102 protein-coding genes (2 of these 102 running past the window's edge) are annotated in these 115,343 nt (G+C 53.2%); 39 read left to right on the top strand and 63 right to left on the bottom strand.

The annotated features are described in order from the left end of the window. Positions 1-654 carry part of the coding region annotated (locus FDX24_RS14880; RefSeq protein WP_137364533.1) for a hemagglutinin repeat-containing protein on the bottom strand (this coding region is incomplete at its 3' end). Its footprint begins 10,156 nt before the window's first position, so 654 of the 10,810 annotated nt are shown. A gap of 12 nt (positions 655-666) precedes the next feature. Further along, the gene (locus tag FDX24_RS14875; RefSeq protein WP_101741549.1) at positions 667-2,304 is read right to left on the bottom strand and encodes a ShlB/FhaC/HecB family hemolysin secretion/activation protein; all 1,638 of its coding nucleotides are present in this window, start codon (positions 2,302-2,304) and stop codon (positions 667-669) included. 593 nt (positions 2,305-2,897) lie between these two features. Between FDX24_RS14875 and narP the strand changes: the two genes are divergently transcribed. Beyond that, complete coding sequence (narP, locus tag FDX24_RS14870; RefSeq protein ID WP_061068186.1) at positions 2,898-3,545, top strand: nitrate/nitrite response regulator protein NarP; 648 nt, start codon at positions 2,898-2,900, stop codon at positions 3,543-3,545. A 101-nt stretch (positions 3,546-3,646) separates the two neighbouring features. Here narP and FDX24_RS14865 read toward each other — a convergent pair whose 3' ends face one another. The 15 genes from FDX24_RS14865 to napF all read right to left on the bottom strand — a co-directional run bounded on the left by FDX24_RS14865 (position 3,647) and on the right by napF (position 15,956). Then, on the bottom strand, positions 3,647-4,696 hold the full coding sequence (locus tag FDX24_RS14865) for a cytochrome c-type biogenesis protein CcmH (protein WP_061068187.1): 1,050 nt from the start codon (positions 4,694-4,696) through the stop codon (positions 3,647-3,649). After that, the gene (gene dsbE / locus FDX24_RS14860) at positions 4,693-5,250 is read right to left on the bottom strand and encodes a thiol:disulfide interchange protein DsbE (protein ID WP_121584831.1); all 558 of its coding nucleotides are present in this window, start codon (positions 5,248-5,250) and stop codon (positions 4,693-4,695) included. The genes FDX24_RS14865 and dsbE overlap by 4 nt, the downstream gene beginning before the upstream one ends. After that, complete coding sequence (locus tag FDX24_RS14855) at positions 5,247-7,202, bottom strand: heme lyase CcmF/NrfE family subunit (RefSeq protein ID WP_121584832.1); 1,956 nt, start codon at positions 7,200-7,202, stop codon at positions 5,247-5,249. Before FDX24_RS14855 ends, dsbE begins: the two co-directional genes overlap by 4 nt. Next, positions 7,199-7,678: a cytochrome c maturation protein CcmE gene (gene ccmE / locus FDX24_RS14850; RefSeq protein WP_137364532.1), complete on the bottom strand. Its 480-nt coding sequence runs from the start codon at positions 7,676-7,678 to the stop codon at positions 7,199-7,201. Before ccmE ends, FDX24_RS14855 begins: the two co-directional genes overlap by 4 nt. After that, complete coding sequence (ccmD, locus tag FDX24_RS14845) at positions 7,675-7,887, bottom strand: heme exporter protein CcmD (RefSeq protein WP_005129320.1); 213 nt, start codon at positions 7,885-7,887, stop codon at positions 7,675-7,677. Before ccmD ends, ccmE begins: the two co-directional genes overlap by 4 nt. After that, positions 7,884-8,621 (bottom strand): heme ABC transporter permease, encoded by a 738-nt coding sequence (locus tag FDX24_RS14840; RefSeq protein WP_061068190.1) that lies wholly within the window; start codon positions 8,619-8,621, stop codon positions 7,884-7,886. Before FDX24_RS14840 ends, ccmD begins: the two co-directional genes overlap by 4 nt. Positions 8,622-8,707: 86 nt before the next feature. Then, positions 8,708-9,367, bottom strand: coding sequence for a heme exporter protein CcmB (gene ccmB / locus FDX24_RS14835; RefSeq protein WP_005129323.1), 660 nt, complete (start codon positions 9,365-9,367; stop codon positions 8,708-8,710). Continuing rightward, positions 9,364-9,981 (bottom strand): cytochrome c biogenesis heme-transporting ATPase CcmA, encoded by a 618-nt coding sequence (gene ccmA / locus FDX24_RS14830; RefSeq protein WP_213083786.1) that lies wholly within the window; start codon positions 9,979-9,981, stop codon positions 9,364-9,366. Before ccmA ends, ccmB begins: the two co-directional genes overlap by 4 nt. A 13-nt stretch (positions 9,982-9,994) precedes the next feature. Further along, positions 9,995-10,597 (bottom strand): cytochrome c-type protein NapC, encoded by a 603-nt coding sequence (gene napC, locus FDX24_RS14825; protein ID WP_005129332.1) that lies wholly within the window; start codon positions 10,595-10,597, stop codon positions 9,995-9,997. 9 nt (positions 10,598-10,606) lie between these two features. Next, positions 10,607-11,056 (bottom strand): nitrate reductase cytochrome c-type subunit, encoded by a 450-nt coding sequence (napB, locus tag FDX24_RS14820; RefSeq protein ID WP_048212558.1) that lies wholly within the window; start codon positions 11,054-11,056, stop codon positions 10,607-10,609. A 132-nt stretch (positions 11,057-11,188) separates the two neighbouring features. After that, positions 11,189-12,040: a quinol dehydrogenase ferredoxin subunit NapH gene (napH, locus tag FDX24_RS14815; protein ID WP_048211126.1), complete on the bottom strand. Its 852-nt coding sequence runs from the start codon at positions 12,038-12,040 to the stop codon at positions 11,189-11,191. Next, complete coding sequence (napG, locus tag FDX24_RS14810) at positions 12,027-12,722, bottom strand: ferredoxin-type protein NapG (RefSeq protein WP_048211125.1); 696 nt, start codon at positions 12,720-12,722, stop codon at positions 12,027-12,029. Before napG ends, napH begins: the two co-directional genes overlap by 14 nt. 6 nt (positions 12,723-12,728) lie before the next feature. Beyond that, complete coding sequence (napA, locus tag FDX24_RS14805) at positions 12,729-15,215, bottom strand: nitrate reductase catalytic subunit NapA (protein ID WP_048211124.1); 2,487 nt, start codon at positions 15,213-15,215, stop codon at positions 12,729-12,731. Then, a complete protein-coding gene (napD, locus tag FDX24_RS14800; RefSeq protein WP_121584834.1) occupies positions 15,212-15,475 on the bottom strand; it encodes a chaperone NapD in 264 nt (87 codons plus the stop codon). Before napD ends, napA begins: the two co-directional genes overlap by 4 nt. Beyond that, positions 15,465-15,956 (bottom strand): ferredoxin-type protein NapF, encoded by a 492-nt coding sequence (gene napF, locus FDX24_RS14795; RefSeq protein ID WP_061068192.1) that lies wholly within the window; start codon positions 15,954-15,956, stop codon positions 15,465-15,467. The genes napD and napF overlap by 11 nt, the downstream gene beginning before the upstream one ends. Before the next feature lie 413 nt (positions 15,957-16,369). Here napF and eco point away from each other — a divergent pair, with 413 nt between their 5' ends. Continuing rightward, on the top strand, positions 16,370-16,867 hold the full coding sequence (gene eco / locus FDX24_RS14790; protein ID WP_048212557.1) for a serine protease inhibitor ecotin: 498 nt from the start codon (positions 16,370-16,372) through the stop codon (positions 16,865-16,867). 97 nt (positions 16,868-16,964) lie between these two features. Here eco and mqo read toward each other — a convergent pair whose 3' ends face one another. Next, on the bottom strand, positions 16,965-18,626 hold the full coding sequence (gene mqo, locus FDX24_RS14785) for a malate dehydrogenase (quinone) (RefSeq protein WP_137364530.1): 1,662 nt from the start codon (positions 18,624-18,626) through the stop codon (positions 16,965-16,967). Between the two features lie 278 nt (positions 18,627-18,904). Here mqo and FDX24_RS14780 point away from each other — a divergent pair, with 278 nt between their 5' ends. Further along, positions 18,905-20,152 carry a SulP family inorganic anion transporter gene (locus tag FDX24_RS14780; RefSeq protein WP_137364529.1) on the top strand — a complete coding sequence of 416 codons (1,248 nt, stop codon included), beginning with the start codon at positions 18,905-18,907 and terminating at the stop codon, positions 20,150-20,152. On the opposite strand, the gene mgtE is transcribed toward FDX24_RS14780, so the two are convergent. The 6 genes from mgtE to FDX24_RS14745 all read right to left on the bottom strand — a co-directional run bounded on the left by mgtE (position 20,115) and on the right by FDX24_RS14745 (position 27,441). Then, on the bottom strand, positions 20,115-21,551 hold the full coding sequence (mgtE, locus tag FDX24_RS14775; protein ID WP_048211119.1) for a magnesium transporter: 1,437 nt from the start codon (positions 21,549-21,551) through the stop codon (positions 20,115-20,117). The two genes, FDX24_RS14780 and mgtE, sit on opposite strands and share 38 nt — an antisense overlap. A 105-nt stretch (positions 21,552-21,656) precedes the next feature. Next, the gene (locus FDX24_RS14770; protein WP_137364528.1) at positions 21,657-23,300 is read right to left on the bottom strand and encodes a multidrug ABC transporter permease/ATP-binding protein; all 1,644 of its coding nucleotides are present in this window, start codon (positions 23,298-23,300) and stop codon (positions 21,657-21,659) included. A 75-nt stretch (positions 23,301-23,375) separates the two neighbouring features. After that, positions 23,376-24,026, bottom strand: a complete 651-nt coding sequence (alkB, locus tag FDX24_RS14765; RefSeq protein ID WP_124021790.1) for a DNA oxidative demethylase AlkB — start codon at positions 24,024-24,026, stop codon at positions 23,376-23,378. Next, on the bottom strand, positions 24,026-25,090 hold the full coding sequence (gene ada, locus FDX24_RS14760) for a bifunctional DNA-binding transcriptional regulator/O6-methylguanine-DNA methyltransferase Ada (protein WP_048211116.1): 1,065 nt from the start codon (positions 25,088-25,090) through the stop codon (positions 24,026-24,028). The genes alkB and ada overlap by 1 nt, the downstream gene beginning before the upstream one ends. Before the next feature lie 79 nt (positions 25,091-25,169). Beyond that, positions 25,170-26,225, bottom strand: a complete 1,056-nt coding sequence (apbE, locus tag FDX24_RS14755) for an FAD:protein FMN transferase ApbE (RefSeq protein WP_101741540.1) — start codon at positions 26,223-26,225, stop codon at positions 25,170-25,172. Positions 26,226-26,340: 115 nt separating this feature from the next. Continuing rightward, positions 26,341-27,441 carry a porin OmpC gene (locus tag FDX24_RS14745; RefSeq protein WP_005129375.1) on the bottom strand — a complete coding sequence of 367 codons (1,101 nt, stop codon included), beginning with the start codon at positions 27,439-27,441 and terminating at the stop codon, positions 26,341-26,343. Between the two features lie 741 nt (positions 27,442-28,182). Here FDX24_RS14745 and rcsD point away from each other — a divergent pair. Together rcsD and rcsB are read left to right on the top strand one after the other, a co-directional pair. Continuing rightward, on the top strand, positions 28,183-30,852 hold the full coding sequence (gene rcsD / locus FDX24_RS14740; RefSeq protein WP_137364527.1) for a phosphotransferase RcsD: 2,670 nt from the start codon (positions 28,183-28,185) through the stop codon (positions 30,850-30,852). A gap of 16 nt (positions 30,853-30,868) precedes the next feature. Next, the gene (gene rcsB, locus FDX24_RS14735) at positions 30,869-31,519 is read left to right on the top strand and encodes a response regulator transcription factor RcsB (RefSeq protein WP_003027592.1); all 651 of its coding nucleotides are present in this window, start codon (positions 30,869-30,871) and stop codon (positions 31,517-31,519) included. A gap of 112 nt (positions 31,520-31,631) precedes the next feature. Here the strand turns inward: rcsB and rcsC are convergent, their stop codons facing one another. Next, positions 31,632-34,478, bottom strand: a complete 2,847-nt coding sequence (rcsC, locus tag FDX24_RS14730) for a two-component system sensor histidine kinase RcsC (RefSeq protein ID WP_061068198.1) — start codon at positions 34,476-34,478, stop codon at positions 31,632-31,634. 168 nt (positions 34,479-34,646) lie between these two features. On the opposite strand from rcsC, the gene atoS reads away from it, so the two are divergent. The 6 genes from atoS to FDX24_RS14700 all read left to right on the top strand — a co-directional run bounded on the left by atoS (position 34,647) and on the right by FDX24_RS14700 (position 41,910). Then, entirely contained in the window at positions 34,647-36,485 is a 1,839-nt protein-coding gene (gene atoS, locus FDX24_RS14725) for a two-component system sensor histidine kinase AtoS (RefSeq protein ID WP_048211111.1), read from the top strand. Further along, on the top strand, positions 36,482-37,867 hold the full coding sequence (gene atoC / locus FDX24_RS14720) for an acetoacetate metabolism transcriptional regulator AtoC (RefSeq protein ID WP_048211110.1): 1,386 nt from the start codon (positions 36,482-36,484) through the stop codon (positions 37,865-37,867). Before atoS ends, atoC begins: the two co-directional genes overlap by 4 nt. Positions 37,868-38,063: 196 nt before the next feature. Next, complete coding sequence (gene atoD / locus FDX24_RS14715; RefSeq protein WP_115601747.1) at positions 38,064-38,723, top strand: acetate CoA-transferase subunit alpha; 660 nt, start codon at positions 38,064-38,066, stop codon at positions 38,721-38,723. Positions 38,724-38,725: 2 nt separating this feature from the next. Then, positions 38,726-39,376, top strand: a complete 651-nt coding sequence (locus FDX24_RS14710) for a 3-oxoacid CoA-transferase subunit B (protein WP_137364526.1) — start codon at positions 38,726-38,728, stop codon at positions 39,374-39,376. Beyond that, positions 39,373-40,695 (top strand): TIGR00366 family protein, encoded by a 1,323-nt coding sequence (locus FDX24_RS14705; protein ID WP_137364525.1) that lies wholly within the window; start codon positions 39,373-39,375, stop codon positions 40,693-40,695. Before FDX24_RS14710 ends, FDX24_RS14705 begins: the two co-directional genes overlap by 4 nt. A gap of 30 nt (positions 40,696-40,725) precedes the next feature. Continuing rightward, positions 40,726-41,910 carry an acetyl-CoA C-acetyltransferase gene (locus FDX24_RS14700; protein WP_137364524.1) on the top strand — a complete coding sequence of 395 codons (1,185 nt, stop codon included), beginning with the start codon at positions 40,726-40,728 and terminating at the stop codon, positions 41,908-41,910. Positions 41,911-41,953: 43 nt separating this feature from the next. On the opposite strand, the gene gyrA is transcribed toward FDX24_RS14700, so the two are convergent. Beyond that, positions 41,954-44,590 (bottom strand): DNA topoisomerase (ATP-hydrolyzing) subunit A, encoded by a 2,637-nt coding sequence (gene gyrA / locus FDX24_RS14695; RefSeq protein WP_115643145.1) that lies wholly within the window; start codon positions 44,588-44,590, stop codon positions 41,954-41,956. A 158-nt stretch (positions 44,591-44,748) separates the two neighbouring features. On the opposite strand from gyrA, the gene ubiG reads away from it, so the two are divergent. From ubiG to yfaE, 4 genes are all read left to right on the top strand, one after another. Continuing rightward, positions 44,749-45,477 (top strand): bifunctional 2-polyprenyl-6-hydroxyphenol methylase/3-demethylubiquinol 3-O-methyltransferase UbiG, encoded by a 729-nt coding sequence (ubiG, locus tag FDX24_RS14690; protein ID WP_137364523.1) that lies wholly within the window; start codon positions 44,749-44,751, stop codon positions 45,475-45,477. A 487-nt stretch (positions 45,478-45,964) separates the two neighbouring features. Beyond that, on the top strand, positions 45,965-48,250 hold the full coding sequence (nrdA, locus tag FDX24_RS14685; RefSeq protein ID WP_137364522.1) for a class 1a ribonucleoside-diphosphate reductase subunit alpha: 2,286 nt from the start codon (positions 45,965-45,967) through the stop codon (positions 48,248-48,250). A gap of 109 nt (positions 48,251-48,359) precedes the next feature. Then, the gene (gene nrdB / locus FDX24_RS14680; RefSeq protein ID WP_003834668.1) at positions 48,360-49,490 is read left to right on the top strand and encodes a class Ia ribonucleoside-diphosphate reductase subunit beta; all 1,131 of its coding nucleotides are present in this window, start codon (positions 48,360-48,362) and stop codon (positions 49,488-49,490) included. Next, positions 49,490-49,744, top strand: a complete 255-nt coding sequence (gene yfaE, locus FDX24_RS14675; RefSeq protein ID WP_061068202.1) for a ferredoxin-like diferric-tyrosyl radical cofactor maintenance protein YfaE — start codon at positions 49,490-49,492, stop codon at positions 49,742-49,744. Before nrdB ends, yfaE begins: the two co-directional genes overlap by 1 nt. Before the next feature lie 3 nt (positions 49,745-49,747). Here the strand turns inward: yfaE and FDX24_RS14670 are convergent, their stop codons facing one another. Then, the gene (locus FDX24_RS14670; protein ID WP_116360452.1) at positions 49,748-50,938 is read right to left on the bottom strand and encodes an MFS transporter; all 1,191 of its coding nucleotides are present in this window, start codon (positions 50,936-50,938) and stop codon (positions 49,748-49,750) included. A 162-nt stretch (positions 50,939-51,100) separates the two neighbouring features. Between FDX24_RS14670 and FDX24_RS14665 the strand changes: the two genes are divergently transcribed. Then, positions 51,101-51,979, top strand: coding sequence for a LysR family transcriptional regulator (locus tag FDX24_RS14665; RefSeq protein ID WP_101741533.1), 879 nt, complete (start codon positions 51,101-51,103; stop codon positions 51,977-51,979). Between the two features lie 62 nt (positions 51,980-52,041). On the opposite strand, the gene glpQ is transcribed toward FDX24_RS14665, so the two are convergent. Both glpQ and glpT read right to left on the bottom strand, forming a co-directional pair. Next, the gene (glpQ, locus tag FDX24_RS14660) at positions 52,042-53,109 is read right to left on the bottom strand and encodes a glycerophosphodiester phosphodiesterase (protein ID WP_048211099.1); all 1,068 of its coding nucleotides are present in this window, start codon (positions 53,107-53,109) and stop codon (positions 52,042-52,044) included. Positions 53,110-53,112: 3 nt separating this feature from the next. After that, positions 53,113-54,471 carry a glycerol-3-phosphate transporter gene (gene glpT, locus FDX24_RS14655; RefSeq protein ID WP_115643141.1) on the bottom strand — a complete coding sequence of 453 codons (1,359 nt, stop codon included), beginning with the start codon at positions 54,469-54,471 and terminating at the stop codon, positions 53,113-53,115. A gap of 272 nt (positions 54,472-54,743) precedes the next feature. Between glpT and glpA the strand changes: the two genes are divergently transcribed. The 4 genes from glpA to FDX24_RS14635 all read left to right on the top strand — a co-directional run bounded on the left by glpA (position 54,744) and on the right by FDX24_RS14635 (position 59,921). Further along, positions 54,744-56,372, top strand: a complete 1,629-nt coding sequence (glpA, locus tag FDX24_RS14650; RefSeq protein WP_048211097.1) for an anaerobic glycerol-3-phosphate dehydrogenase subunit A — start codon at positions 54,744-54,746, stop codon at positions 56,370-56,372. After that, positions 56,362-57,621 (top strand): glycerol-3-phosphate dehydrogenase subunit GlpB, encoded by a 1,260-nt coding sequence (gene glpB, locus FDX24_RS14645; RefSeq protein WP_061068205.1) that lies wholly within the window; start codon positions 56,362-56,364, stop codon positions 57,619-57,621. Before glpA ends, glpB begins: the two co-directional genes overlap by 11 nt. Further along, positions 57,618-58,808: an anaerobic glycerol-3-phosphate dehydrogenase subunit GlpC gene (gene glpC / locus FDX24_RS14640; RefSeq protein ID WP_048211095.1), complete on the top strand. Its 1,191-nt coding sequence runs from the start codon at positions 57,618-57,620 to the stop codon at positions 58,806-58,808. The genes glpB and glpC overlap by 4 nt, the downstream gene beginning before the upstream one ends. A 183-nt stretch (positions 58,809-58,991) precedes the next feature. Then, positions 58,992-59,921 carry an Rpn family recombination-promoting nuclease/putative transposase gene (locus FDX24_RS14635; protein ID WP_137364521.1) on the top strand — a complete coding sequence of 310 codons (930 nt, stop codon included), beginning with the start codon at positions 58,992-58,994 and terminating at the stop codon, positions 59,919-59,921. A 38-nt stretch (positions 59,922-59,959) separates the two neighbouring features. Here FDX24_RS14635 and FDX24_RS14630 read toward each other — a convergent pair whose 3' ends face one another. Continuing rightward, positions 59,960-61,156, bottom strand: a complete 1,197-nt coding sequence (locus FDX24_RS14630) for a nicotinamide mononucleotide deamidase-related protein YfaY (RefSeq protein ID WP_048211093.1) — start codon at positions 61,154-61,156, stop codon at positions 59,960-59,962. A gap of 79 nt (positions 61,157-61,235) precedes the next feature. After that, positions 61,236-61,778, bottom strand: a complete 543-nt coding sequence (locus FDX24_RS14625; RefSeq protein WP_048211092.1) for a YfaZ family protein — start codon at positions 61,776-61,778, stop codon at positions 61,236-61,238. Between the two features lie 318 nt (positions 61,779-62,096). Between FDX24_RS14625 and nudI the strand changes: the two genes are divergently transcribed. The 8 genes from nudI to arnF all read left to right on the top strand — a co-directional run bounded on the left by nudI (position 62,097) and on the right by arnF (position 70,180). Beyond that, on the top strand, positions 62,097-62,522 hold the full coding sequence (nudI, locus tag FDX24_RS14620; protein ID WP_048211091.1) for a nucleoside triphosphatase NudI: 426 nt from the start codon (positions 62,097-62,099) through the stop codon (positions 62,520-62,522). Positions 62,523-62,806: 284 nt separating this feature from the next. Continuing rightward, positions 62,807-63,946 (top strand): UDP-4-amino-4-deoxy-L-arabinose aminotransferase, encoded by a 1,140-nt coding sequence (gene arnB, locus FDX24_RS14615; protein ID WP_137364520.1) that lies wholly within the window; start codon positions 62,807-62,809, stop codon positions 63,944-63,946. Between the two features lie 2 nt (positions 63,947-63,948). Then, entirely contained in the window at positions 63,949-64,932 is a 984-nt protein-coding gene (arnC, locus tag FDX24_RS14610) for an undecaprenyl-phosphate 4-deoxy-4-formamido-L-arabinose transferase (protein ID WP_101741528.1), read from the top strand. Beyond that, positions 64,929-66,911: a bifunctional UDP-4-amino-4-deoxy-L-arabinose formyltransferase/UDP-glucuronic acid oxidase ArnA gene (arnA, locus tag FDX24_RS14605; protein WP_116360445.1), complete on the top strand. Its 1,983-nt coding sequence runs from the start codon at positions 64,929-64,931 to the stop codon at positions 66,909-66,911. The genes arnC and arnA overlap by 4 nt, the downstream gene beginning before the upstream one ends. Beyond that, positions 66,908-67,810, top strand: coding sequence for a 4-deoxy-4-formamido-L-arabinose-phosphoundecaprenol deformylase (gene arnD, locus FDX24_RS14600; protein ID WP_048211087.1), 903 nt, complete (start codon positions 66,908-66,910; stop codon positions 67,808-67,810). Before arnA ends, arnD begins: the two co-directional genes overlap by 4 nt. Then, positions 67,807-69,462: a lipid IV(A) 4-amino-4-deoxy-L-arabinosyltransferase gene (gene arnT, locus FDX24_RS14595; protein ID WP_170973075.1), complete on the top strand. Its 1,656-nt coding sequence runs from the start codon at positions 67,807-67,809 to the stop codon at positions 69,460-69,462. Before arnD ends, arnT begins: the two co-directional genes overlap by 4 nt. Next, complete coding sequence (gene arnE, locus FDX24_RS14590; RefSeq protein WP_137364519.1) at positions 69,459-69,794, top strand: 4-amino-4-deoxy-L-arabinose-phosphoundecaprenol flippase subunit ArnE; 336 nt, start codon at positions 69,459-69,461, stop codon at positions 69,792-69,794. Before arnT ends, arnE begins: the two co-directional genes overlap by 4 nt. After that, positions 69,794-70,180: a 4-amino-4-deoxy-L-arabinose-phosphoundecaprenol flippase subunit ArnF gene (gene arnF, locus FDX24_RS14585; RefSeq protein ID WP_048211084.1), complete on the top strand. Its 387-nt coding sequence runs from the start codon at positions 69,794-69,796 to the stop codon at positions 70,178-70,180. Before arnE ends, arnF begins: the two co-directional genes overlap by 1 nt. A 2-nt stretch (positions 70,181-70,182) precedes the next feature. Here arnF and pmrD read toward each other — a convergent pair whose 3' ends face one another. The 9 genes from pmrD to FDX24_RS14540 form a co-directional block, all read right to left on the bottom strand. Then, positions 70,183-70,446 (bottom strand): signal transduction protein PmrD, encoded by a 264-nt coding sequence (gene pmrD, locus FDX24_RS14580; protein WP_137364518.1) that lies wholly within the window; start codon positions 70,444-70,446, stop codon positions 70,183-70,185. A gap of 106 nt (positions 70,447-70,552) precedes the next feature. Next, on the bottom strand, positions 70,553-71,968 hold the full coding sequence (gene menE, locus FDX24_RS14575) for an o-succinylbenzoate--CoA ligase (protein ID WP_137364534.1): 1,416 nt from the start codon (positions 71,966-71,968) through the stop codon (positions 70,553-70,555). An 11-nt stretch (positions 71,969-71,979) separates the two neighbouring features. Beyond that, entirely contained in the window at positions 71,980-72,942 is a 963-nt protein-coding gene (gene menC / locus FDX24_RS14570) for an o-succinylbenzoate synthase (RefSeq protein ID WP_137364517.1), read from the bottom strand. Then, positions 72,942-73,799: a 1,4-dihydroxy-2-naphthoyl-CoA synthase gene (menB, locus tag FDX24_RS14565; RefSeq protein WP_048211080.1), complete on the bottom strand. Its 858-nt coding sequence runs from the start codon at positions 73,797-73,799 to the stop codon at positions 72,942-72,944. The genes menC and menB overlap by 1 nt, the downstream gene beginning before the upstream one ends. A 14-nt stretch (positions 73,800-73,813) precedes the next feature. Continuing rightward, positions 73,814-74,572 carry a 2-succinyl-6-hydroxy-2,4-cyclohexadiene-1-carboxylate synthase gene (menH, locus tag FDX24_RS14560; protein ID WP_137364516.1) on the bottom strand — a complete coding sequence of 253 codons (759 nt, stop codon included), beginning with the start codon at positions 74,570-74,572 and terminating at the stop codon, positions 73,814-73,816. Beyond that, positions 74,569-76,239, bottom strand: a complete 1,671-nt coding sequence (gene menD / locus FDX24_RS14555; RefSeq protein WP_137364515.1) for a 2-succinyl-5-enolpyruvyl-6-hydroxy-3-cyclohexene-1-carboxylic-acid synthase — start codon at positions 76,237-76,239, stop codon at positions 74,569-74,571. The genes menH and menD overlap by 4 nt, the downstream gene beginning before the upstream one ends. 87 nt (positions 76,240-76,326) lie before the next feature. Further along, on the bottom strand, positions 76,327-77,625 hold the full coding sequence (menF, locus tag FDX24_RS14550) for an isochorismate synthase MenF (RefSeq protein ID WP_137364514.1): 1,299 nt from the start codon (positions 77,623-77,625) through the stop codon (positions 76,327-76,329). A 94-nt stretch (positions 77,626-77,719) separates the two neighbouring features. Next, positions 77,720-78,025, bottom strand: a complete 306-nt coding sequence (gene elaB / locus FDX24_RS14545; protein WP_005129450.1) for a stress response protein ElaB — start codon at positions 78,023-78,025, stop codon at positions 77,720-77,722. Between the two features lie 53 nt (positions 78,026-78,078). Further along, positions 78,079-78,540 (bottom strand): GNAT family N-acetyltransferase, encoded by a 462-nt coding sequence (locus FDX24_RS14540; protein ID WP_137364513.1) that lies wholly within the window; start codon positions 78,538-78,540, stop codon positions 78,079-78,081. A 67-nt stretch (positions 78,541-78,607) separates the two neighbouring features. Here FDX24_RS14540 and rbn point away from each other — a divergent pair, with 67 nt between their 5' ends. Both rbn and FDX24_RS14530 read left to right on the top strand, forming a co-directional pair. Beyond that, entirely contained in the window at positions 78,608-79,525 is a 918-nt protein-coding gene (rbn, locus tag FDX24_RS14535) for a ribonuclease BN (RefSeq protein ID WP_137364512.1), read from the top strand. A 64-nt stretch (positions 79,526-79,589) separates the two neighbouring features. Beyond that, positions 79,590-80,594: a chemotaxis protein gene (locus FDX24_RS14530; protein ID WP_137364511.1), complete on the top strand. Its 1,005-nt coding sequence runs from the start codon at positions 79,590-79,592 to the stop codon at positions 80,592-80,594. A gap of 58 nt (positions 80,595-80,652) precedes the next feature. On the opposite strand, the gene nuoN is transcribed toward FDX24_RS14530, so the two are convergent. From nuoN to lrhA, 14 genes are all read right to left on the bottom strand, one after another. Beyond that, positions 80,653-82,110 carry an NADH-quinone oxidoreductase subunit NuoN gene (nuoN, locus tag FDX24_RS14525; RefSeq protein ID WP_137364510.1) on the bottom strand — a complete coding sequence of 486 codons (1,458 nt, stop codon included), beginning with the start codon at positions 82,108-82,110 and terminating at the stop codon, positions 80,653-80,655. Between the two features lie 6 nt (positions 82,111-82,116). After that, positions 82,117-83,646 (bottom strand): NADH-quinone oxidoreductase subunit M, encoded by a 1,530-nt coding sequence (nuoM, locus tag FDX24_RS14520; protein WP_003027692.1) that lies wholly within the window; start codon positions 83,644-83,646, stop codon positions 82,117-82,119. A gap of 76 nt (positions 83,647-83,722) precedes the next feature. After that, positions 83,723-85,564: an NADH-quinone oxidoreductase subunit L gene (gene nuoL / locus FDX24_RS14515; protein WP_048211071.1), complete on the bottom strand. Its 1,842-nt coding sequence runs from the start codon at positions 85,562-85,564 to the stop codon at positions 83,723-83,725. Continuing rightward, positions 85,561-85,863 carry an NADH-quinone oxidoreductase subunit NuoK gene (gene nuoK, locus FDX24_RS14510; protein WP_000612644.1) on the bottom strand — a complete coding sequence of 101 codons (303 nt, stop codon included), beginning with the start codon at positions 85,861-85,863 and terminating at the stop codon, positions 85,561-85,563. The genes nuoL and nuoK overlap by 4 nt, the downstream gene beginning before the upstream one ends. After that, positions 85,860-86,414 (bottom strand): NADH-quinone oxidoreductase subunit J, encoded by a 555-nt coding sequence (gene nuoJ, locus FDX24_RS14505; protein ID WP_003028059.1) that lies wholly within the window; start codon positions 86,412-86,414, stop codon positions 85,860-85,862. The genes nuoK and nuoJ overlap by 4 nt, the downstream gene beginning before the upstream one ends. 11 nt (positions 86,415-86,425) lie before the next feature. After that, a complete protein-coding gene (nuoI, locus tag FDX24_RS14500) occupies positions 86,426-86,968 on the bottom strand; it encodes an NADH-quinone oxidoreductase subunit NuoI (protein ID WP_003028062.1) in 543 nt (180 codons plus the stop codon). Between the two features lie 14 nt (positions 86,969-86,982). Then, on the bottom strand, positions 86,983-87,960 hold the full coding sequence (gene nuoH, locus FDX24_RS14495) for an NADH-quinone oxidoreductase subunit NuoH (protein WP_003028063.1): 978 nt from the start codon (positions 87,958-87,960) through the stop codon (positions 86,983-86,985). Next, the gene (nuoG, locus tag FDX24_RS14490) at positions 87,957-90,683 is read right to left on the bottom strand and encodes an NADH-quinone oxidoreductase subunit NuoG (RefSeq protein ID WP_137364509.1); all 2,727 of its coding nucleotides are present in this window, start codon (positions 90,681-90,683) and stop codon (positions 87,957-87,959) included. The genes nuoH and nuoG overlap by 4 nt, the downstream gene beginning before the upstream one ends. Before the next feature lie 183 nt (positions 90,684-90,866). Then, positions 90,867-92,204 carry an NADH-quinone oxidoreductase subunit NuoF gene (nuoF, locus tag FDX24_RS14485; RefSeq protein ID WP_005129472.1) on the bottom strand — a complete coding sequence of 446 codons (1,338 nt, stop codon included), beginning with the start codon at positions 92,202-92,204 and terminating at the stop codon, positions 90,867-90,869. After that, complete coding sequence (gene nuoE / locus FDX24_RS14480; RefSeq protein ID WP_003028069.1) at positions 92,201-92,701, bottom strand: NADH-quinone oxidoreductase subunit NuoE; 501 nt, start codon at positions 92,699-92,701, stop codon at positions 92,201-92,203. Before nuoE ends, nuoF begins: the two co-directional genes overlap by 4 nt. Positions 92,702-92,703: 2 nt before the next feature. Continuing rightward, positions 92,704-94,506, bottom strand: a complete 1,803-nt coding sequence (nuoC, locus tag FDX24_RS14475) for an NADH-quinone oxidoreductase subunit C/D (RefSeq protein ID WP_075551358.1) — start codon at positions 94,504-94,506, stop codon at positions 92,704-92,706. 85 nt (positions 94,507-94,591) lie between these two features. Continuing rightward, complete coding sequence (nuoB, locus tag FDX24_RS14470; protein ID WP_003028075.1) at positions 94,592-95,254, bottom strand: NADH-quinone oxidoreductase subunit NuoB; 663 nt, start codon at positions 95,252-95,254, stop codon at positions 94,592-94,594. Positions 95,255-95,269: 15 nt separating this feature from the next. After that, on the bottom strand, positions 95,270-95,713 hold the full coding sequence (gene nuoA / locus FDX24_RS14465; RefSeq protein ID WP_040230134.1) for an NADH-quinone oxidoreductase subunit NuoA: 444 nt from the start codon (positions 95,711-95,713) through the stop codon (positions 95,270-95,272). A 626-nt stretch (positions 95,714-96,339) separates the two neighbouring features. Further along, entirely contained in the window at positions 96,340-97,278 is a 939-nt protein-coding gene (gene lrhA / locus FDX24_RS14460) for a transcriptional regulator LrhA (protein ID WP_005129482.1), read from the bottom strand. A 926-nt stretch (positions 97,279-98,204) separates the two neighbouring features. Between lrhA and alaA the strand changes: the two genes are divergently transcribed. Together alaA and yfbR are read left to right on the top strand one after the other, a co-directional pair. Next, positions 98,205-99,422, top strand: coding sequence for an alanine transaminase AlaA (alaA, locus tag FDX24_RS14455; RefSeq protein WP_003028082.1), 1,218 nt, complete (start codon positions 98,205-98,207; stop codon positions 99,420-99,422). Positions 99,423-99,505: 83 nt separating this feature from the next. After that, on the top strand, positions 99,506-100,105 hold the full coding sequence (yfbR, locus tag FDX24_RS14450; protein ID WP_003028083.1) for a 5'-deoxynucleotidase: 600 nt from the start codon (positions 99,506-99,508) through the stop codon (positions 100,103-100,105). A gap of 101 nt (positions 100,106-100,206) precedes the next feature. Here the strand turns inward: yfbR and FDX24_RS14445 are convergent, their stop codons facing one another. The 4 genes from FDX24_RS14445 to yfbV all read right to left on the bottom strand — a co-directional run bounded on the left by FDX24_RS14445 (position 100,207) and on the right by yfbV (position 103,820). Beyond that, positions 100,207-102,039: an SLC13 family permease gene (locus tag FDX24_RS14445; protein ID WP_048211069.1), complete on the bottom strand. Its 1,833-nt coding sequence runs from the start codon at positions 102,037-102,039 to the stop codon at positions 100,207-100,209. Positions 102,040-102,116: 77 nt separating this feature from the next. Next, complete coding sequence (locus FDX24_RS14440) at positions 102,117-102,794, bottom strand: sugar phosphatase (RefSeq protein WP_086523398.1); 678 nt, start codon at positions 102,792-102,794, stop codon at positions 102,117-102,119. Beyond that, complete coding sequence (locus FDX24_RS14435; protein ID WP_003028086.1) at positions 102,787-103,281, bottom strand: YfbU family protein; 495 nt, start codon at positions 103,279-103,281, stop codon at positions 102,787-102,789. Before FDX24_RS14435 ends, FDX24_RS14440 begins: the two co-directional genes overlap by 8 nt. 83 nt (positions 103,282-103,364) lie before the next feature. Then, a complete protein-coding gene (yfbV, locus tag FDX24_RS14430; protein WP_003028087.1) occupies positions 103,365-103,820 on the bottom strand; it encodes a terminus macrodomain insulation protein YfbV in 456 nt (151 codons plus the stop codon). A gap of 339 nt (positions 103,821-104,159) precedes the next feature. On the opposite strand from yfbV, the gene ackA reads away from it, so the two are divergent. The 3 genes from ackA (at position 104,160) to yfcC (ending at position 109,304) form a co-directional block, all read left to right on the top strand. Continuing rightward, on the top strand, positions 104,160-105,362 hold the full coding sequence (ackA, locus tag FDX24_RS14425; RefSeq protein ID WP_061068223.1) for an acetate kinase: 1,203 nt from the start codon (positions 104,160-104,162) through the stop codon (positions 105,360-105,362). Between the two features lie 75 nt (positions 105,363-105,437). After that, positions 105,438-107,582, top strand: a complete 2,145-nt coding sequence (gene pta / locus FDX24_RS14420) for a phosphate acetyltransferase (protein WP_137364508.1) — start codon at positions 105,438-105,440, stop codon at positions 107,580-107,582. A gap of 201 nt (positions 107,583-107,783) precedes the next feature. Further along, the gene (gene yfcC / locus FDX24_RS14415; RefSeq protein WP_116360438.1) at positions 107,784-109,304 is read left to right on the top strand and encodes a putative basic amino acid antiporter YfcC; all 1,521 of its coding nucleotides are present in this window, start codon (positions 107,784-107,786) and stop codon (positions 109,302-109,304) included. 86 nt (positions 109,305-109,390) lie between these two features. Here yfcC and yfcD read toward each other — a convergent pair whose 3' ends face one another. From yfcD to yfcF, 3 genes are read right to left on the bottom strand one after another with little or no spacing between them, the layout of a single operon-like run. Next, entirely contained in the window at positions 109,391-109,945 is a 555-nt protein-coding gene (yfcD, locus tag FDX24_RS14410; RefSeq protein WP_048211064.1) for an NUDIX hydrolase YfcD, read from the bottom strand. Positions 109,946-110,001: 56 nt separating this feature from the next. Continuing rightward, positions 110,002-110,553 carry a phosphodiesterase gene (gene yfcE, locus FDX24_RS14405; protein ID WP_048211063.1) on the bottom strand — a complete coding sequence of 184 codons (552 nt, stop codon included), beginning with the start codon at positions 110,551-110,553 and terminating at the stop codon, positions 110,002-110,004. Positions 110,554-110,608: 55 nt separating this feature from the next. Next, a complete protein-coding gene (gene yfcF / locus FDX24_RS14400; protein ID WP_048211062.1) occupies positions 110,609-111,253 on the bottom strand; it encodes a glutathione transferase in 645 nt (214 codons plus the stop codon). Positions 111,254-111,387: 134 nt separating this feature from the next. On the opposite strand from yfcF, the gene yfcG reads away from it, so the two are divergent. The 4 genes from yfcG to FDX24_RS14380 all read left to right on the top strand — a co-directional run bounded on the left by yfcG (position 111,388) and on the right by FDX24_RS14380 (position 113,952). Then, positions 111,388-112,023 (top strand): GSH-dependent disulfide bond oxidoreductase, encoded by a 636-nt coding sequence (gene yfcG / locus FDX24_RS14395; protein ID WP_048211061.1) that lies wholly within the window; start codon positions 111,388-111,390, stop codon positions 112,021-112,023. 54 nt (positions 112,024-112,077) lie between these two features. Then, positions 112,078-112,440, top strand: coding sequence for a dihydroneopterin triphosphate 2'-epimerase (gene folX, locus FDX24_RS14390; protein WP_005129505.1), 363 nt, complete (start codon positions 112,078-112,080; stop codon positions 112,438-112,440). A 31-nt stretch (positions 112,441-112,471) separates the two neighbouring features. Beyond that, on the top strand, positions 112,472-113,365 hold the full coding sequence (locus FDX24_RS14385; protein ID WP_101742315.1) for a TIGR01777 family oxidoreductase: 894 nt from the start codon (positions 112,472-112,474) through the stop codon (positions 113,363-113,365). Between the two features lie 71 nt (positions 113,366-113,436). Continuing rightward, complete coding sequence (locus FDX24_RS14380; protein ID WP_071887365.1) at positions 113,437-113,952, top strand: GNAT family N-acetyltransferase; 516 nt, start codon at positions 113,437-113,439, stop codon at positions 113,950-113,952. 33 nt (positions 113,953-113,985) lie between these two features. Here the strand turns inward: FDX24_RS14380 and hisP are convergent, their stop codons facing one another. Both hisP and hisM read right to left on the bottom strand, forming a co-directional pair. After that, positions 113,986-114,759 carry a histidine ABC transporter ATP-binding protein HisP gene (hisP, locus tag FDX24_RS14375; RefSeq protein ID WP_061068225.1) on the bottom strand — a complete coding sequence of 258 codons (774 nt, stop codon included), beginning with the start codon at positions 114,757-114,759 and terminating at the stop codon, positions 113,986-113,988. Between the two features lie 13 nt (positions 114,760-114,772). Continuing rightward, a protein-coding gene (gene hisM / locus FDX24_RS14370; RefSeq protein ID WP_003028116.1) for a histidine ABC transporter permease HisM crosses the window boundary here: on the bottom strand, positions 114,773-115,343 show its 3' portion. Its footprint extends 137 nt past the window's final position; 571 of the gene's 708 nt are visible here — the last part of the coding sequence; the start codon falls outside the window, past its right edge; it ends in the stop codon at positions 114,773-114,775.

The following is a 115,343-nucleotide window of genomic DNA, read 5'->3' as shown; positions in this document are numbered from 1 at the left end:
GACGATAACATTCAGATCTTTGGCGTGTAGCGCTGCGTTAATTTCCGTGGCGCGGGCAATAATTGACACCGCATCGCTCTGGCTTCCATCCAGCCCTTTGCCTTCAATGGTAATGCTGCCTTTGCTCACATCCAGCGACTGCAGGTTACCGTTAGCATCCAGCACCGGTTTACCGGTAGTCAGTGTGGCGTTAGGCGTGTTGATAAACCCGCACCCGTTACAGGTAATGCCGTAGGGGTTGGCGACCATGACGTTGGCGGCTTTCCCCGCGACTTCGGTATAGCCCTGTAGCTGCGAACGGTTAGCGCCGGTAACTTCGTTGATGATCCCTGATGCTTCCTTTCCGGGACGCAGGTTCGGGTTATTCTGGACGATGCCGCCGAGCTGGGTTTGGGTAAATTGCCCGGTCGCGTTGTTGAGGATCAGTCCCTCTTTTCCCACGTTGTAGTCGTTATATTTGTTGTGTGAAATCCCGGACTGGTTCGGCGTGGCAATATTCACCACCGGAACACCATTGGCGGCTTTATCCATCTGCGTATTGCCTTCAGGCGTGATGGCGGCAGCCATCGCCGGGAGCAGTGGTTGGGTAGCCAGCAGGAAACTCAACATGCCACTTAGCAAACGCTGGGAGAAACGAACCTGATCCTTTTTCATCATCCTTGTTCCTTAAAAAGCCACCGCAACGCGGTAATACACATTGAGATGATCCGGTGCCAGCCAGTCCGGATAATTCACCGGTGTTCCTACGGTAAACTGACTGGAGAACCAGCGCCCTGAGCTGGTTAATCCCAGCGCGGCCCCCCACAACGTGCCAGAGGCATACCTGTCAACGCTATCTTGTTTCAGCCAGCCGCCGTCGAATGCCGCTATCGCGCCAATCTGTCCCAACACCGGCAGCGTAAAAAGCGAGTAATTCACTTCGTTGCGCCAGTAGCCGCCGTTATCTCCTGAAATGTATTGTTCTTTATAGCCGCGTACCGATGTTTCACCGCCCAGCGTCAGGCGTTCGCTGCCGTAAAGGCGGTCCGGTGACCATTGAAAATAGAGGCTGCTCAGCCACCACAGTTTTTCTGTCAGCGGGCGCTGAAAACTGCCGCTGACGCTCCATTTGCGAAATTCTGCCTTTGGCACATCACCCTGTTTATCATTATCATCCTCTGCGCCAAACCACGGCACGCCCTGGGTGAATGTGGGGTTAAACGTCGCAACGCCGGACGCAATTTTTTGCGTATGGTTGATACCCAGCGAAACGCTGGAAAGCTTGCGGCTACTGGTTTCCAGCAGCACATCGTTCAATCTGTTACGGTTGATTCGATGCGTGAGACCCAGCGATGCTGCGGTTTTGATATCACCGTTGCGAAACAAAACCCAGGAGCCGGTCAGACGATGGGTTTCACTGTCACCAGTGGAGCGCCAGGCATAGCCATTGTTATTAATGGTGCTGAGATAGTTACTCCAGCTGTAGCTGTAATCCAGCAATCCGTAGCCGTAAGGAACACTCACACCAGCAGCAACGTTCTGCGCATCTTTACTGCTCGAAAAATCGCTGCTACGCCCGCCGCTGATAAACCATTTATCCGCCAGCCCAAGCATATTATTGAAAAATAATGCCCCGCTTAGTTGTCCGGTTCCGGTACTCTTTTGTCCGCTGTTATCAAAACTGACGGAGCCGTTAACGGGGAATTCAGGCGTGGCGCTCAGATTAACTATTGATAACCCCTGCTGGCTGCCCGGCAAAATTTCAATTTCCACCGGCGTCTGGCGAACCCGGTTCAACTGCTCCATACCCTGTTCAATGTCACGCAGATTGAGAATCTTTCCTTCCAGCCCAGGAAAGATCATTTTCAGCGTGCGCGATGGGACACCTTCCAGACGTATTTGCTGCAATTTTCCCTCAAGCACCGCAATGTGCAGCACCCCAGAGGAGAGATCCTGTTCGGTTAAAAAGGCACGACTGGTGATGTAACCTCGGCTGATATACCAGTCGGAAATTGCATTTGTCAGTTCCGTCAGGCGAGGAATATCCAGGCATTGATTCACCCACGGAGCGGTAAGCTTTGCCGAGGCAGCGACGGACAACTTCGTTGCGCCGTCAATATCAATGCGCGAAATCATAAAACATGGTCCTTCAGTCCGGGCTGGCGTTTCCGGCGTGACGGCTTCGGGCAGCGTAACGCTACGCTCCAGCTCTTCACGCTGGCGCTGGTTTTCATTAAGTAGCTGCTGTTGTTGCTGCTGAATGGTATTACGATCCGCAGGAGAGAGTAGTGCGGCAGAAACCGTTGTGAACGGCAAAACTAACATCCCAATCAGTAATGCCAACTTTCTTTCATCCCTGAACTTCACCCTACCCCCCAAAAAGTACGAAACCGAACCTGGCTGTACGACCCTTGCCAAAAAAGCACAAAATGCAAACAAAAGTAAAGGCAATAAATGCGCTTTCACTTTATTCCTATTGCATTTCAGGATTTTTTATATTCTTAAGTTAAATTACTCTATTGGCCCAATCCCATAGCTAGTCGCCTATTTGCAGGAAGATCGCGGGGATGAGTATGTCGCGCACGTCGTGCCGCATGGGTGACGTCTGCGAAGTTTTCTTCCAACTGCCCGCACCCTTAATATCAACATTGCTTATTATTGCCACTTATTAATGTTGATATTTAATTAATGTTGTCAAACAGCAAATCGAGAATACTTTCGTCTCGCAAACCGCCAGCACCTTGATTCAAATCATAAAGAGTATTCTTTGTAAAAATTCCAATGAGAGCTTTTTGAGTCAGGATATACTATTTGCACCTGTAAAAAGTAAGGTCACGTTGCCTTATCATCTACGTGATAAATCAGGATTATCCCATGCCCCGGAATATAAAGAAATTAAGAGTGCTCAGGAGAAGAAGATGCCTGAATTAACACCTTTTAAGGTGATGATTGTTGACGACCACCCACTCATGCGGCGAGGAATCAGTCAATTACTGCAGCTGGATAGCGCATTTGACGTAGTTGCCGAAGCCGGCGATGGCGCAAGCGCTATCGATCTGGCAAACCGTCTGGATCTTGATGTGATCCTGCTGGATCTCAATATGAAAGGCATGAGCGGACTGGACACCCTGAATGCGCTGCGCCGGGATGGCGTCACAGCGCAAATTATTATTCTTACCGTTTCGGATGCCGCCAGCGATGTGTATGCCTTAATTGATGCCGGCGCGGATGGCTATTTACTTAAAGACAGCGATCCTGAAGTCCTGCTGGAAGCCATTCGCGCTGGCGCAAAAGGAGGTAAAGCCTTTAGCCAACGCGTCAGCGATTATCTGCGGGAACGGGAACTGTTTGGCGCCGAGGAAGATCCGTTCAGCGTACTCACCGAACGCGAGCTGGATGTGTTACATGAACTGGCTCAGGGATTATCGAATAAACAGATTGCATCCGTACTGAATATTTCCGAGCAAACGGTGAAAGTGCATATCCGCAACCTGCTGCGAAAACTTAACGTCCGCTCTCGCGTTGCCGCCACCATCCTGTTCTTACAAACACGCGGCATGCAGTAATCAGATATTGCCCGATGGCGCTACGCTTATCGGGCCTACAAGTCACGTGCATCAGTAGGCCGGATAAGACGCTTTGCGTCGCCATCCGGCATCTTCCACTCTTACTTCTCCTGCGGCGTTAGCTGCTCCATCGCCTGTTTGATGCTGCGCTCAATTACCGCCCGACGGGTATCATTGGCGGGCAATAATTTCAGCATCATCTCCCACGCCGCAACTGCCTCGCCGAAGCGCTGCTGTTCAAAAGCGTTAAACGCGTACATGCTGAGAACCCGCACGTTGGCATGTTCGCCGCGCACCAACTGGCGTAGCAGCTCCCCTCCCCGACGGTTATCGTCTGGATCGGAAGAACGGGTCAACGCTTCCGCATAGCCCAGCGCAGCATCGCTATTTTTAGGATCCAGTCGGTACGCATTGGCATACGCTTCAGTCGCCGTACTGGCATTACCGAGAACCATGCCTATGCGACCAAGCATAATCCAGCCTTCAACGTTTCCGGCATCGGTTTGCAGCCGGGTGCGTAATCCCAGCGCCAGGCGCGCCATATCCTCTTCATTGAGCGGTTCAGCCTTTGGATCTAACGCCCGCTCCAGCAGCGCCGGGGCCTGTGCAGTCGCCTGCTGCCAGACCTGAACCTGCTTATAGTTGCCGGTTTCATAATAGCTCACTGCGCCAACCCCCAGCGCCACCACGATGCCGGGCACAAACAACCCGAACCCACCGCGCTTGCCATCCGGGATAACGTCGTCAGGAAACGCTTCCTGTTTCACCCGGACACGTCGGCGAGTACGGGCGAAAATAATCCAGCCACCCAGACCAATCGCGACCACCGGCATCACCCACAGCAGCACGGTCAGCGGCGTCAACGGCGGATCGTAAGTCACGAAGTTGCCGTAGCGCGCCACCATGTAATCGACAATTTCTTTCTGGCTTTTTCCTTCCTGCATCAGTTCGTACACTTTCTGGCGCAGGTCGGTGGCAATCATCGAGTTAGAATCAGCAATGCTGTTGTTCTGACATTTAGGACAGCGCAGTTGTTCGGTAAGCTGGCGGAACTGCTGTTCCTGCGCCTCATCTTTGAACTGCATCACGTCAATAGTGGCCAGCGCCGATCCCGAGATAACCAGCATCAGCAGGCCCAGAAAGAACCTCATTGCGTAGCCTCCTTACTGTATTTATCCCACAATGGTTTGATCTCGCTCTCCCACACCCTGGCGTTTAAGTCGCCGGCATGGCGATAGCGAATAATGCCTTTACCGTCGATCAGGAATGTTTCCGGCGCGCCGTACACGCCAAGATCCAGACCAAGCATCCCGTCGCCGTCAAACAGGCTCAGCGCATATGGATTGCCCAGCTCTTTCAGCCAGACAATGGCTTTCTGACGATCGTCTTTATAGTTCAATCCAACGACCCTCACGCCTTGTGCCGACAGCTGATTCAGATACTGGTGCTCAGCGCGACAGGTCGGACACCAGGTCGCCCAGACGTTCAGCAGCACCGGTTTCCCCTGCGTCAACACATCAGCCTGGTAATGCTGGCCCGGATTTTCCAGTGACTCCAGACGGAACGTCGGCACCGGCTTACCGATTAACGCCGATTCCAGATTCGTCGGGTCGTCTCCCTGTGCGTTACGTGCCAGTTGCCACAGCAGCGCCGCCGCAATGATGAGAAAAATAATAAACGGAATTAACAGTGCGTTGCGCTTCATACAGCCTCCTGCGCGTTTTTTTGCGCAGCAGCACGAGGACGCGTGCGCTGGCGATAGCGTGGATCAAACAGGCAGAACAACCCGCCCAGCGCCATCAGCAACCCTCCGGCCCAAATCCAGCGAATAAACGGTTTATAGTACAGACGTACAGCCCATGCGCCGTTATCCAGCTCTTCGCCCAGCGCAGCGTACAGGTCACGCGTGAATCCGCCGTCAATTGCCGCTTCAGTCATCATTGAACTGGTGCTGTTGTAAAAGCGTTTTTCCGCATGCAGCGTCGCTTCCGGCTTGCCGTCACGGGTAACACCAATCACGGCCACGCCCCCCCGGTAGTTAGGTCCGGTAATATCTTTTACTTCGCGGAAAGTGAACTGATAATCATGGATACTGACGCTATCGCCCGCCTTCATGCGCACATCACGTTCAACGCTGTAGTTCTGGCTAAAGGCAATACCGACGATGGTAACAGCCAGTCCTATGTGACCTGAAACCATGCCCCAGTAGCTCGGCGTCAGCTTCGTGCCGCGCGAAATACGCAGGAACGCCTCGGACATCGCCAGCACGAATATCCAGCATGCCATTGCCATACCCACGACCGTCATGGCAGCGATGCGGTCTTCAAACAGCCACGGCAGCAGCAGCGACAGTACCAGCGTGGTGACAAACGCGACAATCAGTAGCGTTTTCAGCTTGCGCGGTCGGTCACGGCCCCAACGCACTAATGGCCCTATTCCCAGCAACAGCGCGAACGGCGCCATCAGCCAGGTAAACATGGTGTTGAAGAACGGCTCGCCAATCGAAATGCTACCCAGCCCCAGCTGTTTGTGCACCAGCGGCAGCAGCGTACCCAATAGCACCACCAGCATGGCGGCAATCAGCAGAACGTTGTTGCCCAACAGCAGAGATTCACGCGACCACAGCGCGTTATTAACCCGCGAGCGGACCTTGTGACCGCGTACAGCAAACAGCAGCAGGGAACCGCCGATAACCAGCACCATGAAGGCCAGAATAAACATCCCGCGTGACGGATCGGAGGCGAAGGCATGCACCGACACCAGCACGCCAGAGCGCACCAGGAACGTCCCTAACAGGCAAAGCGAGAAGGCGCAGATTGACAGCAGCAACGTCCAGGCTTTAAAGCTGGCGCGCTGTTCGGTCACTGACAGCGAGTGCATCAGCGCAGTCCCCACCAGCCACGGCATAAACGACGCGTTCTCTACCGGGTCCCAGAACCACCAACCGCCCCAGCCCAGTTCGTAATAGGCCCACGCAGACCCGAGCACAATACCCAGCGTCAGAAACACCCATGCAGCCAGCGTCCACGGACGCGAAAAACGGGCGAATGTGCTGTCCAGACGCCCGCTCATCAGTGCGGCAATGGCAAAGGCAAACGCCACGGAGAAACCGACATAACCCATATACAGCAATGGCGGATGGAAAATAAGCCCAGGATCCTGCAACAGCGGATTCAGGTCGCGGCCTTCAATAGGAAAATCTGGCAACGTGCGGGCAAACGGATTGGAAGTAAACAGGATAAACAGCAGGAAGCCAACGCTGACCATGCCCATCACCGCCAGTACGCGGGCGACGATATCCAGCGGCATCCGCTGGCTGAACAGCGCCACAGCGAACGTCCAGCCGCTCATCAGCAACACCCATAGCAACAATGAGCCTTCATGCGCGCCCCATGTCGCGGCGACGCGATACCAGACCGGAAGTTGCGTATTGGAGTTGCTGGCGACATAGGTCACGGTAAAGTCATTAACCACGAAGGCGTTTACCAGCACCAGAAACGCCCCCATCACACAGATAAACAACACCCAGGCAAAGGGTCGCGCAGAGGCCATCATCCGGACATCGCCACGCGCAACCCCCCACAGCGGATAAACCGACAGCAACAGTGCAACGCCAAGCGCAAGGCACAACAGCGCGTTGCCAATTTCAGGCATCATGACGTTTTATCCTTATAAACACTTTCCGGACGACGATGGTTTTCCTGCATCGCTTTTTCGACTTCCGGCGGGGTGTAATTTTCATCATGCTTGGCAAGGACCTCTTTGGCCTGCACATGATTTTCCTGATCCAGTTCTCCCTGAACAACGACGCCCTGCCCTTCACGGAACAGATCCGGCAGGATACCTTCATAGGTCACATCCACCACGCCTTCGGCGTCATAGATGCTGAAGTTGACTTTCAGCGACTGCGGGTCGCGCTTCACACTGCCCGGCATAACCATACCGCCAACGCGCAGGCGTTGACCGACTTCCGGCATCTGCTGAGTTTCGCGCTTGCCGTAGAGTATTTCTCCCGGCGTATAGAACAGATCGATATTGGAACGCAGCGCATAGAGCACCAGCGTGATGGTCAAAGCCAGGCCCGCCAGCACCGCACAGGCTATCCATAGCCGATTTTTACGTCGAATATTCACGCCGCCTCCCGTTGCACTTGCGCTGCACGCATACGCGCTTCTCTCGCCCGCTGCTGCGCCACACCGCGTAAGATTGCGCGATGCTGTAGTGCAGAATGCAGCACCAGCACCAGCAACGGAATTACACTCATGGCCACGGCCAGCCAGACATATAAGGCGTAACCGCCCATCGCGAAAAAATCACTCCATGATGCAAATGCAGGGGTCATTGGCGGCCTCTTTTTAAGATCAGTTCACTCACCCACGGGCGGCGTTTTTCCATCAATAAAATCAGATTACGCATGCGCATCAGCGCCAGCGTGACAAACAGGAGCAGATAGCCGACGATCGCCAGGCGCAGTGGCGTACGCATCGCCGGATCAATACTTTGCTGCATGCGGGTCGACCCCTGATGCAGCGTGTTCCACCACTCAACCGAGTAGTGAATAATCGGTAAGTTCACGACACCAATCAGCACCAGAATACCGGCAGCGCGCCCCGCCAGGCGGCGGTCATCAAAGGCATGCCACAGCGCAATGGCGCCAACATAGAGAAACAACAGCACCAGCTCAGAAGTGAGTCGGGCATCCCAGACCCACCAGGTTCCCCACATCGGTTTGCCCCATGCGGAACCTGTCACCAGTGCAATAAAGGTAAACACTGCGCCAACTGGCGCCATCGCCGCCAGCGCCAGATTAGCCATTTTCATCTGCCAGACCAGGCCGATAAATGCGGCAACCGCCATTGATGCGTAAATGCCCATCGACCAGATTGCCGCCGGGACGTGCAGATAGATAATGCGATAGCTCTGCCCCTGCTGATAATCCGCTGGCGCGAAGCCAAATCCCCAAACCCATCCTGTTACCAGTACCACTGCGCTGGCAATCGCCAGCCATGGAATAAACCAGCCACAGACCTGATAGAGACGTGGGGGCATCGCCAGTTGATGAAGTGTTTTCCACATAGTTCAGTCACCAGACTCAATAAATTAGTAAATTTCCGTTTTACCGGAGGGCGGCTTCGCCTTGTCCGGCACAAGTCATATCTGCGCTATTGCACGCTGATACGTAACGCCGCCGCCGTCGCAAAGGGACTTAACGTGGCGCTTCCTACCAGCAACGCGCCAAGAATCGCCATGTACCCTTCAACGGGTAAGTGCATCGAGGCGGCGTCCATCGCAGCGGTCGCAAAAATCAACAATGGAATGGTTAGCGGGAGTACCAGCACGCTCAACAGCACGCCACCGCGTTTTAACCCCACCGTCAATCCCACGCCCGGCGCGCCGAGAAAACCCAGCGTCGGCGTTCCAAGCAGCAACGTCAGCGCCATAATTTGCCAACCGTACATATCCATTCCCAGCAGCAATGCCACCAGCGGCGAGAGGATCAGCAGCGGCAAACCGGTTACAACCCAGTGCGCCATCACCTTCGCCAGCACCACGGCTGGTAGCGGCAATGGCAGCAGCATCAATTGTTCGAGGCTGCCATCCTGTAAGTCATCCCGGAATAAACGTTCCAGCGCCAGTAATGAGGCCAGCAATGCGGCAACCCAGATAATGCCCGGTGCGATGCGCGCCAGCAGCTGTGGCTCCGGCCCAATGCTCAGAGGGAACAACGTGATAACGATCAGGAAAAACCATAACGGATTGGCGATCTCTGCGCTATGACGGAACGCAACCCGCAGTTCTAAACGGAAGATTTGCCACATCATTGCGCGGCCCTCTCGCTGGTCAGCGCAATACGTCGAACTTTACCGGTCTCAACACCCAGAGGCTGGTGCGTTGTAAGGATCACAATACCACCCTGCTCTGTATGCTGTGCCATGCGCTGAGTCAGTCGCTCAACGCCGTGCACATCAATTGCCGTAAAGGGTTCATCGAGGATCCACAGTCGCGCGCGGGTCAGCCAGAGGCGAGCCAGTGCCACGCGCCGCTGTTGTCCGGCGGAGAGTTGATTAACAGGAATATCTTCATATCCGGCAAGCCCTGCCTGCGCCAGTGCCGCCAGACAGTCGCCATCGTGATGGAAAAATCGCAGATTCTCCAACGCCGAAAGCCGGGTTTTTATCCCCGGCTGATGTCCGATCCACAGTAGTTCCTGATGGTAGCTGTCCCGCACCTGGTGCAGCGATTTCCCTTGCCAGCAAACCTCTCCGGCGTCAGGACGAGCCAGCCCGGTAAGCAACCGCAGCAGGGTGGTTTTCCCTGCGCCATTGCTCCCGGTAATTTGTACCCATTCCCCTGCATTGACGCGAAATGACAGATCGCTAAACAGTATTCTGTCATCTCGCTCGCAGAGCAGTTCTCTGGCCTCAAGCATCCTGATTATTTACATCCTGTTAAAAGCCCGGTTTGACTTCGCGCATATCAGGCAGTTTGTGCGCTATCCCTTTATGGCAGTCAATACAGGTTTGCCCTTCTTTCACGGCCTGATCATGCATTTTAGCCGCTACGCCTTTCTGGGCGGTTAAATCCATAAACTCGAAGTTGTGACAGTTCCGACACTCTTGCGAATTATTGTCTTTCATACGCCGCCATTCATTTTGCGCCATCGATAAACGGTGGTCTTCAAATTTTTGCGGTGTATCTATTAACCCCAGTGCTTTCGCGTACAGCTCCTTGCTGGCCTTGATTTTGCGGATCATTTTCGGCCCCCACTCATGAGGGACGTGGCAATCAGGGCAAGTCGCGCGCACACCGCTGCGGTTGTTGTAGTGTACGGTTTCCATGTATTCCTGGTATACCGTGTTGCGCATTTCGTGACAGCTAATGCAGAACTCTTCAGTATTGGCCTTTTCCATACCGGTATTAAAGCCGCCCCAGAAAATAATGCCGCCCACAAAGCCGATTAACAACAGCGTGCCGAGCGCCAGACGGCTGGGGCGACGCCACCATTGCCAGACGCGCTTAATCCAGCCTGGTTTACGGTTAGAATTTTCCATAATGACCTCTTATTTCCCGTAACCTTTCGAGGGGGTGAAGGTATTTTCAACAATCGGCGCGGCGTCAGCCTGCGGGACATGACACTGCAGACAGAAGTAACGACGCGGGGCGACTTCAGCCAGTACCTTGCCGTTGCTGTCCATAAAGTGCGTCGGGCTGATGCGCGGTGCACCGGTGGTGCGGTAGCTTTCAACACCGTGACACTGCAGGCAACGGTTGGTATTGGTCGTCACCTGGTAACCGTCAACACTGTGCGGAACCATCGGTGGCTGATTCACATAATTCAGCGGCATACGCTCCTGCTCTTTCGGCATGCGAATCGCCCCTTCCTGTGTCCCTGAGACCTCCGGTGACTGGCTCAGATCCACTCCGTTTGCAGCCCAAACGGCCCCACTGACTACCAGGGCCAGCGCGGCTGTCCATTGACTCAGCGCTTTAATCAGGTCATGGCTTTTCATTGTTTCGCTCCCGAACTCCATCGCATTTACACTTCATCCTTTAAGCTGCCTCTTTGTTGGCTGCGCTCCGAAACCCCAGTCACATAGTTACTATGCTCCTGGGGAATTTCTCGCTTGCCGCCGCGATGCATCTCAAATGATTTTGTGTATCGTTATTGTAAAAACATCCTCAGAACAGACATCCACACAGCGACCGCAGGCCATGCAATCGCGACTGGTCACCTGCACCGGGCTTTGCTCATCCAGCACCGGCGCACGTAGCACATGCGGTTCCGGGCAAACATGAAAACAATCCATACAGCGGTTACATCTCTTACGTTCTTTTGCTGATACGGTTATTGCACCTTTACTGCCCAATGCGCCATACAGCGCACCCAGGGGGCAGAGATGTCCGCACCAGCCATGCTCAACGACCAGTAAATCAAATAAAAACAGCGCGAGAATAAGCAGCGCACCGCTGCCAAAGCCCATGACCAGGCTACGTCCCAGCAAAGAAACCGGGTTTATCCACTCCCACAGCAGCGTTCCTGTCAGGGCAGAACCGACCAGGATAACCACCAGCAGGACGTACCGTATATGGCGCGGCAGGGTCGCAGACTGATTCAGGTCAAACCTTCTGCGCAGCCAGCTCGCCAAATCAGTCACCGGATTCATCGGGCAGACCCAACTGCAAAACAGTCGCTTACCTGCAAGGGCATACAGAACCGTAATAATGGCGGCCCCTGTTAACGCGACTGTTGCTGGCAGGTGCCCGCTGGCCAGGCTTTGCAGGGTAATGAGTGGGTCGGTTAACGGAATGGTATCCAGCAACAGGCTGCTACTGTAATTACCATGCAGGATCCACACGCCAAGCCACGGACCGCTGAGGAACATCGCCAGAACCAGGAACTGGCTCAGGCGACGCAACACCAGCCAGCGATGGCTCTTCCACCACCCTTTTTTCGCTTGTGCTTCACGCCCCGCATCACGTTTACGATTTGCCATTGTTCCCCTCCAGCCAACCGAAGCGGTAATGGTGTCCTAACTCCCCTTTCGCCAGCGACAGCGGCAGCACTTTTATTGCCGGCTGCTCCAGTACGCAGACTTTTTCGCATTTCCCACAGCCAGTACAGGCATCGCTGTGCACGGTCGGAATAAACCGCGCATGCTTACCAGTACGCATGTTGCGGTCCAGCTCCAGGGTGATAGCCTCATCGATTTTCGGGCACTCGCGATAGCAAACGTCGCAGCGTAGTCCCTGATAGTTGAGGCAGTTTTCGTGATCCAGCAGAACCGCCAGTCCCATACGCGAATCGTCAATGGATGCAATTTCCCTGTCCAACGCGCCGCTGGGGCAGACTTTGGCGCACGGGATGTCCTCACACATTTCGCAGGGGATGTCGCGAGCGACAAAATAGGGTGTTCCGGCCGCCAGCCCGGAGGCCAGCGTTGCCAGTTTCAGCGTGTCATACGGGCAGGCCTGGACGCACTGGCCACAGCGCACACAGGCGCTGGCAAATGCGTCTTCACTCAGAGCCCCAGGCGGGCGCAGCCGCACGCCGGTTGCGCGTGCGGTTTGCTGTTGCAACCCCAGCGCCACGCCAACGACAGCCAGCCCGCCTGCTGCGCGAACCATATCGCGCAGGAAGCGGCGGCGGCCATTTTGGGGTTTTGCTGACCGGGACATAACGCGTTACACCTTCGCCAGTTTCACAGCGCACTTCTTGAAATCCGTCTCTTTAGAGAGCGGATCCGTCGCATCCAGCGTCAGGTTGTTCACCAGCTGTGCGGCGTCGAAGAACGGCATGTACACCAGCCCCTGAGGCGGACGGTTGCGGCCGCGTGTTTCAACAATCGAAATCACTTCACCACGACGGGATACCACTTTGACCTTGTCGCCACGGCGAAGATCGCGCGCTTTTGCATCCAGCGGATGGATAAACAGTACCGCCTCCGGGAACGCACGGTGCAGTTCCGGCACGCGGCGCGTCATGCTGCCAGTATGCCAGTGCTCCAGCACGCGACCGGTGGAGAGCCACAGATCGTATTCTTTATCCGGTGCTTCAGCCGCCGGTTCAAATGGCAGCGCGAAGATAACGGCTTTCCCATCCGGTTTGCCGTAGAACTTGTAGCTTTCTCCAGCCTTCACGTACGGATCGTTGCCTTCGCTGTAGCGCCACTGAGTCTCCTTACCATCGACCACTGGCCAGCGTAACCCGCGCGCCTTGTGGTAATCATCGAACGGTGCAAGATCGTGTCCGTGTCCGCGACCAAACCAGGCGTACTCTTCGAACAGACCTTTTTGCAGGTAGAAACCGAGTTCGCGAGATTCATCGTTCAGTTGATCTTCAGCCAGTTCGCTGACCGGGAATTTCGTTACTGCTGGCGTGGCGAACAGCACGTCATACAACGTCTTACCGCGTAGCTCGGGTTTCTTCGCCAGCAGTTCCTCCGGCCAGACGTCTTCCGTTTTGAATCGGCGGGCAAACTGCACCATCTGCCACAGGTCAGATTTCGCTTCGCCCGGTGCTTTAATCTGCTGGCGCCAGAACTGAGTACGGCGCTCGGCGTTACCGTAAGCCCCTTCTTTCTCTACCCACATCGCTGTTGGCAGGATCAGGTCGGCCGCAAGAGCACTGACCGTCGGGTACGGATCGGAAACGATGATAAAGTTGCGCGGATCGCGCCAGCCAGGCATACGCTCTTCGTTGATGTTCGGCCCAGCCTGCATGTTGTTGTTACACATCACCCAGTAGACATTGAGCTTGCCATCTTTCAGTGCGCGGTCCTGCGCCACAGCATGCAGACCGATTTTCGCCGGAATGGTCCCCGCCGGAATATTCCAGTGTTTTTCACAGATATCGCGGTGTTTTTCGTTCGTCACCACCATATCCGCAGGCAGACGGTGAGAGAAGGTCCCGACTTCACGCGCGGTACCACAAGCGGAAGGCTGACCCGTCAGCGAGAATGGGCCGCAGCCTGGCTGAGAAATTTTACCGGTCAGCAGGTGCAGGTTATAGACCAGGTTATTAGCCCATACGCCACGGGTATGCTGGTTAAAGCCCATCGTCCAGTAGGAGATGACTTTCTTCTTAGGATCGGCATACAACTGCGCCAACTGTTCCAGCTGATCTTTTGGCACGCCGGTCATTTCTGCAGTTTTATCCAGCGTATACTCCGCAACAAACGCTTTGTACTCTTCAAAACTGATCGGTTCCGAGGCATCAGAACCCGGGTTTTTCGCCGCTTTTTCCAGCGGATGGGTTGGACGCAGACCGTAGCCGATATCCGTCGCCCCTTTACGCAGGTTAACGTGCTTGCTAAAGAAGTCCTGGTTTATCGCATTGTTTTGAATGATATAGTTTGCGATGTAGTTGAGGATCACCAGGTCGCTTTGCGGCGTAAAGACGATGCCGTTATCCGCCAGCTCAAAGCTACGATGCTGGAAGGTAGAGAGAACGGCGACGTTGACGTTAGGATCGGACAGACGACGGTTGGTGATGCGCGACCACAGGATCGGGTGCATTTCCGCCATATTAGCGCCCCACAGGACGAAAGCATCCGCATGCTCGATATCGTCATAACAGCCCATCGGCTCATCCATACCAAAGGTACGCATAAAGCCCACAACGGCTGACGCCATGCAGTGACGCGCGTTCGGATCGATGTTGTTCGAACGGAAACCGGCTTTGAACAGTTTTGCGGCAGCGTAGCCTTCCCAGATGGTCCACTGACCGGAGCCAAACATACCAATAGCGTCTGGCCCTTTCTCTTTCAGAGAGGTTTTAAATTTCTCTTCCATCACATCAAAGGCCTGGTCCCAGCTAATCGGGGTGAATTCGCCTTCTTTGTGATATTTGCCGTCTTTCATGCGCAGCATCGGCTGCGTTAAACGGTCTTTTCCGTACATGATTTTCGGCAGGAAGTAACCTTTGATGCAGTTGAGCCCACGGTTAACCGGCGCATCCGGGTCACCCTGACATGCCACAACACGCCCTTGTTGAGTGCCTACCAATACGCCACAACCGGTACCGCAAAAACGGCACGGGGCTTTATCCCATTTGATCGCTTCTTGCTGACCGACTACCGCACGGGCTACGCCCGGCACGCTTAACCCGGCAGCCGCCGCAGCGGCCGCAACGGCGTTAGCTTTCATAAAGCTACGACGACTGAGTTTCATGGTGTTTCCTCACCTTGCTCATCCTGCTGGTGATAAACCAGCGACACCGCCAGTACGCCCGCAACGTTGCGCACTGACTCAATTGTTTTCATTAGCGTTTCACTGTGCTCTGCTTCCACCACCACAATCAGTTGACCGCTTTCCACATCGCTGAGAGCAACTTCGCAACCCGGAAACGAACGTAACTGCGTAGCGATATCACTGATGTGCTGACTTTTGGCCTGAACGATCAGGCTGCAGACCTGCCAGTTAGTGTCCATGGTTGTACTCCGCATTAATGGCTGATACCGGACAGATAGCGACACACGCGCCGCATCCGTTACATGCCTGATTGTCGAGCTGTGGCTGATAAATACCGGACAGCGTGGGACGAAAGGTTATGGCCATGGGTTCACAGCTATCCTGACAGCGATGGCATTCAACGGACTGATGCGCGAGACAGTTGTCACCGATCGAAAAATTCAGATCCCATGCCCTGGTGTGGCGCGGAAGAAAAAGTGATTCGGGGCAGGCCTCTGCGCAGGCGTAACAAAAGCTGCATTCGCCGTGTTTGAAATTTACGCCTGGATAACCGCCCTGGCCTCGCTGCAGGATGTCGGTTTCACACGCCTGGATGCAGGCGTCACAACGGAGGCAATGAGCCAGAAAATGTGAGTCTTCCATGCTCCACGGCGGACGAATCCCATTGCTGGCTTTACGCCAACTGCCTGTCAACATGCCTCGACGGGATAAATCAACCATGACATTGTCCTTCCATAATGACGCTCTCCCTCGGCGGGTTGAACGACAATAAAAAACGCACTATTTATGAGTAGTTATTTTTAGCCGTAAGATATTTCAGGATGTGTTTGAGGTGCATACCCCAATTGGGGTAAATGCTGTTGCCGGATCAAAAGAGTGTTGAGTTGGCGGGAAAAAGTGCGCTTTTGCTCACATTTCAATGAGTTATATAATCAATTATATAGCGAAAACATAAAACAGAGAATAATCTCACAATTAAGATAATTCCTGGTATTTATCGCTACACAAATTATAAACCTTTAATTAATGCACTTAAAATATAAGTAAATTTAGATTAATAGACGATATGAATATGCTAACCTGCCCTTGATACGTTCATAAGACAGAAGAAAGGAAACACTGTGAACAATAAGATGAAGACAATTGTCCCTGCCGTACTCCTTGCCGCCTTCGCCAGCACCTCTGTGTGGGCGACAACCACCGATGCCAGCGCTCAGCCGCTGGAAAAAGTCGCCCCTTATCCTAAAGCGGACAAGGGAATGAAGCGTCAGGTTATTCAGCTTACTCCTGAGAAAGATGAATCTACTCTGAAAGTAGAACTGCTGATCGGACAAACGCTGGAAGTTGATTGCAACAAACATCGCCTTGGCGGAGAACTGGACAGCAAAACGCTGGAAGGTTGGGGTTATGACTACTATGTATTCGACAAAGTTACGTCTCCGGTTTCAACCATGATGGCCTGCCCGGACGGCAAGAAAGAGAAGAAATTCATCACCGCGTATCTGGGTGAAGACGGTATGCTGCGTTACAACAGCAAATTACCGATTGTGGTTTACACCCCGGAAAACGTGGAGGTGAAATACCGCATCTGGAAAGCAGAAGATAAAATTCAGGACGCCGTCGTGCGATAAGTGAGAATGTGCCGGATGGCGGCGTACCGCCTTATCCGGCATACAGACGCATGAAGTAGAAGTAGGCCGGATAAGCGCAGCGCCATCCGGCCTTTTTTTACAGCGCGATATCCGCCACAGCTTTCTGCTCAGGCTGCGGTTGCGCCTGAGGTTGTAGCTGTGGTTTCGGCGCTTCATCAGCAACCTGCGGTTTATCGTACTTCAGACCCAGTACTTCGCTGGTGTATTGCAGCTCTTGCTCCGTAGCCTCAACGTTGCCGTTCAGCTTCGTGCCATAAGACGGAATAATCGTTTTCAGCTTCGCCTGCCATTCCGGGCTGGCAACTTTATCTTTAAACACTTTTTCCATCAGATGCAGCATGATCGGTGCCGCGGTTGATGCCCCCGGTGATGCACCCAGCAGCGCAGCAATGGTGCCTTCTTTATCGCTGACCACTTCGGTTCCCAGACGCAGAACGCCGCCCTTCTCCGCATCACTTTTGATAATCTGCACACGCTGGCCTGCCTGCCATAAACGCCAGTCTTCTTTTTTCGCCTGTGGATAGTACTCTTGCAGCGCGGCAAAACGATCGTCGTCGCTGAGCATCACCTGGCTTACCAGATATTTGACCAGATCGAAGTTATCCAGACCTACGTTAACCATCGGCATAAAGTTCGACGTGGTGGTAGAACTGAGCAGATCCCACAATGAACCGTTTTTCAGGAACTTAGTGGAGAAGGTTGCGAACGGCCCAAACAGCACTACGCGTTTACCATCCAGAATACGGGTATCAATGTGCGGTACGGACATCGGCGGCGCACCAACGGAGGCCTGACCATACACTTTCGCCAGATGACGATTGACCACATCAGGGTTTTCCGCCACCAGGAACTGCCCGCCAACCGGGAATCCGGCATAGCCTTTCGCTTCCGGAATGTCGGTTTCCTGCAACAGCTTCAGGGCAGCGCCACCGGCACCGATAAAGACAAACTTCGCCTTAATAGCGTGTTCCGCTTCATTGTTTTTCAGATCAGCAACCGTGACCGTCCAGCTATTATCCGCGTTACGCTTAAAGCCGCGAACTTCGGTGCTCAGTTGCAGCGCAAAGTTGGTTTTTTTCTGCAACGATGCAATCAACTGGCGCGTAATTTCACCGTAGTTCACGTCAGTACCGATCTCGGTACGCGTTGCCGCAACTTTCTGTTTCGGATCGCGACCTTCCATAACCAAAGGCGCCCATTCTTTAATCTGCGCGTGATCTTCAGAGTAGCGCATACCGCGGAACAGGGTGCTTTGCTGGAGTGCCGTGTAACGGGCACGCAGGAAATTCACGTTCTCGTCGCCCCAGACAAAGCTCATATGGGGAACAGTGGTGATAAACGAGCGGGGTTCATGCATCACGCCGTTGTTGACCTGATACGCCCAGAACTGGCGGGAAATCTGGAAGGCTTCGTTAATTTCGACTGCCTTTTCAATACTGATGCTACCGTCAGCCTTTTTAGGCGTGTAGTTCAGTTCCATCAGTGCGGAGTGGCCTGTTCCGGCATTGTTCCAGCCGTTTGAACTTTCCTGAGCAACGCCATCCAGTCGCTCTACCATGGTCATTGACCATTGCGGCTCCAGCTCCTGTAAATAGGTTCCCAGTGTGGCGCTCATGATGCCGCCGCCAATCAACAGTACATCCGTTTCCTGCTCTTCCGCCGCTTTCGCTTTTGCTGCCATCGAGACAACATTCAGCCCTACAGCCATGGTGAAGAGCATGGCAGTCACTTTTTTCATAATGTTAATGCCTTACTTTTAGTATCGCTTTTTGCTTTTTATGCAGGTGAAAATCGAGCGGTAACAACGGTAACACTTAAGTAAAAATAATTAAATATTGTTTATAAATTATATTTAAATTTTAAAAATGTTATTAATACGTTGATTCTTTATATGGTTATTGACAATCATTTCTGGAAACCTCCCCGTCAGACGGGTACTATGCTGCGCTTTGCTATTCACCGCACGGATGCCTGTCGGTCTGCTGTCATCAGGCCTTTTCTGACCTGAGAGTAACTATGTCTGCAACACACTCTTCCCCTGCCGCGGTGGCAGAACACACCACCCACACCGTGTTACGCCACCCCCGCCTGCTGGTTCGTGAAACGCTGGCCGGTGTGGTAACCGCCCTGGCGCTGATCCCGGAAGTGATCTCTTTTTCCGTTATTGCTGGCGTCGATCCGAAAGTCAGCTTGATAGCCTCGGTCGTACTGTGCCTGGCGATGTCCTTTTTAGGTGGGCGTCCGGCAATGGTTACCGCCGCTGCAGGATCGGTTGCATTAGTCATTGGCCCGATGGTGCATCAACACGGCGTGCAGTACATCCTGCCTGCGGTAGTGCTGGCCGGGATTATTCAGATCCTGTTTGGTGTGTCAGGAATGGCGCGTTTGATGCGGTTCATCCCCACGGCCGTGATGACAGGATTTGTCAATGCGCTGGGTATTTTGATTTTCTTTGCCCAGGTCCCGCATTTCTGGGGAAACAGCCCGTTAATCTGGGGGCTGTTCGTCCTGACGCTGCTGATTGTGCTGTGGGTTCCGCGGTTTATCAAAGCCATCCCCGCGCCGCTGATCGCTATCGTGCTGCTGACGGTGTTCACTGTCACCAGCGGGCAACTGTTACCGACCGTCGGTGACGAAGGTTCAATGAGCGGCGGTCTGCCGGGCTTGACGCAGTTACTTGTACCACTCAACCTGCAAACGTTAACCATTATCTGGCCCTGCGCGCTGAGCATCGCTTTTGTTGGATTGATGGAATCGCTATTAACTGCCCGACTGGTTGACGACCTGACGGTCACCCCGTCGAATAAAAACCGTGAAAGCACCGGACTGGGCGTAGCCAATATCCTGGCCGGTTTTTATGGCGGCATCGCCGGATGCGCGATGATCGGTCAAACGATTGTCAACGTTGAGATGGGGAAAGCTCGCAGCCGTGTTTCCACGTTTGCCGCCAGCCTGGTCTTGCTGCTGCTCGTCACCGCACTCAGCGAGGTGATGGCAAAGATACCAATGTCAGTACTGGCGGGAATTATGGTGATTGTGGCGGTAAAAACGTTTAGCTGGCACAGCATCCGACCCGCGACGCTGACCAACATGCCGGTCACCGAAACGCTGGCAATGTTGGTTACCGTCGCCGCGACAGTCTCTACCGGCAACCTGGCGATTGGCGTGGTTGCCGGCGTGATCACGATGTTGATACTGCCGCGCATCGTCAGTAGGAAACGGGCGTCTACATCAAAAACAGCGTCGCCAGACCCAGAAAAATAAAGAATCCGCCGGTGTCGGTGATAGCGGTAATCATGACGCTGGAGCCGACCGCCGGATCGCGCCCGAGCTTCACCATCGTCATCGGAATGATAACGCCCATCAGCGCCGCCATCAGCAGATTGAGCATCATCGCCAGGGTCATCACGCCGCCCAGCGCCATATCATCGTACAGCCACCAGGTGATGCCGCCCATGATGCCGCCCCAGACAAGGCCGTTGATCAGCGCTACCCCCATCTCACGCAGGATCAGAAACGTCAGGTTGCCGGGCTGAATATTCTGCAACGCCAGCGCCCGGACAATCATGGTGATGGTCTGATTACCCGTATTACCGCCAATCCCTGCCACAATGGGCATCAGCGAGGCCAGCGCCACCAGTTGTGAAATGGTGTGCTCGAAACCGTCGATTACCCGCGAGGCGATAAAAGCGGTACAGAGATTAATTGCCAGCCACGCCCAACGGGTTTTTACCGCTTTAGTGACCGGAGCGAATACATCCTCTTCGGCACTTAAGCCCCCCATTCGACGCAGATCGGTATCGGTTTCTTCATAAACCACGTCGACGATCTCATCGATGGTTAAGCGTCCCATCAGTTTGCCTGAGGGATCAACCACCGCAGCACTAACCAGGTTGTCACGTTCAAACGTACGCGCAGCATTCTCGGCGATATCTTCCGGAGAAAATGTGAGCGGATCATCCTCCATCACTTCGCTGACTTTACGCTGCACGTCATTGAGCAGAATACAGGTTAGCGTCAGTTCACCCACCAGCACTTTATTGCGATCGGTTACGAAGAGTTTATCGGTGTTCTCCGGCATTTTTCCCAGCCGCCGCAAGTACCGCTGCACCACTTCCAGCGTCACGTCCGGACGTACGGTGATGACTTCGAACTCCATGATCGCACCGACGCGATTCTTCTCGTAGTGCAGCACCTGACGTACGCGCGCCCGCTCTTCAGCAGGCAATGATGCCAGCAGTCGACCGGTAAGGTTACGGGGTAAATGCTGTACCAGATAAATCTGTTCGTCGATATCGAGATATTGCAGCGCATCCAGTAGCTCGCGGTCGCTCATCTCGTCGATCAGGTCATCCCACACATTTTCTGATGCTTCAAGCAGGACGTTGCCGCGTTTTTCACTTTCGACCAGTCGCCACAGGGCGTGACGCTCTTCGGAGGGCAGTGCTTCGAGGGTATCGGCCAGATCGGGTGGCGGCAAATGCGCCACCAGAGCCCCTACCTCAGCAATATCGTCGGCTAACGTGCCGACGTCATATTGCTCAGCCAGGGTAAGCTTACCCAATAATGTTGAAATGATGGCTTTATCAGTGGTCAGCAGCCAGATTAGACGCGCACGCTCTTCATCACGTAGCCTGGCGCTGTTTTTGTTTATTGCGGACATTAATCATAAATCCATGATATGAAATATCATCAATCATGATGCCGAATTATGTAAATAACAATAAACGAGGCCGCCGGGTGGATAAAAAACCGGCGGCATGTGGGATTATGCTGTGCGAGCCACCGCATCGCGCGAAGCCGCATCGCGTTCATCGCCCAGCAGTTCACTCAATTGCCCATTACGCATTTCCAGCAAACGGTCTGCATGAATAAAGTAATGATCGTCATGACTAATGGCGAAAATGGTTTTGCCCATCTCCTGCATCAGCGGCAGCAACACCTGGTAGAATTCACGCCGGAAATGCGGATCCTGATCGGCGGCCCATTCATCCAGCAGAATGATGTCGCGCTCCTCTGCTAAGGCCAGCAACAGCGCCACACGCTTTTTCTGCCCTTTCGACAGCTTCAGGTTGAGAATGCGCCCGTCGTTCAGTTCCAGCTTGTGCGCCATTTGCAGATGATCCAGCCACTTCGCTACCAGCGCCGGAGAAGCGTCTCTGCCTTCAGGTCCCAGCAATTTGTCAAACAGCCAGACGTCGGTAAACACCGCGGAGAACAGCTTGCGGTAGTCCTCCGGTTTTTCGACAGCAACCGCCTTGCCATCCAATAAAATCTCACCAGACTGCGGCTGGTATAGCCCGGTCAGCAACATCGCCAGCGTAGATTTCCCACTACCGTTACCGCCAATCAGGAAGATCAGTTCACCACGATGAATGGTCAGATTCACTGGCCCAACGGCGAACGCATTATCCTGATAGCGGAAAACCACGTCGCGCAACTCCAGCGTTTGCCAGTCCGGAAATGCAGTTGGCCGTGGAAATTCAGCCTTGAAGGGGGCCAGGGAGAACTTATTCAGCTTGTTGAACGCCACCTGTGCAGTCAGCAGCGTTGGCAGCGCGCCGACGGCAGAGAGCAGCGGCGTGCGCAGGAATAGCAGCGTCAGCGAATAGGTCGCCGCCACGGCGGTATCCGCCCAGCCCAGACTGTTGGCCATCCAGAATACCAGGCCAATGGCGCCCAGCATCATAATGTTCGACCAGTTGACCGCGCTCAGGTGGAAGGTATCGGCACGGATAATATGATGACGGTACTCTTTGGCATCCGGGACGTACAGCTGATTAAAGAGATGCTCCGCACGTTCCCGGTTGAGCGTCAGCTCTTTGCGCCCTTCCAGCACCGTCTGGTAGTCGTTGTACAGCTTGTCTTCGGTTTCACGCAGGGTAGCCATGTGTTTATACACCCGCGCCACCAGCACAAATCCGCCCCAGATGGTGATTGCCATCCAGATTGCCGTCACCAGCAGCATTTTCGTCGACAACATGGCCAGATACGCCGCCGACCCCACGGTCAAAATAATCCCCTGTACCAGCTCAGGTAGGCGGACAAAGGCAATGGTAATGTTACGGATATCGCTGGTTAAACCGGCCAGTAACGAGGCGCTACCGATTTGCTCGATACGCTCGACGTGGGTGTCCAGAATTCGTTTGATAAATTCGCTACGCAGACGGTAGACAAAGTGGTGCCCCAGCGTGGTGAGCGCCAGCTGTGAACCGAGGGTGACGACCATCAGTAACAGCAGCAGGCCAAGAAACTCCGGTAGCACCATCAGCGTGGTGTCGACCGTTTCAATCAGGCGCTGATTAATAAACGCAATCAGCCCAATCCCCAGCGCGGCACTGACAAGGCTGAGCGCCATGACGCTGATAAATGGCCAGCGATACTGCCGCCAGACAAGAAGTAAAAGTTCCATGCAAACAACCCGGACAAGTAATAACAGCCCGCAGTTTAAACATCTCTTCGCTGACAGCAATAATAATTCTTATTTTTATTCTTTTTTACCTGCCTGGCGAAACGTCAGGTTATAACGACAATCTCCCGTCAATGGATGATACCCCGTCTTAAGCGGCTGGACGCCATGATAAAACAGCCGCGAGTTTCCCCCCCATACCACCACATCACCATGCTCCAGCAATACTCGCTTTAAGGGATCGTTGCGCCGTAAGCCGCCAAACTGAAAAATCGCCGGCAGGCCCAGCGATACAGAGACGATAGGCGCTCGCAGGTCAGGCTCATCTTTATCCTGATGTAAAGACAGTTTTGCCCCCGGCGTATAGCGATTAATAAGGCAAGCATCCGGTTGAAAATCAGGATAGCCTGCGGCCGTTGCCGCCTGTTGGCACAGCTCAGCAAAGACCTCGGGTAATGGCGGCCAGTGAACGCCGGTTAATGGATCGACCGGTGAATAGAGGTAGCCATGTTGATCCGTTGTCCAGCCCAGATGGCCGCAATTCGTCATGGCTACCGACATCGTATAACCGCCAGGGGTGACCATCTGGCGAAACGGCGACTGTCTGGCTGTCGCCGCGATTGCCCGCAGTAAAGCGGGGGCGGATTCAAATGCAAAGCGCCGCAAAATCACCGCACCTGACGCCAGCGGCTCGTGCCAGGGTTTCTCATCTGCAAAGAGATCGAGCATTACGTTTCCTCGCGGGTGGCTTCACGTTGCAACAGTTGCGCCTTGCGCGTTATTCCCCAACGATAGCCAGAAAGCGCGCCATCACCGCGGATTACGCGGTGACACGGGATCACAATCGCCAGTTTGTTCGCCGCGCAGGCGCTGGCTACGGCACGCACCGCCTTCGGCTTGCCGATAGTGCTGGCAAGTTGCTGATAACTCACCGTCTCACCACAAGGGATTGCCCGCAGCGCTTGCCATACCTGCTGCTGAAAGGCGGTTCCCTGAATATCCAGCGGCAGTGACAGTGCGGTATTGCGCGTGTTAATCACGGCGATCACCTCACGCACATGTTGTTGAAACTCCGTATCGGCGGGCTCGTCACGTGCCGTCGGAAACAGTTCATGCAATTCTGCTATCAGCGTAGCATCGTCGTCGCCCAGCAAGATCGCGCAGATACCCCGTTCACTTTCAGCCACCAGGCAACGGCCGAGGGCGCAATCTGTGAGGGTATAGCGCACAGAAACATTACCGCCGCCTTGACGAAATTGCCTGGCGGTCATGCCTAACGCCTGATCCGCTTTGCGGTAATAGCTGCTGCTGTCGGGGAATCCGGCGTCAAGAATCGCCTGCGTGACCGGTGCGCCTTTTGCCAGCGCGTCACGCAGGCGACGGGCACGCCACGACTGTTGCCAGGCTTTGGGGGTCATCCCGGTGGTTGCTTTGAACAGGCGATGCAGGTGAAACGGGCTCATCGCAACATGCTGCGCAAGAGCCTCCAGTGTGAGGGGGGACTCCTGCTCCAGCAACTGACAGGCGTGGGCTATTTTGTCCAGCCGCTGCTGTTGCGCGCTATCTTTGTCCGGCCGGCAGCGTTTGCAGGGACGAAACCCTGCCGCCTGTGCCTGCTCGGCATCCGCGAAGAAACTGACATTTTTGCGCAGCGCATGTTTTGCCCGACAGGACGGTCGACAAAAAATGCCTGTAGTCTGAACAGCAAAAACAAACTGACCGTCAGCCCTGGCGTCACGATCCAGCACAGACTGCCAGCGTTCATCATCAGTGATGTGTAAGAGATTTGTCATGATGGACTCCTTTGTTAAGCATAGCGCTTAGCCTCAGTGTGTCCGCATTGCGGGTTATAAAAACCCGCAATCTTGCTTTTTAATTTTTTTCGCTGACCAGGAAGCTTTTAAACTGCGGCGACATCCAGGTGCTAAACCCTTCGCCTTCTTTAACAATCATATACACCGCTAACCCTTCGCGACGCACAACCTCTTTGGCTTTTTGCGGGCCAAGCACCATTAGCCCGGTATCCCAACCATCAGCCTCCAACGCCGTGGGTGCAATCACCGTCACAGAGACCAGATTGTGTTCAATCGGACGGCCGGTTTGCGGATCGATGACATGGGAAAGACGCTTGCCATCCAGTTCGTAATAGTTGCGATAGCTACCGGAGGTGCTGATACCATGCCCATTGATATCGACAATCGCCTGGACCGCGTTTTCACGATCGGTCGGTTTCTGTATTGCCACACGCCACGGTTGCCCCTCGGCATTCATTCCACGGCTATTCAGCGCGCCGCCAACAGAAACCAGATAGCGGGCGATCCCTTCCTGTTCCATCAATCGCGCCAGATGGTCAGCCGCATACCCTTCCCCCACGGTGGAGAGATCAACGTACAGCGCCGGCAGATCTTTCTGCAGATAATTCTGGTGCGCCTCATTAACAACCTTCAGATGTGAAAGCCCGGTTTGCGCTTTTGCCGCATCAATTCTTGCCTGCACAGGAGTATGCAGCGGTTGCTGCTGTGGACCAAAGCCCCACAGGTTGACCAACGGACCGACGGTGATGTCCATCGCGCCGTCGGTTTTTGCGCCAATACGTAACGCCGATGTCACAATATCCGCCAGCGCATCATTCACCGGCCACGGTGACAGGCTGTTTGACAGGTTAAAACGCATCAGCGCAGAATCATTCTTATAGGTAGAAAGCAGTTGATCATCAGCATCGAGCTGAGTCTGGATCTTCACCTGCAACTCCCCGGCACGTTTGGCATCCACGCCAACCACACTGACCCGCCAGAAAGTGCCCATGGTTTTGCCTTCCAGGACTGTCGCGGTTGAGGACGGGGTCTGGGTTGATTTCGGGGCCTCATCGCACCCGACAAAAAAGAGTGTTACAGCCAGGAGCGCTGCACGACAAAAAATCATATCCATACGTGATTACCCTTATGAAAACGGGCGCAAGAGTACACCAAAAAAGAGTGTTTGTACGTCAGAAAAACGGCATTAAAAAAGGCCCCGTAGGGCCTTTGATAGAAATAGATACAGATTAGAACTGGTAAACCAGACCCAGTGCTACGATATCATCGGTAGAGATACCTGCATTACGGGTGAACTGGTTGTCATCCAGCAGGTTGATTTTGTAATCAACATAGGTAGACATGTTTTTGTTGAAGTAGTAGGTCGCGCCAACATCAACATATTTCAGGATATCCTGGTCGCCGTAGCCGTTGTCCAGATCTTTACCTTTTGACTGCAGGTAAGCCACGGACGGACGCAGACCGAAGTCGAACTGGTACTGTGCAACAGCTTCAACGTTCTGTGCTTTGTTAGCCCAACCCAGTTTACCTGCACGCGTTGCGTTGTAGGTCTGGGTGTACTGTGCTGCCAGGTACACATTGTTCGCGTCGTATTTCAGACCGCCAGTGTAGGTTTCAGCACGATCGCCGGTACCGAAGTTCAGCTTGTTCTGCTCATCAGTACGTTTGGAGCTGGTGACCGCGGTACCCAGGGAGAAGCCTTCACCGATATCATAAGTGATAGATCCGCCGACGCCGTCACCGTTCTGATTCAGTGCGTCACGACCGTTGCCAGTCACGCCGGTCATGCCTTCACCTTCCGGACTACCGTTTTTACCCTGGTACTGCAGGGCAAAGTTCAGACCATCAACCAGACCGAAGAAATCGGTGTTACGGTAGGTTGCAAAGCCGTTACCACGCTGCTGCATGAAGTTGTCAGAACCGTAGGTATCGCCGCCGAATTCCGGCAGAACGTCGGTCCAGGACGTGACGTCATAAACCACGCCGTAGTTACGACCGTAGTCGAAAGAACCTGCATCAGCGAATTTCAGACCGGCAAACGCGACACGCGTCCAGGCGTTGTTTTCGTTTTCAGAGGAGTTACCCATGATCTGGTATTCCCACTGGCCGTAACCGGTCAGTTGGTCGTTAACCTGGGTTTCACCTTTGAAGCCGATACGCATATAGGTCTGATCACCATCTTTAGTAGAGTCATCAGAGAAATAGTGCAGACCGTCGACTTTACCGTACAGATCTAATTTGTTGCCGTCTTTGTTGTAAATTTCAGCCGCATTTGCTGCGCCTGCTACCAGCAGAGCCGGTACCAGGAGGGACAGTACTTTAACTTTCATGTTATTAACCCTCTGTTATATGCCTTTATTGCTTTTTTATGCCACTGCTCACTGGCTAACCCTCATTAACCAGTCGGCAACTTCATTCTCCGCAAAAACACAGAATAATCCAACACGAATATGATACTAATACTTTAAAGATGTTTCATTTATCTATGTAGATGTTTCAAAACATTAACAAAAGGGAACTTTTTTTAATTAAGAAAATGGAGAGAATAAGCACGAATAGTCAAGAACCATTACAAAATACATATAAATCAATAAATTACACAAAGCACAGCCATAGCACTGAATGATAAAAAAAAATCTTCACTCGCAACTAAAATAAACTCGCTATCATCATTAACTTTATTTATTACCGTCATTCATTCATGAATGTCTGTTTACCCCTATTTCAACCGAATGCTCTGCGTTCGGTTTTTTTTTACCCTTCTTTACACAAACATCGCGGTTCTGTGCTACCGATGAAAAACTATAACGACTATTAACTATCTCACCTGTTCACCATCGCATATAAATCAGGCAAATAATTTCTTGTTATTTAATGCTAAATCTGTAGGTTTCATACCTTTATTTGTACTGATAGTGACCGGCTGTACACGTTTGCATTGCCTGCCTGGCAACGATACACAGCAATAAAAAACGCAGCTCCGCAGATGTTGCGTAAGTATGGCAATTCATACATTACCCTTTATACTGCCCCTTCATCTTTAGCGTCGTTTTAACAGGTCATAAACACGAATGAGTCAGTCTGACACAACGGCTTCTACCCGATTCTCCCTGCTTCCGGGAAGTATTACCCGTTTCTTCTTATTATTGATCGTGGTGCTGTTGGTGATGATGGGCGTGATGGTCCAGAGCGCGGTCAACACCTGGCTTAAAGATAAGAGCTATCAGATTGTCGATATCACCCACGCTATTCATAAAAGGGTAGATACCTGGCGATACGTGACCTGGCAAATCTATGACAATATTGCAGCGACAACCAACTCATCGACTGCCGACGGGTTACAGGAAACCCGACTCAAGCAAGATGTCTACTATCTTGAAAAACCCCGTAGAAAGACTGAAGCGCTGATTTTCGGCTCGCATGACAGTTCTACGCTGGAAATGACCCAGCGGATCTCAACCTATCTGGATACACTGTGGGGCGCGGAGAATGTCCCATGGTCCATGTATTATCTGAATGGTCAGGACAATAGCCTGATTCTTATCTCAACATTGCCGCTGAAAGATCTCACCTCCGGCTTTAAAGAATCGACAATTGGCAACATTGTCGACTCGCGCCGCGCTGAGATGTTACAACAGGCCAATGCGCTCGATGAGCGTGAAAGCTTCTCGTCCCTTCGCCGGCTGGTCTGGCAAAACGGTCATTACTTCACGTTACGCACAACCTTTAATCAGCCAGGGCATCTGGCAACCGTGGTCGCGTTTGACCTGCCGATTAATGATTTGATCCCCCCGGGCATGCAGTTGGACAGCTTTCACCTGGAGCCCGATGCCACGTCTACGGCTGAGCATCTCAGTGAAAAAGAGTCGCCTGACAGCGTCAGCATCAACTTTAACAATAGCAAGATTGAGATCTCTTCAGCGCTAAATTCAACGGATATGCGACTGGTCTGGCAGGTTCCCTTTGGTTCATTACTGCTTGATACGCTGCAAAGCATTCTGCTGCCGCTGTTACTGAATATCGCTCTGCTGGCGCTGGCGCTGTTTGGCTATACCACTTTCCGCCACCTCCCTGCCCGCTCAAACGAAGTGGCGCCAAACCTTGCCGCAAATAATGAACTCCGGGTGCTTCGTGCAATCAATGAAGAAATTGTTTCGCTGCTGCCGCTGGGGTTATTGGTACACGACCAGGAATCCAACCGCACGGTTATCAGCAATAAAATTGCCGACCACCTGCTGCCACATTTAAATCTGCAAAATATCACCAGCATGGCGGAGCAGCATCAGGGGGTAATCCAGGCCACAATCAATAATGAATTGTATGAGATCAGGCTGTTCCGCAGCCAGATCTCAGCCCGCACGCAGATCTTTATCATTCGCGACCAGGACCGCGAAGTGCTGGTAAATAAAAAGCTGAAACAAGCGCAGCGACTGTATGAGAAAAACCAACAGGCTCGCGCCGCCTTTATGCAAAACATTGGTCGCGCACTGAAAGATCCCGCCAAAACGCTGGCCATCAATGCTGCCGCACTCAATACGCCCGACAGCCACAAACTGGCAAACCAGGCAGACGTTCTGGTACGTATGGTCGATGAGATTCAGTTGGCCAATCTTCTGGAAAGCGATGACTGGAAAAGTGAATCAACGCTGTTTTCCGTGCAGGCGTTAATTGACGACGTAGTGCCTGAAGTACTACCCGCCATCAAGCGTAAAGGGTTACAGCTGCTGATTAAAAATCACCTGAGCGCCAATGATGAGCGCCGCGGCGACCGCGATGCCCTACGTCGTATTTTGCTGCTACTCATCCAATATGCCGTGACCACAACGCAGATTGGCAAAATTACGCTGGACGTCGACCAGGATGAGTCGGAGGCAGAGCGTCTGACCTTCCGTATTCTGGATACCGGGGAAGGCGTCGCGCTGAATGAAATTGATAATCTGCACTTTCCGTTCAGCAATGACACGCAGAGCGATCGATATGGCAAAGCGAATCCACTCACGTTCTGGTTGTGCGATCAGCTAGCGCGCAAACTGGGTGGACATCTGAATATTAAAGCGCGGGAAGAACTTGGAACGCGTTATATCGTCCATGTTAAGATGCCGCTGCATGACCAACATGCTAATAATGAAGAACGGCTGTTAGATGACGTCTGCGTGATGGTTGACGTCACCTCGAATGACGTACGCAGCATTGTATTGCGTCAGCTGGAAAACTGGGGAGCAACCTGCATCACGCCCGATGAGCGACTGAATAGTCAAGAATATGATCTCTTTATCACTGATAATCCGTCTAATCTTACTGCCTCGGGCTTGCTTTTAAGCGATGATGAGTCTGGCGTGCGAAAAATTGGCCCCGGTCAGCTGCGCGTCAACTTTAATATGAGCAATGCTATGCAGGAAGCTGTCCTGGAGCTAATAGAAGAACAACTGGCGCAAGAAGAGATCCAGGAACTCCCCCTCGGCGGTGATGAAAACGCCGAACTTCATGCCAGTGGTTACTATGCACTCTTTGTAGACACAGTACCGGATGATGTTAAGAGGTTGTATACTGAGGCAGCAACCAGCGATTTCGCTGCGTTAGCCCAAACGGCCCATCGCCTGAAAGGCGTGTTTGCCATGCTTAATCTGGTACCCGGCAAGCAGTTATGTGAAGCGCTGGAACATCTTATTCAAGAGAAAGATGCTCCAGGTATAGAAAAGTACATCAGCGACATTGACGTTTACGTCAAGAGCTTGCTGTAGCAAGGTAGCCCAATACATGAACACTATGAACGTAATTATTGCCGATGACCATCCGATTGTACTGTTCGGTATTCGTAAATCACTTGAACAAATCGAATGGGTGAACGTTGTCGGCGAATTTGAAGACTCCACTGCACTGATCAACAATTTGCCTAAATTAGATGCTCATGTGTTGATTACCGATCTCTCAATGCCGGGAGATAAATATGGTGATGGGATCACGTTAATTAAATATATCAAACGCCATTTCCCGAGCCTGTCGATCATCGTTTTGACCATGAACAACAACCCGGCCATCCTGAGCGCGGTACTGGATCTCGACATTGAAGGGATCGTGCTGAAACAAGGTGCGCCAACTGACCTGCCGAAGGCGCTGGCGGCGCTGCAAAAAGGTAAGAAATTCACCCCGGAAAGCGTCTCTCGCCTGCTGGAAAAAATCAGCGCCAGCGGTTATGGCGACAAACGCCTGTCACCGAAAGAAAGTGAAGTTCTGCGCCTGTTTGCCGAAGGCTTCCTGGTGACTGAAATCGCTAAAAAGCTCAATCGCAGTATTAAAACCATCAGTAGCCAGAAAAAGTCTGCAATGATGAAGCTCGGCGTGGAAAACGATATCGCCCTGCTGAATTACCTGTCATCCGTGACGTTAAGCCCGTCAGACAAAGAGTAATTCGGTTTCATATCATCTGCCTGATGGCACCGCGTTTATCTGGCCTACGAACAATACAGTGTTGTGTATGTTCTGTAGGCCGGATAAGGCAAACACCGCTACCCTGCCTCTTTTATCCCCGCGTTTTTCTTACGCGATCCGCATAGACCGTTAGCGTCTGCTTCAGCACGTCTAGCGTCACTGGCTTGGATAAGCAACTGTCCATTCCCGACTCCAGACAACGCTGCTTCTCTTCCGCCAGAGCATTGGCCGTCACACCAATCACCGGCAGCGTTAACCCCAGTTGCCGAATACGCTGCGTCAAGCGATAACCATCCATATTCGGCATGTTGACGTCGCTCAGCACGATATCAATATGGTTTTTACTCAACACATTGAGCGCGTCCACACCGTCGTTGGCGGTTTTACACTGATACCCCAACGATCCCAACTGATCGGCCAGTAAACGACGGTTAATCGGATGATCGTCAACCACCAGAATCATCATGTCATCGTTTGTGGCTCCCACTTTGTCCGGAGCTGGCAGTGCGGTGGAAAGCGCTTCACTGCCCAGTTCAACGCTGTAGATATGCGCCAGCAGCGCCGGCAACTCGTGCGGTGATGCCACGCTGTGCACCCACTCGCCAGGCGTTCTTTCCAGCGGAATACCAATGTGGCGACGACAGAAAATCACCGTGGCTCGTCCCTGCCACGCCTGATCCAGCACATCATCAGCGATCAATACATCATTTGCATCAGGTTGCTGCCCCTCATAACGCAGCACCGTCATCCCGGTACGCGTGAGGCTGGATTCGATAAAGTGATAGAGTGACGCGTTTCGCACCGCCAGCCAGCAGCGGGTACTGGCAAGACCGTCCACACTTTTATTCTGTGGATACTGGGCTCCATACAGCGGTATCCGCAGCGTAAACTGGCTCCCCATCCCCGGTTCAGAATCAACGGAAATATCCCCGTCCATCATGCTGATCAGTTTTTCACAGATAGCCAGACCTAACCCGGTCCCCTGGAAATTACGCTGCACGCCCGTCCCCACCTGGAAGAAGGGATCGAACAGACGAACGACTTCTTTGGCCGGGATCCCCACGCCAGTATCACGCACACGAATGCTGAGGTAGTCGCCGCTGCACTGAACGTGCAGCACAATACAGCCGGTATCGGTGAATTTAATAGCATTACTCAACAGGTTAGAAATGACCTGCTGCAAGCGCATCGGATCGCCATTTAATGCCACAGGCACATCCGGCTCAATGAAACAGTACAATCCCAGTTGCTTGCGTACCACCAGCGGCAGATAGTTGGCCGTAATATGGCTCATTACTTCCCGCGGTGAAAATTCGCGCGGTTCAATCTTCAACTGTTCGGATTCAATTTTCGAGAAATCAAGAATATCGCTGATAATCTTCAACAACAGGCTGGAGGAGTTATTCATCGCCGTCACCAGGCGATCCACTCCGCTGGGCAGTTCTTTCGTTTGCAGCAGGTCAAGGTTGCCGATAATGCCATACAGCGGCGTGCGTAGTTCATGACTCACCGTCGCAAGGAACATTGATTTTGACTGGCTGGCCTGTTCCGCCGCCTGCGCCATCTCCTGTAACGACTCTTCCATTTTCACACGCGCACTCACATCGACCAGGACGCATATGGCTACGTTCTCATTACGATAACGTGAATGCACAAAGCTGATTTGCAGATTGGTATTATTGCTGGTCAACACATCGACGAAATTAACCTGCTGGCCGCAGATAATTTGCGTCAACCGTTGCCTGTCTTCATGCGTCAGCATGTTGAGATAGGTATGCGCCAGCTCGTTGCTCAGAATGTTAATGCCATCAATTGTGCGCAGAATACAAATACCGACCGGCGCAGAAGCCACAATTTTACGGTTAAACTGTTCATGCTCTTCCAGGCGCTGGGCATCGCTTTCCGCTGGAATAAAAATACGCCGCTCATACATGCGCGTCAGCATAAACAACGCCGCACCTACCAGTACATTCAGCAGAACCGCATTCAGGATCATCATGCGTATCCGCTCCAGCACCAGATCGACCGGCACGGAGTACACAATACTGAGCGATGATGGCGGCAGGTTTTTCTTCAACACCAGATTGCGAAAACCCGGCGTGTAGCCAAACCACGAGCGCTCCTGCATCCAGCGCGGTTCAGACTGAATATTGCCTTCAGGACCGGTGAGTGAAATCAGCGCATGACCATTTTCATCAAGGATTGTCACCCCCATCGGCAAACTGCCCGGCGTGAAGAAGTTCTCCATACGAATCGGCTGTTCCACACCCAGCAACGCCTGCAGACGATTGGCAAGATAGACCGGCGTCAGCGCATAAAAATACCCCACGCCCGGACGCGGTCCCTGGCTTATCCAGAACAGGTTATTGCCGTTTTCTTCCTGCGGCGCATTGCGATACTTAATGATGCGCTCATGCAGTGCTTTCAGCGCCTCGTCACGTTCGACAGGCATATCCCGCAGACCGAAATTGGCCATGCAGAGGTTATCGCTGCCGATCAGGAACACACGGTTCAAATCATAAGCCGCTGAGAAATTGTCGCGCCAGTAGCGCATAAACCACGCCAATGACTCCAGCGAGCCACGCCAGGCATTACCCATCACCGCACAGTCGGAATCGGCAAACAGCGGTTCAAAATTCGGCACCACGGTTTTATCATCCCGTGCCCGCAATGACATCACGCCGTTTTCTGCCGTTAATCGGTTTTCAGCAATGTATTTCAGCTCTTTTATCACGTCAGAAGTACGCTGAATGTAGCGTTGAGCCTGGTCGGAGCTGAGATTAAACTCCTGGCGGATCTCAGACTCTCGCTGGTGCAACGCATTCACAATGTAGAACACCGACGCAAAAGCAATCAGACACCAGACCAGTAAGGCCAGCGCTCTGAACAGGTAGCGTGAGACTTTTAGAGTTGAATGAACGGAAGCAAGGTATTTCAAAGGGGCGAAGCTCCGCCTCAGGATATCAATAGAGTGTGGTTAAGGTAGCGGTAAATGTCCGACGTCGCAATGCCCTCTCTTTACGGGAATATGATACACCGCTCTGACACCGTTGTCTTAACCCCTGATAATCGTCGTTTGCCTAAAAAACACTGCACGGATGTGAGAATGCGCAAGCTGAGATGGCTGACGCGTCGTTTATACCCGCGACGTTTACGCAACCAAATGATCATGATGGCCATTCTGATGGTCATTGTGCCGACGATTTCTATTGGTTATATCGTAGAAACCGAAGGCCGGTCAGCAGTCTTATCTGAAAAAGAGAAAAAACTGTCATCGGTGCTCACTCTGCTTAACGGCGCGCTGGGCGATCGCTTTAGCCACTACGCGGATTTACCGCGTGAAGCGCGCATTCGGGCGCTGAATCTTGAGTTGGGGCCCATCACCGAACGGATCACCCAGGCATTTCCTGGCATCGGTGCGGGGTATTACAACAAAGCACTGGATGCAATCATCACCTACGCCCCCTCTGCGTTGTACCAAAGTAATGTCGGTATCACCATCACCGAGGATCACCCCGGTCGCGAAGTGATGCGCAGCAACGCACCTGTGGTTTTTTCCGGACGACAGGTTCGTGGCGACATCCTCAACTCCATGATCCCCATCGAACGGCAAGGTGAAGTCATTGGCTATATCTGGGCGAATGAACTAACGGAAGATATCCGCCAGCAAGCCTGGAAAATGGACGTCAGGATCATTGCCGTACTGGCTGCCGGACTCATCAGTAGCCTGCTGTTGATTGTGCTTTTCTCTCGCCGTCTCAGTGCGAATATCGATATTATCACCGACGGCCTCTCCACGCTGGCGCAAAAAACACCTGCCCGCCTGCCTGAACTGCCCGGCGAACTGGGGCAAATCAGCCGCAGCGTCAATGCGCTGGCACAAACGCTTCGGGAAACCAAAACCCTTAACGACCTGATAATTGAGAACGCAGCAGACGGCGTCATTGCCATCGACAGACAGGGTGATGTCACCACCATGAATCCGGCGGCAGAGCAAATCACTGGCTATCAGTTGCATGAACTGGTCGGGCAACCCTATGCAACCCTCTTTGCCGATACTCAGTTCTCCAGCCCGGTACTGGATACGCTGGAGCACGGCACCGAACATGTCGCCCAGGAGGTGAGTTTTCCTGGCCGCGACCGCACTATTGAAATAAGCGTCACCACCAGCAGGATCCATAACGCGCATGGCGAGCTAATCGGAGCTCTGGTGATCTTCTCTGATTTAACGGCCCGCAAAGAGACACAGCGCCGGCTGGCACAAACGGAAAGGCTCGCGACGCTCGGCGAGTTGATGGCTGGAGTGGCGCATGAGGTACGTAACCCGCTGACGGCAATCCGTGGCTATGTACAGATCATCCGCCAACAAACATCTTTACCAGAACATCAGGAATATTTATCCGTTGTGCTGAACGAAATTGACTCAATCAATAAAGTCATCCAACAACTGTTGGATTTCTCACGCCCGCGACAAAGCCAGTGGCAGCAGGTACAGCTCAATGCGTTGATTGAAGAAACGCTGATCCTCGTGCAAACCGCGGGCCTACAGGCTCGAATCACGTTTACCACGGAATTAGATACCAGCCTGCCAGCCATCGTCGCCGATCGCGAACTCCTCAAGCAGGTGATCCTCAATATTTTAATCAATGCGGTGCAGGCGATAGCCGCACGGGGCGAAATTCGAATCCGCACCTGGCAATACTCGGCCTCACAGCAGGCGGTGATGATTGAAGATAATGGCAACGGTATCGATATTGCCATTCAGAAGAAAATATTCGACCCCTTCTTTACGACCAAAGCATCAGGTACGGGTCTTGGACTGGCGCTAAGCCAGCGCATTATCAACGCGCATCAGGGGGATATCCACGTGACAAGTATGCCGGGCTGCGGCGCAACCTTCACCCTGATTTTACCTCTTAACCCGCAGGGAAATCCGTCAGAATGAAAACGACCTACCGTATTCTCATCGTTGATGACGAAGAAAATGTTCGCCGTATGCTTGCCACTGCGTTTTCCCTGCAAGGGCATGAGACGCACTGCGCCAGCGATGGAAAAGCCGCGCTGACTCTGTTTGCTGATACGCATCCTGACGTGGTACTGATGGACATCCGCATGCCAGAGATGGACGGTATTGATGCTTTGAAAGTCATGCGCGCCCAGCAGCCGCGGATCCCCGTTATTCTGATGACGGCCTACGCCGAAGTGGAGACCGCAGTGGAGGCTCTCCGTAGCGGCGCGTTTGACTATGTGATTAAACCCTTTGATTTGGATGAGCTCAATCTGGTCATTCAGCGCGCACTACAGCTTCAGGCAATGAAGCAGGAGATCCGCAATCTACATCAGGCGCTAAGCACCAGCTGGCAATGGGGGCATATCCTGACTAACAGCCCGGTGATGATGGATATTTGTAAAGACACGGCAAAAATCGCCCTCTCACAGGCGAACGTACTGATTAGCGGTGAAAGTGGCACAGGAAAAGAGCTGATTGCCCGCGCCATCCACTACAACAGCAGACGCGCCAACGGTCCCTTTATCAAAATCAACTGTGCGGCCTTACCGGAATCATTACTGGAAAGCGAACTGTTTGGTCACGAAAAGGGGGCATTTACCGGTGCGCAAACTCTACGCCAGGGACTGTTCGAACGTGCGCATCAGGGAACGCTTCTGCTCGACGAGATTGGTGAAATGCCGCTGGTTCTGCAGGCCAAACTGCTGCGTATTTTGCAAGAAAGAGAGTTCGAGCGCATCGGCGGACACCAAACTATTCGCGTCGATATCCGTATTGTTGCTGCCACCAATCGCTGCCTGCAAACAATGGTGAAGGAAGGAACGTTCCGCGAAGACCTGTTTTACCGGCTCAACGTGATTCATCTGACCCTTCCCCCGTTACGCGAACGCCGCGAAGACATCGCTCTGTTAGCGAATCACTTTTTACAAAAATTTAGCTCAGAAAATCAGCGGGATATCATTGAGATCGATCCAACGGCGATGTCCATGCTTACAGCCTGGCCATGGCCAGGAAACATTCGTGAACTGTCTAACGTCATCGAACGTGCAGTGGTCATGAATACCGGCGCGGTGATTTTTGCCGAAGACCTGCCTGCGCAGTTCCGATCACCTGTCAGTACCGTAACAGAAGTAAAAGCAGTTCAGACCGGAGAACGCAATCTGAAGGAAGAAATTAAGCGTGAGGAAAAACGCATCATCCTTGAGGTGCTGGACAATCAGGATGGCAACCGCACCCGCACCGCGCTAATGCTGGGGATCAGTCGGCGCGCTCTGATGTACAAATTGCAAGAGTATGGCATTGACCCGTCAGGCTCCTGATACCTAAATTTGCTATGCAGAATTTTGCACACTGCGCAAAACTCTGCATAGCAACTCCACCTTCCTCTCGCCAGACAATAAAAAATAAACCATAAAATTCAAATAATTAAAAAATAATTTTACCATTTATCATTCTGGCACCCGGCTTGCAATTCCCTGAGCGTACCCAAAATGGAGTATGCAAAAGGGAAACATAATGAAAACAAAACTGATTACTTTACAAGACGCAGCGAGCTTCTTTCGTGACGGCATGACCATCATGGTCGGCGGTTTTATGGGGGTTGGCACGCCACCTCGCCTTGTCGAAGCCTTACTTGAATCTGGCGTCAGAGATTTGACGTTAATTGCCAACGATACCGCATTTGTCGATACCGGTATCGGCCCCTTAATCGTCAACGGTCGCGTGAGCAAAGTGATTGCCTCGCACATTGGCACCAACCCTGAAACCGGTCGCCGCATGATTGCCGGCGAAATGGACGTACAACTGGTGCCGCAAGGCACTCTGATTGAGCAAATTCGCTGCGGTGGCGCAGGCCTTGGCGGTTTCCTGACGCCAACCGGTGTCGGCACCGTAGTAGAAGATGGCAAGCAGACCATGACGCTCGATGGCAGAGTCTGGTTGCTCGAACGTCCATTACGTGCCGATCTGGCGCTGATCCGCGCACACCGCGCAGACACGCTTGGCAACCTGACCTATCAACTTAGCGCCCGTAATTTTAACCCACTGATTGCCCTTGCCGCCGACATCACACTGGTAGAACCGGATGAAATGGTCGAGATCGGTGAACTCCAGCCAGACCAGATCGTCACCCCTGGTGCCGTTATCGACCATATCGTCATTCCACAGGAGAGCTAATCATGGATGCTAAACAACGTATTGCGCGCCGTGTGGCGCTTGAGCTTCACGATGGGGATGTCGTCAACCTGGGGATTGGTCTGCCGACGATGGTTGCCAACTACCTGCCCGCTGACATTCATATCACATTGCAGTCAGAAAATGGTTTTCTCGGTCTGGGTCCGGTCACAACTGCGCATCCCGACCTGGTAAACGCTGGTGGGCAACCGTGCGGTATTTTGCCAGGCGCGGCGATGTTTGATAGCGCCATGTCATTTGCGTTGATTCGCGGCGGTCACGTTGATGCCTGTGTGCTTGGCGGGTTGCAGGTCGATGAGCAGGCTAACCTCGCCAACTGGGTGGTTCCCGGCAAGATGGTGCCCGGCATGGGTGGCGCAATGGATCTGGTGACCGGTGCGCGTAAAGTCATTATCGCCATGGAACATTGCGCGAAAGACGGCTCAGCGAAAATCCTGCGCCAATGCACCATGCCGCTTACTGCGCAACATGCTGTGCACATGCTGGTCACTGAGCTTGCCGTATTTCGCTTTATTGACGGCAAAATGTGGCTGACTGAAGTCGTCGAAGGATGCGACATCGCCACGCTGCGTGAAAAAACCGAAGCCCATTTTGATATTGCCGACGATCTGCGCATCCTGCGAGGTGACGCATGATTGGCCGCATCGCTCGCTTTATGACGCGGGTGGTCAGCCGCTGGCTGCCCGATCCGCTGATTTTCGCCATGTTGTTAACGTTGCTGACTTTTGGCATCGCACTGTGGTTAACACCACAGACGCCTATCAGCATGGTGAAATTCTGGGGTGACGGTTTCTGGAACCTGCTGGCGTTTGGTATGCAGATGGCGCTGATCATCGTAACCGGCCATGCGTTAGCCAGTTCAGGACCGGTAAAAAGTCTGCTGCGTACGGCGGCGTCTGCCGCCAAAACCCCCGCTCAGGGCGTAATGTTGGTCACTTTTTTTGGTTCGGTGGCCTGCGTGATTAACTGGGGATTTGGTCTGGTGGTCGGGGCGATGTTCGCCCGCGAAGTCGCCCGTCGGGTACCGGGTTCAGATTATCCGTTATTGATTGCCTGCGCTTATATCGGGTTTTTGACCTGGGGTGGCGGTTTCTCTGGCTCAATGCCTTTGCTGGCGGCAACGCCCGGTAACCCGGTCGAGCACGTAGCGGGCCTGATTCCTGTCGCGGATACTCTCTTCACCGGCTTCAATATCTTCATCACCGTGGCACTGATCGTCGTAATGCCGTTCATCACACGCATGATGACGCCAAAACCTTCCGATGTGGTAAGCATCGATCCGAAGCTGTTACTGGAAGAAGCTGATTTCCAGAAAAAACTGCCACCCGACGCTCCACCATCGGAAAAACTGGAAGAGAGCCGCATTCTGGCCCTGATCATCGGGGCATTAGGGATTGCTTATCTGGCCCTCTATTTCACCGAGAAAGGCTTCAACATCACCATCAACACCGTCAATCTGATGTTTATGATTGCCGGTCTGCTGCTGCATAAAACGCCGATGGCCTATATGCGTGCCGTTAGCGCTGCCGCACGTAGCACCGCCGGCATCCTGGTGCAGTTCCCCTTCTACGCCGGTATTCAATTGATGATGGAGCACTCTGGTCTCGGCGGATTGATTACCGAGTTCTTCATCAACGTCGCCAACAAAGACACCTTCCCGCTGATGACCTTCTTCAGTTCAGCACTGATTAACTTTGCTGTGCCATCCGGCGGCGGCCATTGGGTTATTCAGGGACCGTTCGTCATGCCCGCCGCTCAGGCGCTTGGTGCCGATCTTGGTAAGTCAGTGATGGCTATCGCCTATGGCGAGCAGTGGATGAACATGGCGCAGCCGTTCTGGGCGCTACCTGCATTGGCTATCGCCGGATTGGGGGTGCGCGACATCATGGGGTACTGCATCACCGCCCTGCTCTTCTCAGGCGTCATTTTTGTCATTGGATTGACCTTGTTCTGACAGCTATTACTTACATAAAGGAACAGAAAAATGAAAAACTGTGTCATTGTCAGCGCGGCACGTACCGCAATCGGTAGCTTTAATGGCGCACTGGCGACCACCAGTGCTATCGAGTTAGGATCAACCGTGATAAAAGCGGCAATCGAGCGCGCTCATCTTGATCCGCAGCAGGTTGAAGAAGTGATTATGGGTAACGTGCTGCAGGCCGGCCTGGGACAGAATCCGGCGCGTCAGGCATTGCTAAGAAGCGGTCTTTCCGACACCGTTTGCGGCTTCACCGTCAACAAAGTGTGCGGATCCGGCCTGAAAAGCGTGGCGCTTGCCGCCCAGGCAATCAAAGCAGGACAAGCCCAGGCGATCGTCGCAGGGGGGATGGAAAACATGAGCCTGGCCCCCTACCTGTTAGACGCGAAAGCCCGTTGGGGATATCGCCTCGGTGACGGGCAATTGGCAGACGTCATTCTGCGCGATGGGCTGATCTGCGCCGAACATGGCTATCATATGGGGATTACCGCTGAGAACGTCGCTAAAGAGTACGGTATCAGCCGCGAAATGCAGGATGAACTGGCACTGTTATCACAGCAGAAAGCCATTGCCGCAATAGAGTCCGGCGCTTTCCAGGCCGAAATCGTCCCTGTCAGCGTGCAATCACGTAAGAAAACCCTCATTTTTGAACGCGATGAGTTTCCCAAGGCAGACTCCACGGCGGAAGGTCTTGCCGCATTGCGTCCGGCCTTCGACAAAGCAGGTACTGTTACCGCTGGCAACGCCTCGGGGATTAACGACGGTGCTGCCGCTCTGGTGGTAATGGAAGAGTCGGCAGCACTGGCGGCTGGGCTAAAACCGCTGGCGCGGATCAAAGCCTGGGCCAGCGGCGGCGTCGCCCCGGCGATGATGGGCATGGGACCCGTTCCTGCCACGCAAAAAGCGCTACAACGGAGCGGGCTGCAACTGTCGGATATCGATCTTATCGAAGCTAACGAAGCCTTTGCCGCGCAGTTTCTTGCGGTGGGTAAAACACTGGGGTTTGATGCACAAAAGGTCAACGTTAACGGTGGTGCGATTGCGCTGGGTCACCCTATCGGCGCCAGCGGCGCGCGTATTCTGGTCACATTGCTGCACGCGTTACAGGCACGGGATAAAACGCTCGGTCTGGCAACGCTGTGTATCGGCGGCGGCCAGGGTATTGCGATGATCGTGGAGCGCATGAACTAAAAAAAAGGGCCGGATTTCTCCGGCCCTTCTCATCACAACTTAATTACTCTTCTGCGTCGTCTGCCGCATCATCGTCGCTTTCAGCTTCAGGAGCGATATCCTCGTCCCCTTCCGCAGCGCTGCCGTCGATGGAGTCGAGCTCTTCATCATCAACCGGTTCAGCAACACGTTGCAGGCCCACAACGTTTTCATCTTCCGCAGTACGGATGAGGATCACGCCCTGGGTGTTACGCCCTACCACGCTGATTTCCGACACGCGTGTACGCACCAGCGTACCGGCATCGGTGATCATCATGATCTGGTCAGTATCTTCAACCTGTACCGCGCCAACAACAGAGCCGTTGCGTTCGGTGACTTTGATGGAGATAACGCCCTGCGTCGCACGAGACTTCGTCGGATACTCTTCCGCTGCGGTACGCTTACCGTAGCCGTTCTGCGTCACGGTCAGGATGGCACCTTCACCGCGCGGAACAATCAGAGAAACAACTTTATCTTCCCCGGCCAGCTTGATACCACGTACACCGGTCGCGGTACGCCCCATCGCACGAACGGCGTCTTCTTTGAAGCGCACCACTTTACCGGCAGCAGAGAACAGCATGACTTCATCGGAACCGGACGTCAGGTCAACGCCAATCAGTTCGTCGCCTTCGTTCAGATTAACCGCAATGATACCGGCTGAACGCGGACGGCTGAACTCGGTCAGCGCCGTTTTCTTCACGGTACCGCTGGCGGTCGCCATGAAGACGTTAACGCCCTCTTCGTACTCGCGTACTGGCAGAATCGCGGTAATACGTTCGTTAGCTTCCAGCGGCAGCAGGTTGACGATTGGACGTCCACGCGCGCCACGGCTGGCTTCTGGCAACTGATAAACCTTCATCCAGTACAAACGACCGCGGCTGGAGAAGCAGAGGATCGTGTCATGGGTGTTGGCCACCAGCAGGCGGTCGATAAAGTCTTCTTCTTTAATGCGTGCTGCTGATTTACCTTTCCCGCCACGACGCTGTGCTTCGTAGTCGGTTAACGGCTGATATTTCACGTAGCCCTGATGAGACAAGGTCACGACAACATCTTCCTGGCTAATCAGATCTTCGATGTTGATGTCAGCGCTGTTCGCGGTGATTTCGGTACGACGCGCGTCGCCGAACTGCTCGCGAACCAGCTCCATCTCTTCACGGATAACTTCCATCAGACGATCGGCACTGCCCAGAATGTGCAACAGTTCGGCGATCTGCTCCAGCAGCTCTTTGTATTCGTCGAGCAGTTTTTCATGCTCAAGGCCGGTCAGTTTCTGCAGACGCAGATCCAGAATCGCCTGGGCCTGCTGTTCAGTCAGGTAGTACTGACCATCACGCACGCCAAACTCAGGTTCCAGCCACTCAGGACGCGCAGCGTCATCACCCGCACGTTCCAGCATGGCAGAGACGTTCCCCAGTTCCCAGGAGCGCGCAACCAGCGCCGCTTTCGCTTCTGCCGGGGTCGGCGCACGACGGATCAGTTCGATGATCGGATCGATGTTGGCAAGAGCAATCGCCAGCGCTTCGAGGATGTGCGCACGGTCGCGGGCTTTACGCAGTTCAAAAATAGTACGGCGGGTAACCACTTCACGACGGTGACGAACAAATGCAGCGATAATCTCTTTCAGGTTCATGATCTTCGGCTGACCATGGTGCAGCGCAACCATGTTGATACCGAAAGAAACCTGCAGTTGGGTCTGGGAGTAGAGGTTGTTCAGCACCACTTCCCCGACCGCATCGCGTTTCACTTCAATCACGATGCGCATACCGTCTTTGTCAGACTCGTCACGCAGCGCGCTGATGCCTTCAACGCGTTTATCTTTTACCAGCTCGGCGATTTTCTCGATCAGGCGTGCTTTGTTCACCTGATACGGAATTTCATGCACGATGATGGTTTCGCGGCCAGTTTTCGCGTCAGCTTCGACTTCTGCACGTGCGCGAATGTATACCTTGCCGCGACCGGTACGGTAAGCTTCTTCGATACCACGACGACCATTGATGATCGCTGCGGTCGGGAAGTCCGGACCCGGAATATGTTCCATCAGCCCTTCAATGCTGATGTCTTCATCGTCAATATATGCCAGACAGCCGTTGATCACTTCCGTCAGGTTGTGTGGCGGAATATTGGTTGCCATACCTACCGCGATACCGGACGAACCGTTCACCAGCAGGTTAGGAATTTTGGTTGGCATAACGTCTGGAATGCGTTCGGTGCCGTCGTAGTTATCGACGAAATCAACCGTTTCTTTTTCCAGGTCAGCCATCAGCTCGTGGGCGATTTTCGACATACGGATTTCCGTATAACGCATCGCAGCTGCGGAGTCGCCATCGACAGAACCAAAGTTACCCTGACCATCCACCAGCATGTAACGCAAGGAGAATGGCTGCGCCATACGAACAATGGTGTCGTAAACGGCGGTATCACCATGAGGGTGGTATTTACCGATTACGTCACCAACGACACGGGCAGATTTTTTATAGGCTTTATTCCAGTCGTTGCCCAATACGTTCATGGCGTAAAGTACGCGACGGTGTACCGGCTTCAGGCCATCTCGGACGTCCGGCAGCGCACGGCCAACAATGACCGACATCGCATAATCCAGATAGGAGCTCTTCAGCTCTTCCTCAATGTTGACCGGTGTAATTTCTCTCGCAAGGTCGCTCATCTAACCGCTATCCCTCTACTGTATCCCGGATTCAAAGGTCGCAAATTATAACACATACGTGAAGATTCAGGTAAATGGATTCCCCCAGACAGAGGCTTTATTCATCCCGTCAGGCTGATATACTCGTTTGCATCGCAAATTTAGGAGTAGAAGCCCCAATGAATGCCGAAAAACCCCCGGTAACTCACAACGTTGACCATGAAGAAATTGCCAAATTTGAAGCAGTCGCGTCGCGCTGGTGGGATCTTGAGGGTGAATTTAAGCCTCTGCACCGCATAAATCCGCTGCGTCTGGGCTATATCGCCGAACGGTCAGGTGGTCTGTTTGGTAAAAAGGTACTCGACGTCGGCTGCGGCGGCGGGATTCTGGCAGAAAGCATGGCGCGTGAAGGCGCAACAGTCACCGGCCTGGATATGGGGTTTGAACCCTTACAGGTGGCAAAACTGCATGCGCTGGAAAGTGGCATTCATGTTGAGTATGTGCAGGAGACAGTCGAAGAACACGCCGAGAAATATGCGCACCAGTATGACGTCGTCACCTGTATGGAAATGCTGGAACACGTACCAGACCCGCAGTCGGTTGTCAGGGCCTGTGCCAGACTGGTTAAACCGGGCGGCGAAGTGTTTTTCTCCACGCTTAACCGCAACGGCAAATCCTGGCTGATGGCGGTGGTCGGCGCGGAATATATTCTGCGCATGGTGCCTAAAGGTACGCACGATGTGAAAAAATTTATTAAGCCCGCTGAACTGTTAGAGTGGGTTGACCACACCGTACTGAAAGAGCGTCATATGACCGGCCTGCACTACAACCCCATTACCAACACCTTTAAACTGGGCCCCGGCGTGGATGTGAACTATATGGTGCATACCACCGCCAAAAGCGAATAAACCGGCTCTCATGGCCTGATGACGCTGGATTGTAGGCCGGATAAAGCGCGCCAGCGCCGCCATCCGGCACGACTCCGGGCTTTAACGCCTGATGGCGCTTCGCTTATCAGGCCTACGTGATTAGGCATCGCCTACTGATCCTGAGCAGGCGTCTCAGGGCAATTTTTGTGCCAGATCATAAGAACTTTCTTTGCCTTAGATGAAGAAATCAGCACTCGATCAAATTTTCTATTTTTTTTCTCAATTATTGACATCCCCGCCAGGCCTTATAAGACGCGCACTTAGCGATTCTTACCCTTTTGCAACCTCAATTTAACCTCAAAATCAACTCTTGTGCTGAAAAGAATCCCTACTAGAATACTCACCATATAGCGTCTATTTTATCAAACAACCCCTACATATAGTATTTATCCACAGACTTAGTCACAACGTGGCACTGTGGATAATATGGGGGATATTTTTTCTTTCACGGACAGGTAAAAACCACATGAATCAGAGTCTGCTGGTGACAAAGCGTGATGGTAGTACAGAGCGCATCAATCTCGACAAAATCCATCGAGTTCTGGATTGGGCGGCAGAAGGACTGAATAACGTATCGATTTCACAGGTCGAGTTGCGCTCCCACATTCAGTTTTATGACGGTATCAAGACTTCCGATATCCATGAAACAATCATCAAAGCAGCTGCAGACCTGATCTCCCGCGACGCGCCGGATTATCAGTACCTGGCTGCTCGCCTGGCAATTTTCCACCTGCGTAAAAAAGCCTACGGCGAGTTTGAGCCGCCAAAACTGTTCGACCATGTGGTCAAAATGGTTGAAATGGGCAAATACGACAATCATCTGCTGGAAGACTACACGGAAGAAGAGTTCAAGCAGATGGACTCGTTCATCGTGCACGACCGTGATATGACCTTCTCTTATGCTGCAGTGAAGCAGTTAGAGGGCAAATATCTGGTGCAAAACCGTGTTACCGGTGAGATTTATGAAAGCGCACAGTTCCTCTACATTCTGGTCGCTGCCTGCCTGTTTTCTAACTACCCGCGTGAAACCCGTCTGGAATACGTTAAACGTTTCTACGACGCCGTTTCTACGTTTAAAATTTCGCTGCCAACCCCCATCATGTCCGGCGTGCGCACCCCAACCCGTCAGTTCAGTTCCTGTGTACTGATCGAGTGTGGCGACAGCCTGGATTCGATTAACGCCACGTCCAGCGCAATTGTAAAATACGTTTCTCAGCGTGCTGGCATTGGTATCAACGCGGGTCGCATTCGTGCGCTGGGTAGCCCGATTCGCGGCGGTGAAGCGTTCCACACCGGCTGTATTCCGTTCTACAAGCACTTCCAGACGGCGGTGAAATCCTGCTCCCAGGGCGGCGTTCGCGGCGGTGCTGCCACGTTGTTCTACCCGATGTGGCATCTGGAAGTTGAAAGCCTGCTGGTGCTGAAAAACAACCGCGGCGTCGAAGGCAACCGCGTGCGTCACATGGACTACGGCGTACAAATCAACAAGCTGATGTATACCCGCCTGCTGAAAGGCGGTGACATCACCCTGTTCAGCCCGTCCGATGTTCCGGGTCTGTACGACGCATTCTTCGCCGATCAGGACGAGTTTGAACGCCTGTACACAAAATATGAAAACGACGACAGCATCCGCAAACAGCGCGTGAAAGCGGTTGAGCTGTTCTCGCTGATGATGCAGGAACGTGCTTCTACTGGTCGCATCTACATTCAGAACGTTGACCACTGCAACACCCACAGCCCGTTTGATCCGGCTGTCGCACCGGTACGCCAGTCCAACCTGTGTCTGGAAATCGCCCTGCCGACCAAACCGTTGACCGACGTTAACGACGAGAACGGTGAAATCGCGCTGTGTACGTTGTCCGCATTCAACCTGGGGGCAATCAAAGATCTGAGCGAGCTGGAAGAGCTGGCCGTACTGGCTGTGCGTGCTCTCGATGCGCTGCTCGATTACCAGGATTATCCAATTCCGGCCGCTAAACGTGGCGCCATGGGCCGCCGTACGCTGGGTATTGGCGTAATCAACTACGCCTACTGGCTGGCGAGAAACGGTAAGCGTTATTCTGACGGCAGCGCGAACAATCTGACTCACAAAACCTTTGAAGCTATTCAGTATTACCTGCTGAAAGCCTCTAACGAACTGGCAAAAGAGCAAGGCGCATGCCCATGGTTCAACGAAACCACCTATGCGCAGGGTATTTTGCCGATCGATACCTATAAGAAAGATCTGGATGCCATTGCCAACGAGCCGTTACACCTGGACTGGGAGCAACTGCGTGAGTCCATTAAGACCCACGGTCTGCGTAACTCCACGCTGTCCGCGCTGATGCCGTCGGAGACCTCTTCGCAGATCTCCAACGCCACTAACGGCATTGAACCACCGCGCGGCTACGTGAGCATTAAAGCATCCAAAGATGGCATTCTGCGCCAGGTTGTGCCGGACTACGAACACCTGCACGACGCGTACGAATTGCTGTGGGAGATGCCGAACAATGACGGGTATCTGCAACTGGTAGGGATCATGCAGAAATTTATCGATCAGTCGATTTCTGCCAACACCAACTACGATCCGTCACGCTTCCCATCAGGAAAAGTGCCGATGCAGCAGTTACTGAAAGACCTGCTCACCGCCTACAAATTTGGTGTCAAAACGCTGTATTATCAGAACACCCGCGACGGTGCGGAAGATTCTCAGGACGATCTGGTGCCATCCATTCAGGATGATGGCTGCGAAAGCGGCGCATGTAAGATCTGATGAATGATGCCGGGTGGCGCTACGCTTACCCGGCCACGATTGCACGGTTTGTAGGCCGGACAAGGTGCTTGCACCGCCTCCGGCCTCATCCCACAAAGGATTCACATCAATGGCATACACCACTTTTTCACAGACGAAAAATGACCAGCTTCTGGAACCGATGTTTTTCGGCCAGCCGGTGAACGTCGCCCGCTACGATCAGCAAAAATATGACATCTTCGAGAAACTGATCGAAAAGCAGCTCTCTTTCTTCTGGCGTCCGGAAGAAGTCGACGTTTCACGTGACCGCATTGACTTCCAGGCACTGCCGGAACATGAAAAACATATCTTCATCAGCAACCTGAAGTATCAGACGCTGCTGGACTCTATTCAGGGACGTAGCCCGAACGTGGCGCTGCTGCCGCTGATTTCTATCCCTGAGCTGGAAACCTGGGTGGAAACGTGGGCGTTTTCTGAAACGATCCATTCCCGCTCCTACACCCACATCATTCGTAACATCGTGAACGATCCTGCGGTGGTGTTCGACGATATCGTCACCAACGAACAGATCCAGAAACGCGCGGAAGGCATTTCCAGCTACTACGATGAGTTGATCGAGATGACCAGCTACTGGCATCTGCTGGGCGAAGGCACCCATACAGTCAATGGTAAAACGGTTGTCGTCAACCTGCGTGAACTGAAGAAAAAACTGTATCTGTGCCTGATGAGCGTTAACGCGCTGGAAGCGATTCGCTTCTACGTCAGCTTTGCCTGCTCTTTCGCTTTTGCAGAACGCGAACTGATGGAAGGTAATGCAAAAATCATTCGTCTGATTGCCCGTGATGAAGCCCTGCATCTGACCGGCACCCAGCATATGCTGAACCTGTTGCGCAGCGGCGTGGACGATCCGGAAATGGCGGAAATCGCCGAAGAGTGTAAACAAGAGTGCTATGACCTGTTTGTACAGGCCGCGCTGCAGGAAAAAGAGTGGGCGGATTATCTGTTCCGTGACGGTTCGATGATCGGTCTGAACAAAGATATCCTGTGCCAGTACGTTGAGTACATCACCAATATCCGTATGCAGGCTGTTGGCCTTGACTTGCCATTCCAGACACGCTCTAACCCGATCCCGTGGATCAATACCTGGCTGGTATCCGATAACGTCCAGGTTGCACCGCAGGAAGTCGAAGTCAGCTCTTACCTGGTCGGCCAAATCGACGCCGAAGTTGATACCGACGACCTGAGTAATTTCCAGCTCTGATGGGGCGCGTTACTCTGCGCATCTCTGGCACACAACTGCTGTGCCAGGATGAACATCCTTCCCTGCTCGCCGCGCTCGAATCGCACAACATCGAAGTCGAGTATCAGTGCCGTGAAGGTTACTGCGGTTCCTGCCGTACCCGCCTGGTGGCGGGACAGGTTGACTGGATTGCAGAACCTCTGGCCTTTATTCAGCCGGGTGAGATATTGCCCTGCTGTTGCCGGGCAAACGGGGATATTGAGATTGAAATGTAGTGCTTAGTGGACTTCATGCGTGGAGACCAATACCACGTCTGGGCGTTTTTTCATCTGCATGATATACAACGCCCCGGCCAGCACCACCAACAAAGCCCCGACCAGGTAAATCGCCCGATACCCCACGCCTTCAACCATCATCCCCATAATGAACGCACCAATCGCCATTCCCGCGTCCATTGCATTGAAAAACAGCGAATTGGCAACACCGATTTTGTGCGGCTCCACTGAACTAATAATTTGTGTCTGAAATACCGGCGTCACTGAGCCGTAACCAATACCGATTAATCCTCCGGCCAGAATCATCATGATACTCCCGTTGGTGTAACCCAGCGCCACCAACCCAACGGTGAAGGCCAGTAAGCACGGATAAACCACGTATTTCGGCCCTTTTCTATCACAGATATTGCCGGTAAAGGTTCGGCAGACCATCAGGCAAATGGCGTAGCACAGCAGGAAATTACTGGCGGCTGCCATCAAATCCAATTCGCGGGCATACAATGCAAGGAAGGCTGAAACACCCGCATAGGAAAAGGTCATAAAGAATGTCACCATCGCGAAAGGCAGCGCGGCGCGGTCAAACATGGCGGCAAAGCCCAGATTCGGTTTGGAACCATCAGCGTGACAAATCACTGGCGGCACGGCGACAATCAGTGACAGCACAATCCCCAACACCGCCACAACCGTGCACAGCCAGAATGCAGCAGTGTAGGCTTCCCAGCGCGCCATGTTCAGCCCTACCCATGGCCCCACAACCATTGCCAGTCCCATGGCTAAAGAGAAAAAACTGATGCCCTCCCCACGTCGGGAGGCCGGTATCAACCGCGCGGAAATCGTTCCTTTTACCGTGGTTATAACGCCAAACGTTACACCATGAAGCACCCGAATCAGCAGGAGTGATTCAATTGAATGGCAAACCGGATACAGCGCAGTGACCACCAAAAAGGCCAGAGAAGAGAGCACCAGAATCGTTTTATTCGAATATTTCCCCACCCACTGCCCGGCAAAAGGACGAACAAGAATGGCAGAGCCCAAAAAGAACGTGACTAATAAACCGGCCTTATCAGGAGTAGCATGCAGGCGATCCGAAATATAGATCGGAAGCAGGGTCAGCAGGACATAAAAAACAAAAAAGATAATAAAGCTGATAATCGTTATTGCCCAGAAATCCTTCGTCCACAGTTTTTCTTTCATATTCGACAACCTTGTCCAGACGGCGCACGCAGGCAACGCTCAGCACAACTGAACGACGGACAAGTGCGTCAAAATGTGAGTTAAACACCAGAACGCCAGTATAAATAGGCTCATGATATTAGAGAAATTAATCGTTTTAATATTATTAATTAGAAGGAACTAATGACACTAACACAGATCCACGCTTTGCTTGCCGTGCTCGAGTACGGCGGTTTTACCGAAGCCAGCAAGCGGCTGTATATGACCCAGTCCGCCGTGAGTCAGGCAATTTCAGCATTAGAAGAAGAGCTGGGCGTTGATATTTTAATCCGCGAACGTCGCAAAGACATCAGGCTCACCCCGGCGGGACACCGGATCGTGCCACGCCTGCGAGCCATCGTGTCAGAAACCAACGCGGTGAAAGAAATTGCCGAGCAGGAACGACAAAATCCAGCCCGAACCCTGCGTATCGGCTGTTTTCCCAGCGCCTGCGCCTGCATTTTACCTGGCATTATCCGCCACTTTGAACAGCAGCATCCACACATCAAAATTATCCCCTTCGAAGAGAACAGCCCGGCGATCGTTGATTCCCTGCGCAGCGGGGATATCAATGCTGGATTTGTGCATTTCCCGGTCAATGGCATGTACTGCGTACCGGTCTACCGCGATAAATTTACCGTAGTGGTTCCCGAAAGCCACCCACTGGCAGCCAACACCACTATTTCGCTGGAAGAACTGATGGGAGAACCGCTGATTATCAGTAAAGGCCGCTATGAATTAAGCATCATGACGTTGTTTAAAGAAAAAGGGATTGAGCCAATTATTAAATACGAATTTAACCACCCGGATACCGCAATGAGCTTTATTCGCCAGGGGCTGGGGATTGCATTATTACCGGAACTCACGCTGAAGGCGGTTGGCGGGGAAATTCGCTCAGTGGCGCTGGAGCCAACGTTTTATCGACAAATATCGTTATTGGCAAAAGAGCCGCCGGTAGACGGCAGCCCTTTATTTCTACTGCAGGCATATATGGAATCGTTGACTGCTGACGGCCTCATCTAGCAATCTGCTCACGCTTCACAAATAAGGCCTGCGGAAATACGTTCATCGCAGGCCTTCTGCCCTTACTCTTTATGCAGGAATTTCACCGCTTTGTCGGGGAAGTCGGTGAACAGCCCGTCAACGCCCGCCTTGTTGTACAACACGTCATACAGCTGGTTTACATCCGTTGCATAATCCGGCAACTGATCGGCACGAACAGTATAAGGATGCACCACCATCTTGTTCTGGTGCGCGTCCTGTACCATACCCGTCAATGAGATGTTGCCCTTACTGGACTTCTCATCAACCAGCATATGGTAGTCCGGCCCAATGCCGTCCGCATACTGCGCAACCTGCTTCATGGCACCCGGTTTAAACATCCAGTCGTAGTTGTAATTCACCCAACTGCCGTCTGGCTTTTTCTCCTGAGTTTCATTCCAGTCAGTGTACGCAATCAACTGTACCAGATTGAGATCCATCCCCATCTTCGGTTCCAGTTCATTCTTAATGCGCTTTAACTCTGCGACATCAAAACACTGCAGATAGACCTTGTCGTTCTTGTCGGTGTACCCGTACTTTTTCAGCACTTCCAGCGTTTTAGCCGCAATGTCCTTCCCTTCCTGGTGATGGAACCACGGCGCTTTCATTTCCGGGTAAATACCGATATTTTTGCCGGTTGAATGATTTAATCCCTGAACAAATTCAATTTCTTCTTCGAAAGTGTGCACACGGAAATCAGATTTACCCATCGGGAAACGCCCTGGATATGTCTGTACCTTTTTGCCATTTTCGATATCGAAACCTTCGGTAAATTTCAGCGATTTGATCTCATCCAGCGTAAAGTCGATGGCATAGTAACGCCCATCTTTACGCGCACGATCCGGGAAGCGATCAGCAACATCGGTGACGCGGTCAAGATAGTGGTCATGCAGGACGACCAGATGGTCGTCTTTAGTCATCACCAAATCCTGCTCCAGAAAATCCGCGCCCTGAGCATAAGCCATCGCTTTCGCAGGTAACGTATGCTCCGGTAAATATCCGCTGGCGCCACGGTGCGCAATGACAATTTTATCTGCGGCAACCGCCGCACTGCTCACAACCATACCTGCCAGCATCAGCGCCACGCTAAGACTTTTCAATGTGGTTTTCATCTATTAGCCCCCGTTACGCTTGAGCAGCATCTCTTCATGATGGCGTTTTTCACCAATCATGACGACTACCAGCAGAATCACCGCCAGCACGCTACCGCCAATCATCACCATAAAGCCGCCGTCCCAACCGAAGAAGTCGACGGTGTAGCCGACAATGGCGCTCGCCGCGACAGAACCGCCCAGGTAACCGAACAGTCCAGTGAAGCCTGCCGCCGTCCCCGCCGCTTTTTTCGGTGCCAGTTCCAGCGCATGCAGACCGATCAACATGACCGGGCCGTAGATCAGGAAGCCGATGATAATCATACAAGCCATATCCACGTTCGGATTGCCTGCCGGGTTCATCCAGTAAACGACCGTCGCGATGGTAACCAGCGTCATAAAGAACACGCCGGTGGCACCACGGTTACCGCGGAAGACTTTATCCGACATCCAGCCGCACAGCAGCGTACCCGGGATACCAGCATACTCGTACAGGAAGTAAGCCCAGGACGATTTATCCAGTGCAAAATGCTTCACTTCTTTCAGATAGGTCGGTGACCAGTCGAGGATGCCGTAGCGCAGCAGATACACAAACACGTTGGCGATAGCGATGTACCACAACAGTTTGTTCGGCAGTACGTATTGCATGAAGATCTGCTTGGCAGTCAGCTCTTCTTCCGCTTTTTCGTTGTAATCATCCGGATAGTCGTTCTTGTACTCTTCGATAGGCGGCAGGCCACAGGACTGCGGCGTATCACGCATCATCGCAAAAGCAAACAGCGCAACGACTATCGCACCAAAGGCAGGCATGTACAGCGCCGCTTTCCAGTCGTTAAACCAGGCCATACCCAGCAGGAACAGCAGCGGAGGCAGACCGCCACCTACGTTATGCGCACAGTTCCAGACAGAAACGATACCGCCACGCTCTTTCTGCGACCACCAGTGCACCATAGTACGACCACACGGCGGCCACCCCATCCCCTGGAACCAACCGCAGAGGAACAGCAGCACAAACATGACTGCAATGCTGGATGTCGCCCACGGCACGAAGCCCATGAACAGCATCACCGCAGCAGCCAGAATCAGACCCGCGGGCAGGAAAACGCGCGGATTCGAGCGATCTGAGACGGACCCCATGATGAATTTCGAAAATCCGTATGCAATGGAGATACCGGACAACGCAAAACCCAGATCGCCACGCGAGAAACCCTGCTCAACCAGATACGGCATGGCCAGAGCAAAGTTCTTACGTACCAGATAGTACGCGGCATAACCGAAAAATATTCCCAGGAAAATCTGCCAGCGCAATCGACGATAAGTCGGATCGATCTCCGCTGCAGCTAAACGCGCTTTGTGTGGCGCAGGTTTAAAAATGCTCAACATATATAGTAGCCTCCGTGGCCGTCTTTCATTCGAAGGAAACACTGCAGATTGCCGTAGCAACCCTACCGCTCCCAGTGTGGCCGCGATGTTAAGGAAACATTCCGGGCAATAATGTGAATTACAGCACAGATTGTTACACATTTATGACAAATGTTCATAAAAGCGCACGGAATCACGTTTCATTTTCGAATTATGAGCGATTATGAGCGAAATCAAACAATCCATGTTTTTTATGTGGCTAAATGATAAAAAACGAACTGTGAGGAAAAACAATGAAAACTCGCGACTCGCAAACAAGTGACGTGATTATCATTGGTGGAGGAGCAACAGGTGCAGGGATCGCACGCGACTGTGCCCTGCGCGGATTGCGCGTCATCTTAGTAGAACGCCACGATATCGCGACAGGCGCGACGGGCCGTAACCACGGTCTGCTGCACAGCGGAGCACGTTACGCCGTTACTGACGCTGAATCTGCCCGCGAATGCATTAGCGAAAACCAAATTCTGAAACGTATCGCCCGCCATTGTGTTGAGCCGACGGACGGTCTGTTTATTACGCTACCGGAAGATGAACTCTCTTTCCAGGCAACCTTTATTCGTGCCTGTGAAGACGCGGGCATCCGCGCAGAAGCGATTGATCCACAACAGGCGCGTATTATCGAACCTTCGGTAAACCCACAACTGATTGGCGCAGTGAAAGTACCAGACGGTACCGTTGATCCTTTCCGCTTAACCGCCGCCAACATGCTGGATGCACGAGAGCACGGTGCGATTATCTTAACGGCCCATGAAGTGACGGGGCTGATTCGTGAAGGTGCGACGGTGTGCGGGGTAAACGTACGCAACCATCTGACGGGCGAGATGCAATCTCTGCATGCGCCGGTGGTCGTGAATGCCGCCGGGATCTGGGGTCAGCGCATTGCGGAATATGCCGATCTGAGCATCCGTATGTTCCCGGCGAAAGGTTCTCTGTTGATCATGGATCATCGCATAAATCAGCATGTTATCAACCGCTGCCGTAAGCCATCTGATGCCGATATTCTGGTGCCTGGCGATACCATTTCGCTGATCGGTACAACCTCACAACACATTGATTACGACGATATCGACAGCAACCGCGTCACCGCAGAAGAGGTGGATATTCTGCTGCGTGAGGGTGAGAAGCTGGCACCAATTATGGCGAAAACTCGCATCCTGCGTGCTTACTCCGGTGTGCGTCCGCTGGTGGCCAGCGACGACGATCCGACCGGTCGTAACGTCAGCCGCGGTATTGTGTTATTCGATCACGCAACGCGCGACGGACTGGACGGATTTATCACCATTACCGGTGGCAAACTGATGACCTACCGCCTGATGGCGGAATGGGCCACCGACGCAGTATGCCGCAAACTGGGCAATTCTCGCCCTTGTACAACCGCAGAGACAGCTCTGCCAGGCTCACAGGAGTCGACCGAACACACGCTTAAACGCGTTATCTCTTTGCCAGCGCCACTGCGCGGCTCGGCGGTCTACCGCCATGGCGACCGCACCCCGGCGTGGCTTAGCGAAGGCCGTCAGCACCGCAGCCTGGTCTGTGAATGTGAAGCCGTCACCGCAGGTGAAGTGCAATATGCCGTTGAAAATTTAACCGTCAACAGTTTGCTCGATTTACGTCGTCGCACCCGCGTCGGGATGGGGACGTGTCAGGGCGAATTGTGTGCCTGCCGCGCTGCAGGTTTGCTACAACGTTTTAATGTCACCACCGCCGCACAATCTATCACCCAGCTTTCTGAATTCCTCAACGAACGCTGGAAAGGCGTGCAGCCTATCGCGTGGGGAGATGCGCTGCGCGAAAGCGAATTCACGCGTTGGGTCTATCAGGGATTGTGCGGTCTGGAAAAGGAGCACCAGGATGAAATTTGATACCGTCATTATCGGCGGCGGTCTCGCCGGGCTGATGTGTGGCCTACAACTGCAAAAAAGCGGGTTGCGCTGTACGATTGTTACCCGCGGCCAAAGCGCGCTGCACTTTTCCTCCGGCTCACTGGATTTGCTCAGCAACCTGCCCGATGGTCAACCGGTAACCGACATTGAAGCGGGGCTGAATGCGCTGCGCACTCAGGCACCTGGTCATCCGTATAGCACCATCGGCACGCAGACCGTACTGGCGCTGGCGCAGCAGGCGCAGAATTTGCTGGAAGAGTGCGGAACGCATTTGCACGGTAAGGTTCATCAGGCTCATCAACGTGTAACACCGTTGGGAACCCTGCGTTCAACCTGGCTTAGTTCAGCGGAAGTGCCGGTCTGGCCGTTATCAGCACAACGTGTCTGTGTGGTGGGAATTAGCGGCTTACTGGATTTCCAGGCGCACCTTGCCGCGGCCTCACTGCGCCAGCGTAACCTCAGCGTCGAAACGGCTGAAATCGATTTGCCAGAACTGGATGTCCTGCGTGATAACCCAACCGAATTTCGCGCCGTCAACATTGCACGTCTGTTAGATAACGAAGATAAATGGTCGCTGCTCTATGACGCCCTGTTACCAATCGCGAAAACCTGCGACATGATAATTATGCCAGCCTGTTTCGGCCTGGCTGACGATCGGCTATGGAAGTGGCTCAATGACCGCCTGCCCTGCTCACTGATGTTATTACCAACTTTACCGCCGTCAGTGCTGGGCATGCGCCTGCATAACAAATTGCAGCGCCAGTTTGTACGCCAGGGTGGAGTGTGGATGCCCGGTGATGAAGTGAAAAAAATCACCTGTCAGGATGGCGTTGTCAGCGAAATCTGGACCCGCAACCATGCCGATATTCCATTGCGCCCACGCTTCGCCGTACTCGCCAGCGGTAGTTTCTTTAGCAGCGGACTGGTCGCCACGCGCGAAGCCGTTCATGAGCCGATTCTCGGTCTGGATGTGCACCAAACCGCCACACGTGCGCAGTGGTATCAGCGTGACGTCTTTGATCCGCAACCGTGGCAACAGTTTGGCGTAACCACCGATGCTGAACTGCGTCCATCGCTTGCAGGAAAAACAGTAGAGAATATGTTTGCCATCGGATCGGTACTTGGCGGTTTTGACCCTATCGCCCAGGGTTGCGGAGGCGGAGTGTGCGCAGTGAGCGCTTTACACGCCGCACATCATATTGCGAAACGTGCAGGAGGCCAGCAATGAGCGACACACGTTTTGAAAGTTGTATCAAATGCACAGTGTGCACCACTGCCTGCCCGGTAAGCCGTGTCAACCCAGGTTACCCTGGCCCTAAACAAGCCGGCCCTGACGGTGAACGTCTGCGTTTGAAAGATGGTGCGTTATATGACGATGCGCTGAAATATTGCATCAACTGCAAACGCTGTGAAGTGGCCTGCCCTTCGGATGTCAAAATTGGCGATATCATCCAGCGCGCGCGTGCCAAATACGACACGACACGTCCGTCGATACGTAACTTTGTCTTAAGCCATACCGATTTGATGGGCAGTGTTTCTACGCCGTTCGCACCCATCGTGAACACCGCGACTTCACTGAAACCGGTGCGCCAGCTTCTTGATTATGCACTAAAAATCGATCATCGCCGTACGCTGCCGAAGTACTCCTTCGGTACCTTCCGCCGCTGGTATCGCAGCATAGCCGCACAGCAGGCGCAGTATCAGGATCAAGTTGCATTTTTCCACGGTTGCTTTGTGAACTACAACCATCCGCAACTCGGTAAAGATCTGATAAAAGTGCTGAACGCGATGGGTACTGGCGTACAACTGCTGAGTAAAGAGAAATGCTGTGGCGTACCACTGATCGCCAACGGTTTCACCGATAAAGCACGTAAGCAGGCGGTAAGTAATGTGGCTTCACTGCGAGAAGCGATTGACGGAAAAGGCATCCCGGTTATTGCCACCTCTTCAACCTGTACCTTTGCGCTACGCGATGAATACCCTGAAGTGCTGGATGTCGACAACTCAGGGCTACGCGAACATATTGAACTGGCTACACGCTGGCTGTGGCGCAAGCTGGACGAAGGGAAAACGTTGCCGCTGAAAACGTTGCCGCTAAAAGTGGTCTATCACACACCATGTCATATGGAGAAAATGGGCTGGACACTCTATACGCTGGAACTGCTGCGACAAATTCCGGGACTTGAACTGACCGTGCTGGATTCACAGTGCTGCGGGATCGCCGGAACTTACGGATTCAAAAAGGAAAACTACCCGACGTCACAGTCAATTGGCGCACCGCTATTCCGCCAGATTGAAGAAAGCGGCGCGGATATCGTCGTGACCGACTGCGAAACGTGTAAATGGCAGATTGAGATGTCGACAAGTAAGCGTTGCGAACATCCTATCACCCTGCTTGCCAAAGCGTTGGGGTAACTCAGTTGCCCGGTGGTGTTTGCTACCGGGCATTTTTGTGCATCCAGTTCCGCTTATTTGAATACGTTGCAGTCGGGCGTATTTATCTCTGATTCACCCACGCAAAGAATCAATTTCTCATATGCAGCGCTTGCGAAAAGTGGATACCGTCACGCCATCTTCTCTTTCTGGTAACGGACTACCATGGCTAAACCCACCACATCCACACCGCATGATGCGGTTTTTAAAAAGATCATTTCTTATCCTGAGATGGCCCGGGATTTTCTGGAGATTCACCTCCCCGTCACATTACGTGAGATTTGCAATTTGCAAACGCTGAAGCTGGAGTCCACCAGTTTTATCGAACAGGATCTCCGCGCGTACTACTCCGACGTATTGTGGTCGCTAAAAACCCACGAAGGTGATGGCTATATCTATTGTGTCATCGAACATCAGAGTACAGCTGTGCAGCACATGGCATTCCGCCTGATGCGCTATGCCACCGCTGCGATGCAGCATCATCTTGATGCCGGGAATAAAACGCTGCCGCTGGTGATCCCCATGTTGTTTTATCACGGTCAACAAAGTCCCTATCCCTGGTCACTCAACTGGCTGGATGAATTTGACAACCCACAACTGGCGCGGCAACTTTATTCAGAAGCTTTTCCGCTGGTCGACATTACCGTGATTCCTGACGATGAAATCGCGCAACATCGGCGTGTTGCGTTGCTTGAATTGATGCAAAAACATATCCGCGATCGCGATTTGATGGGGTTAGTGGACCGACTGGTCTCGTTATTAGTTACAAGCACCGCTAATGACAGCCAGCTACAGACGCTATTTAATTATCTGCTACGGTACGGCGACGTTTCTCACGTCAACGAATTTATCCATAAAGTTGCCGAACGTTCCCCTCATAACAAGGAGAGGCTGATGACAATCGCAGAGAGACTCAGACAAGAAGGCCACCACGATGGGCTGCAACAAGGGTTACAACAAGGATTGGAACAAGGAGTACAAAAAGGTACGCAAGAAGAAGCAATACGGATCGCTCGCATGATGCTGGAACAAGGAATTGATCGTGATTTGGTTCAGTTAATTACCGGGTTGTTGCCAGACGATGTCACAGCGTGAGTCAGACAGGGAAGGTTTGTAACCTTCCCTGCCACTAATCAAACCGTCAGGAATTCCACCACATCGATCCAGCCGTGTTCCCCGGCGATATCCTGACCATTTAGCCAACGCCGCAGCATATTAAGCGCCATCATTGCGCAAACCTCCTGACGAACAGCCAAACTATAGCGATTTGCATTGAGTCGCACCCGCAAGGCATGCGTGCCGTCAGGTGTTGCCAGTGCGAAGTTAATATGTTCGTTTTCGAAACCCGATACCGCCAGCGCCAGTTCGGCATAATGATTGCCGCGTCGCTCGGTTATCCAGTGCGCCGTTTGCGCCAGCGTTTCTTCCTGAGATGGCACTACCTCGCTCGCTAACAACGGGGCACTGGCGCGAGAGAGCTGCAGGGCAATTAAGCCTCCGGTAAATTGCTCGCTCAGCGTCAGACTGTACTGGCGCTCCTGGAGCTTACGGGCAATTTGCGCAGGTAACCCTTCGGTACCTTCAAAAATCATATTCTGGCCAGCAACGCGTTTCACCTCTGGCCATAGCGCCAGCATCGCTTCACGTTGGGAATCGGGTCCGGTTAACTTCAGCTCGATAATCGGCATCGACGAGCGATAGCCCATTGTCACCCCAGGCGGTAAAACCAAAGGATCCAGGCTCTGCGCCAGATCGCTTTCAGAACGACCAAAGGTCGTTAAGCGCAGGCATAGCGGGGGTTGAGAGAGAGAAAAACGCTCACGCAGGCGCGGCAGGATCTCATGTTCAACCATGACTTTAAATTCTGACGGTACACCCGGCGTAAAGAACATCAGGCAGCGATTAAGCTTTACGGCGAACCCGCAGGCAGTTCCGACCGGATTATTAATAAACTCCGCACTGGCCGGAAGCTCAGCCTGTTTGCGATTGCTCGGCGCCATGACGCGTCCCCGCTCACGGAAAAAACGCGCCATTTCGGCCAGCCACGCTTCATGCAGCACCAGCCCTTCACCTTTTGCGGTTGCCGCCGCCAGTGCGCTCAAATCATCGCTGGTCGGCCCTAAGCCGCCATTGACGATCAGCACATCAGCATGTTCGCTACGCTCACGCAGAATAGCGACCAAATCGTTCAGATTGTCGCCAACTGTATTGCGGCGTGTTAACGGTAATCCCTGATTAAAGAAAAAATCGGCCAGCCAGGCGGCATTAGTGTCGACGATTTGTCCGTGCAACACTTCATCCCCGGTGGATAGCATCTCCACGTTTAACATCGTGTTCTCCTGCTTTTATGATGAAAACACTATAACGCATGGAGGGGGGAAGGCGCGACTGAACGCCGCGCCTGGTCGATTAGAAACTGGCGTTTACCCCGATGTATGGGCCGTCAGCAATCGCGTTATCGCGGTTGCCATCTTTACCCGCCAGATTCAGGTAACGGTAACCTGCTTCAATGCTCAGCGGACGCATAATCGTCAGGCGCGCACCGGCATTTGCTTCTTCGTAGCTGTCGATCCCGCTGGAGAGTGAATCCGGGGAGTAGTAGTATTCACCAAACAGACGGAAACTGTCGCCAATCGGCCACTGTAAACCACCACCGACAGCTGCCGCGTAGCCTTCATCACCGTCTTTCGGGTTGGTATAGATACCTTTCCCACCGACTGTTGCCAGCAACGGACCCAGAGGGATATTCAGACCAAGGCCAAGCCCTGCAACATCACCGTCGTCATCGTTATGCATCCAGTTGCCGCTAACAGCCAGTCCAGTGGACTCAGTACCCATACCAAAACCGAGGTTGGTGTAATCTTCGCCTGCCTGACCGCTAATGCTAATCGCATTCGCCGACGCAGAAACAAACAGCATTCCGGCAAAACCCAGTAATAAACTTTTTTTCATTTTCTATCCTTTCCAGCAAGAATCAAAACATAGCCCCAAAACCGCTGGATTGTACTGCCAGATGGCGAGGAATCAATGAGCTAAAAAAGCGATGCAATGACATATTGTAACTAAATACTACCTGCAATGTTTCAGTAAGGTTAAGTTCTTACCCGAAATAGATGATAAAAGGCACCTGATTGCCGTTTTCAACAGACAACGTCATCTTCCCCGGCAAAGCTGGCTTAAACGGCAATGAAGCGTTTTTTCTGTCGCCTGCAAAAGGTAAGATGTGTTAACAATGGACTCCTCCGCCCCTCCCCTACAAGGAACAGACTTATGCGTCAAAGAACGATTGTTTGCCCACTCATTCAAAATGAAGGCTGTTTTTTACTGTGCAAAATGGCCGACGATCGCGGTGTTTTCCCTGGTCAGTGGGCGCTGTCTGGCGGCGGCGTTGAGCCAGGTGAGCGCATCGAAGAGGCTTTGCGTCGGGAAGTGAGGGAAGAGTTGGGTGAACAACTGGTATTATCAGAAATTACTCCGTGGACCTTCAGCGACGATATTCGGACCAAAACCTATGCCGATGGCAGTCAGGAAGAGATTTATATGATTTATCTCATCTTCGATTGTGTGGCGGCTAATCGTGAAGTGAACATTAACGAAGAGTTCCAGGACTTCGCCTGGGTTAAAGCTGAAGATCTTGGCACCTACGACTTAAATATCGCCACGCGTAAAACGTTGACCTTGAAAGGGTTACTGTAAATCCCACGAGTTTAAACGTAATATAAACGATGTTCACAATAGCGGTATTGTTCTCAGCATTCAGCAACAGAGACCAATGCCGCCATAACGACTAAAAACACTTTATATTCAAATAAATAAATCACCCCTCCCTGTTTTTATCTTTATACCCCAAACCTTAAACTCTTAAGGATAAATTAACCTTCAGTCTTTAACCTTTGTGGCCTGATGAAATAATTAACGATGCCCCTGTTTATCACTAAAAATAAAACTGCGGTGGCGTTAAATGGCTTGAAGGAATAATGATGTCTGACTTTTTGCCTTTCTCCCGTCCGGCAATGGGTGATGAAGAACTTGCCGCAGTTAAGGCGGTTCTGGATTCAGGGTGGATAACCACGGGTCCTAAAAATCAGCAGTTGGAAGACGCTTTCTGCCAGCTCACAGGAAACCAAAACGCCGTTGCCGTCTGTTCCGCGACGGCAGGTATGCACATTACGCTAATGGCGCTGGGTGTGGGTGAAGGCGATGAAGTGATCACCCCGTCGATGACGTGGGTATCTACACTCAACATGATTGTCCTGCTGGGCGCCACACCGGTTATGATCGATGTTGACCGCGATACGCTGATGGTGACTCCCGAACAAATTGAAGCCGCTATCACACCACGAACCAAAGCTATTATTCCCGTGCATTATGCCGGGGCCCCAGCCGATCTTGATGCCATTTACGCCATCGGTGAACGCTATGGAATCCCTGTTATTGAAGACGCAGCACACGCCGTCGGAACGTTATACAAGGGTCGTCATGTCGGTGCTCGTGGTACCGCAATCTTTTCCTTTCACGCTATCAAGAATGTGACCTGTGCTGAGGGTGGACTGATTGTTACTGACGACAGCCCGCTCGCTCAACGGCTTCGCAGCCTGAAATTTCACGGCCTGGGTGTAGATGCGTATGACCGTCAAACCTATGGCCGCGCGCCGCAAGCTGAAGTTCTCGCGCCGGGATATAAGTACAACCTGACTGATATCAACGCTGCCATCGCCCTGGTACAGTTGGACAAGCTGGCTCGTCTGAACGCACGACGTGCGCAAATTGCGCAGCAGTATCAACAGGCGCTGGCCGATACGCCGTTTCAACCGCTCACCCTGCCTCAGTGGTCACATGTGCACGCCTGGCATTTGTTCATCATTCGCGTGGATAAAGCCCGCTGCGGGCTGAGCAGAGATGCTCTGATGGAAGCACTAAAGGCCAGAAATATTGGCACAGGCCTGCATTTTCGCGCGGCCCACACGCAGAAATATTATCGCGAACGTTTCACCGATCTTTCTTTGCCTAATACCGAATGGAATAGCGCACGCATATGTTCACTGCCGCTATTTCCCGACATGACCGACGATGACACACAACGCGTCATTACGGCACTTCGCCAGATTGCAGGACAATAAGCATGTTTGAAGCCACACCGATTAGTAAAGTCTCGGTGGTCATTCCCGTTTTTAACGAACAGGAAAGCCTGCCAGAATTAATCAGGCGCACCAGCGCCGCCTGCGAAAAACTGGATACTGAATATGAAATCCTGCTCATTGACGACGGTAGCAGTGACAATTCGGCTCAACTGATGATGGACGCCTCCCAGGCACCGAACAGCCATATTGTCTCTATTCTGTTGAATCGAAACTATGGACAACACTCGGCGATTATGGCCGGTTTCAGCCACGTCACGGGCGACCTGATCATCACGTTGGATGCTGATTTACAAAACCCGCCAGAGGAGATCCCGCGGCTGGTTGCCACGGCAAAAGAAGGCTTCGATGTCGTAGGAACGGTGCGTCAGAACCGCCAGGACAGCCGCTTTCGTAAGACCGCCTCACGGATGATCAACCATCTGATTCAGCGCACGACCGGTAAAGCCATGGGCGATTATGGCTGCATGCTGCGCGCCTATCGCCGTCACATCGTCGATGCCATGTTGCATTGCCAGGAGCGTAGCACCTTTATTCCGATCCTGGCTAACATCTTTGCCCGCCGCGCCACGGAAATCCCGGTACACCATGCCGAACGTGAATTTGGCGACTCTAAGTACAGTTTCATGCGTCTGATAAACCTGATGTATGACCTGGTAACCTGCCTGACCACCACGCCATTGCGTATGTTGAGCCTGCTGGGCAGCATCATTGCCGCCACAGGCTTTACCCTGTCGGTCCTGCTTGTTGTTCTTCGCCTGACGCTCGGCCCGCAGTGGGCGGCAGAAGGTGTGTTTATGCTGTTTGCCGTGCTGTTTACCTTTATCGGCGCGCAATTCATTGGCATGGGATTACTCGGCGAATATATCGGTCGCATCTATAACGATGTCCGCGCACGCCCTCGCTATTTTGTTCAACACGTTATCCGTCCACAAACCACGCAGTCAACTGAGGAAAACCGCGCATGAAAGCCGTCGTATTTGCCTATCACGATATGGGATGTCAGGGGGTTCAGGCCCTGTTGGATGCAGGTTATGACATCGCTGCTATTTTTACGCACGCCGATAACCCAGGTGAAAAAGCGTTTTTTGGCTCAGTTTCCCGCCTCGCTGCCAGCGCAGGTATTCCGGTGTACGCTCCGGACGAGGTCAATCATCCGCTGTGGATCGAGCGGATCGGCCAGCTCGCCCCCGATGTGATCTTCTCATTCTACTATCGCCATTTACTCAGCGATGAGATCCTGCGTCTTGCACCAGCGGGGGCCTTTAATCTGCACGGCTCATTACTGCCCAAATATCGTGGCCGTGCACCGCTGAACTGGGTATTAGTCAATGGCGAAACCGAAACAGGCGTGACGCTGCACCGCATGGTCAAGCGCGCAGATGCCGGTGCCATCGTCGCCCAACAACGCATTACCATTTCCCCCGATGACGTAGCGTTAACCCTGCATCATAAATTATGCCAGTCTGCCCGCGAGGTACTGGCACAGGCGCTGCCAGCCATCAAAGCCGGTGATTTTCAGGAGTATCCACAACAGGAAGCCGACGCCACCTGTTTTGGTCGCCGCACGCCGGAAGACAGTTTCCTTGACTGGAACAAACCCTGCGCACAACTGCATAACATGGTTCGCGCCGTGTCCGATCCATGGCCGGGTGCATTTAGCTATGCCGGTACGCAAAAATTCACCATCTGGTCATCGCGCCAGAGTGCAAATACATCTGCAGCGCTGCCGGGAACGGTTATCTCCGTATCGCCATTGCTGATTGCCTGTGCCGATGGCGCACTCGAAATCATTACCGGGCAAGCGGGTGATGGCATTACCATGCAGGGCTCACAGCTGGCACAAGTTTTGGGTCTGGTTGCCGGTTCTCGCCTCAACAGCCAGCCCGTTTCCGCCAGCAAACGTCGTACCCGCGTGTTGATCCTTGGCGTTAACGGTTTTATTGGCAACCACCTGACCGAACGCCTGCTACGCGAAGATAACTACGAAATCTACGGGCTTGATATTGGCAGCGATGCGATTGAGCGTTTTCTGCAACACCCACGATTCCATTTTGTGGAAGGTGATATCAGCATTCACTCCGAATGGATTGAATATCATGTGAAAAAATGCGACGTCGTGCTGCCACTGGTCGCCATTGCCACACCGATTGAATATACCCGCAACCCGCTGCGCGTCTTCGAACTCGATTTTGAAGAAAACCTGAAAATTATTCGTTACTGTGTCAAGTACCGCAAACGCATCATTTTCCCGTCAACATCTGAAGTCTACGGTATGTGTACCGATAAAGACTTCGATGAAGACAGCTCCAACCTGATCGTTGGCCCGGTTAATAAACCGCGCTGGATCTACTCGGTCTCTAAACAACTGCTGGATCGCGTTATTTGGGCATACGGTGAAAAAGAAGGGTTACGTTTCACCTTATTCCGTCCATTTAACTGGATGGGACCGCGTCTGGATAGCCTGAACGCCGCACGTATCGGCAGCTCACGCGCCATTACCCAACTGATCCTGAATCTGGTGGAAGGCTCTCCCATCAAGCTGATTGAAGGCGGCAAGCAGAAGCGTTGCTTTACCGACATTCGTGACGGTATCGAAGCCCTGTTCCGTATCATTGAAAACGACGGCGGGCGCTGTGATGGCGAGATCATCAATATCGGTAACCCGGATAACGAAGCAAGTATTCAGGAACTGGCTGAAATGCTCCTTTCTTGCTTCGAAAAACATCCGTTGCGCCAACACTTTCCGCCGTTTGCTGGTTTCCGCGACGTTGAGAGTAGCAGCTACTATGGTAAAGGCTACCAGGACGTTGAGCACCGCAAACCCAGTATTCGTAATGCCAAACGTTGCCTGAACTGGGAACCAACAATCGATATGCAAGAAACGGTTGAAGAGACGCTGGACTTCTTCTTACGCAGTGTGGACATCACGGAACACACATCATGACCAAAGTGGGCTTGCGCATAGATGTCGATACATTCAGGGGGACACGCGAAGGCGTGCCCCGCCTGCTGGAGACATTGAACCGGCATAACGTTCGGGCTAGTTTCTTTTTTAGCGTCGGGCCCGACAACATGGGACGCCATCTCTGGCGTCTGGTGAAGCCGCAATTTTTGTGGAAGATGCTGCGCTCAAACGCAGCCTCACTCTACGGGTGGGACATTTTACTGGCCGGCACCGCCTGGCCTGGAAAAGAAATTGGCCTGGCTAATGCGGCCATCATTTCGCAAGCTGCCCGGTATCACGAAACAGGCTTACACGCCTGGGATCATCATGCCTGGCAATCACGAAGTGGCAACTGGAACGATAAACAGCTGATTGATGATATTTCGCGGGGCATTAATGCACTCGAAACAATCATCGGCCAAACCGTTACCTGCTCTGCCGTCGCTGGCTGGCGTGCCGACTCGCGCGTCGTCGAGGCGAAAGAAACATTCCATCTGCGCTATAACAGCGATTGCAGGGGGACATCGTTATTCCGTCCTGTACTTGAAACGGGAGAAATAGGGACACCACAAATTCCGGTCACGCTACCGACATGGGATGAAGTAGTTGGTCAGGAGGTGCAGGCAGCGGACTTCAACGACTATATTCTCTCCCGCATTCAGAGGGACAAAGGTACCCCGGTCTACACGATTCACGCAGAGGTGGAAGGCATTGCTTTTCAGCAGCAATTTGACGATCTGCTCATTCGTGCCGCCGACGCCGGGATTACGTTTTGTCCACTGGGCGAACTGTTACCAGACGATATCAGTACACTGCCAACGGGCCAGATCGTTCGTGGCAAAATACCCGGCAGAGAGGGATGGCTCGGCTGCCAGCAACCCGCGAGTGTGACATCATGAAATCCGCACGTTACGCCCTGGCATTTGTCGCATTTATTGCACTGTATTTTATTTTACCCATCAATAGCCGCCTGCTCTGGCAGCCCGACGAAACGCGCTATGCTGAAATCAGCCGGGAAATGCTGACGTCTGGCGACTGGATCGTCCCACATTTTTTAGGACTACGCTATTTTGAAAAACCTATCGCGGGATACTGGTTAAACAGTATCGGGCAATGGTTATTTGGCGCAAACAACTTTGGCGTCAGAGCGGGGGCTATTTTTGCAACCCTACTGACTGCACTCCTGGTCGCCTGGCTGGCAATGCGGCTATGGCGTGATAAACGTACGGCCCTACTCTCTGCCGTCATCTTTCTAACGTTTTTCTCTGTTTACAGTATCGGAACCTATGCGGTACTTGATCCCATTATCGCGCTGTGGCTGATGGCGGGTATGTGCTGTTTTTGGGAGGGAATGCAAGCCACCACCAGAACACGTAAAATTGTCGCCTTTTTGCTGTTAGGATTTACCTGCGGCATGGGCGTGATGACCAAAGGCTTTCTCGCGCTCGCTGTCCCTGTCCTCAGCGTGTTGCCATGGGTTTTCGTGCAAAAGCGCTGGAAAGAGATCTTTATTTACGGCCTGCTGTCGATTATCAGCTGTATTGCCATTGTCCTGCCGTGGGGTCTGGCGATTGCGCAACGCGAACCCGACTTCTGGCACTACTTTTTCTGGATTGAGCATATTCAGCGTTTTGCGCAGGATGATGCCCAGCATAAAGCGCCATTCTGGTACTACATACCGATTTTCGTGGCGGGTGCCTTACCCTGGCTCGGGCTACTACCGGGCGCATTGCGTACCGGCTGGCGTGAACGGGATGTACCACGTAGCGCCTTATACCTGCTGAGCTGGATTATTATGCCGATCCTGTTTTTCAGTATCGCCAAAGGGAAGTTGCCAACCTATATTCTTTCCTGCTTCGCACCGCTGGCAATCCTTACCGCGCGGTTTGGCTTGCAGGCTGCTGAAAAAGGTTCTGCAGCCCTGCGCGTCAACGGTTGGATCAACATTCTGTTCGGTGTTATTGGTATTGTCGCCACATTTATCGTGTCCACGCTCGGACCGTTGAAGACACCGGTCTGGTCGCATATCGAAACGTATAAAGTGTTTTGCTCATGGGGTATCTTTATCACCTGGACGCTATTTGGCTGGTATACGCTTAACAACAGTGAAAAAAACTGGAAATTAGCAGCGCTCTGCCCGCTGGGACTGGCGCTGTTGTTCGGCTTCTCAGTACCTGACCGGGTAATGGAATCCAAACAGCCACAGTTTTTTGTCGAGATGACCAAAGAGTCGCTGGAGTCGAGCCGTTATATTTTCACCGACAGTGTTGGCGTTGCCGCTGGCCTGGCCTGGAGCCTGAAACGCGATGACATCAACATGTACGGGCAAACAGGTGAGTTAAAATACGGCCTTAATTATCCGGATGCCCAGGGACGCTTCGTCAGCCGGGATGACTTTGCCGGCTGGTTGGCGCAACATCGTCAGGAAGGGATCATTACGCTTGTGCTGTCAATTTCGAAGGATGAGGATATTAATCAGCTTGCCATTCCTCCCGCTGACTATATCGACAATCAGGGGCGCCTGGTCTTGATTCAGTACAGGCCTAAATGATCTGGCTAACCTTAGTCTCTGCCAGCCTGCTCAGCGTCTGTGGGCAATTGTGCCAGAAGCAGGCCACCCGCCCGGTACCCGCCCACGTGCGAACACGCTATATCGCACAGTGGATTGGTCTGGCGCTGGCCTGTCTGGGACTGGCCATGCTGCTCTGGCTGGCAGTATTGCAGAATATTCCCGTCGGTATCGCCTACCCAATGCTAAGCCTGAACTTTGTATGGGTCACGCTGGCGGCATGGAAAATCTGGCGTGAACCTGTCACAACGCGTCACTGGTTGGGGGTTGGGCTACTCATCACCGGCATCTTTATTCTTGGGAGCGCGGTGTAATGGGCATTTTTTGGGGGCTGTGTAGCGTGATTATTACGTCGGTTGCTCAGCTAAGTCTGGGTTACGCGATGGATAATCTGCCGCCCATGCTGCAACCGCTGGCGTTTATCTCCGCCGTTTTTGCAACCAGCAGCAGCGCATTCGCCTTATATGGCGGGCTGGTAGGTTATTTACTGTCAGTGATGTGCTGGCATAAAGCCCTGCATCAGCTCGCGCTGAGCAAAGCCTATGCCTTGCTCAGCCTCAGCTATGTGCTGGTGTGGATCGCATCAATGATTTTACCGGGCTGGCAAGGAACCTTTTCAGTAAAAGCCCTGGTGGGTGTGCTGTGTATTATGGCGGGATTAATGACCATATTCTTACCCGCCCGCCAACACACGCCCTGAGATCATTTATCGTCAGACAGTTGTCGCAGACGCTCCCATTCTTCGGCGAGATACTGTCTGGCATCAATGATTTTAATCACTCGCGATGCATCACGGTTAATACAATACTGGGCATCTTTTAACGGTGACAGGAGATCGCCTGCTTTTACACGCTCGCTGGCTTGCGCTTCAGCCAACATTTTCAACGAACCACCGGTATCACAAAGTACAATATAGAGCCTCCCTGCTTTTTGGTTACAGCAAGACTTCTTCACATGCCATTCCATAGCGCACCTTTTGCTAATGATTTTCACACCAGGTTACACTTTAGCAGATAAACCAAAGGACAATGGCCAGGGAATGGCAATTATGCGAGATAAATTTAATGTTTTCTTAAGCTTTACCGCGGGTACGGACCCACTCCAGCAACGCCCGGCGAGAAACCTTAATACCACCGCTTTTTAATTCTGCGGGTAAGGTTAGCCAACGAACGGGTTGCTGGAAACGTGCCAGCTTATCTTTCACCCATTCTGCCAGATCAATTCTTCCGGCTTCAGTATCGTACTCCACAACCGCAACGGGGCGGTGGCCAAACTCTTCATCTTCTATTGGAACAATAAAAGCTTGCAGAACATGGGGATGCGATACAATAACGCGCTCCACCTCTTCCGGTTGGATCCCTTCTCCACCGCTAAAGAACAGATTGTCCATACGCCCGACTATGGTTAGCTTGCCATCCTTTAACACGCCGCGATCGCGGGTGGCAAACCAGCCTTGCGCATTAACCAGTGGATAAAGCTGTCCGTTGCGCCAGTACCCTTGCGCCATGCTGGCGGCACGAAGCCAGACTTCATCATCAACAATCCTGACTTCTCTGCCTGGTAGTGCAGAGCCGACATCCGCCTTACCATCGGCCTCTTTCGCACACACCGTGGAGGCAAATTCCGTTAACCCGTAACCACACCAGCAGCGAATACCCTGCTCACGCGCTTGTTCAGTCAATTCAACAGGAATCGCGGCACCGCCCAGCAACACGGCCTTTAGCGATACCGGTGTGTGATTGACCAACAGTCGCCAAAGCTGCGTGGGAACCAGCGAAGCATGGGTACAACCCGCCAGCATCTGCTCTAACGGCTGCTTATCGCGCACGGTCATACGCGCGCCGGCGAACAACCATCGCCACAAAATGCCCTGCCCGGAAACATGAAACAGCGGCAATGAGAGCAGCCAGTCATCTTCAGCGCCAAACGGCATTAATGACAGCACGCCCTGTGCGCTCGCCAGATGCGCCTGACAGGTATGTACCGCTGCTTTAGGCAGTCCGGTTGAGCCGGAAGTTAACGTCATTGTGCTCAAGCGCTGAGGCAACCAGACGGCAGCATGCTCGCCAGACTGTTCCAGCATCCGCAGCGGTGCCAACCCCGGGAGCGGACTTTCGCCTTCCAGATCCAGCGCAAAACGCAGCGTTAACTCCGGGACCAGCGCATCAAGCAGCGACTGAGGCAACTGTGGGTTCACAGGTAAAACCCGCGCCCCACACTGCAACAGTGCCAGCCATGCCAGCAGCGGACGGGGATGATTCCAGGCGCGGAGCAATATGCCATCGCCCTCTCCCACCCCTTGAGCCGCAAAGCCGCTTGCCAGACGATCGACTCGCGTACAGAGATCGCCCCAGCGTAACACCTCATCGTTGAGGCGTAAGGCTGGCGCGTCAGTACGAGCCTGTCGCCAGTGACGCCACGGCCAGTCGGTAAAATCAGGCGTATCGGACAACCGTTCCAGGCCCGATGCGCTTGCGCCATCGGGCATTTCCCGCTGGGTCATAGCAATCGTTCCAGCGCATCAATCTCAATGCACGGCAACGTACTGCCAGGCCACGCGCGTACCTGCTGGCACTGCATCAGGCTGAGCGTATCCAGACCAGGGATAGTCTGTGGCGTCAACCAGGCAGCAATGCGCGCCAGCTGGGTTAAGCCCAGGCTCGATTCGATAGAGGAGCTGATCACGGCGGTGAGACCTATCGCGTGTGCGGCGGCAACCTGCTCACGCACCTTGTCGAGGCTACCCGTCAGCGTAGGCTTGATGACGACTGCCTTCACGCCCTCTTCGGCTTCGAAGGTGAAATCCGCTTCACGCAGACTTTCATCCCAGGCAATGGCAATCCCTGTTTCACGCGAGAACGCGCGGGAATCATCACGGGTTTTACACGGCTCTTCGAGGAAGGCAATGCGCCCGCGATACTCAGGATTGACATATTTCGCAAACTGCTGGGCTTTCAGCGGCGTCCAGGCACGATTGGCATCAAGCCGCAGGTGCAGTTCCGGGATCGCCTCCAGCAACAGGTTGACGACCATACCGTCGCGAACAGCTTCATACAGACCGACCTTAATCTTCGCCACTTTTTCGCCCGGCATGTCCGCCAGTTGCAGCACCAGATCGTCAGGATCGCCCGTACACAGCGGCGCAGCACGGTAGTCCGCCGCCTCTGGCAGAGTGCCTGCCAGTTCGGCCAGCGCGCAGCTTGCGCCAAAGGCGACCGAAGGCATTTGCGGTAAGGAAGCATCGCCCTGTAGCCAACCCTTCACCCAGGCCAGCAGCTCAGTTTGCGCCTCTTCCCAGCTTTCCTGACTGAAGCCCGGCAGGGGGGAGATCTCTCCCCACCCTTCGCGCTCGCCGTCACGAAGACAAACGTACAGCCCGTCACGCGTTTTTAACCGCCTGTCGCGCAGAATCACCCCCGCGTCCATGGGGATCTGCCAGCGGTATACCTGCGCGCTACGCATTACGGATTCCGTTTGAATTTGCTGAAGTCAGGCTGGCGTTTCTGGTTAAAGGCGTTACGGCCTTCCTGACCTTCTTCAGTCATGTAGAACAACATGGTCGCGTTCCCGGCCAGCTCCTGCAGACCCGCCTGACCATCGCAGTCGGCGTTCAGCGCAGCTTTCAGGCAGCGCAGCGCCATTGGGCTGTTTTGCAGCATTTCGCGGCACCAGCGTACGGTCTCTTTTTCCAGATCGACCAGCGGAACCACGGTGTTTACCAGGCCCATATCCAGCGCTTGTTTTGCATCGTACTGACGGCACAGGAACCAGATTTCACGTGCTTTTTTCTGACCGACGATGCGCGCCATGTAGGACGCGCCCCACCCGCCGTCGAAGGAACCGACTTTCGGCCCGGTCTGACCAAAGATGGCGTTTTCAGCCGCAATGGTCAGGTCACACATCATGTGCAGCACATGACCACCGCCGATGGAATACCCTGCCACCATCGCGACAACCGGTTTCGGACAGGTACGAATCTGGCGTTGGAAGTCCAGTACGTTCAGGTGATGCACACCGGAGTCATCCTGGTATCCGCCGTAGTCGCCACGTACCTTCTGATCGCCGCCTGCACAGAACGCTTTATCGCCCGCACCGGTCAGAATAATCACGCCGATGTTGTCATCATAGCGGGCATCCGCCAGCGCCTGGATCATCTCTTTCACGGTGACCGGACGGAAGGCATTGCGTACCTGCGGACGATTAATGGTGATTTTTGCGATACCGTCGGTGGATTTCTCGTAGAGAATATCGGTGTAGCCTTCAGAGCAATCGTTCCATTCTACCGGTGCGTAAAGCATTGTTTCATCAGGATAGATCATAAAATGTCCTATAGTCAGCGACGCAGAATCTGAGCCAGACAGTCCACCACGCCAGCGGGGTTTTCCCGATGCGCGTTGTGTCCGGCATTACGAATCACATGGTTTGGTACTGACATTTCCGTCGCCAGAGCGCGGAATTTATCGTCACGTTCACCACATAAATAATAAAACGGAAATGTGCGCGTAGTGAGTTGCGCACGTAAATCAGGTTGTACGGCAAGCGAGGTGGCCTCCAGCATTGCCGCCAGCGTTTGCCCGTTATTCTGGCTACGCATATCGACCAGCGCCTCTCTTTGCGCGACATTCAGTGAGGAAAAGACCGGCTGTTGATACCAGTCATTAAACACCTCGCGCAGCGGCTCAGTACGAAAACGCGCGGCCCAGCGGCCATCCGAGAGACGACGCTGGGTGCGTTCATTTTCACTTTGCAGCCCTGGATGCCCACCTTCAACCACCAGACCACACAGTCCGGGAAACGCCTGACAGGCCGCCATCATAGCGACTCTGCCGCCAAGGGAATATCCCACCAGCCAGTAGTTAAGTATGTTGTAACTAAGCAGCGTATTACACAACAAATCGCTGACGTCATCGAATCCGCTCACGCTGATGTCAGCAGAACCGCCGTGGCCAGGCAGGTCGATATACAACCGCGAAAACTCCGGGAATGCTTCACCGACCGCCTGCCATTCCCGGCAATCACCGGAAAATCCGTGCAGGAAAACCAGCCAGGGGAAATCCACCTGACCCGTGTTCGCCTGCGCGTGCAGGATCATAGATGACTTACCTGCGCCAGCAATTGCTGCAGGGTTTGCGCCCCGTCAGTTTCATTCACTACCAGCTCAATCACCGTTGCCACCGGAGTACGCCAGGCATTCGTCAGCGCGCTCTCCAGTTGCGCCCAGTTCTCCGGACGGTGATATTTGAGGTCAAACATGGCGGCAGCATGCTCAAAATGGACGTTCTGCGGCATCAGGTAGAACCGTTCACGTTCGCTTGCTGGCGTCGGCAGCAGGGAAAAAATTTGTCCACCGTTATTATTGACCACGATCAGGACAAACGGCGCGGAAACCTGACGCAATAACGCCAGCGCATTCAGGTCATACAATGCAGATAAATCGCCGACGATAGCCAGCGTCGATTTTGCGCTGGCGCGCTGTACGCCAGCTGCGGTTGACAGCAGGCCGTCAATGCCGCTCGCGCCACGATTGCTATAGACCGGGTAACCAGCCGGAAGCTGCGACAACGCATCAATCAGGCGCACCACCAGGCTGTTGCCCACAAACAGCTGTCCCTGCTCTGGCAGATACTCGTGAATACGGTGTGCCAGCTGTGCTTCGCCAAACGTATCACGGCGGGCTTCTACCGCCTGCCATGCCTGTTTCGCCAGCCGCGGGATCTCCACACACCAGGGCTGGCGTTTCTCCGCCGGATGCAGCTCCAGCCAGTCGCCAACCTTCGCGACCAGCCTGCGTCCACGATGGTGAGCCGGATCGAGGCGGCCTTCGATATTATCAACGATCCAGTATTCCTGCGGATCGCAGTTGGCCTGCCATTGCAGGAGTCGCTTTCCGGTCAGGCTGCTGCCAAGCTGCACCACAATCTGCGCCTGCTGTAACTCTGCCACCGCTTTCGAATTCCCGAGCCACAAATCGGCACACGGCAACGGTTGTCCGGTTTGCGACAGAACATCGCCAATCAACGGCCAACCTAACGTCTGCGCCCAGAGCGCAACTTTCTTGCCCTCTTCGGCGCTCATGCGCCCGGCAAGTACCACGCCACGTTTTTGCCGCCAGAAAAACCAGTCACGCTGTTTGTCGCTTTCCAGCCGACGCGCTTCACGCAGCCAGGGCTTGTCATCCTGCCACCAGTCACCAAGACGCTGCTGCCAGGCACCCCCTGTTTCATCCATGTCACCATACAGCGGTTCCGCAAATGGGCAATTGATATGCACCGCTCCGCTATGTAGCGCGGCTAAGGCGTTATCGATGGTAGACACCAGCCAGCTTGCGGGAATGTCCTGCGTCGGACGCGGTAAAGAGAGCGTTTGCGACGGATGCGAGGCAAACATACCGGCCTGACGAATCGCCTGGTTAGCGCCACAATCGATAAGCTCAGGCGGTCGGTCAGCCGTGAGTAAAATCAGTTTTTCACCGGTCAGGCCCGCTTCAATCAACGCGGGATACAAATTCGCCACCGCTGTACCGGACGTCACAATCACGGCAACAGGTTGCCTGCTGACTTTTGCCAGACCTAAGGCCAGATGCCCAAGCCCACGCTCATCAAAATGAGTATGGTGGATAAAAGCGGGGTTTTCCGCTGCCGCTAAAGTCAACGGCGTCGAACGAGAGCCAGGGGCAATACAGACATGCCTGACGCCGTGGCGAGTGAGAGCTTCCAGAATGACCGCCGCCCAGCGTCGGTTAAATGCGCTTACTGACATGAGATTGTCCGGTATCAATATTGCGACACAGTATAAAGAATCGAATAAATGGATTTTTGATATGAATCGGGAATATACACGAAATCATTATCCTTCCATCTGTAATAAAGTACGTAACCCTGCCGCTTTATTATCTATTTCTTGCCATTCTTGCTCAGGATCGGAACCGCGCACGATCCCCGCCCCGGCATACAGACGGACGACATTTGCGCTAATTTTCGCTGAACGTAATGACACGCAAAACTCGCTCTGACGCAGTGAAAGATAACCCGCAGAACCGGCATACCACTCGCGTTCAAAGGGTTCATTATGTTGGATAAATTCGCGCGCCAGCTCGCGTGGAATACCCGCTACGGCCGCAGTAGGCTGTAGCTGTACCAGACAGAGCGTATCATCCGCCTGATTGAGCGCAGTCCAGATACAGCGGCGCAGATGCTGTACTTTGCGCAGCCTGAGTACCTGCGGCGGCAGGACATCTAGGGTTTGCGTACAGTTCTGCAGCCGTTGGCAAATATCTTCCACTACCAACATGTTCTCACGCTGATTTTTATCGTCCTTCATCAGCCATTCACCCAACTGCCAGGCGCGATGATCGTCAGGGTGATTGGCAACGGTTCCGGCCAGCGCCTCAGTGCGCAGTGCCGTGTCACGCCGCCGATACAGACGTTCAGGGGAAGAGCCAAGAAAAGCAGATTCGGCGGAAAACGCCATATAGAAGTGGTAACAGTTGAGATTTAAACGACGGCTGGAGGCCATAACCGCCGCGGCATTAACTGGCTGAGAAAACTGTAAATCGGTCGCACGCGCCAGCACCACTTTGTCGAGTTCTTCCCCGGCAATAGTTTGCGTGGCAAGCTCAATAAGGCGCGTCCAGCCTGCTTTATCTGGCCAGTGTTGTTCACCGGTTAAATTCAGGCGCAGTGCGGGAAGCGGTTTTACCTGCGCCAGCGCTGAAATAAACGCAGCGGCCTGCGCGGCATCTTCACGCAACGACACGTCGCTATACAGGTGTAGTCGTAAGGTCGCAACCCCGGCACAGCGTCGCCATTCCAGTCGCGGCAGTAATAAATTACCGCGCTGCGGCTCAAACGCATTCAGGCCCCAGACGCGCAGTTCGGGGTAATTATCATGTTGGCGTAAAAACCGTTGGGCAGAGTCCAGTGAGGAAAATGCGGCGACGGCTCCCAGTACGGCAGCCTCTTCGTCACCGTTACGTTGCTGCCAGTAAAACTGAGGCCAGACGGGCTGGCTGGCCAGCCATCCTAAAGCGTCAAACGCATCATTCAGAGGGAAAGGTATATCGTAAATACGAATTCCAGGTGCGGCTGGTATCTCTTGCGACAAATGACGCATCAAACTTTCCAGCGCAGTAGTGATTGAATGCACGCGGACCTCTCCCTGTTAAAAACCTCACATTATACGGGGTACTGAGCAGAAAAAGCAGTACCCCCGTATAGGGAGTGCGATGACAGCGCTGTATTTATCGCCGTGCCAGCAATAATCCCATCACTAAACCGACTGTCGCCCCCACGCCGATCCCACGCCAGGGTTTTTCGTGTACATAGTCATCTGCCCGGCAAACAGCCTGCTTTGCACGATAATAGTAACTGTCAGAGGCGTGACTAACGCGATTTCTCACCTCTTCTAACGCCTGCTCAGCCCGCGCTTTCAACTCAAGGTATTTTTGGTCGGCAGGATCGCCGGAAGAACGTAGCACTTCTTCCAGCGTTTCGCTCAACAATTCCAAATCGTCATCAATACGTGACTCGTAAGAATGAAAAGACATTGTATTCTCCCTTTCTATTGACGTACCCGCTAACTATAGACGACAGGGGCTGTTTACGCTTGATGCCCCTCACGCGCCATGCCGATGTGTGGAATCCCGTCTTCGTCATAGACTTCCGTGACTGGAACAAACCCAAATCTCGCATAAAACGATTGCAGATGTGCCTGAGCCCCCAGGTATAACGCCTTATGCGGCCAATGCTGCGCACAGGATGCCAGTGTTTGCGTCATTAACTGCTGCCCCAGTTTTTCACCGCGCAGCGCTTCGCTGACAATCACCCGGCCAATTACTACCGGCTCCAGATCATCGTCACTTTTCAGAATCCTCGCATACGCCACCAGTTCATCGTTATGCCATCCCAGAATGTGACGGTTCTCGCCGACTAAGTCGTCGCCATCCACGTCCTGATACGGACATTGTTGCTCAACAACGAATACCGCGCAGCGAAGCTGAAGAATGGCATACAGCTCCTGAACACTCAGCTTTGTATGATGAAGATCTTGCCAGTGGATCATTGTCTGCCCCTTTGTTGTGATAACCTGAACACCCTGCCTCATTGATGGCGAAAAGTGTAACGTAAAGATGGAATTACTATTTTTAGGTACGTCAGCGGGAGTTCCCACACGCTCTCGCAATGTAACGGCAATATTACTGAATCTGCAACACCCTACTCAGGCAGGTTTGTGGCTTTTTGATTGCGGCGAAGGGACACAGCATCAAATGCTTAGCACGCCATTTAATCCGGGAAAACTCGATCGTATTTTTATCAGCCATTTACACGGCGACCACCTGTTTGGTTTACCGGGGCTGCTGTGCAGTCGTTCAATGGCCGGGAACGTCCAGCCGCTAACGCTCTACGGACCCAAGGGGTTGCGAGAGTTTACCGAAACCGCATTACGTCTGAGCGGCTCCTGGACCGATTACCCGCTGGATATTGTAGAAATTACCGCCGGTGAGGTTGTCGATGACGGCCTGCGTAAAGTCACGGCGTACCCGCTGGAACATCCGCTGGAGTGCTACGGTTTTCGTGTTGAAGAACACGACAAACCCGGCGCGCTTAATGCCAGCGCCCTGAAGGCGGCAGGCGTTAAAGCGGGCCCGTGGTTTCAGGATTTGAAAGCCGGGAAAACCATCGTACTGGAAGACGGTCGCGCGATTAACGGTGCCGATTTCCTCTCCCCGGCAACCCGAGGGAAATCCGTGACTATTTTCGGCGATACCGGGCCCTGTGCGAGCGCTATCGAACTGGCAAAAGGGGTGGACGTGATGGTACATGAAACCACGCTGGACGCCTCAATGGAGGAAAAAGCCAACAGCCGCGGGCATAGCTCCACCCGGCAGGCCGCACAGCTGGCACGGGACGCCGGTGTGGGCAGACTCATCATGACCCACGTCAGCTCACGCTACGATGCAAAAGGCTGCCAGCGGTTACTTGAAGAGTGCAGAGCGATTTTTCCAGACACGGAACTGGCTCACGATTTCGCCATTTTCACCGTTTAGTGCTCCATTTTTCCGCCTCAGTGCCGATAACAGTGGAAAGGCTGGCTTTCACACTGAGGACAGGATGAACAATTTCCAGAAAGATATTGATGACAGGACAAACCTAACCCTGTCTAACCGTTTTGAACTGCTGCTGTTTCGCCTTGGCAAATCCGTTGAGGAGCAGAAATCAGAGCTGTTTGGCATCAACGTATTCAAACTGCGTGAAATCGTACCGATGCCGACCTTTACACGCCCTGCCGGCATGAAGGCTCCGTTGTTAGGCATGGTGAATATCCGGGACCAGGTGATCCCGGTGATCGACCTGCCTGCTGTCGCCGGGTGTAAACCTGAAACCGGGCTTAATATCCTGTTGATCACAGAGTACGCCCGCAGCGTACAGGCCTTTGCGGTGGAGTCAGTAGAGAACATTATGCGTCTCGACTGGCAACAGGTGCACACTGCTGAGAAAGCCGTTAATGGTCGCTACATCACCAGTATTGCTTGTCTGGACGACGACAAAGAAACCAACAATTTGGCGCTGGTGCTTGATGTCGAACAGATCCTGTATGACATTGTGCCGTCCAACCACGATTTACGTGCAACCGACCTGAAAACCAGCAAATTCACTGTCACGCCGGGTGCGGTGGCCATTGTTGCGGAAGACTCCAAAGTTGCCAGGGCGATGCTGGAGAAAGGACTGAACGCGATGGAAATTCCGCATCTGATGCATGTCACCGGCAAAGATGCGTGGGAAAAAATTCAGCAGCTATCTGAAGAAGCGCAAGCGGAAGGTAAGCCAATCAGCGAGAAGATTGCCCTGGTGCTTACCGATCTGGAAATGCCGGAGATGGATGGTTTTACGCTGACCCGTAAGATAAAAACCGACGAACGTCTGAAGAAGATCCCGGTCGTCATCCACTCTTCACTTTCCGGTAGCGCCAACGAAGATCACGTCCGCCGGGTTAAGGCCGATGGCTACGTGGCAAAATTCGAGGTCAACGAATTATCTTCTGTGATTCAGGAAGTGATGGAGCGCGCAGCAAAAGATGTTAGTGGTCCTTTGGTGAGCCGTCAGCTTTCCGCCTGATAGCCTTGCCCCCATAAAAAAACCCGCCGAGGCGGGTTTTTTTATTCCAACGTGTCGCTTACATCAGCGGCGCCGCCAGTTGCACGATACTGATCAGCGGTTGCGGGTAGATACCCAGCACCAGCACCAGCAGTGCAGAGATCAGCACTACGATACCGCCCGCGCTGTACTGCCAGTTAGACGGCGCATCACGGTTCAGTTGCTGCGGTGCACTCAGGTACAGGCTCACGGCAACGCGCAGGTAATAGTACAAACCAATCGCCGAACCGACCACCACGGCAGCAACCAGCCACCACAGGTTAGCCTGCACACCGACAGCCAGTACGTAGAATTTACCGATAAAGCCCAGCGTCATCGGGATACCCGCCAGAGACAGCATCATCACTGTCATCACTGCCGCGAGGATCGGACGATGCCAGAACAGGCCGCGATAGGAGAACAGAGAATCCGCATCCGGACCACGGTACTGGCTGGACATCAGACTGACCACACCGAACGCGCCAAGGCTGCTGAACAGGTAACCGGCCAGATAAACGCCAACGGCTTCCATCGACATCTCGCCGCTCTGCAGGGCAATCAGCGCCACCAGCAGATAACCGAGGTGAGAGATGGAAGAGTAGCCGAGCAGACGTTTGATGTTGGTCTGGCTCAGCGCCATCAGGTTACCGAAGATGATAGAAGCAAAGGCAATCACACCCAGCACGATACGTACCGCTTCGCTGTCGCCAACCGGCGCGTACAGGAACAGACGCATCACCACGCCGAAGATAGCGATTTTGCTCGCCGTCGCCAGGAAGGTGGAAACCGGAGCCGGAGCACCCTGGTAGACGTCTGGCGTCCACAGATGGAACGGAACCAGCGAGAGTTTGAAGCCGAGGCCAACAATCATCAGACCGAAGCCCGCCAGCAGCAGCGGTTCGCTCAGCATGCCGTCGCCGAGGCTCTTACCGAGCGCGACAAACGACAGATTGCCAGACTGCGCGTACACCAGCGCCATACCGAACAGCAGGAAGGAAGACGCTGCGGCAGACAGAATGGTGTATTTGATACTGGCTTCCAGCGAACGTTTCTGACGGAACGCATAGCCGACCAGGCCAAACAGCGGCAGAGAGATAAGCTCAATACCAAGGAATAGCGCCGCCAGATGGTTAGCGTTAGCCAGCAGAATACCGCCGAGCGCGGCAATCAGCACCAGCAGGTAGAACTCTTCCCGGTTGTCGTCGTAGCCTTCCAGCCACGGGTAAGCGAAGGTACAGGTGGCAAGACTCGCCAGCAGCACCAGCCCGGTGTAGAGCATGGCGAAACCGTCAACCCGCATCAGCGGGGTGACGTCCATGGCGCCCGCCTGGCCAACAAACCAGAGCGAAACCAGCGCGGCGTTAAGCCCAATGACTGACAACGTGGCATTGAGGAAGTGATTGCGTCGCCACGCAATGGAGAGCATCACAACCACCACCGTCAAGCCGACGATCAGCAGCGGTAGCAGCGCAATCAGGTGTTGTGGAGTTATTGTCATGGCGATTTACGGCCTTGTAGTAGTAACGGAATTAACAAACCACTGCTGGATGTTGCTCATCGCAGAATGCGAGGTATCCAGAATCGGCTGCGGATAGAAGCCAAGCAGTACCAGAAGCACGACCAGCAACAGGATGATAAACAGCTCACGCAGCGACATCCCTGGCAGTTCAACACTGGCAATCTGGCTTTTCGCCTTACCGAAGTAAGCGCGATGCAGCATCGCCAGCGAGTAAACAGAGGCAAACACCAGACCAAAGGTTGAGATCACGGTAATGACCGGAACCACCTGATAGCTGCCGAACAGAATCATGAATTCGCCAACGAAGTTACCGGTACCCGGCATACCCAGCGTACACACTGCAAAGAACATTGACAGCGCAGGCAACCATTTCATTTTGCCCCACAGGCCGCCCATCATACGCATATCACGCGTGTGCAGACGTTCGTACAGCTGACCACACAGGATGAACAGACCGGCTGCAGAAAGACCGTGCGCAATCATCTGGATAACCGCACCCTGGTACGCCAGTTGGCTGCCGGTGTAGATAGCAATCAGCACGAAGCCCATGTGCGATACAGAGGTGTAGGCAATCAGACGTTTGATATCGTACTGATTAAAGGCCATCCACGCGCCGTAAAAGATGCCGATTACGCCAAGCCACATAGCGATAGGTGCAAACTCCGCCGACGCGTTCGGGAACAGCGGCAGGGAGAAACGCAGCAGACCGTAGGCCGCCGTTTTCAGCAGAATCCCCGCCAGGTCAACGGAACCTGCGGTCGGTGCCTGGGAGTGCGCATCCGGCAACCAGCCGTGCAGCGGAACCACCGGCATTTTCACCGCAAACGCGATGAAGAAGCCCAGCATCAGCAGATATTCCACGCCGTGGGACATCGGGGTATTCAGCAGTTCTTCATAGTTGAAGGTCCACACGCCGGTCGCTTTGTAGTGCACAAACACCAGCGCCAGGATGGCAATCAACATCACCAGACCGCTTGCCTGGGTATAGATGAAGAACTTGGTGGCCGCCGTGATACGCGTTTTACCGTCAGAGGCTTTATGCCCCCACAACGCGATCAGGAAGTACATCGGCACCAACATCATTTCCCAGAAGAAGAAGAACAGGAACATGTCGATGGCAAGGAATACGCCGATTACGCCGCCTAAGATCCACATCAGGTTCAGGTGGAAGAAGCCCTGGTATTTTTCGATTTCATTCCAGGAGCACAGTACCGCCAGAACACCGAGCAGACCGGTTAGCACCACCATCAGCAGCGACAAACCGTCGATGGCTAAATGAATAGAGATGCCAAAACGTGGGATCCACGGCAGGACAAACTCAGACTGCCACTGCGGAATGCCAGCGGATTGCGTCAGTGAATAGCCGCCCTGCAACCACAGTTGCAAGCCAAGCGCCAGCGTCAGTCCCATGGTAATCAGCGCTATCCAGCGCGGCACCTTCACGCCAAAGCGTTCGGTCTGCCAGCACAGGAAGCCACCGATAAAGGGAATCAATATTAGCCAGGGTAGTAACATGGCGATTTTTATTCCTTTTTAAGGCCCCTAACAGAGGCCTGATTTTCAACGAATTTGGATAAAATTCACTTTACGATCAACGCAGTACCATCAACAGTGCCAGCACAACAACGGCGCCGATGCTCATTGATGCCACATACCAGCGCAGATAGCCGTTCTCGCTTAACAGCAGGCCTTTACCTGCAAAGCGAGACAGGATCGCCGGAATGTTCATCATTGCGTTCAGCGGATCGCGTTTCAGCAGCCATGCAACACCGAGGAACGGCTTGACGAACACTTTGTCGTACAGCCAGTCGAAGCCCCAGGCGTTATACCACCAGGTACCCAGCAAACGGCCTGGCGCACTGTTGGCAATCGATGTCACAAGCTGGCGTTTACCCAGCCACAGCCATGCAGCGATCAGGATGCCCGCAATCGCGACGATACCGGAAGTAATTTCCAGCGTCATGACGCGACCATGCTCAAGCTCGGTCGTCGCAGGCAGTACGCCATGCAGTGGCGGCACAATCAGCGCGCCAACAAAGGTGGACAGGATCATCAGCACAATCAGCGGCAGATGATGGGTAATCCCCTTCCCGGCGTGAGCGTGAATTTGTTCTTTACCGTGGAACACGATGAAAATCATACGGAAGGTATACAGCGAGGTCATGAACGCACCGACCAGACCTGCAACCATCAGATTGATATGACCGTTCGCCATCGCACCGGCAAGAATCTCATCCTTACTGAAGAAGCCAGCGGTAATCAGCGGCAGAGCCGACAGCGCCGCGCCACCAATCAGGAAGCAGAGATACACCAGCGGAATAGACTTACGCAGGCCGCCCATCTTGAAGATGTTCTGTTCGTGGTGGCAGGCCAGGATAACCGAGCCGGATGCCAGGAACAGCAGCGCTTTAAAGAAGGCGTGCGTCATCAGGTGGAAAATCGCCGCATCCCACGCCTGAACGCCAAGCGCCAGGAACATGTAGCCAATCTGGCTCATCGTGGAGTAAGCGAGAACGCGTTTGATGTCGGTCTGTACCAGCGCAGCAAAACCCGCCAGTACCAGCGTGATAGCACCGATAATCCCCACCAGATGCAGGATTTCCGGGGTCATCAGGAACAGGCCGTGCGTACGTGCAATCAGGTAGACACCGGCGGTAACCATCGTCGCAGCGTGGATCAGCGCAGAGACAGGCGTCGGGCCTGCCATCGCATCAGCAAGCCATGTTTGCAACGGCAGCTGTGCAGATTTACCGACCGCACCGCCCAGCAGCATCAGGGTTGCCCACATCAGCATGTTGTTGCCGTCTGCAAAGTGCGCAGGCGCCAGTTCCACCATTTCGCGGAAGTTCAGCGTGCCCAGCTCGTTGTAGAGAATGAACAGTGCGAACGCCAGGAATACGTCACCAACACGGGTTACCACGAAGGCTTTCATTGCCGCAGCGCCATTCTTCGGATCGGTATAGTAGAAACCAATCAGCAGATAGGAGCACAGGCCCACGCCTTCCCAGCCGAGGTACATCAGCAGCAGGTTATCCGCCAGCACCAGAACCACCATGCTGGCGATAAACAGGTTGGTGTAGGCGAAGAAACGAGAATAGCCCTCTTCTCCGCGCATATACCAGGAGGCGAACATGTGGATCAGGAAACCGACGCCGGTCACCACGGAGAGCATGGTCAGCGACAGGCCGTCCAGCACCAGGTTAAAACCGATGTTGAAGTCGCCGACTGACATCCACGTCCACAGCGGCTGGCTGTAAGCCTGCTGGCCATTGGCAAAGAAATCAACGCCAACAAACGCAGTCACCAGCGCGGCCAGACCAATCGACCCGACACCCACGGTCGCGGACAGATTTTCTGACCAACGGCCGCGCGAGAACGCCAGTAATACAAAGCCAATAAATGGCAGAATAATGGTTAAGGCAAGCATGTTCATCCACGCATCTCACTTACTGAATCGATGTTCAGGTTCTGGCGACGGCGATGAAGTTGCAGCAGCAGCGCAAGTCCAATGCTCGCTTCCGCAGCCGCAAGGCTGATGGCGAGAATGTACATCACCTGACCATCGGTCTGGCCCCAGTAGCTTCCGGCGACCACAAAGGCCAGCGCAGAGGCGTTAATCATGATTTCCAGCCCGATCAGCATAAACAGCAGATTGCGGCGGATAACCAGACCGGTCAAACCCAGGACGAATAAAATCGCAGCGAGGATCAGTCCATGTTGTAAGGGGATCATGCGTGCTCCTCCGTTTTTCTTTTCGCGCGGTCATCGGTGCGATTGCTCAGCACCTCACCTGAACGCTCTTCGCGCCCCACGTGGAAGGCCACAACCAGACCCGCCAGCAGCAGCATCGAAGCCAGTTCGACCGCCAGTACATACGGTCCGAACAGGGAAATACCGACTGCTTTCGCGCTGATTGGTGTCCCGTCGATGCCCTGATCGTTAACGCCCAGAATGGCGTAAACAATAACCACCAGCATGATGGCCGACAGAATCGCCGGTCCAATCCACACCTGAGGTTTCAGCCACTGGCGTTCCTGTTCAATTTCAGAACCACCGAGGTTGAGCATCATTACCACGAATACGAACAGCACCATGATGGCGCCCGCGTAGACGATAATTTCCAGCGCACCCGCGAAGTAAGCGCCTAACGAGAAGAACACCCCGGAAATCGCCAGCAGCGAAATAATCAGATACAGCAGTGCGTGTACCGGATTGGTGTGGGTGATCACCCGCAAGGTTGCGAGAATGGCTATCAGGCCACAGATATAAAAAGCGAACTCCATTGCCCCTCTCCTTACGGTAACAGGCTCTTGACGTCGATAGGCTTAGCTTCGTTCTCTGCTTCGCCCTTATCTTTGCCGTCGATTGCCATACCTGCCATCCGGTAGAAGTTATATTCCGGGTATTTGCCCGGACCGGAGATCAGCAGATCCTCTTTCTCGTAAACCAGGTCCTGGCGCTTGTACTCACCCAGCTCGAAATCTGGAGTCAGCTGAATAGCCGTTGTCGGACAGGCTTCTTCACACAGGCCGCAGAAAATGCAGCGTGAGAAGTTAATGCGGAAAAACTCCGGATACCAGCGGCCATCTTTGGTCTCTGCTTTTTGCAAAGAGATACAGCCTACCGGACACGCTACCGCACACAGGTTACAGGCAACGCAGCGCTCTTCACCGTCAGGATCACGTGTCAGAACGATACGACCACGAAAACGGGGCGGTAGATAGACCGGCTCTTCCGGGTACATCTGCGTTTCGCGTTTCGCGAACGCATGCAGGCCGATCATCCAGATACTGCGTACCTGGGTGCCGAAACCTACGAACAATTCTTTTAAGGTCATGGTCTTTGTGTCCCTTATTGCGCCTGCCAGAGAATGACAGCCGCCGTTACCAGCAAGTTGACGAGCGTCAGCGGCAGACAGACTTTCCAGCCGAAGGACATTACCTGGTCATAACGAGGACGCGGTAACGACGCACGAATCAAAATGAACATCATCATGAAGAACGCGGTTTTCAGCGCGAACCAGACGAATGGCGGTAAGAACGGGCCATGCCAGCCACCGAAGAACAGAGTAACCATCAGCGCAGAAATGGTGACGATACCAATGTACTCACCGACGAAGAACAGACCGAATTTCATACCGGAATATTCAATGTGGTAACCGTCGGCCAGCTCCTGCTCGGCTTCTGGCTGGTCAAACGGGTGACGGTGACACACCGCCACGCCCGCGATGGCAAAGGTGACAAAACCAAAGAACTGCGGAATGACGTTCCAGATATCAGCCTGGTTGTTGACGATGTCGGTCATGTTAAATGAACCGGCCTGCGCCACCACGCCCATCAGGGAAAGTCCGAGGAACACTTCGTAGCTCAGGGTCTGCGCAGACGCACGCATCGCACCGAGCAGGGAGTATTTGTTGTTACTGGACCAGCCGGCGAACAGCACCGCGTAGACCGCGAGGCCCGCCATCATCAGGAAGAACAGGATCCCGATGTTCAGGTCGGCCACTACCCAGTTCGGACTCACCGGCACAATGGCGAAAGCCAGCAGCAGCGAGGTAAAGGCGATCATCGGTGCCAGGGTAAAGATGACGCGATCCGAGAATTTCGGGATCCAGTCTTCTTTAAAGAACATCTTGATCATGTCCGCAACCAGCTGGAGCGAACCGCCCCAGCCAACACGGTTCGGTCCGTAACGGTTCTGGAACAGACCCAGCAGACGGCGTTCGCCAAAGCTCATGAATGCCCCGCAGGTGACCACCACCAGCAGGATCACCACCGCTTTGAGGATGCTCAGCAGGATCTCAATCAGATCGGGTGTAATCCAACTCATTGTTGTGCCTCCTGCAGATCCTCAAGACGCGCACCTGCCAGAACCGGCGCGATGCCAGGCATGCCCATCGGCAAACCAACCTGCCCTGCCGTTAATCCTTCAGCGATTTCAACCGGCAGCGTAACCGTGTTGCCATCGTAGCTGAAAGAAACGCGCGTACCGGCATTAACACCCAACTTCGCGGCATCAGCCGGGTTGAGTTTGATGTACGGCTGCGGCATACGGGTCTGGAAGACCGGCGCACGCTGGGACATTTCGTCACTGCCAAACAGATGGTAGTACGGCGCGATACGCCACTGACCATCCTGAGCCTGGAAGCTCGCCGGAACGGTAGTGAAGTAATCCATACCATCCGCAGAAGCTTCGATCAGACGCACGCCCGGATCGCCATGACGCAGTTTACCGCCCACTTCATCCTGGAACTTGTTCCACGCCTGTGGGGAGTTCCAGCCCGGAGCCCAGGCAAACGGAATTTGTGAACGCGGCGCAGACGGCTGGTTGTTACCTTCCATCGAGAAAGCGAACATGGTGTCTTTGTCCTGCGGCTGGCGCGGTTCGTGTACACTGATGTTGGCGCGCATTGCGGTACGCCCACTGTAGCGGTGCGGTTCACGCGCCAGCTTCTGTCCACGGATACGGAAGCTTGCGTCCGGCGCGGCATCTTTAATGCCCGCCAGTTGCGGCAACTTCTCAACGACCGCGTCGATAACGTGGTCGAGCTGCGTCCAGTCCACTTCACGGCTCTGCACGGTGCTGTGCAGCGAGTGCAGCCAGCGCCAGCTTTCCAGCATTACGGTGTTGCTGTCGTAGTAGGATGGGTCATAGACCTGGAAGAAACGCTGGGCGCGGCCTTCGTTGTTAATCACCGTACCATCGCTTTCGGCGAAGCTTGCAGCGGAAAGCACCAGATGGGCGTTTTCCATAATTGCCGTACGCTGATGGTCAACAACCAGTACCAGCGGCGCTTTCGCCAGCGCGGCATCAACGCGGGCGGCTGAAGCATGGCGATGCAGGTCATTTTCCAGCACCACAACGGCGTCAGCGCGACCTGTTTCCAGCTCGGTCAGCGCATCGTCAAGAGAACCACCACCCATCATGCCGAGGCCCATGCTGTTAACCGAGCGAGCAATCATGGTGATGCCGACGTCTGCACCACGGCCTTTCAGCGCTTTCGCCACGTTGGCAGCAGCCTGAATCACCTCAGCGCTACCGGCGTTAGTGCCGGAAATAATCAGTGGTTTCTTCGCCCCGGTCAGTGCCTGAACGATAACGTCAATTTTGTTCTGCAGGTCACGGTCGATACCGTCAACCGCCGGCGCGTTGTTATCCAGCGCATGAGCGATAGCGAAACCTAAACGCGCCTGATCTTCAACCGGTGCACGATAGGTCCAAGCGGCGATATCATCCAGGCGGGTGTTATCGACATTGGTAACGAACAGCGGATGCTTAGCACGCTGGCCGATGTTAAGGATTGCTGCGATCTGCCAGTCGGCCACTTTTTGTGCCGCCGCCATTTCGCGAGCTTTACCTTTCACCGCCTGACGCACCGCCAGCGCAACACGCGCACCGGTTTGGGTGACATCTTCGCCCAGTACCAGAACGGCGTCGTAAGATTCTATTTCACGCAGTGCCGGGGTATGAATACCGCCGTCACGCAGCACGCTCAGCGCCAGTTGCAGACGTTCCTGCTCACCCTGGGCGATACCGGTATAGAAGTTATCCGCACCGACCAGTTCACGCAGCGCGAAGTTGCTCTCAACACTGGCGCGCGGAGAGCCGATACCAATCACTTTCTTCGACTGACGCAGAATATCTGCCGCGCCCTGCATCGCCTGCTCGGCGTTCAGCGTGATCAGGTCATCGCCACGACGCTGTACTGGCTGACGCGGACGGTCTTTCAGGTTCACGTAACCATAGCCGAAACGACCACGGTCGCAAAGGAAGTAGTGGTTAACGGTACCGTTGTAGCGGTTTTCGATACGACGCAGTTCACCGTAGCGCTCGCCCGGGCTGGTGTTACAGCCGATGGAACACTGCTGGCAGATGCTCGGCGCAAACTGCATGTCCCATTTACGGTTATAACGCTCGGAGTGCGTTTTATCGGTGAAGACGCCGGTCGGGCAAATTTCTACCAGGTTACCGGAGAATTCGCTCTCAAGCGTACCGTCTTCCGGACGACCGAAGTAGACATTGTCATGTGCGCCATAAACGCCCAGATCCGTGCCATCGGCGTAATCTTTGTAGTAACGCACGCAGCGATAGCAGGCGATGCAGCGGTTCATTTCGTGAGAGATGAACGGCCCCAAATCCTGGTTGCGGTGTGTACGCTTCGTGAAGCGGTAGCGACGGAAGCTATGACCAGTCATGACGGTCATATCCTGAAGGTGGCAGTTACCGCCCTCTTCGCAGACCGGGCAGTCGTGCGGGTGGTTGGTCATCAACCACTCGACGACGCTTTCGCGGAACTGCTTCGCTTCTTCGTCATCAATAGAAATAAAGGTACCTTCGGTGGCCGGTGTCATACAAGACATCACCAGGCGACCACGCGTGTCTTCCGCGTTCTGATATTGCTTCACCGCACACTGGCGGCAAGCACCGACGCTGCCTAGCGCCGGGTGCCAGCAAAAGTATGGAATATCAAGGCCGAGAGACAGACAAGCTTCCAGCAGGTTGTCCGCTCCATTGACCTCATATTCTTTGCCGTCTACATGAATCGTAGCCATAGTCAGCATGCTTCCAGTTGGCTCGGTCAGTGACCAAGCGTTAATCGAATTTCTTTTCCGCTTTATCCTTCAAGCTGCCTCGGCGTTGGCTTCCCTCGCTCACCCCAGTCACTTACTTTAGTAAGCTCAGGGGTTCTCTCGGTTGCCGCCTTGACGCATCTTGAATGCTTTCGCGTAAAACGTTTACCAGCGCTCTTTCAGCAGGTTCGGCTGAATACCACCAATAGCGTGGGTATTGCTGAAGGTCTGCTTGATGCCAGCTTCGAATTCTTCGCGGAAATATTTAATGGCGCTCTGTAGCGGTTCCACCGCACCCGGTGCGTGTGCACAGAAGGTTTTACCCGGGCCGAGGAAACGACACAGTTGCTCAAGTGTCTCGATATCCCCAGGCTGGCCTTCGCCACGCTCCAGCGCACGCAGAATTTTCACACTCCACGGCAGACCATCACGGCACGGCGTACACCAGCCACAGGACTCGCGGGCAAAGAACTCTTCGAGGTTACGCACCAGCCCAACCATGCCAATCTCGTGGTCAACCGCCATCGCCAGCGCGGTGCCCAGACGGCTACCGGCTTTACCAATGCTTTCGAATTCCATCGGCAGGTCGAGATGTGCTTCAGTCAGGAAGTCAGTCCCCGCGCCGCCCGGCTGCCAGGCTTTGAACTTCAGGCCATCGCGCATGCCGCCCGCGTAATCTTCGAGGATTTCACGCGCAGTAGTGCCGAACGGCAGCTCCCACAGTCCCGGATTCTTCACGCGACCAGAGAAGCCCATCAGTTTGGTGCCCGCGTCTTTGCTCTTCGAAATGTTCTGGTACCACTCCACGCCGTTTGCGAGGATAGCCGGTACGTTACACAGGGTTTCGACGTTGTTAACGCAGGTCGGTTTACCCCATGCACCAGAGCTTGCCGGGAACGGCGGCTTGGAGCGCGGGTTCGCACGGCGACCTTCGAGGGAGTTAATCAGTGCAGTTTCTTCACCGCAGATGTAACGCCCTGCCCCGGTGTGCACAAACAGTTCGAAATCGAAACCGGTGCCCATGATGTTTTTGCCAAGCAGACCGGCTTCGGTCGCTTCGGCAATCGCGCGGCGCAGATGCACAGCCGCTTCGATATATTCACCGCGCAGGAAGATGTAACCACGGTACGCTTTCAGCGCAAACGCGGAGATCAGCATGCCTTCCACCAGCAGGTGCGGCAGCTGTTCCATCAACAAGCGGTCTTTATAGGTGCCGGGTTCCATTTCATCGGCGTTACACAGCAGGTAACGGATGTTCATGGATTCGTCTTTCGGCATCAGGCTCCACTTCAGACCGGTGGAAAAGCCTGCGCCGCCGCGCCCTTTCAGGCCAGCGTCTTTTACCTGGTTGACGATTTCATCCGGTGACAGCCCGGTCAGGGCCTTACGCGCACCTTCATAACCGTTCTTGCTACGATATTCGTCCAGCCATACCGGCTGTTTGTCATCACGCAGACGCCAGGTCAGCGGATGCGTTTCGGGAGTACGGATAATGTCTTTCATTTATACCGCTCCAGCAGTTCGGGAATGCCTTCCGGGGTCAGATGAGCGTGAGTATCTTCATCGATCATCATATTCGGCCCCTTGTCGCAGTTCCCCAGGCAACAGGTCGGCAGCAGCGTAAAGCGACCATCAAAAGTCGTCTGCCCCGGCTTGATGTTGAGTTTTTTCTCAAGCGCAGCCTGGATCCCCTGGTAGCCATTGATATGGCACACGACGCTGTCGCAATAGCGGATCACGTGGCGACCGACCGGCTGGCGGAAGATCTGGCTGTAGAATGTCGCAACACCTTCGACGTCGCTTGCCGGGATACCCAGCACGTCAGCGATCGCGTAGATCGCCCCATCCGGCACCCAGCCACGCTGCTTCTGAACGATTTTCAGCGCTTCAATGGACGCCGCACGCGGGTCTTCGTAGTGGTGCTTCTCGTGCTCAATCGCTTCACGCTCAGCCGCACTCAGCTCAAAAGCCTCGGTTTGTGGTTGTTGGTTCTCGTGCATAATTAGCGGTCCACATCTGACATAACAAAATCGATACTACCCAGATGGACGATCAGGTCGGACACCAGGCTGCCACGTACCGCTACCGGGATCTGCTGCAGGTGCGCATAGCTCGGGGTACGGATACGGGTACGATAACTCATGGTGCTGCCATCGCTGGTCAGGTAGTAACTGTTGATACCCTTGGTCGCTTCCACCATCTGGAAGGACTCGTTTGCCGGCATAACCGGTCCCCACGAAACCTGCAGGAAGTGGGTGATCAGGGTTTCGATATGTTGCAGCGTGCGCTCTTTCGGCGGCGGCGTCGTCAGCGGGTGATCCGCTTTGAACGGGCCTTCCGGCATGTTATTGAGGCACTGCTCAAGGATGCGCAGACTCTGGCGCAGCTCTTCAACTTTCAGCATCACGCGGGTATAGCAGTCGGACACACCGCCGCCAACCGGGACTTCAAAGTCAAAGTTTTCGTAGCCAGAGTACGGACGCGCTTTACGCACGTCGAAATCAATACCGGTCGCACGCAGCGCAGCACCGGTACAGCCCCAGTCCAGCGCTTCTTTCTTGCCGTAAGCGGCAACGCCCTGCGAACGGCCTTTCAGGATGGTGTTACGCAGTGCGGCTTTCTCGTAAGAATCCAGACGTTTTGGCATCCAGTCGAGGAAATCACGCAGCAGTTTGTCCCAACCGCGCGGCAGATCGTGTGCCACACCGCCGATACGGAACCAGGCCGGGTGCATACGGAAACCGGTGATCGCTTCCACAACGTCATAGATTTTCTGACGGTCGGTAAAGGCGAAAAATACCGGAGTCATCGCGCCGACGTCCTGAATGAACGTGGAGATGTACAGCAGGTGGCTGTTGATACGGAACAGTTCAGACAGCATGACGCGAATCACGTTGACGCGATCCGGTACGGTAATACCCGCCAGCTTTTCGACTGCCAGCACGTACGGCATTTCGTTCACGCAGCCACCGAGGTACTCGATACGGTCAGTATACGGAATGTAGCTGTGCCAGGACTGACGTTCGCCCATCTTTTCAGCGCCACGGTGGTGGTAGCCGATGTCAGGTACGCAGTCGACGATTTCTTCGCCATCAAGCTGCAGGACAATACGGAACGCACCATGGGAAGACGGGTGGTTAGGACCGAGGTTGAGGAACATAAAGTCCTCGTTTTCGGTGCTACGCTTCATGCCCCAGTCTTCAGGTTTGAAGGTCAGCGCTTCCATTTCCAGATCCTGTTTGGCTTTAGTCAGCTCAAACGGGTCAAATTCGGTCGCACGCGCCGGGTAGTCTTTACGCAGCGGATGGCCTTCCCAGGTATGCGGCATCAGCAGACGCGTCAGGTGCGGGTGACCTTCGATGTCGATGCCAAACATTTCCCAGGTTTCACGCTCATACCAGTTGGCGTTCGGGAACAGTTTGGTGAAAGTCGGTACGCGCAGATCGTTTTCAGACAAAGCCACCTTGAGCATGATATCGCGATTGCGTTCAATGGAGATCAGGTGATAGAAAACGGAAAAATCCGCGGCGGGTAACCCTTCGCGGTGCGTACGCAGACGTTCGTCCATGCCGTGTAAGTCAAACAGCATGACGTAAGGTTTCGGCAGTCTCTTTAAGAAATCGCCAACTTCGAGTAACTGTTCACGCTTGACCCAGACAACGGGTACCCCAGTGCGAGTAGCCTGAACGGTAAAGGCATCCGGCCCAAAACGGTTGCGCAGTTCGCCAATGACCGGGTCATCAAGGTGATCCCGTGTTTGCCATACGGCGTCTTGCGCGGTTAAGTCGGTCATATTGTTCACCATTGCAAATGGTCCGTGGTGGTCGGCAGTGCTTCGCGCTATTTATGTAGTGGTAAGCGAAGGAAGTGCTGCTGCCGACAGGCGCAAATTAAATCTCGTCTGGTGTACGAAGATTCGTTACAGCAATACGTTCGCCGCGTTTACGCTCGCGTTCTGACTGCATATTGGCGCGATAAACGCCCTGATCGCCAACCACCCAGGAGAGCGGACGGCGTTCTTTGCCAATGGAATCTTGCAGCAGCATCAGTGCCTGCATGTACGCTTCCGGACGCGGCGGGCATCCCGGGATGTACACATCGACCGGAATAAATTTATCAACGCCCTGCACTACCGAGTAGATATCGTACATACCGCCGGAGTTGGCGCAGGCGCCCATGGAAATAACCCATTTCGGTTCCAGCATCTGATCGTAGAGGCGCTGAATAACCGGTGCCATTTTGGTGAAGCAGGTTCCGGCTACGACCATCAGGTCAGCCTGACGCGGCGATGCACGCAATACTTCTGCACCAAAACGGGCCACGTCATGCACGGCGGTAAACGAGGTCACCATCTCTACGTAGCAGCAGGACAGGCCAAAGTTATATGGCCAAATTGAGTTTTTACGGCCCCAGTTAACCATGTCATGCAGTTTGCCCATGAACACGTTTTTGTTAACTTCCTGCTCCAGGGGGTCGGTTACGATCTCCTGTTTTTGCAGGGGGTAACGGTCGTTCTCACCGTTAGGATCTATGCGGGTGAGCGTATAATCCATCTTAATGCCTCGCGGTTAGCGTTGACGATTAGCGATACTGTTCGTTTCCGGGTTCATACGCTCGCGGCGTGAACGCGCGGGCGTCCAGTCCAGCGCGCCAATACGCACCAGATAAACCAGACCTGCCAGTAACACAAAAATAAAAATTGCAGCTTCCACAAAGCCAATCCAACCGCTTTCACGGATAGAGGTTGACCATGCGAACAGATACAGCGCTTCAACGTCGAAGATAACGAAGAACATGGCTACCAGATAAAACTTGGCAGACAGGCGCAAGCGGGCGGTGCCGACCGAGTCGATACCTGATTCAAACGGCACGTTTTTAGATCTCGCGCGCGCGCGACCACCTAAAAACCAGCCGCCGACGAGCATCAGGCAGCACAGGCCAATGGCGACAATAAGAAAGATAGCGAATGCCCAGTGATGAGCGATGACTTCAGTGGATGTTGACATACTCATTGCTTACTCATCAAAAGTAGCGCCAAATTCTCTGCTCTTTTCGGCAGATGAACGCCACATCGATTCATGGGGAGGAATAAAAAAAACCTTACAATCACTGTGAAAAATCATTTTAGACAGCTAATTGATGGGGTTTTTTACTCCTTTCTATAACCTTTTGTCAACTTTAACAAAAGTTTCCTCACATTATTTTACACAACTCCAACACCATTAACATAAAGTGCTATTTAGACCCATTTCGATCGCGTCATCGGTCATTTTTAATGTTGTTGAATCGTGTCCGTAGTGAAGTAAAAAAATGATACCCGTCTATTTTGACAGGAATTCACACAGATGCCTCCCCCTAAATGGGAGTATTTTCTTGATCTGTGACACGCTTTTGTTAATTCACCATAAAAAACAGCAACAATTTCTCTAGTTTTTTAACATGAAAATGAATAGCGCCTCGAGTGATTGTTTTTTGCATTATTTGTAGGTGATTTTTTTACCTACTGATTTTGTTAAGTTTTGGTATACAAAATGCCATCTCCGACCATTATTTGCATAAAAAAAGAGCCACCGGATGTTTTTTCATCACCAGCGACTCTTTTTTGCACTTACATTTTATAACGATTATTTATGGTACATCACTCAAAGTCGCCTTCGACAATCAGCGAATCGTCTCCCCCTTCAGGGGTAAACTGGTTGTATTGCCAGGGATTTTGATAGGTCTGCATCGACTTAAAGATCACCTGAGCCAGCTCATTTTGTGATGCAGGGTCGCAGCACAGCAAGTACTCCGTTTCCGGCAACGGTGGCAATCCGTCCGCCGCGCCCAGTACGCGTAAATCCGGGCTCATCATTTCTACAGGACGGGCAGTCACGCCCAACCCCGCCTTCACTGCCGCACGAACAGCCGCTAATGTTGAAGCAACATAGGCCAGACGCCACGGGATCTGTGCAGCGTTCAGCGTTGCCAGTACCATATCGCGGAACGGACTCGGATCATCCAGCAGCACCAGCGGCACCGGCTCACCTTTTTGTAAAATATATTCGGCCGCACAATACCAGTGCGTAGGTGAGGTACGCAGATTCAGACACTCAAAATCGCCTGGCCGGTTGGTTGTCACCACCAGATCAACGTCTTGTGACTTCAGCATATCCACCATGTAAGCGTTGCGTTTCACTCTGACATCCAGCGCAAGCTTCGGATAAACCGAACTTATCCGGTTCAGCAGAAAAGGAAGGATAGTATCCGCTGACTCATCAGAAGCGCCAATAGTTAACACTCCCTGAAGATTGTTAAACATCAATGATGAGCATGCCTCATCATTAAAACGCAATATTTTTCTGGCGTAACCCAGCAACTGAATCCCATGCTCGGTCAGTAGTTTGTTACGTCCATGGCGCGCGAACAACTCTTTCCCCACAAGTTGTTCGAGACGTTGCATTTGCTGACTCACCGCAGACTGAGTGCGACATACCGCAGCTGCCGCAGCCGCGAAGGTATTCAGATCGGCAACGGCAACGAAGGTTCTCAGCAGATCGAGATCGAGGTTAATTATCGGACGATTTGCATTTATCATAATTTTTCACTTACTCGCGGGTCATACCGGGTTAATGCTGTGCATTCAGAAACAAACAACTCCATTTGTAATGGGCCTCCCTCGCAGTTTCACCAGGTGTAACCAGGTGAAAATAAGGATGTATTTGCTTTAACAAACGAAACAATTCCCTTTCAGCGCTATATAATACCCGTGACACTCATCGGAATATAGCAACGAGAAAGAGTCATTTTTTTAGCTGTTGGATGATTCTGACTAATGGAAAACATGTAAATTTTGTAAATTTGAAAAATAGTTAACGAACACTAATTTACACATTAAAAACTAACTTTTCAGTATGTTAGAAACTCTTAACTAACATTAGAATTATCGCAAAACACAAGTTGCGTACCATTTCATGGGACTTATCTTAACCTAAAACCACTATATTTATAAGTGTTATCGCGAATTAATCGAAGCAAAAAGGTGATAACTCAGACTGGCAGTTTTCGTATTATTAACGCGTTCAATAAATACTGTTTAAATATTAAATAATAATTAATTAAGAATGCCACCATTCATTAATTATACTTAACAATAGATTCACACCGCGTCGTTGTCAGATCAGGCCGATAACAGTTTGTCAGGCTCAAACCTCAGTATTTTCGAATTGCGCAATACAGCAGATACTCCCGACCGCGCCCCGTTTTGCACATCTCACTATTTTTACCAAAACAAATCACCATACCCTAGCCGCCACATCGAAACATATAACCACAAAATCAAAAATATCAAGATTATAATTCTATATTAATTTCATTATTTAGTTATTAACAGTTAATTATAACATCGCAACTTTCGAAATCTTCTACTAAAGACCCTTCAAAACTCACCGTCGGGGGAGTACATTGTTCTGTGCTGACTTCCACGGCAGGGAGTGGCATTCACAGCTAAAAAGGTCAAGATTCATGTCCCCCATTGAAAAATCCAGCAAATTAGAAAATGTCTGTTATGACATTCGTGGCCCGGTTCTGAAGGAAGCAAAGCGCCTGGAAGAAGAAGGCAATAAAGTTCTGAAACTCAACATCGGCAACCCTGCGCCATTCGGGTTTGAAGCACCAGATGAAATTCTGGTCGATGTGATCCGCAATTTGCCTACCGCACAAGGGTATTGCGATTCAAAAGGTCTTTATTCAGCCCGCAAAGCGATCATGCAGCATTACCAGGCCCGCGGGATGCGCGATGTTACCGTGGAGGACATTTATATCGGTAACGGCGTTTCTGAATTAATCGTTCAGGCGATGCAGGCGTTGCTGAACAGTGGGGACGAAATGCTGGTTCCTGCACCTGATTACCCGCTGTGGACAGCGGCAGTATCGCTCTCTGGCGGTAATGCCGTGCACTACCTGTGTGATGAATCGTCAGACTGGTTCCCGGACCTTGATGATATTCGGGCAAAAATCACCCCGCGCACTCGTGGGATCGTCATCATTAACCCAAACAACCCTACCGGCGCCGTTTACTCTAAAGAGCTGCTGATGGAGATAGTTGAGATTGCTCGCCAGAACAACCTCATTATCTTTGCTGACGAGATTTATGACAAAATTCTCTATGATGATGCCGAGCATCACTCAATTGCGGCAATGGCCCCGGATCTGCTGACTATTACCTTCAATGGCCTGTCAAAAACTTATCGTGTTGCGGGGTTCCGCCAGGGTTGGATGGTACTGAACGGACCGAAGAAACATGCCAAAGGGTATATTGAAGGTCTTGAAATGTTGGCCTCCATGCGTTTATGCGCCAACGTTCCAGCGCAACACGCCATTCAAACCGCGCTGGGTGGATACCAGAGCATCAGCGAATTTATCATGCCAGGCGGACGTTTGTATGAACAGCGCAACCGGGCCTGGGAATTACTTAATGATATTCCGGGCGTCTCCTGCGTGAAGCCACGCGGCGCGCTGTATATGTTCCCGAAAATTGATGCCAAACGCTTCAATATTCACGACGACCAGAAGATGGTTCTCGACTTTCTGCTGCAGGAAAAAGTCCTGCTGGTTCAGGGAACGGCTTTCAACTGGCCGTGGCCGGATCATTTCCGTATCGTCACACTGCCGCGTATTGACGATATCGAAATGTCGCTAAGTAAATTCGAGCGCTTCCTGTCAGGGTATCGCCAGCTGTAACCACGCAAAGTGCTACCGGGTTTGCATCCGGTAGCACTCTCTGCGCAAAATACCGTTACTGAAGTCACTGAGTAAGGGTCGTTATGAAGCAGAGCCACTTTTTTGCCCACCTCTCCCGTCTGAAACTCATTAACCGCTGGCCGCTGATGCGCAACGTGCGCACCGAAAACGTGTCTGAACACAGTCTGCAGGTTGCCATGGTTGCTCATGCGCTGGCCGCGATCAAAAACCGTAAATTTGGTGGTCAGGTAAATGCTGAGCGTATTGCCCTGCTGGCGATGTATCACGATGCGTCAGAGGTGTTAACCGGCGATCTCCCTACCCCAGTGAAATATTTCAACTCGCAGATTGCTCAGGAATATAAAGCGATAGAGAAAATTGCCCAGCAAAAACTGGTCGATATGGTTCCCGATGAGTTGCGCGATATTTTTGCACCGCTCATTGATGAACATGCCTTAAGTGAAGAAGAAAGATCGATTGTTAAACAGGCCGATGCCCTGTGCGCGTATCTGAAGTGCCTGGAAGAACTCTCAGCCGGTAACAACGAGTTTCTGCTGGCGAAAACACGTCTGGAAAAAACGCTGGAGTCACGACGCAGCGAAGAGATGGACTACTTTATGGACGTGTTCGTCCCAAGCTTTCACCTTTCATTAGATGAAATCAGCCAGGATTCACCGCTTTAAACGATTTTGCCGGATGGCGGCTAACGCCTTATCCGGCCTACAGGTAGCGTGATATCCGTAGGCCTGATAAGCGCATCGCCATCAGGCGTTTACTGCGGCGGTCAAAACGGGAACAGCATCGGGATCATCACCACGCACACTGCCATGACAATCACCGTAAACGGTACGCCAATCTTCACGAAGTCGCTAAAGCTGTAGTTACCCGGCCCCAACACCAGCGTGTTAACAGGTGAAGACACCGGCGTCATAAAGGCGGCGGAAGCCGCCATCGCAATCACCATCGCAAAAGGATACGGCGAAACGCCCATCGACTTTGCCGCCGCCAGCGCAATCGGTGCCATCAGCACCGCTGTTGCGGTATTCGAGATAAATAAACCAATGGTCGCACACAGGACAAACAGACAACCCAGCATCATGTACGGGCCATATCCCCCACCGACGTCCATGAGTCCTTTTACCACCAGATCGACACCGCCAGTCTTTTGTAAAGCCAGCGCGAAAGGCATCATCCCGACGATCAAGATAATGCTTGGCCAGTGGATCGCCTTATAGGCGCTCTCTGCATCAATACACCGGAATTTCCCCATCAACAGGCAGGCGATAATTGCGGCCACCGTATTGGGTATTTCATCCGTCAGCATTAACGCAACCATCAGAACCAGGCAGAAAATCGCGTGCGGTGCCTGGCTGTGTGCCGGAGACGCTTCACTGACTTCTACCGGCATGTTCAACACCACAAAGTCGCGGCCTTTTTTACCCAACGATGTGATAAGTTTCCAGTTACCCACGACCAGAATGATATCGCCCATCAGCAACGGTTCATCCACTACCGCGCCGTCCATCGCCGTACCATCACGCTTCACCCCGACGACATTCAGGCCGTAACGCGTACGAAACGCGATTTCCCTTACCGTTTTACCGATTAATTCTGATTCCGGGATCAACGAAATCTCAGCCATCCCCACATCAAGCGCCTGTTCGGAAAAATACTCGCCGCGCAGCACCATCGGCTCCAGCAATTGTTCACTGCAGAATTCGCGCAGATCGACATCAGCGGCGGACATATCAATGAGCAAAACGTCACGGGCACGGAACTCAGAGACCCCATTAACGTCCACAATCACGCGCCGAAAGCGACGCCAGCGCTCAACACCAATCACGTTCGCCCCGTAGCGCTCACGCAGCTTCAGGTCGTCAAGACGCTGGCCAATCATCGGCGAGCCGGGACGAATAGCCAGGCGGCGGGCGCGCCCCGTCAGACGATACTCTTTGATAAGATCGCGAAAGGTCCGGCGTTTCCAGCCATCCCCCTGTTGCCCGGAGTCCTCACCTTTGAGCATAAAACGCATCAGCAGCATGTAAATGATGCCGAGCACCAGAACAACCAGCCCAAGCGGGGTCACGCTGAAAAAGCTGAAACCGTTGAGTCCCTCGCGCAGTAACTCACTGTTGACGACCAGGTTGGGCGGCGTCGCCACCAGCGTCATCATGCCGCTGATAAGCCCCGCGAAGCTAAGCGGCATCATCAGACGCGAGGGCGAGGTTTGCATGCGCATAGATACGCTTAAAACAACAGGAATAAAAATCGCGACTACGCCAGTGGAACTCATAAAGGCACCGAGCCCGGCGACGGTGATCATCAGCAAAACCAGCATTTTGACTTCACTACTGCCGGCCACCTTCACCAGCCATGCCCCCATCACCGTTGCCACCCCGGTACGCACCAGGCCGTCACCAATGATAAATAAAGCCGCAATCAAAATAACGTTAGGATCGCTGAAACCCGAAAAAGCCTCTGAGATGCTCAGTGTTCCACTCAGAACAAAGGCAATGATGACCAACAGAGCAACTGCATCCATACGCACTCTGCCAGTGGCAAACAAAACGACGGCAATCGCCAACAATGAGAGAACCCATATCAATTCACCGTTCACAACATATCCTTGTTAAATGAGAGGGATGGACTGATTCTGCCATAAAAAAGCCCCAACAATCTGGGGCTAAATCATGATCAGGTATTTCTTACTACGACCACATTTCCGTTGGGTTGCTTGGTCACGGAAATCTGTTCCAGACTGGTCAACGAAAAGTCGACCTCATCCAGGCGCGGCGTGTCCGCAGGCGCATTGACCGCGATCACATGACACCCAGCCGCCAGTCCTGAAAGCACCCCAGCGGGCGCATCTTCAACCACGGTACACTCTTGCGGTGCGAGACCCAGCAGTTGAGCGCCTAACAGATAAGCGTCTGGTTCTGGTTTCCCTCTTTTTACCCGCTCAGCTGTAACAAACACTTCAGGCGCGGGAAGACCAGCAACACGATGGCGCGCTCGTGCGACTGGCATAGAACCGGAGGTCACAATCGCCCAAGGAATACCCGCTTTATTGAGGTGGTTGAGCAACTCAACAGCCCCCGGCAGCGCGGTGATCCCAGCGGTTTCCGTCGCTTCGATCTGCTCAAGACGGGTGAACTCCGCAGCGATCTCAGCCTCAGATTTGCCCACCATAAAGTGTCGCAGAGAGGTAATGGCCTGCTTGCCATGAATAAAGCCGAGCACCTCGTCGTGATCGAGGCCAAAACGATCGGCCCAGTTGCACCACGCGCGTTCTACTGCGGGTAAGGAATCGACCAGCGTTCCATCCAGATCAAACAGAAAACCTTTGCACTGCACGCTCGCCCCCTCAGGCATTAATGATTTGGTTAATTTCATTCGCGCTCAGGTGATACTGGCGCGGGCAAGAGTGCCAGACGTTCAACATACGCTGATATTTTTCCCACATCGGGGTCTGGGCGTTGAAGCCATGCGTACCCGCATCAAAGTGGGTATAGCGACCTTCCACATTGACCATAAAGCGAACGTATCCGAGGAAACGGGCTTCCGTTGCGGCGTCAAAACCGAGGAAGGTCACGCGGCGCTCATCAATGGCCTGTGCATCCTTAAGATTAGTCCAGGACACATGTAATGCGTGATACATCTCCATAATATCGATAATCGTACGGCAGGTTTCTTCCGTCAGCTCACCAAACTCACGATCCAGCTCGCGCATCTGCAAACCGTATCCGCGTTCAATAATCGTCTGCAAACGACGATAACGCTCGGCGTTAGTGGGATCGAGCATAGTCATCATTTTGTACTGATTCGACAAAATCAGACGTTGAGCGTTGGTCATTTCCATTTGGGACTCCTGTATCACTACTACTGCGATGAAAAAAAAGAAGGCATCTTGTGCCTTCTTTTATATGCGTAATCAGGGGTCAATTACAAATCATCGAGGAAAGTTTTATCCAGTTGTTTGAAGGCACGCTTAAGCGTGTCAGCCAGCGCCTGGTAATCAGGCTTCCCTTCAACCGGCGATAACGCCTGTCCGGCTTCTTGTAATTTCCCCCGAACTTCGTAGAACCAGTTGAGAATCGAAGGCGGCAGCGGTGTCACGGAGCGCTTACCCAACCACCACATGCCCTGCATTGGCAGGCTCAGCGCAAACAGCGCGGTCGCCACAGCCGGTCCCAACTGACCACCCAACGCAATTTGCCAGCATAAGGTGAAGACGGCGATAGGCGGCATAAAACGGATTGCGTAACGTGTCATACGGATCACGCGGTTCTCTACAAACACGGGCGCGAGGCGCTTTTCCATTGGCCACGTCTTCGCGTAGTGCTGCCCCCGGCGGAACAAGCTAAAAAAATTGACGGAACGATTATCCGGTGTCGACATGGCGGTTACCTCAACTTCACATATAAAAATTAAAAAATTTGTGCAAAACAACAACTACAAAGGACATCGTTCAAAACATTTTGTCTTTGATACCCACATTCAGGTATCCTGTGCCGGCCTGTAAGGCCTTTAGTCCAAAATCATTGAGTCGTCAAATTGACACATAGTATGCCATTGGCTGAAAAATACGCAAAATGACATAGACTCAAAGGTATTTATTCCATCGTGCCCAAAAAGACCCTGGCGCATGATGTTAATCATAAACGTCGGTGTCATCATGCGCTACGCTCTATGACTCCCTGACGTTTTTTTAGCCACGTATCATAAATAGGTACTTCCATGTCGAGTAAGTTAGTACTGGTTCTGAACTGCGGTAGCTCCTCACTGAAATTTGCCATCATCGATGCAGTAAACGGTGAAGAATACCTTTCTGGTTTAGCCGAATGTTTCCATCTCCCAGAAGCACGTATCAAATGGAAAATGGATGGCGGTAAACAAGAAGCGGCTTTAGGTGCAGGCGCCGCTCACAGTGAAGCGCTGAATTTTATCGTTAATACTATTCTGGCACAAAAACCAGAACTGTCTGCTCAGCTGACTGCGATTGGTCACCGTGTTGTTCACGGCGGCGAAAAATACACCGGCTCTGTAGTTATCGACGATTCCGTTATTCAGGGTATCAAAGATGCAGCCTCTTTTGCACCGTTGCACAACCCTGCACACCTGATCGGTATCGCTGAAGCGCTGAAATCCTTCCCGAATCTGAAAGACAAAAACGTGGCCGTATTCGACACCGCGTTCCATCAGACTATGCCGGAAGAATCTTACCTCTATGCCCTGCCGTACAGCCTGTACAAAGAGCATGGCATTCGTCGTTACGGCGCGCACGGTACCAGCCACTTCTTCGTGACTCAGGAAGCGGCAAAAATGCTGAACAAACCGGTTGATGAACTGAACATCATCACTTGCCACCTGGGCAACGGCGGTTCTGTTTCTGCAATCCGTAACGGTAAATGTGTTGATACCTCCATGGGTCTGACCCCGCTGGAAGGTCTGGTGATGGGTACGCGTTCCGGTGACATCGACCCGGCGATCATCTTCCACCTGCACGACACCCTGGGCATGAGCGTTGACCAGATCAACAAAATGCTGACCAAAGAGTCTGGCCTGCTGGGTCTGACTGAAGTCACCAGCGACTGCCGTTATGTTGAAGACAACTACACCACCAAAGAAGACGCTAAACGTGCAATGGACGTTTACTGCCACCGTCTGGCGAAATACATCGGTTCCTACACCGCGCTGATGGATGGTCGTCTGGATGCGGTTGTCTTCACCGGTGGCATTGGTGAAAACGCCGCGATGGTTCGTGAACTGTCTCTGGGCAAACTGGGCGTTCTGGGCTTCGAAGTTGACCACGAACGTAACCTGGCCGCACGTTTCGGCAAATCTGGTTTCATCAACAAAGAAGGTACCCGTCCTGCGGTGGTTATCCCAACCAACGAAGAACTGGTTATCGCGCAAGACGCGAGCCGTCTGACTGCCTGATTTCACACCGCCAGCCTAGCTGGCGGTGCTGTTTTGTAACCCGTCTAAATTGGCGGTAACGAAAGAGGATAAACCGTGTCCCGTATTATTATGCTGATCCCTACCGGAACTAGCGTCGGCCTGACCAGCGTCAGCCTTGGCGTTATCCGTGCTATGGAACGCAAAGGCGTTCGTCTGAGCGTCTTTAAGCCTATCGCTCAGCCTCGTGCCGGTGGCGATGCGCCTGACCAGACTACCAGCATCGTGCGTGCTAACTCTTCTCTGCCAGCCGCTGAGCCGCTGAAGATGAGCCACGTTGAATCTCTGCTGTCCAGCAATCAGAAAGATGTGCTGATGGAAGAGATTATCGCGAACTATCACGCGAACACTAAAGACGCTGAAGTTGTACTGGTTGAAGGCCTGGTCCCAACCCGTAAACATCAGTTCGCGCAGTCTCTGAACTACGAAATCGCGAAAACGCTGAACGCGGAAATCGTCTTCGTCATGTCTCAGGGTACCGATACCCCGGAACAGCTGAACGAGCGTATTGAACTGACTCGCAGCAGCTTCGGCGGCGCGAAAAACACCAACATCACCGGCGTAATCGTTAACAAACTGAACGCACCGGTTGATGAGCAGGGCCGTACTCGCCCGGATCTGTCTGAGATTTTCGACGACTCTTCCAAAGCGAAAGTGATCAAAGTTGATCCGGCTAAACTGCAGGAGTCCAGCCCGCTGCCGGTTCTGGGCGCGGTGCCGTGGAGCTTCGATCTGATCGCCACCCGTGCAATCGATATGGCGCGTCACCTGAACGCCACCATCGTGAACGAAGGCGATATCAATACCCGTCGCGTGAAGTCTGTGACTTTCTGCGCACGCAGCATTCCGCACATGCTGGAACACTTCCGCGCAGGTTCTCTGCTGGTGACTTCCGCTGACCGTCCGGACGTGCTGGTTGCTGCATGCCTGGCAGCGATGAACGGCGTGGAAATCGGCGCCCTGCTGCTGACTGGCGGCTATGAAATGGACGCGCGCATCACTAAACTGTGCGAACGTGCATTCGAAACTGGCCTGCCGGTATTCATGGTCAACACCAATACCTGGCAGACCTCTCTGAGCCTGCAGAGCTTCAACCTGGAAGTTCCGGTTGACGATCACGAGCGTATTGAGAAAGTTCAGGAATACGTTGCTAACTACATCAACGCCGACTGGGTTGAATCTCTGACCGCAACGTCTGAGCGCAGCCGTCGTCTGTCTCCACCAGCGTTCCGCTACCAGTTGACCGAACTGGCGCGTAAAGCGGGCAAACGCGTTGTTCTGCCAGAAGGCGACGAACCGCGTACCGTTAAAGCGGCGGCTATCTGTGCTGAACGCGGTATTGCAACCTGCGTGCTGCTGGGTAACCCGGATGAAATCACCCGTGTTGCAGCGTCTCAGGGCGTTGAGCTGGGCGCTGGCGTTGAAATCGTTGACCCGGATGTGGTTCGCGAAAGCTACGTTGCACGCCTGGTCGAGCTGCGTAAGAACAAAGGTATGACCGAAACCGTTGCCCGCGAACAGCTGGAAGACAACGTCGTTCTCGGCACCCTGATGCTGGAACAGGACGACGTTGACGGTCTGGTTTCCGGTGCCGTTCACACTACCGCGAATACCATTCGTCCACCGCTGCAGCTGATCAAAACTGCACCGGGTAGTTCCCTGGTGTCTTCTGTGTTCTTCATGCTGCTGCCGGATCAGGTTTACGTTTACGGCGACTGCGCGATCAACCCGGATCCAACCGCAGAACAGCTGGCAGAAATCGCGATTCAGTCCGCTGAATCCGCGATTGCCTTCGGTATCGAACCGCGCGTAGCAATGCTCTCCTACTCCACCGGTACTTCTGGTGCAGGTAGCGACGTAGAGAAAGTACGTGAAGCGACTCGTCTGGCACAGGAAAAACGTCCTGACCTGATGATCGACGGCCCGCTGCAGTATGACGCCGCCGTTATGGCTGATGTAGCAAAATCCAAAGCGCCGAACTCTCCGGTTGCAGGTCGCGCTACCGTGTTCATCTTCCCGGATCTGAACACCGGTAACACCACCTACAAAGCGGTACAGCGTTCTGCCGACCTGATCTCCATCGGGCCGATGCTGCAGGGTATGCGCAAGCCGGTGAACGACCTGTCTCGTGGCGCGCTGGTAGACGATATCGTCTACACCATCGCTCTGACCGCGATCCAGTCTTCCCAGCAGCAGCAGTAATTTGCTGCGTGTGCCGGATGCTTTATCCGGCAACACATCCTGCTTATCAAACCGGAAATAGCTAATATTTCCGGTTTTTTTATATCTGTTTTTCCCGTTTGCATAATCTGAAACATTTACCAGGATGCGCTGCATCAATGAATAACTATTCTCCTGTTTGCATACTTACCCTCTTTTGCATTGCAACAGGGATAGTCTTTCATGTCAGCAGTAACAGAAACACGGTCAGCCAAAAAGTGGGCGATGCCCGACACGCTGGTGATAATTTTTTTCGTCGCCATTTTAACCAGTCTGGCGACCTGGGTTGTTCCCGTCGGGATGTTCGACAGTCAGGAAGTGCAGTATCAGGTTGATGGGCAAACCAAGACCCGCAAGGTTGTTGATCCCCACTCATTCCGAATTCTGACCAATGAAGCCGGTGAAGAGCAGTATCACCCGGTTAAGTTCTTTACCACCGGTGACGAAAGTCCAGGCCTGATGAACTTCCCGTTTGAAGGGTTAACCTCCGGCTCTAAATTCGGTACTGCCGTTGGCATCATTATGTTTATGCTGGTGATTGGCGGCGCGTTTGGCATCGTGATGCGCACCGGAACCATTGATAACGGCATCCTGGCGCTCATCCGCCATACCCGGGGTAACGAGGTCTTGTTTATCCCGGTGCTGTTTATTCTCTTCTCATTGGGTGGCGCGGTATTTGGCATGGGGGAAGAGGCTGTCGCCTTTGCCATTATCATCGCGCCGCTGATGGTACGCTTAGGTTACGACAGTATCACCACCGTACTGGTGACCTACATTGCCACCCAAATTGGCTTTGCCAGTTCGTGGATGAACCCATTCTGTGTGGTTGTCGCACAGGGTATTGCCGGTGTCCCTGTGCTCTCGGGTTCGGGTCTGCGCATCGTGGTGTGGGTTGTGGCGACGATGATCGGCCTGACATTCACGCTGGCCTACGCCGCGCGCATCAAAAAGAATCCGCTGCTGTCACGCGTGCATGAATCTGACCGCTTCTTCCGCGAACAGCAGGATGAGGTCATTGAGCGCCGCTTCACGCTCGGCGACTGGCTGGTACTGATGGTGCTGACGGGCGTGATCGTGTGGGTCATTTGGGGCGTTATCGTCCACGCGTGGTTTATCCCGGAGATTGCCAGCCAGTTTTTCACCATGGGTCTGGTTATTGGCATTATCGGCGTTGTGTTTCGGCTCAACGGCATGACGGTCAACATTATGGCCTCCTCATTCACTGAGGGTGCGCGCATGATGATTGCCCCTGCCCTGCTGGTCGGTTTTGCCAAGGGGATATTGCTGCTGGTAGGCAATGGTGAAGCGGGCGATGCCAGCGTACTGAATACCCTGCTGCACAGCATCGCCAACGGCATTAGCGGTCTGGATAACGCCATTGCGGCGTGGTTTATGCTGCTGTTCCAGGCGGTATTCAATTTCTTCGTTACCTCCGGCTCCGGTCAGGCTGCGTTGACCATGCCGCTGCTGGCACCGTTGGGCGATCTGGTTGGCGTCAACCGTCAGGTCACCGTTCTGGCATTCCAGTTTGGTGACGGATTCAGTCATATTATCTATCCTACGTCGGCATCACTGATGGCAACGTTAGGCGTTTGTCGGGTGGATTTTCGTAACTGGCTGAAGGTAGGCGCCACGCTGTTGGGACTGCTGTTTATTATGTCCAGCGTGGTGGTGATTGGCGCGCAGATAATGGGCTACCATTAAACAACAAGGCCGGATAATGCGCATCAGCGGCTTATCCGGCCTACAACGACTCCCGATCCCGTCATCCAGGATCGGCGGTGCTGAATTTACTCAGCTTCTTCGTGTTTTTCGGCTTTCGCACTTTCATTCTTGGCATTGCGTGTCATCCACAGCGCCAGTGCCTTCAGTGAGTCCGGTGTAAATTCATCACAGCGCGCGGTAATTTCTTCCGGCGTCAGCCAGCACACTTCACTAATTTCTTCTTCCTGCAGCGCAAACGGTCCGTGAGAAACGCAGCTAAACAGCCCGCCCCAGACGCGACAGTTCTGGTCTTCAAAATAAAACTGACCGTGCTCGGCAAACGGGACACCGGCAATGCCCAATTCTTCTTCAGCTTCACGACGCGCGGAGTCCAGAAGCTGCTCATCAGCCTGAACAACCCCCCCCGCGGTAGCATCCAGCATACCGGGCATGAAGTCCTTTGTCTCAGTGCGACGCTGAACCAGAATTTTACCCATACCATCGTGTACAACGATATACGTTGCACGGTGGCGCAAGCATTGTGCCCGCATTTGTTCCCGGCTGGATTGTGCGATGACTTCATTGTCTTCATTCACAATATCCACCCATTCAGTACTTGCCAAACGACGCTGTTCCACCATCAGGAAACCTTCTTTTTTCTAGCGCTCTTACGGCGCGTTTACGTTTGTGGGGTAACTTACGGATTAATCTCGACCTGCGCAATAATACTTTGATCATTGAGTGCCATCACGCTGAGAACATTATCATCCAGAATCCCGTAGCTTGCCGTAAATCCCCCTTTCGGGATGCTTACCGAACCCGGGTTAAACTGGTAGATATCCCCACGTCGCTCTGCCACCGGCAGATGCGTATGTCCATAAACCAGCACATCGCCGGCGTTGAGCGGTGGTAAGTTATCCGGACCAAAAAGATGTCCGTGCGTCAGAAAGAGTCGCTGGCTGTCAGTCAGAATTTGCTGCCACGGCGCGGTTATTGGAAAATGCAGAAGCATCTGATCCACTTCGCTGTCGCAATTACCACGTACCGCAATTATCCGCGACGCCTGCTCATTCAAACGCTCGGCGACCTGCGCTGGCGCGTAGCCCTCTGGCAGCGCATTACGCGGCCCATGGTTCAATACATCGCCCAGTATCACCAGCCATTGCGCACCGCTTTGGGCAAACCGTTCAAGTACGCATTCCGTAGCCGGCAACGAACCATGAATGTCCGATGCGAACATCAGTTTCATCACTCACCCCTCGTTGAAAAATACCTTTCAATGATACTGGATTACGTCCCTACTTTCAGCAGGAACGCTTCGCTGAAAGCGCGATAAAACGTTGTACCGAAGCGCGTTGCCACTGGAAGGTGGCATACTCTGCGAGCTGTTCTGGTACATCATCGCCATTCAGAACCAGTCGATTAAGCATTAGCGCTAAATCGCTGTCTGCGATACACCATTCACCAAACAAATTCTGCTTACCGTGCGCCAGTAAACTGCCCGCCGTGGCAAACAATTTTTCCGCACTGGCCCTTCCTGCTTCCGTCAACGGACCTTTCTTCACGCCAGCAAAAACCACATCCGTCGAACGCTCTTCCCGGATAGGCATCAGATCGCTACGGAGCCAGGCCTGAACCTGGCGGGCGCGAGCCCGTTTTTGTAGATCGTGCGGATAAATGCGCTCCCATTGTGGTGGAGCGAAACGCTCTTCCAGGAACTCGGCAATCGCCGAGGATTCACTCAGTTCAAAACCGTCAATGTCAAGAACCGGTACGCGCCGCGTCAGCGCATACCCTTGCCATGAAGGTTGCAAGTGTTCGCCACTATTGAGGTTGACAGTTTTCAGCGTAAAAGGCAGCCCTTTCTCTTGCAGAGCGACATAAACAGACAGTACATAAGGGGAGAAAAAGTTGGCATCTGACCACAGCGTAATTGCAGGTTTGCTCATAATGTCCTCTGAAGTGTATTGGCTTTCTTTCAAAATATAGAGTCTTTCTCTCGCTGTCACTTGATGAAAACTCACACACGTCGGCAGCTTCTATACTTGTAGTGACCCGGTTCATGACAAAACGGACGCTGAAAATGATCGACCTTTACTACACTCCATCGCCAAACGGGCACAAAATCACACTGTTTCTCGAAGAGGCGCAGTTAAAATACCGTCTGATTCATGTAGATATCAGCAGAGGCAGCCAGTTCCGCCCTGACTTTTTGCTGATTTCACCGAATAATAAAATTCCGGCCATCATCGACTGCGCCCCGGAGGATGGCGGAAAACCCATTAGCCTGTTTGAGTCTGGCGAGATTTTACTCTACCTGGCGGAAAAGAGCGGTAAGCTACTCAGCGGCGAATTACGCGAGCGCCACACCACGCTGCAGTGGCTCTTCTGGCAGGTTAGCGGACTTGGGCCAATGCTGGGACAAAACCATCACTTCAGCCACTTCGCACCGCAGACTATCCCCTACGCCATTGAACGGTATCAGGTGGAAACCCAGCGACTGTACAACGTCATGAATAAACGCCTGGAAATATCACCCTGGCTGGGTGGCGATCATTACAGCATTGCCGATATTGCCTGCTGGCCGTGGATTAATCTCCACCAGCGCCAGCGTATCGACCTCGACAACTATCCGGCGGTCAATAACTGGTACGAACGTATCCGTACTCGTCCTGCAACAGAACGGGCGATGCAGCAAGCGCAGAGCGAGAAAAGTTAACGCGATTCGGTTCTCGTGTATCATGAAAAGGTTCATACATGGAGGAAACCTGCAATGTCACAACCTGACGCAATTATTCGTATAAAAAACCTTCGTCTGCGCACTTTTATCGGCATTAAAGAAGAAGAGATTCTGAACCGACAGGATATCGTCATCAATATTGCCATCCACTATCCAGCAGACAAAGCCCGGACCAGTGAAGATATCAACGATGCGCTGAATTATCGCACCATCACCAAGAGCATCATTTCGCACGTTGAGAGTAACCGCTTCTCATTGTTGGAAAAATTAACGCAAGATGTGCTCGATATCGCACGCGAACATCACTGGGTCACTTATGCTGAAGTGGAGATCGATAAACTTCACGCATTGCGTTACGCCGACTCCGTTTCCATGACATTGAGCTGGCAGCGCTAAACGTAACCCGGGAGGCGACATGCAGATTCTGATGCAGATTCTGATTACCGGCGGTACTGGCCTGATTGGACGTCATTTGATCCCCCGCCTGCTGGAACTGGGGCATCAGATTACCGTAGTGACACGTACTCCTGATAAGGCTCGTCAGATTCTGGACTCCCGGGTCACGCTATGGAAAGGGCTGGAAGAGCAGCAAAACCTCGATGGCGTTGATGCTGTCATCAATCTTGCCGGAGAGCCTATCGCCGACAAACGCTGGAGCGCTGAGCAAAAAGAGCGTTTGTGCCAGAGCCGCTGGGGGGTTACGCAGAAACTGGTCGATTTAATCAAAGTCAGCAACACGCCGCCTGCCGTACTCATCTCCGGTTCCGCTACGGGATACTACGGCGATCTGGGTGAAGTCGTTGTGACGGAAGAAGAACCGCCACATAATGAATTCACCCATAAGTTGTGCGCCCGCTGGGAACAAATCGCCAGCGCTGCGCAAAGCGACAAAACCCGCGTATGTTTGCTGCGTACTGGCGTTGTATTGGCCTCTACAGGCGGGATCCTCGCAAAGATGGTTCCACCGTTTCGTCTGGGGCTTGGCGGTCCTATCGGCAATGGGCGTCAATACCTGGCCTGGATCCATATTGACGATATGGTCAACGGGATTATCTGGCTGCTGGATAACGATCTGCGCGGTCCCTTCAATATGGTTTCGCCATACCCGGTTCGCAATGAACAGTTCGCCCATGCGCTGGGTCATGCCCTAAACCGCCCGGCGATCTTGCGCGTTCCGGCAGCCGCTATGCGGCTGCTGATGGGCGAATCCTCGGTGCTGGTCCTCGGGGGGCAGCGCGCGTTGCCCAAGCGACTGGAAGGGGCAGGTTTTGCGTTTCGTTGGTACGATTTGGAAGAAGCGCTGGCCGATGTCATCCGATAATGTCTGATATCCCTTCACTGTTGCCATTGTGGTGGTATGGTTAAAAAACCAAATACCACAATGGCGACGTTATGGCGATAATATCAACACCCCGACTTACTCTCTCTTTATACCAACTCGCTGACTGGCCTTTTTTCCAGCGGCTACGAGAAAATCCGGACGTCATGCGTTTCATGGGTGATATCGCCCCAACCAAAGATACTCGCCTGCTCTTCGCCAGACGCCTTTCCGCTCGACATACCTTTGTTATCCGGGAGCACAACAACACGGCGCAACTGGGCGATATTGGCTTACAGATAAGTCATCTTTATCCTCAGGAAGCTGATATTGGCTATGCCATCACGCCGCGGGCGCAGGGAAAAGGGATTGCCAGCGAAGCCGTACGTGCCGTGTGCGATTATGCCTTTCAACAGGCTGGCGTAACGGCGATAAATGCCTATGTATTAGCCGGAAATACCGGGTCGATACGCATTCTGGAAAAAACAGGATTTATACGCACTCAGGTGCTTGAAAAAGCCTATGAAGTGAACGGCATAGCGTATGACGACTGGGTTTATCGTCTGGAGTACAGCGCGTTAAAGCGGTAGGCCCGGAAAGCGTAACGCCTCCGGGCAACTTACTTATTTCAGCGAGCCCTTGAGAAACTGCTGCAAACGCGGGCTTTGCGGATTACCGAATACCTGCTCCGGGTCGCCCTCTTCCTCAATTTTCCCCTGATGCAGGAAAATCACGTGCGTGGAGACATGTCGAGCGAATCCCATTTCGTGGGTCACGACCACCATGGTTTTCCCCTCTTCGGCCAGCTGTTGCATAATACGCAACACCTCGCCCACAAGCTCTGGGTCAAGCGCCGATGTGGGTTCATCAAACAGCAACACTTCCGGTTCCATCGCCAACGCACGCGCAATAGAGACGCGCTGCTGCTGACCACCGGACAGATGTACCGGATATTTGCCCTGCGCGCGCTCATCAATACCGACTTTGGCCAGATACTTCACCGCACGTTCGCGGGCTTCCTGCTTGCTCAGCCCCAGCACCTGAATCGGCGCTTCCATCACGTTTTCCAGCACCGTCATGTGGCTCCACAGGTTGAAGTGCTGAAAGACCATCGTCAGTCGCGTGCGTAGCAGACGCAGCTGATTTTTATCTGCAACCTTCAACTGACCGTCTTTGTCGCGCACCAGGCCAATATTCTGACCGCTAACCACAATCGTTCCGGCACTCGGCTTTTCCAGAAAGTTAATGCAGCGCAGGAAGGTACTTTTACCCGAACCTGACGAACCAATAATACTGATAACATCACCCGCATTGGCCTGCAGCGATACCCCTTTCAGCACTTCATGTTCGCCGTAGTGCTTATGTAAATCGATAACGTTTAATTTATTTTCAGACATCGTGTTACTCGAATCATTTAGAGGATACATGCTGCAACCAGCGTTTTTCCGCTTTACGGAACAGGCTAATCAGGACATACGAAATAATCAAATACAGTACGGCGGCAATACCGAAGGCGGTAAACGGCTGATACGTTGCCGAGTTGATATCGCGGGCGATCTTCAACAAATCAGGCACCGTGGCGGTAAATGCCAGCGCTGTGGAGTGCAGCATTAAAATGACTTCATTGCTGTAAGCCGGCAGCGCAATACGCAGCGCGGAAGGCAAAATAATGCAGCGATACAGTTTGAATGACGAGAAACCGTATGCGCGCGCGGCTTCAATCTCACCATGGGGTACGGAACGAATAGCCCCGGCGAAAATCTCCGTCGTGTAGGCACAGGTATTCAGCGTCAATGCCAGCACGGTACAATTCAGCCCACTGCGGAAAAATGCGTTAAGGAAGTCCGTTCCTTTGACGATCTCCAGCGTATACATCCCGGAATAGAACACCAGAAGTTGAACGTACAGCGGCGTGCCACGAAAAATATAGGTGAACAGCCAGATGGGAAACTGGATAAATTTATTACTGGAAACGCGACCA

Origin of the sequence: Citrobacter sp. wls716 (assembly GCF_005280975.1) — a bacterium.
Lineage (GTDB): Bacteria > Pseudomonadota > Gammaproteobacteria > Enterobacterales > Enterobacteriaceae > Citrobacter > Citrobacter youngae.
The sequence above is the reverse complement of the archived record's forward strand: the minus strand, read 5'-3'. Positions and strand labels throughout refer to the sequence as shown.

Excerpts from the sequence above, each read along its gene's own strand:
- folX (WP_005129505.1), top strand. The coding sequence starts at position 112,078 with ATGTCACAACCTGACGCAATTATTCGTATAAAAAACCTTCGTCTGCGC.
- menC (WP_137364517.1), bottom strand. The coding sequence starts at position 72,942 with ATGCGTAGCGCGCAGGTATACCGCTGGCAGATCCCCATGGACGCGGGG.
- nuoK (WP_000612644.1), bottom strand. The coding sequence starts at position 85,863 with ATGATCCCCTTACAACATGGACTGATCCTCGCTGCGATTTTATTCGTC.
- arnA (WP_116360445.1), top strand. The coding sequence starts at position 64,929 with ATGAAAGCCGTCGTATTTGCCTATCACGATATGGGATGTCAGGGGGTT.
- rcsB (WP_003027592.1), top strand. The coding sequence starts at position 30,869 with ATGAACACTATGAACGTAATTATTGCCGATGACCATCCGATTGTACTG.
- glpQ (WP_048211099.1), bottom strand. The coding sequence starts at position 53,109 with ATGAAAACCACATTGAAAAGTCTTAGCGTGGCGCTGATGCTGGCAGGT.
- menB (WP_048211080.1), bottom strand. The coding sequence starts at position 73,799 with ATGATCTATCCTGATGAAACAATGCTTTACGCACCGGTAGAATGGAAC.
- FDX24_RS14710 (WP_137364526.1), top strand. The coding sequence starts at position 38,726 with ATGGATGCTAAACAACGTATTGCGCGCCGTGTGGCGCTTGAGCTTCAC.
- yfcE (WP_048211063.1), bottom strand. The coding sequence starts at position 110,553 with ATGAAACTGATGTTCGCATCGGACATTCATGGTTCGTTGCCGGCTACG.
- atoS (WP_048211111.1), top strand. The coding sequence starts at position 34,647 with ATGCGCAAGCTGAGATGGCTGACGCGTCGTTTATACCCGCGACGTTTA.
- alaA (WP_003028082.1), top strand. The coding sequence starts at position 98,205 with ATGTCCCCCATTGAAAAATCCAGCAAATTAGAAAATGTCTGTTATGAC.
- narP (WP_061068186.1), top strand. The coding sequence starts at position 2,898 with ATGCCTGAATTAACACCTTTTAAGGTGATGATTGTTGACGACCACCCA.
- nuoA (WP_040230134.1), bottom strand. The coding sequence starts at position 95,713 with ATGAGTATGTCAACATCCACTGAAGTCATCGCTCATCACTGGGCATTC.
- ccmB (WP_005129323.1), bottom strand. The coding sequence starts at position 9,367 with ATGATGTGGCAAATCTTCCGTTTAGAACTGCGGGTTGCGTTCCGTCAT.
- rcsD (WP_137364527.1), top strand. The coding sequence starts at position 28,183 with ATGAGTCAGTCTGACACAACGGCTTCTACCCGATTCTCCCTGCTTCCG.
- napB (WP_048212558.1), bottom strand. The coding sequence starts at position 11,056 with ATGAAAAGCCATGACCTGATTAAAGCGCTGAGTCAATGGACAGCCGCG.
- napF (WP_061068192.1), bottom strand. The coding sequence starts at position 15,956 with ATGGTTGATTTATCCCGTCGAGGCATGTTGACAGGCAGTTGGCGTAAA.
- yfaE (WP_061068202.1), top strand. The coding sequence starts at position 49,490 with ATGGGGCGCGTTACTCTGCGCATCTCTGGCACACAACTGCTGTGCCAG.
- FDX24_RS14670 (WP_116360452.1), bottom strand. The coding sequence starts at position 50,938 with ATGAAAGAAAAACTGTGGACGAAGGATTTCTGGGCAATAACGATTATC.
- nrdB (WP_003834668.1), top strand. The coding sequence starts at position 48,360 with ATGGCATACACCACTTTTTCACAGACGAAAAATGACCAGCTTCTGGAA.
- FDX24_RS14435 (WP_003028086.1), bottom strand. The coding sequence starts at position 103,281 with ATGGAAATGACCAACGCTCAACGTCTGATTTTGTCGAATCAGTACAAA.
- eco (WP_048212557.1), top strand. The coding sequence starts at position 16,370 with ATGAAGACAATTGTCCCTGCCGTACTCCTTGCCGCCTTCGCCAGCACC.
- yfcD (WP_048211064.1), bottom strand. The coding sequence starts at position 109,945 with ATGGTGGAACAGCGTCGTTTGGCAAGTACTGAATGGGTGGATATTGTG.
- FDX24_RS14780 (WP_137364529.1), top strand. The coding sequence starts at position 18,905 with ATGTCTGCAACACACTCTTCCCCTGCCGCGGTGGCAGAACACACCACC.
- menD (WP_137364515.1), bottom strand. The coding sequence starts at position 76,239 with ATGTCAGTAAGCGCATTTAACCGACGCTGGGCGGCGGTCATTCTGGAA.
- nuoG (WP_137364509.1), bottom strand. The coding sequence starts at position 90,683 with ATGGCTACGATTCATGTAGACGGCAAAGAATATGAGGTCAATGGAGCG.
- yfbV (WP_003028087.1), bottom strand. The coding sequence starts at position 103,820 with ATGTCGACACCGGATAATCGTTCCGTCAATTTTTTTAGCTTGTTCCGC.
- nuoB (WP_003028075.1), bottom strand. The coding sequence starts at position 95,254 with ATGGATTATACGCTCACCCGCATAGATCCTAACGGTGAGAACGACCGT.
- mgtE (WP_048211119.1), bottom strand. The coding sequence starts at position 21,551 with ATGTCCGCAATAAACAAAAACAGCGCCAGGCTACGTGATGAAGAGCGT.
- arnF (WP_048211084.1), top strand. The coding sequence starts at position 69,794 with ATGGGCATTTTTTGGGGGCTGTGTAGCGTGATTATTACGTCGGTTGCT.
- napG (WP_048211125.1), bottom strand. The coding sequence starts at position 12,722 with ATGTCCCGGTCAGCAAAACCCCAAAATGGCCGCCGCCGCTTCCTGCGC.
- arnC (WP_101741528.1), top strand. The coding sequence starts at position 63,949 with ATGTTTGAAGCCACACCGATTAGTAAAGTCTCGGTGGTCATTCCCGTT.
- menH (WP_137364516.1), bottom strand. The coding sequence starts at position 74,572 with ATGATCCTGCACGCGCAGGCGAACACGGGTCAGGTGGATTTCCCCTGG.
- FDX24_RS14630 (WP_048211093.1), bottom strand. The coding sequence starts at position 61,156 with ATGTTAAACGTGGAGATGCTATCCACCGGGGATGAAGTGTTGCACGGA.
- FDX24_RS14875 (WP_101741549.1), bottom strand. The coding sequence starts at position 2,304 with ATGTTAGTTTTGCCGTTCACAACGGTTTCTGCCGCACTACTCTCTCCT.
- nudI (WP_048211091.1), top strand. The coding sequence starts at position 62,097 with ATGCGTCAAAGAACGATTGTTTGCCCACTCATTCAAAATGAAGGCTGT.
- nuoI (WP_003028062.1), bottom strand. The coding sequence starts at position 86,968 with ATGACCTTAAAAGAATTGTTCGTAGGTTTCGGCACCCAGGTACGCAGT.
- ackA (WP_061068223.1), top strand. The coding sequence starts at position 104,160 with ATGTCGAGTAAGTTAGTACTGGTTCTGAACTGCGGTAGCTCCTCACTG.
- glpA (WP_048211097.1), top strand. The coding sequence starts at position 54,744 with ATGAAAACTCGCGACTCGCAAACAAGTGACGTGATTATCATTGGTGGA.
- gyrA (WP_115643145.1), bottom strand. The coding sequence starts at position 44,590 with ATGAGCGACCTTGCGAGAGAAATTACACCGGTCAACATTGAGGAAGAG.
- arnE (WP_137364519.1), top strand. The coding sequence starts at position 69,459 with ATGATCTGGCTAACCTTAGTCTCTGCCAGCCTGCTCAGCGTCTGTGGG.
- FDX24_RS14625 (WP_048211092.1), bottom strand. The coding sequence starts at position 61,778 with ATGAAAAAAAGTTTATTACTGGGTTTTGCCGGAATGCTGTTTGTTTCT.
- glpT (WP_115643141.1), bottom strand. The coding sequence starts at position 54,471 with ATGTTGAGCATTTTTAAACCTGCGCCACACAAAGCGCGTTTAGCTGCA.
- FDX24_RS14865 (WP_061068187.1), bottom strand. The coding sequence starts at position 4,696 with ATGAGGTTCTTTCTGGGCCTGCTGATGCTGGTTATCTCGGGATCGGCG.
- napA (WP_048211124.1), bottom strand. The coding sequence starts at position 15,215 with ATGAAACTCAGTCGTCGTAGCTTTATGAAAGCTAACGCCGTTGCGGCC.
- FDX24_RS14855 (WP_121584832.1), bottom strand. The coding sequence starts at position 7,202 with ATGATGCCTGAAATTGGCAACGCGCTGTTGTGCCTTGCGCTTGGCGTT.
- lrhA (WP_005129482.1), bottom strand. The coding sequence starts at position 97,278 with ATGATAAATGCAAATCGTCCGATAATTAACCTCGATCTCGATCTGCTG.
- nuoN (WP_137364510.1), bottom strand. The coding sequence starts at position 82,110 with ATGACAATAACTCCACAACACCTGATTGCGCTGCTACCGCTGCTGATC.
- glpB (WP_061068205.1), top strand. The coding sequence starts at position 56,362 with ATGAAATTTGATACCGTCATTATCGGCGGCGGTCTCGCCGGGCTGATG.
- nuoF (WP_005129472.1), bottom strand. The coding sequence starts at position 92,204 with ATGAAAGACATTATCCGTACTCCCGAAACGCATCCGCTGACCTGGCGT.
- FDX24_RS14440 (WP_086523398.1), bottom strand. The coding sequence starts at position 102,794 with ATGCCTGAGGGGGCGAGCGTGCAGTGCAAAGGTTTTCTGTTTGATCTG.
- arnD (WP_048211087.1), top strand. The coding sequence starts at position 66,908 with ATGACCAAAGTGGGCTTGCGCATAGATGTCGATACATTCAGGGGGACA.
- FDX24_RS14705 (WP_137364525.1), top strand. The coding sequence starts at position 39,373 with ATGATTGGCCGCATCGCTCGCTTTATGACGCGGGTGGTCAGCCGCTGG.
- ccmD (WP_005129320.1), bottom strand. The coding sequence starts at position 7,887 with ATGACCCCTGCATTTGCATCATGGAGTGATTTTTTCGCGATGGGCGGT.
- dsbE (WP_121584831.1), bottom strand. The coding sequence starts at position 5,250 with ATGAAGCGCAACGCACTGTTAATTCCGTTTATTATTTTTCTCATCATT.
- napD (WP_121584834.1), bottom strand. The coding sequence starts at position 15,475 with ATGGACACTAACTGGCAGGTCTGCAGCCTGATCGTTCAGGCCAAAAGT.
- pmrD (WP_137364518.1), bottom strand. The coding sequence starts at position 70,446 with ATGGAATGGCATGTGAAGAAGTCTTGCTGTAACCAAAAAGCAGGGAGG.
- FDX24_RS14840 (WP_061068190.1), bottom strand. The coding sequence starts at position 8,621 with ATGTGGAAAACACTTCATCAACTGGCGATGCCCCCACGTCTCTATCAG.
- FDX24_RS14540 (WP_137364513.1), bottom strand. The coding sequence starts at position 78,540 with ATGATCCACTGGCAAGATCTTCATCATACAAAGCTGAGTGTTCAGGAG.
- FDX24_RS14700 (WP_137364524.1), top strand. The coding sequence starts at position 40,726 with ATGAAAAACTGTGTCATTGTCAGCGCGGCACGTACCGCAATCGGTAGC.
- arnB (WP_137364520.1), top strand. The coding sequence starts at position 62,807 with ATGTCTGACTTTTTGCCTTTCTCCCGTCCGGCAATGGGTGATGAAGAA.
- elaB (WP_005129450.1), bottom strand. The coding sequence starts at position 78,025 with ATGTCTTTTCATTCTTACGAGTCACGTATTGATGACGATTTGGAATTG.
- ubiG (WP_137364523.1), top strand. The coding sequence starts at position 44,749 with ATGAATGCCGAAAAACCCCCGGTAACTCACAACGTTGACCATGAAGAA.
- FDX24_RS14665 (WP_101741533.1), top strand. The coding sequence starts at position 51,101 with ATGACACTAACACAGATCCACGCTTTGCTTGCCGTGCTCGAGTACGGC.
- ada (WP_048211116.1), bottom strand. The coding sequence starts at position 25,090 with ATGACAAATCTCTTACACATCACTGATGATGAACGCTGGCAGTCTGTG.
- alkB (WP_124021790.1), bottom strand. The coding sequence starts at position 24,026 with ATGCTCGATCTCTTTGCAGATGAGAAACCCTGGCACGAGCCGCTGGCG.
- arnT (WP_170973075.1), top strand. The coding sequence starts at position 67,807 with ATGAAATCCGCACGTTACGCCCTGGCATTTGTCGCATTTATTGCACTG.
- yfcC (WP_116360438.1), top strand. The coding sequence starts at position 107,784 with ATGTCAGCAGTAACAGAAACACGGTCAGCCAAAAAGTGGGCGATGCCC.
- nuoL (WP_048211071.1), bottom strand. The coding sequence starts at position 85,564 with ATGAACATGCTTGCCTTAACCATTATTCTGCCATTTATTGGCTTTGTA.
- hisP (WP_061068225.1), bottom strand. The coding sequence starts at position 114,759 with ATGTCTGAAAATAAATTAAACGTTATCGATTTACATAAGCACTACGGC.
- FDX24_RS14385 (WP_101742315.1), top strand. The coding sequence starts at position 112,472 with ATGCAGATTCTGATTACCGGCGGTACTGGCCTGATTGGACGTCATTTG.
- menE (WP_137364534.1), bottom strand. The coding sequence starts at position 71,968 with ATGCCCGATGGCGCAAGCGCATCGGGCCTGGAACGGTTGTCCGATACG.
- nuoH (WP_003028063.1), bottom strand. The coding sequence starts at position 87,960 with ATGAGTTGGATTACACCCGATCTGATTGAGATCCTGCTGAGCATCCTC.
- nrdA (WP_137364522.1), top strand. The coding sequence starts at position 45,965 with ATGAATCAGAGTCTGCTGGTGACAAAGCGTGATGGTAGTACAGAGCGC.
- glpC (WP_048211095.1), top strand. The coding sequence starts at position 57,618 with ATGAGCGACACACGTTTTGAAAGTTGTATCAAATGCACAGTGTGCACC.
- nuoE (WP_003028069.1), bottom strand. The coding sequence starts at position 92,701 with ATGCACGAGAACCAACAACCACAAACCGAGGCTTTTGAGCTGAGTGCG.
- atoD (WP_115601747.1), top strand. The coding sequence starts at position 38,064 with ATGAAAACAAAACTGATTACTTTACAAGACGCAGCGAGCTTCTTTCGT.
- nuoC (WP_075551358.1), bottom strand. The coding sequence starts at position 94,506 with ATGGTGAACAATATGACCGACTTAACCGCGCAAGACGCCGTATGGCAA.
- yfbR (WP_003028083.1), top strand. The coding sequence starts at position 99,506 with ATGAAGCAGAGCCACTTTTTTGCCCACCTCTCCCGTCTGAAACTCATT.
- FDX24_RS14770 (WP_137364528.1), bottom strand. The coding sequence starts at position 23,300 with ATGGAACTTTTACTTCTTGTCTGGCGGCAGTATCGCTGGCCATTTATC.
- atoC (WP_048211110.1), top strand. The coding sequence starts at position 36,482 with ATGAAAACGACCTACCGTATTCTCATCGTTGATGACGAAGAAAATGTT.
- yfcG (WP_048211061.1), top strand. The coding sequence starts at position 111,388 with ATGATCGACCTTTACTACACTCCATCGCCAAACGGGCACAAAATCACA.
- apbE (WP_101741540.1), bottom strand. The coding sequence starts at position 26,225 with ATGGATATGATTTTTTGTCGTGCAGCGCTCCTGGCTGTAACACTCTTT.
- FDX24_RS14530 (WP_137364511.1), top strand. The coding sequence starts at position 79,590 with ATGAACAATTTCCAGAAAGATATTGATGACAGGACAAACCTAACCCTG.
- nuoJ (WP_003028059.1), bottom strand. The coding sequence starts at position 86,414 with ATGGAGTTCGCTTTTTATATCTGTGGCCTGATAGCCATTCTCGCAACC.
- nuoM (WP_003027692.1), bottom strand. The coding sequence starts at position 83,646 with ATGTTACTACCCTGGCTAATATTGATTCCCTTTATCGGTGGCTTCCTG.
- FDX24_RS14635 (WP_137364521.1), top strand. The coding sequence starts at position 58,992 with ATGGCTAAACCCACCACATCCACACCGCATGATGCGGTTTTTAAAAAG.
- napH (WP_048211126.1), bottom strand. The coding sequence starts at position 12,040 with ATGGCAAATCGTAAACGTGATGCGGGGCGTGAAGCACAAGCGAAAAAA.
- FDX24_RS14745 (WP_005129375.1), bottom strand. The coding sequence starts at position 27,441 with ATGAAAGTTAAAGTACTGTCCCTCCTGGTACCGGCTCTGCTGGTAGCA.
- rbn (WP_137364512.1), top strand. The coding sequence starts at position 78,608 with ATGGAATTACTATTTTTAGGTACGTCAGCGGGAGTTCCCACACGCTCT.
- FDX24_RS14380 (WP_071887365.1), top strand. The coding sequence starts at position 113,437 with ATGGCGATAATATCAACACCCCGACTTACTCTCTCTTTATACCAACTC.
- napC (WP_005129332.1), bottom strand. The coding sequence starts at position 10,597 with ATGGAAAATTCTAACCGTAAACCAGGCTGGATTAAGCGCGTCTGGCAA.
- mqo (WP_137364530.1), bottom strand. The coding sequence starts at position 18,626 with ATGAAAAAAGTGACTGCCATGCTCTTCACCATGGCTGTAGGGCTGAAT.
- yfcF (WP_048211062.1), bottom strand. The coding sequence starts at position 111,253 with ATGAGCAAACCTGCAATTACGCTGTGGTCAGATGCCAACTTTTTCTCC.